This is a genomic window from Thiothrix nivea DSM 5205, assembly GCF_000260135.1.
GTDB classification, from domain to species: Bacteria; Pseudomonadota; Gammaproteobacteria; order Thiotrichales; family Thiotrichaceae; genus Thiothrix; species Thiothrix nivea.
Genome location: NZ_JH651384.1, coordinates 3,047,433 through 3,160,324 on the forward strand (window position 1 = coordinate 3,047,433; position 112,892 = coordinate 3,160,324).

The following is a 112,892-nucleotide window of genomic DNA, read 5'->3' on the forward strand; positions in this document are numbered from 1 at the left end:
AAGGGCAAACCCTTGCGCACCAGGTAGTCGGCCAGATCGGTGGCGGTGGAAAAGCCTTGCATGGCGGCTTGGCGCATCCGCTCCGCTTTGGGTTGGATGTGCGGCATCATGTCGGCGAAAGCGCGCAGGCTGCCCAGCAGTGTATCCACGGTGTCGAACAGCGGTTCCTTGTCTTCCTGATTGTCCTTGTTGTAAGCCAGTGGCTGGCCTTTCATCAGGGTCAGCAGGGAAATCAGGTGGCCGAATACCCGCCCGCTTTTGCCACGCACCAGTTCCGGCACATCCGGGTTTTTCTTCTGCGGCATGATGGAAGAGCCGGTACAGAAGCGGTCAGGCAGGCGGATGAAATCGAATTGAGCCGACGTCCACAGGATCAGCTCTTCCGAAAAGCGCGACAGGTGCATCATGATCAGGGATGCGGCGGCATTGAATTCAATGGCGAAATCCCGGTCGCTGACGGCATCGAGCGAATTGCGGGCGGGGCGGTCAAAGCCGAGCAGTTCTGCCGTGTAGTTGCGGTCGATGGGGTAGGTGGTTCCGGCCAGCGCTGCCGCGCCCAGCGGCATCACATTGATGCGTTTACGGCAATCCTGCAAGCGCTCGTAATCGCGTTGCAGCATTTCAAACCAGGCCAGCATGTGGTGGCCAAAGGTAATGGGTTGGGCAACTTGCAAGTGGGTGAAGCCGGGCAGGATGGTGTCGGCTTCGCGCCCGGCCAAATCCACTAACGCACATTGCAGGCGGCGCAGCTCGTGGCTGACGCCATCGACCTGTTCGCGCAGCCACAGGCGCACGTCGGTGGCAACCTGATCATTGCGGGAGCGCCCGGTATGCAGTTTTTTGCCCGCAATGCCGATCTTGTCGGTCAGGCGGGCTTCAATGTTCATGTGTACATCTTCCAGTGTCACGTTCCACTCAAGCCCCCCATTTTCAATGGTTTGCTCGATTTCATCCAGTCCACTCAGGATCTGTTCAACTTCACTGGTGTTTAATATTCCTGCCTTACCCAACATGCGGGCGTGGGCGCGGGAACCCTGGATGTCATGCTTGTACAGGCGTTGGTCAAAGCGGATGGATGCGGTAAATTCTTCCACGAAAGCGTCGGTGGATTCGCTGAAACGCCCACCCCAAGGTTTGTCCTGGGTCGTGTCGTGCTGGTTTTTGCTCATGGGTAAATGTTGAAATTTCATCAGGTTGCTAAAAAAAGTTGCCAGACATTATTACATTGTGAAACAATAAAAAAATATGATTCAAAAGTCGTCTTGCCGCAACATGGATTGCGGTTAGTATACAGTAAACAGATGCTCAGCCTGCTAGTGTGGGCGCGGTAATTATAAAAAATATAAAACGATAACAGGATCAGGTTCTAAGGCGGCTTGTTCGCTTATAGCCTGATTGAGAGCACAAACAATGCCGTCATTCAATGGGAAAACATTAAGCTACTTGCCTAACCTCTGTGTGCCGCAGGCGCTGTTGCGTGCTGTGTTGGCTGCTGAGTTGCTGGCGATTGTGCTGGCTTTGACGGTCGCAACGCATTTGCGTGATTTCTTCGTTAACTTGGGGTTGCACTCGTTATTCGTGCAATGGGTGACCTTGGCTTCCATTTTTACCTTGTGTCTGCTTAGCCGCTTTTTTGCCAGGCCATCGGTTTTTCAGGCGTCCGCCATCGTTTTGGGAACGGTTGCAGGTTTCACCCTGGTTGCTTCTGTGCTGGGTTTACTGGTGTCGGGCAGCGTCGTGGGGGGGGGCGATGTACTAGGAAATGCCCTATTTATTTTTAAAAATCTGGTGATTGCCCTGGTGATTGCCCTGGTGTTGATGCGTTACTTCTACATTCACAGCCAGTGGGAAGAAACCGTCGAGGCGGATTCGGCTGCCAAGTACGATGCATTGCAAGCGCGCATGCGTCCGCATTTTCTGTTCAATAGTCTGAATACGATTGCGCATCTGGTTCACATTGACCCCAATAAGGCTGAAGCAGCACTGCTGGATTTGGCGGATATTATGCGCCTTACGCTCGACAAGCGGGCGCGGATCAGCCTGAAAGAAGAGCTTGACCTGACGCTGGCCTACCTGCGTATGGAAGGTTTGCGGCTGGGGGAAAGGCGTTTGCATGTCAAACTGGATATGGATCAGAACAGCCTGCCGCTGGATATGGATATTCCGCCCTTCCTGTTGCAGCCGTTGGTCGAGAACGCGGTCTACCATGGTATTCAACCGCGTCAGGATGGTGGCCTGTTGACACTCAGCCTTTATGACGCTGGTAGCACGCTGGATGTTTCAGTCACAAACCCATTGCCCCCATCCGGTGTGAGCACCCATACCAAAGGGAACCATATCGCCCAGGAAAACATGGTGAACCGCTTGCGGCTTGCCTACGGTGACAGGGCGAACCTGAAAATCCACAAAAATATCCAGCAGTACCGGGTCTCGTTTTCCATCCCCAAGGAGTAAAAAAATATGACATTAAAAGTTTTGGTTGTAGATGATGAAGAGTATGCCCGTGCAAGGATCAAGGGTTTACTGGCCAGTCAGGTCGACTACGCCATTTGTGCAGAAGCCGAAAACGGGGTGGATGCAGTGCTGATGACGGAACGTTATCAGCCGGACATTGTGCTGATGGATATTTCAATGCCCGGCATGGATGGGCTGGAAGCCGCCCGGCACATTTCAGGCATGGATAGCCCACCAGCCGTCATATTCACCACAGCGTATGGTGAATATGCATTAGAAGCCTTTTCAACAAAAGCAACAGGGTACCTTATGAAACCGATAAGACAAGAACAACTACTACAAAGTCTGGAACAAGCCCGTTCATTAAACCGCGCGCAACGTATGGAGGCGCTGGAAAACCGCGATGGCCGCAATTTGGCCTCACGCAAGCACATCTGCGCGCGGATGCGGGGTAACCTTGAACTGATTCCCATCGAGGATGTTGTGTACTTCCAGGCCGACCAGAAATACGTGACCGTGCGACACAAGAAAGGCGAGGTCATTATTGAAGAGTCGCTGAAGTCGTTGGAAACCGATTTGGCTGACCGCTTCATCCGAATTCACCGCAATGCGCTGGTAGCAAAAACCGCCATTTCCGGTCTCTCCAAATCCTCCATTGGCCGTACCCAGGTGGTGCTGGACAATGTGAAAGACCAGCTGGAAGTCAGTCGCCGCCACCTGGCGGAAGTGCGCCGGTTTGTCCGCAACCGTTAATTTTTGGCAGATTTCTTCTTGATGGGGTTAAGGGTTCTCTCACGCCCTTAGCCCCCGTCGCTGACAGCCTTGTGCGCTGTTTCAATGGCGTTCTCCAGATAAGCACCGTAAAAGTCGGGACTGTTATAACCCAGCAAGCGTTCGGCAACCTCTTCTCCCTCGGCATTCAGAAAGAGCAGGGTGGGGGTCAATGACGCTTTGTGGCGGTAGGCAAATTCATCAGCATCCATTGTATCACCGTTAAAGTCGGTAATGGTGTGGTCGTTACCCATGCTGAAACGGCGGATCAGTATGCGTGAATCGTATTTCCCGCTGTTGACCATGGGTTCGAGATATTCTGTTTCGAGTTGCTTGCAGAAACCACAATAATCTGCACGGAAAGCCAGTAGCAACGGAAGCTTGCGGGTCTGCATTTCCTGTTGCAGGGAATGGAAGTCGTAGGCTTCGGGGATGGTCGCGTCGGTCGAAAAAGCAGGTGTGGCAGTTGCCCATCCGGCGAAGCCCAGCAGCATGGCTGCGGCTATTCGGGTTATGCGCGCCATAATTTCCTCCTTACGTGAAATATATTTCATTTTTTGGCTGTATGGACAACATATCGGGCAATTAGTTGTGGCGGGATATACCAAAAGGGATATATAATGCGTCGCTATTTACGGATGGGTACGTGTCACTCCAGTGGTTGACCGTATATTAGTATATATTTATACTCCATTCCGATTTTGAGGGAGATGGCTGAGCTTTGGCCTTCTTCAGAGGAGCAAATGCGACGCATACTTATTATACAATTCATCCTGATGCTGGCCGGTGTTGCGGTGTCGTGGTCATATCAGGGTGAGCCAGCATTGTTGCCTGCGTTTTACGGTGGTGCTATTGCACTCGCGAATACCATGCTGCTTTCCCGGCGCGTAGCACAGGCAGGGGAAATGGCGAAGACGAATCCGGAGCGGAGCGTGTATGCCCTGTACTTCGGCGTTATACAAAGATTTGTTTTTGTGCTGGTTGCGCTGGGTTTTGGTCTTGGATACCTGAAACTGGCTCCAGTTCCTGTGTTGGGGACATTTATGGTCGCGCAACTGGCCTACATGCTGATGGGAACCCGCCAGGTCGGGTGATTCCAGCATCAAAGGATTTTTTAACTTTGTAATACGGGGTGAATTGTGAGCGAGTCTAACGCGCCAGCAATCTCAAATCCTGTCGAGTACATCCAGCACCATCTGACCAACTGGAGTGTTGGCGTTGAGCACGGTGAGCAAGTCAAGATCGTTGACTTCAGCGTGTTCCACGTCGATGTGTTCCTGTTCAGTGTGCTACTCGCAGGTGTGATCGGTTTCTTCGCATGGAAGGTCGGTAAAAGTCTGAATGCAGACAGTCCTGCCGGTACCCAGAATGTCATTGAGACGCTTGTTGAATTCGTCAACCAGCAAGTCAAAGATATTTTCCCTAATGCTGACCGTCTGGTTGGCCCGCTTGCTTTGACCATCTTCACGTGGGTTCTGCTCATGAACGCGATGGACTTCCTGCCGGTTGATCTGTTGCCAGCGTTGGCAGGTGGTATCGCCAGCCTGTTTGGTGGTGACCCGCACCATACCTACCTGAAAGTAGTGCCTACTACTAACCTTGATACAACTTTCGGCCTGTCGCTGAGTGTGTTTGCCTTGATTATTTTTTATAATATCAAGCATAAAGGTCTGTGGGGTTATATCAAGCAATTCCTGTTCCACCCGTTTGGCCCATACCTAATGCCAGTCAATATCATCATGACTGCTATTGAAGAGATTGCAAAACCTGTCAGTCTTGGCCTGCGTCTTTTCGGAAACATGTTTGCAGGGGAACTGTTGTTCCTGTTGATTGCGCTGCTGGCGTTTTCCGTATGGGCGATGCCTGCACAGATTGCGTTAGGTTCCCTGTGGGGCATCTTCCATATGCTGGTGGTTCCGCTTCAGGCGTTCATCTTTATGCTGCTGACCATCGTATATCTGGGTTTGGCCAGCCAGGGTGAGGAGCACCATTAATTTCGTAGGGGCGGCTGACGGTCGTCCTGTTGTATCGCGCTTTTTTGTTTTTTATTTTTAACTTTTCTTTGGAGACTTAACGATGGATGCACAACTTGTTGCAATGATCTATTCCTACACTGCTGTAGGCGTTGGCATTATCCTGGCGGCTGCTGGTCTGGGTTCCGCACTGGGCTGGGGTATGATCTGTTCCAAATTTATCGAAGGCATCGCCCGTCAGCCTGAAATGCGTGCTCAACTGACTGGTCAGATGCTGTTTACCGGCGGTCTGATGGAAGCATTCCCAATGATCGTTCTGGGTATCTCCATGTGGTTCATCTTTGCTAACCCGTTCATCGGTGCTGCACAGTCTGCAATGGGCGGCTAATCCATCCGATTGTTAAACACATTGTTACTAACATTCGGAGGTTAACATGAACGTAACTGCAACCCTGATAGGTCAGATGATCGTGTTCACGGTGCTGATCTGGTTCGTCAAGGGCGTGCTGTGGGAGCCAATGCTGAAAGTGCTGGAAGACCGTAAGGCGCGTATCGCTGATGGTCTGGCTGCTGCTGAAAAGGGCAAGCACGAAGAGGAGCTGGCTCGTCAAAAAGCCGTTGATGAACTGAAACATGCCAAGGCCACTGCCGCCGAAATCATTGCGCAAGCCCAAAAGCGTGCTGGTGAAATCGTCGACGAAGCCAAGAATGCTGCCGTTGAAGAGCAAAGCCGTGTCAAAGCGGCTGCCCAGGCAGATATTGAGCAGGAAGTATCCCGTGCCCGCGAAACCCTGCGCAAGCAGGTGGCGTCACTGGCTGTTTCCGGTGCTGAAAAAATTCTTGGCAAGGAAATCGATGCAGCTGCTCACGCAAAAGCATTGGACGAACTGGCCGCGCAAATCTGAGGAATGAACCATGTCTGAATTGACAACCGCCGCCCGTCCTTACGCAAAAGCTGTGTTTGAGATGGCGCAGGAAGCCGGCAAGCTGCCTGAATGGTCAGCGCAACTGGCAGCCATGTCTGCGGTCGTCACAGCGGAAGGTTCATCCGAGTTGCTGAGTCACCCGCGTATGACCCGGGAACAGAAAGCTGACATCTTCGCCGACATTGCAGGTGATGCAATCGACGATGGTGGCCGTAATCTGCTCAAGGTGCTGGCGGAGAATGACCGTTTCGCACTACTGCCTGAAATGTCTACCATCTTCGAGAAATTGAAGGCGGAAGCAGAAGGCGCAGTCGAAGCGGAAGTCGTTTCCGCACAGGAACTGACCGATGACCAGCAGCAAACCCTTGCTGCGGCGCTCCAGAAACGCTTGGGACGTGAAGTCAAACTGGCAACCCGCGTTGATCCAGCCCTGATGGGTGGTGCGATCATTCGTGCAGGAGACCTGGTAATTGACGGTTCGCTCCAGAGCAGGCTGAAAGAAATGAAGGCGGCGCTGGCTCGCTAAGCTGGCCCGATAATTGAGGAATAGCAAATGCAACTTAACCCAACTGAAATCAGTGATCTGATCAAGAAGCGCATTGGCAGCTTCGAAGCCGGCGCTGAAGCACGTACAGAGGGTACTGTTGTCTCCGTAACGGATGGTATCGTTCGCCTGCATGGTCTGGGCGACGTTATGTCCGGTGAGATGATCGAGTTCTCCAACGGGTCTTACGGCCTGGCTCTGAACCTTGAGCGTGATTCTGTCGGCGCGGTCGTACTCGGTGATTACAAATCCATCACTGAAGGTGATACCGTAAAATGTACTGGCCGTATCTTGGAAGTACCCGTTGGCCGTGGCCTGCTGGGGCGCGTAGTCGACTCTCTGGGTAACCCGATCGACGGTAAAGGTCCGGCTGAAAACGACGGTTTCTCTCCTGTTGAGCGTATTGCTCCGGGCGTAATCGAACGTAAATCGGTTGACCAGCCTCTGCAAACCGGTGTGAAAGCACTGGATGCGATGGTGCCAATCGGTCGTGGCCAACGCGAGCTGATCATCGGCGACCGTCAGACCGGTAAGACTGCGGTAGCGGTTGACACCATCATCAACCAGAAAGGCACTGGCGTAAAATGTATCTACGTTGCAGTCGGCCAGAAAGCGTCTTCCATCGCTAACGTGGTACGCAAGCTGGAAGAGCACGGCGCCATGGAATACACCACGGTTGTTGCCGCAGCAGCCGCTGATCCTGCTTCCATGCAGTATCTGGCTCCGTACACCGGCTGCACCATGGGTGAATACTTCCGTGACCGCGGTGAAGATGCGCTGATCATCTATGACGACCTGACCAAACAGGCATGGGCATACCGTCAGGTTTCCCTGCTGCTGCGTCGTCCACCAGGTCGTGAAGCTTATCCAGGTGACGTTTTCTATCTGCACTCCCGTTTGCTGGAGCGTGCTGCGCGTGTCAACGCCGAGTACGTTGAAGCTTTCACCAATGGCGAAGTGAAAGGTAAAACCGGCTCCCTGACCGCACTGCCGATCATCGAAACCCAGGCGGGTGACGTTTCCGCATTCGTTCCGACCAACGTAATCTCCATTACTGACGGCCAGATCTTCCTGGAAACCGACCTGTTCAACGCTGGTATCCGTCCTGCGATCAACGCTGGTTTGTCCGTATCCCGTGTAGGTGGTGCAGCACAAACCAAGATCATCAAGAAACTCGGCGGTGGTGTACGTCTGGCACTGGCTCAGTACCGTGAACTGGCAGCATTCTCCCAGTTTGCATCTGACCTCGACGAAGGTACCCGTAAGCAATTGGGCCGTGGTCAACGTGTAACTGAACTGATGAAACAGGCTCAGTTTGCACCGATGACTGTTGCTGAAATGGCATTCTCGCTGTACGCAGCCAACGAAGGCTATCTGGACGATGTAGACGCGAAGAAGGTTGTGGATTTTGAAGCAGCCATGCTGAGCTACCTGCGTTCTTCCCAGAAAGACCTGCTGGACAAGATCAACGAGAAAGGTGATTACAACGACGACATCGCTGCGGCGATGAAGTCAGCGCTTGATACCTTCAAGTCCACCAACACCTGGTAATGGGAGGTAAATCCCATGGCAAGTGGTAAGGAAATACGCGGACAGATCAGGAGTATCCAGAATACTCGCAAGATCACCAAAGCGATGCAAATGGTCGCGGCATCCAAAATGCGCCGTGCGCAGGATCGGATGAACGCGAGCCGCCCATATGCCGACAAGATGCGTCAGGTGGTAGGTCACTTGGCGCATGGACATCTGGAATACAAGCATCCTTACACGCAGGAACGTGAAACAGTCAAACGTGTCGGCTACATCATCATTTCCACTGACCGTGGTTTGTGTGGTGGCCTCAACGTCAACCTGTTCAAGGCCGCTTTCCAGCACATGGCTCAATGGAAAGAGCAGGGTGTCGACATCGACATCTGTGTGCTGGGCAACAAGGCAGCTGCCGCGTTCAAGCGTTTCGGGATTGTGGCCCAGAAGACCCACATGGGCGACCAGCCACGCATTGCGGACATGATCGGTACGATCAAGGTAATGCTCGACGCCTACGACGAAGGCCGTATTGACCGTTTGTTCCTGATTGAAAACGAGTTCGTCAACAGCATGACGCAGAAGCCGAGCGCAAGCCAGCTGATTCCGATCATGCCGGGCAACGTAGACTCGATCAAGCATCATTGGGACTACATTTACGAGCCGGAATCCAAAGAGGTTATCGATGCGCTGATGCAGCGTTATGTCGAGTCCCTGGTATACCAGGCTGTTGTTGAAAACGTTGCCTGCGAAATGTCGGCACGTATGGTTGCGATGAAAAGCGCATCCGACAACGCAGGCAAGCTCATCAACGAGCTCAAGCTGGTGTACAACAAGGCTCGTCAGGCAGCGATCACGCAGGAAATCTCGGAAATCGTCAGCGGCGCAGCGGCGGTCTAACGGCTGTTACGGATTTAACATTTTTTGAAGAGGTACTATCAATGAGTACTGGAAACATCATCGAAATCATCGGCGCGGTCGTCGACGTGGAATTCCCACGTAACGCAGTTCCCGCCGTATACGATGCGTTGACAGTCGCCGATCAGGGTCTGACCCTGGAAGTCCAGCAGCAGTTGGGCGACGGCATTGTACGCACGATCGCGATGGGGACGTCTGACGGCCTCAAGCGCGGCATGAAAGTAGACAACACCGGCGCACCTATCTCCGTGCCGGTCGGTCAGGCAACCCTTGGCCGTATCATGGACGTACTGGGCAACCCGGTTGACAACGCAGGCCCTGTTGCCAGCGAAACCAAAATGCCTATCCACCGTGCTCCGCCTAGCTATGAAGAGCAGGCGTCCAGCATCGACATCCTGGAAACCGGCATCAAGGTTATCGACCTGATCATGCCCATCGCCAAGGGTGGTAAGATCGGTCTGTTCGGTGGTGCGGGTGTAGGTAAAACAGTTACCCTGATGGAACTGATCAACAACATCGCAAAACAGCACAGTGGTCTGTCTGTATTCGCGGGTGTTGGTGAGCGTACCCGTGAAGGTAACGACTTCTACCACGAAATGACTGAAGGCGGCGTTATCGACAAGGTAGCACTGGTTTACGGTCAGATGAACGAACCACCCGGCAACCGTCTGCGTGTAGCACTGACTGGTCTGACCATGGCGGAATACTTCCGTGACGAAGGCCGTGACGTTCTGATGTTCGTTGACAACATCTACCGTTACACCCTGGCCGGTACTGAAGTATCCGCACTGCTGGGTCGTATGCCATCTGCGGTAGGTTATCAGCCGACGCTGGCGGAAGAAATGGGCGCACTGCAAGAGCGTATCACTTCCACCAAAAACGGTTCCATCACTTCATTCCAGGCCGTATACGTACCTGCGGATGACTTGACTGACCCGTCCCCGGCCACCACCTTCGCCCACCTGGATGCGACCTTGGTACTGTCCCGTCAGGTTGCGGAACTCGGTATCTACCCTGCGGTAGACCCACTGGATTCCACTTCCCGTCAGCTCGACCCACTGGTTGTCGGCAAGGATCACTATGACACTGCACGTTCTGTGCAGGGTGTATTGCAGCGCTACAAGGAACTGCAAGACATCATCGCGATCCTCGGTATGGACGAACTCTCCGAAGACGACAAGAAAGTTGTTGGCCGCGCCCGTCGTATCCAGCGTTTCCTGTCCCAGCCGTTCTTCGTGGCGGAAGTATTTACCGGTGCACCGGGCAAATACGTTTCCCTGAAAGACACGCTGGCTGGCTTCAAGGCCATCCTCAATGGTGAGTATGACCATCTGCCGGAAGGCGCGTTCTACATGGTTGGCCCGATCGAAGAAGCTGTCGAGAAAGCCGGCAAGCTCTAATCAGGAGGGCGAACGATGGCTATGACAATGCATCTGGATGTGGTAACGGCAGAACAAAAACTGTTCTCCGGAACCGTCGAAGAAGTCATTGCACCGGGTGTGCTGGGTGATCTGGGTATCCTCCCACGTCACTCCCAGCTGATTTCCCGTCTGCGTGCCGGTGAACTTCAGTACAAAACCGAAGAAGGCAATATGGCATCGCTGTTTGTCTCCGGTGGTGTACTGGAAGTTCAGCCACACATGGTAACTGTGCTGGTTGACACCGGGATGCGTGCGGAAGACCTCGACGAAGCCGCTGCCCAGGAAGCCATGAAGCAAGCGCAGGATGCGCTGCAAGGCAAAGACCCGGAAGACCTCGATTACGAGACCATCCAGGCTGAACTGGAAGCCGCCAAGGCGCAGTTGGAAATGCTGCACCGTATCGGCAAGGCTCGCGGTCACTGAGACTTCGCAAGTCCAACCAAAACAAAAAGGCTCCCTCGGGAGCCTTTTTGTTGGGCTGGATCTCAGAAAAACGCGTGATCCTGTTCCCACATCACGTTCTTCTGTTTGGCGGCGGCGGCTTTCAGCAATTCAATCAGTGGGAAAGCACGCACGTTGACGCTGACGCTGACGGCTTTTTCTGCCCCATCCTTCTGCGCCAGTGGTTTTTCCTGCTGGGCTGTTTGTTGTTTTTCTTCCTCAGTTTTCAGGGCATCTTCCAGTTTTTGCAGGGCGTCAGCGACATCCTCGGTGCGGATGGCGCTGGGAATCGTGCCGCTATGCCCCATCATGCGGATGAGCGCTGTCGCATCCTTGTCAAACATGGAAACGCTGGCTCCGGCAGGGCTGGTAAATCGGATCATGGGCGTGCTCTCCTTTAATAGCTGTCTTGCCGCCATGATATATCGCTTTGAAGGGCTGGCCTATGGGTTGGGCGTTTAGTGTACCCGCCGCAACATCCACACGCCCCCAACAAGGAACACCAGCAGTGGCAGCGTGGCCGACAGCAGCGGCGGGATGCCGTACACGATTCCAACATTGGCCAGGATGCGGTTGAACAGGAAAAACACAATGCCGATGATAATGCCGATGAAAATCCGCTGGCCAGCCCCGGCGTTGCGTTGGAAGCTGAATACGAACGGGGCGGCAATAATCAGCATTACCAGCGTCGACAGCGGTGTGGTGAAGTGTTGCCAGAATGCTTGTTCAAAGCGGTCACTGCTCAGTTCATTGTCACGCTGGTGGCGGATGAAACTGGCCAGTTCGCTGGCGGCCAATTGGTTGGGTTTGACGGCGGCGATGGTCAACACCTGTTCGGGTAACAGTTTGTCGGTGTGTTCCTGTGCCAGCTTTTCCTGCTGGATGCTGTCCGCCAGAATGGTTTTGCGTTCCACTTCATGCAGCGTCCATCCGCTCGTGTCACGCTCGGCACTGACGGCGTGGGTAATGCTGTCGATGCGCCCTGCCTCGGGGTTGATGGTGTAGACGGAAATGCCTTCGAGCTTTTTTTCCGACCACAGCTTGGCGATATTGAGGATGCGGTCGCCATCCTTGACCCAGACGCCCTGTTCGCTGACGGCAAGCTGTTTTTGCTGCATTTGCAGTTTGAAACTGCTGGCGGCCAGCTCGGTGCGTGGCGCAATCCATTCGCCCAGCACGAATACCAGCAACACCAGTACCAGCCCCAGCTTCAGCGTCATCATGACAATCTGGCGGATGGAAACGCCTGCCGCCCGCATCGCCGTCAGTTCGCTATTGGCGGCCAGATTGCCCAGCCCCAACAGGCTGCCAATCAGGGTGGCGGTGGGGAAATAATCATACATGAAGCGGGGAACGCCCATCAGGATGTAATAGACAGCTTGCAGGCTGCCGTAATGGGTGTCCGGGCTAGTGTCGCCAAATTCGGCCAGCAAAGCGAAAAACCGGTCAAGCAGTAGCAGCGCCAGCCAGGTGATGAGGATGCTGGAGAGGACGCTTTTCCAGATGTAACGCTCCAGAATGTTCATGCCGGTTTCCCGTAATATTTGCGCAGCAGCCAGAAACTGACTGCCAGCACTACCAGATGTACCCACCACAGCCCCGGCAGGGTGGGGAAGTCGCCGCGATCCATCATCCCGCGAACCGTTGCCAATACACTGGCGTATACAGCATAAATCAGGATAGCGACTGCAATCTTGCTATAACGCCCTTGTCGGGGAGCCGTATAGCTTAGTGGGAAAGCCAGTAGCGCCAGCAGTGGGGCGGAGAGGATGACGGCAATCCGCCATTGCAGTTCCGCCTGCGAGGGCGGGTCGGTTTGTTGCAGCAGTTGCTGGGTCGGGATCGACGCCAGCGTGTCGCCGCCCTGGAAATTGCGCAGCGGGATGCGGATACTGTGTTCGCCAAAGCGGATCACAGTCATGCCGCCTTGTTGCGGGTCGGATTCATAGCGGTAACCGTCGCTAACCTGTAATACCCGTTCGCCTGTACCGGAGTCGATGAACAGCACGGCGGATTTCGCCCAGATCACCACTTCGCTGCTGCCGTCTTTGGCACGGATGAAAAAGCGTTCCATCACCGTATGGCTGGGATCGATACTTTCGGCCAGCGCGGTGTAATTGCGCTCCGCCGTACCGGAGCTGACGAATTCACCGGGTGGGATGCCTGCGGCTTCCGGGCGCTGGTTGATTTCGCGGCGTAACTCTAGGTTGCGGGCTTCCAGCCAAGGGGAAGCCAAGATCACCAGTGCGCCCAACAGCAAGGTCAGCGGTAATACGAAGCTGAAAATGGCGCGGTAGAAATGGCGGGGTGCTACCCCTGCCGCGCGCAAGGCGGCCATTTCCGAATCGCGGTAGAGGCGGCTGAATGCCAGCATCATACCGATCAGCAGCGCGACCGGGATCAGGCGGATCAACTGTTTCAGCGAGCCGAACCACAACAGGCTGCCAACCAGATCAGCGGGTAGGTTGCCGGTACTGGCATCCGCCAGCAGCCGCACAAAGGTGTTGCCGACAATGATCAGCGTCAGTACCAGCAGGGTAGCGACAAAGCTGAGGGCAATTTCTTTGAACAGGTAACGGTTGATAATCATGTGGCATTAGACACTGGTCTGCGCCAGGTTCTCCATACATTGGCCAGGCTTGCAAGGCTTCCGCTCAGCGCAATCAGCATTTGCAGCCAGAATGCTTGCGGGTAACCGCTATCCAGCCAGAATAGCAGTAATGAAAATACCAGGAAAAGTATTGCCAGTACCCGCTGGCCGCGCATGGATTTACCCCAGCGCCAGTGTTGCGCCAGTTTCCAGCCTGCCCAGGCGCAACCCCAGCCGATAGCTGCGCCAGCCAGCACGTCAGCAGGCCAGTGCGCACCAACTGCAATACGGCTGTAGGCAACCAGTAGGGCAGTGCTGAACAACAGTGCCGTCAGGCGATCCCGGCGCAGGGCTAACGCATACACACCCGCCAGCAGGAATGCCGCTGTGGTGTGGCCGGATGGGAAGCTGGCAGTTTTTAACATCGGGCCAATCGTGTGTATGTGCTCTCCCAGCACTGCCAGTGGCCGCTCAATATCCAGCGTGGGTTTCAGGGTGCGTACCAGCAAGGTGGTCAGTGCCCCGCCGAGGAGTCCGGCAGGTAACAGGTCAGGAAAGCGAAAAGCCATGGCGCCCAATAACACCAAGGTCACCAAGGCATCACCTAATAGGGTTGCATGGCTCCAGAATGCATCCGGCAATTGTGCAGAGAAATGCTGCAAGGCCAGAAACAGCGGGATATTCAGGCCAGAACCAACAATCAGCGTTGCGCCCAATGCGCACAACAAGGCGGGAACAGCCATGGTTTCGGTTATGTCACGCATGGTTAACGCATCCGCCGGGCGAGTATAAGGCCGCCCTGTTTGAAAACAGTCATGTAGTTTTCTGCCGGTTGTAGATGGCCTTCTTTGGAAAAGACATACTCCCCAATCTCGGGCGCACGCCTTGGGGTGAGGGCTTGCCGGTAGACGGTGAAACTTGGCATGTTTACCCCATCCATCACGATGGTGGAGCCGGTCATCTGGCGGGCGGCGCGGGCAAGGTCTTGCACTGCTGCCTGCTGGGTGTAAGCCACCACTGGAATCAGGATACTGCTGATGAACAGGGTTTGCAGGATGGCGGCGCCAATCAGACGCAGGTAATTTTGCACCTTCGGCCATAGCAGCAGCGCCAGCAATGCCAGCAGGTAAATGCCGACTGCCAGCCGGTAATACGCTTCAGTCACTTTCCGGAACTGTTCCAACAGGCCCTGAAAGTAAGGTGTTGGGTTCTGGGTAACTGCCTTGGCCAGCAGTTCCGGCAAGAACAGCAAGATGCCAGCAACCAGAATGGCAGGAACCAGCGCCAGCCAGCGGTTAGGGTTGTCACCACAATGTTTTGCCAGCAGTAGCAGCAAAGGCGTAGTGCCATATAGCAGGTAATGCGGCAACTGCGTGTTGGAGAAAGAAAAAAACACGAATACGAACAGGAACCAGAACCACAGGAAACGGGTGAAAGAAACTCTTCCTAACCTCCCCTTATCAGGGGAAGAACTGGATGGCATTCCACTTTCGGCTCCCTCCCCCGATAAGGGGAGGGACAGGGAGGGGTGGCTTCGCAGCACTTGCACCAGCAACCCACTAAACGGCAGGATCATGAACGGCAGTGCAACAAAGTAATACCACAGATGCCCACCATGCCCTTCCATCGTATCTGAAAAGCGGCTGACGTTATGTTTGAAGAAAAAGCCATCAATGAACGCCTGCCCCTGCGCCAGGTATTCGAGGATGTACCACGGCGCGGCCACAGCCAGAAATACCACCAGACCGAATGGGCTGAACACCGTTTGTAGCCAGGTTTTCCACTGCCCGTTACTGATATACAGGAAAGCACTGACCACCAGCGGGATGGCGACGGCCACTGGCCCCTTGCACAGGAAACCCAGCCCCAGCCATAAAAATACCCGGAATAACAGCATCCGCGAAGGCTGTTCCCAATAACGCCAGATGTCGAACAGGGTGAGCGCAATCAGCAGGTTCAACAACGCATCCGCAATCGCTGCCCGGCCAATGATTACGATCATGGCGGAAGTCGCCACCATCACGGCGGTGAGGATGGCGTTACGCCTTGGTATCCGTGGTTTGGCGAAGTAATAGGTCGTCATCACCCACGCGCTCGCGGCCAGCGCAGAAGGCAGCCGCAAGCTCCATTCACTCAAGCCAAAGGTCGATACGCTCAGCGCCTGCAACCAGTAGATCAGGATCGGCTTGTCGAAACGCGGCTCGCCATTCAGGAAGGTGGTAATGAAGTCATGCCGCTGGAGCATTTCCCAGGTCGCCGCGCTGAACGCGCCTTCATCCAGGTCAAACAGCGCGGGCGCGCCCAGTTGCCAGAAAAATGCCAAGATTACCAGCGGCAGCAGAAACCCGTCACCGCTTTGCAACAACCAGTAACGCAGGCCGGAAGCAGCACGCATCAGGCCGGTTTCTTCCAGCCATGTTCCGCCTCTTCTTCACGCGGGGGGCGGATCACATAGGCATTGCGGCTGGAGGATTCAAAGTAAACCCTTGCCAGCAGTTCGGCGATAATGCCGGTGGTCATGAACTGGATGGAGGTTATCACCAGCATTACCCCTGCCAGCAGCAGCGGGCGGCCACCAATGTCATTGCCAAGGATGAATTTGTCGACCCCCAACCATGCCAGAATCAGCGAGCCGATCAGCCCGAATGCCAGTCCAATGGTGCCGAACAAATGCCCTGGGCGTGCGCGGAAACGCATGAAGAACCACATGAACAACAGGTCAATCACGACCCGGAAGGTGCGCGAAATGCCGTATTTGGATTCCCCGCTCAGGCGTTCATTGTGGTTGACTACCCGTTCGCCGATGCGGGAAGGCGGTACGGTGGTGGCAACCCAGGCGGGGATGAAACGGTGCATTTCCCCATACAGGCGCACCCGTTCCATCACCGAGGCACGGTAGACCTTGAGGCTGCACCCGTAGTCGTGCAGGTAGACGCCAGTGACTTTGCGGATCAGGCGGTTGGCTATGCGGGAGGGAATCTTGCGCAGCACCAGTGTATCCTTGCGGTTTTTGCGCCAGCCGACCAGCAGGTCGAGGTCACGTTCCTGTAATTCCTGGAGCATGGCGGGAATGTCGGCGGGGTCATTTTGCAGGTCACCATCCAGCGTTACCAACAGGGTTCCACGTGACTGGTCGATACCGGCCTGCATGGCGGCGGTCTGGCCAAAATTGCGCTGTAATTCGACCACATGGATGTGGTTGCCGAATTTTTCAGAAGCTTCGCGCAAGCGTTGTAGGGTGAGGTCTGAGCTGCCATCATCCACCAGCACCATTTCCCAGGGGTAGGCCATATTTGCCAGTGCTTCCGTTACCCGCTCCACCATGGGCAGGACATTATCCTCCTCATTATAAAAGGGCACGATGATACTGACGCTATCAGCAGAATTTGTCATTAATTCATGATCCGGTTCGGTTACAATGCTGCGCTGGATTATACGTTAAAGCAGGTGCAGGATGACAGAACAGAGCAAGACTTCAGGCCAAGGCTGGCAACTGGCGCTTTCCTGGTTGGTGCTGATCCTGTTTGTGGTGGGGGTGGAGTACTGGATTGGCTGGAAAACCGTCCTCGAACCGTGGCTGGCGTTTAGCTGGGCGCAGGGGCTGATTGCGCTGGCGCTGTTGGTGCTGAGTTATGCGCTGCGGGCGTGGCGTATGTATGACTATTTCCCGCAATTCCTGAGCGGCCAATGGTTGCAGACCTGGCGCTTGATGTTGATCCATAATGCGCTCAACAACCTGTTGCCTGCGCGGACTGGCGAGGTGAGTTTTCCGGTGCTGATGAAACGCTATTTCGGGGTAGGGTATGCGCATTCGGTGTCGGCGTTGCTGTGGTTCCGGGCGCTGGATCTGCACGCTATCCTGGCGTTTGCGATTTTCCCGTTGATGATTTCGACGCGTTTGCGGGTGCTGGCGTGGCCGTTGCTGTTTGCGTGGATGTTGTTGCCGGTGCTGGCTTATCTGTTGCGTAACCGCATTGAAGTGGGTTTTGCGGGCAAGGATGGCAAGTTCAGCGAACTCATGCAGCAAGCCATGTATGGCTTGCCGGATAGCTGGGGCGCTTTCTGGCGCAGTTGGGCAATGACCTGGGCAAACTGGGTGGTGAAACTGGTGACGCTGGCCTGGTTGCTGGGGCAATTCCTGCCGGATGTAAATTGGAATTTGTTGCTGACCAGCGTGGTGACGGGGGAGCTGACCAGCGTGTTGCCGATCCATGCGCCGGGTGGTTTCGGTACTTATGAGGCGGGCGTGGTTGCGCCGCTGTCGCGCATGGTGGATGTGAAACTGGCGACCACGGCGGCGGTGAACCTACACCTGTTTGTGCTGGGTTCTTCGCTGGTTGGCGCGGTGATTGGCTGGATGATTCCGTTGAAAGATAAGCATGATTGAAAGAAACCCCTCCCTAACCCTCCCCTTATCAGGGGGGGGGACAGGAACGGCATCTCTTGCTCCTCCTCTGATAAGGGGAGGTTGGGAGGGGTTTCTTCTATTCCTTTTCATCCTGCTCCTTACCGCCTACCGTGCCTGGGTGTTAGCTACCAACGGGCTGAACCTGTATGTGGATGAAGCGCAGTACTGGTATTGGGCGCAGGCTTTGGACTGGGGCTATTACTCCAAACCGCCAGTGATTGCGGCGCTGATAGCCGGGACAACCAGCGTATGTGGCGACAGCGAATGGTGCGTGCGCTCCGGCAGTTTGCTGCTTTACCCGTTAAGTACGTGGCTGCTGTTTTTGGTGGCGCGCAAGTTGTTTGATGCCAGGGTTGCATTACTGGCAGCTGTGTTGTTTTTCACCCTGCCAGCGGTAAGCCTGTCGTCCATCCTGATTTCAACCGATGTGGCACTGTTCTTTTGCTGGACGCTGGCTTTGTATGCGTTTGTGTTCGCCCTAGACAGTGATTCGCTGGATGACTGGATTTTGCTGGGCGTGGCACTGGGTCTGGGAATGTTAAGCAAGTACACCATGGGCATTTTTCTGGTGTCTGCCCTGATGTATGTGTTTGTCGCCCGGCGTTGGGATATGTTGCGTAACCCCAAGGCGTGGGTAGCCGTGCTGGTGATGCTGCTCATCTTTGCCCCGAATTTGTGGTGGAACTGGCAGCATGATTTCCCGACTTTCCAGCATACCGCCGATATTGCAGCCGGTACTGGCGGCGGAACCTTGCACTGGGATGAATTCGGCGAGTTCATCGGCGGGCAGTTTGGTGTGTTTGGCCTTGTGCTGTTTCCGCTGTTCTTGTGGGTAATCGTCCGTGGCAAGGTGAAACATAAAACCCTGCTGTTGAGTTTTGCGTTGCCGTTTTTCCTGATCATCGCCATGCAGGCATTATTTGGACGCGCCAATGCCAATTGGGCAGCCCCAACCTATGTCACAGCAACTTTGCTGGTCGCCGGGTGGTGGCAAGGGCGTTGGAAAACATTTGCAGTTGCTCTCGCCATTAATGTTTTGCTCGGCCTGCTGGTTTACCACCCTGCACCGCTCAACCACCTGTTGAAAACAGATGTGCAAAAACGCCTCAAAGGCTGGGGAGCCATCGGCCAGCAATACTTGGCAATCCAGCAGCAATACCCGGATGCCATCCTGTTGTCGGATGGTCGTGACGTGCTCAGTGAGTTGGTGTATTACGCCCGCCCGCAAGGCTTGCGCGGGGTAAGCTGGAACCCGCATAACCAACTGCGTCACCATTACGACCTGGTGACAACGCTGGCCGACAAAGTGGGCAAGGATTTCCTGCTGGTAACGCCAGGCGCGCCCCCCGACGGCCTGCCTGCCCATTTCGCCAACATGCAACAAGTTGGCACGCTTGAGGCAGATATTCACCCCTCCTGGCGTCTGCACTACAATGTCTTCTTGCTCAAGGCATTCAGGGGCTTAGTGTCGCCATGAAGTTCTGGAAAAAGTACCCGCACGCCTGGTTGTGGCTCAACATCGTGGCGGCTTCCACGGTGGTATTCTGGTTTTCCAACTGGGATTTGACTGTTGCGCGGTTTTTCTATGATCCGGCCACGGGCGAGGCCAAGCACTGGCTGCTGGATGATTTCCCACTGTGGAAACTGCTGTTTTACGATGGGGTACAAGTGGTGGCGACCGCCGTGCTGGTGGGAACCCTGCTGATTATTGCTGGCAGTACACTGTTGCGGCGTTGGTATCGGCTGCGCCTGTACGCACTGTATGTGTTGCTGGTATTCGTGCTGGGGCCTGGCTTGCTGGTCAACAGCCTGTTCAAGGATCACTGGGGCAGGCCACGCCCAGTGCAGGTCGAGCAACTGGGGGGGCATGAGCAGTATGCGCCGCCAGGCTATTTCGTGGCTGACGGGAATGGGCGTTCCTTTCCCAGTGGCCACAGTTCGGTCGGGTTCGCGTTTATTGCCTTCTGGTTCCTATGGCGCAAGCGCGAGCCGCAATGGGCGCAAGCGGCGTTGGTGTTGACGCTGCTGTTTGGTTGTACGGTCGGCCTGACCCGCATGGCGGCGGGGGGGCATTTCCTGTCGGATGTGATGTGGTCGGGGTGGGTGGTACTGTTTGCTGCCTGGGTACTGTATTGCCCCGTCATGCGGATTCCGGAGCGCGAAAGGGAATATCCGTGACATTCATCATAAATTCACTCAATTTCTGTATTGAATAAATTTAACTTATGGCTTAACTTTGGGGGCTGCCAAGTCTTCTTGCGAGGAAGCCATAATGAAAAATCAGCAGCCATGTTCTGTAGGGGCAAGTTCGCCCATCCGTCGGGGTATCCATTACTCCCTGTTCGGCCTGCTTGGTCTGTTTTTGTGGCTACTCAGTTCCGCCTCGTGGGCAGCGGCTTCCTGCAAGGTCAATTACACCATCCCTAACCAGTGGAATAACGGTTTTAGCGCCAACGTCAGCATCACCAATACTGGCGACCCGTGGACAAGCTGGTCAGCCAAATGGGATATGCTCGACGGGCAAAAGATTACCGGCTTATGGAATGGCAGTTACGTCCAAAGTGGTGCGGCAGTAACCGTCAAGAATGCCAGCTGGAATGGCAATGTCGGCAACGGCGCTAGCGTCCAGTTCGGTTTCAATGGCTCGCATACAGGAACCAACAACATTCCCACCAATGTCTCCGTCAATGGTGTCTTGTGCGAAGGCAATGCGCTGCCACCCAAGCCTCCCGTGGTGGCCTGCGAAGTCATTTACTCGCTCCCGTCGGTGTGGGATGCCGGTTTCACCGCCGATGTCATGGTGAAAAATACCGGTGATGCTGTCAGTAACTGGACAGTGGCGTGGGATATGCCCAACGGGCAGAAAATTACCAGCTTCTGGAACGGGCAATACCAGCAGAACGGGGATCACGTTGCCGTCACGCCGCTGGACTGGAACCGCAATATCGCGGCAGCGGGGCTGATCCAGTTCGGTTTCAATGGTTCGCACACCGGTTTGAACAACATCCCCGGCAATGTATCCCTGAACGGGGTGAAATGCGCCGGGCAGGTTGATCCGCCACTGCCACCGCCACCTGCCTGTAGCGTCCAGTACCAGATCCAGACCCAGTGGGATAATGGCTTCACCGGAACGGTCGACATCAAGAACACCGGCGCGCCGTGGAATGGCTGGCAAACCACTTGGTCAATGCCTACTGGACAGCAGATTACTGGTGGTTGGAACGGCCAGTTCAACCAGACGGGCGACAAGGTGACAGTCGGCAATGTGGAATTCAACAAGATCATCGCGCTGAACAGCAGCATTTCGTTTGGTTTCAACGCTTCCCACACCGGCCTGAACCTGATCCCGATTGATGTGGCGGTGAATGGTACCCGTTGCAGCGGTCAGGCCGATACGCTGGTGTTGCCGCCCAAGGCTCCCGGCAGCTTGCAGGCAACGCTGGTGGACAATACCCATGTCGACCTCGACTGGCAGGATAACAGCACTGATGAGACAAGCCTGATCCTGGAGCGGCGCGAAGCCAATGCTAACTGGGCGGTGTTGGCTACCCTGGTTGCCGATACCCAAGTATACCGGGATTCCACCACGGCGGTCGGCAAGCTGTACGAATACCGGGTGAAGGCGGCCAACAGCGCCGGTTCCTCCGCCTACACCAACGTGGTGACGGCCAAGCGCCAAGACCGTACCGACATCCGCGCTTCCATGCTGGTGAACAACTGCGCCGCCTGCCACGGTACGGATGGCTACAGTTCCGGCCCTGCCACGCCTTCCATCGCGGGGCTGGACAAGAGTTACCTGATCCGCACCATGAAGGCTTACCGTACCGGCGCGCGTGCTTCCAGCGTAATGGGGCGGATTGCCAAGGGTTATACCGATACCCAGATCGAGCGCATGGCGGGTTATCTGGCCGGGTTGCCATACCAGCCTGCCCAGCAAGCAACTGACGCTACGCTGGTAGCACAAGGTAAGGCTGTGCATGAAAGCAATTGTGCGTTTTGCCATATTGGAACCGGCGACGATCCGGGGCTGACCGGCACGCGGCTGGATGGCCAGTGGGCGACCTACCTGCACTCTACGCTGGAAGATTACTGCCTGGGGCGCAGCAGCAATATTCCGCCCGAAATGGCGCACCAAATGGCCGATCTGAAAGGGCTGTTTGGCGAAGACGTGTTGCTGGCCTTGGCGCAATATTACGCTTCCGACAAATCCGCTGGCGATACCGGCGGCGGTGAAAATAATGGTGGTGGTACGGGCAGTGGCGGCGATACTGGCGGTGGTGATACCGGTGGCAGCGGTGATGGCAGCACGGTTCCACCCAACCCCAACAACCTGACCGCTACGGCAGTGGATAACAGCAAGGTCAACTTGGGCTGGCAAGACAACAGCAGCAATGAGACCGGCTTCCGGGTCGAGCGCCGCCCTGTCGGTGGCAACGATACTGAGTGGGTAACCTTGGCAGAATTGGGGGTTAACACCCAAGCTTACACCGACAGCACGGTGGCCATGGGCATGGGTTACGATTACCGCGTTGCCTCCTTCAATGTTGCCGGAGCCAACAGCAGCGCGGTCGTCAGCGTTACCTTGCAAACCCCGCTGCAATACGGCCAGAGCCAGTACCAGCGCCAGGGTTGCGCCAGCTGTCATGGCGCGGATGGCGCAGGCGGTTTCAGCAACATTGCCCTGACCCACTATACGGAGGCCGGGCGGGCAAGCCTGATCAGCACTATCCGCGACACCATGCCGCCGGGTAATCCGGGTGCTTGTGGCGAAGGCTGTTCTTCCGCTGTGGCTGACTACCTGATTGAGGTGCTGGCGGCCAACAATGATGGCGGCGGCAACACACAGGCTTGTGCGGGTACGCCGCCTGCGGGCGTGCGCAGCCTGCGCCTGTTGACCCGTCTGGAATACCAGAATACGGTCAACGACCTGTTCGGCCTGAGCCTGAATCTGGTCAACAGTTTGCCGGATGAAAACACGGTGGGTGGTTTCGACAACAACATCGAGCAGAACCAGGTGTCCAGCCTGCGCATGGATGCTTATCTGACCCAGGCAGAGAAAGTGGCCGCGCAAGCGGTACAGGCTAGCTGGAACAAGATCGTGCCGTGCAGCCAGCAGGATCTGGCTTGTGGCCGCCAGTTTATCCAGAGCTTCGGCAAGCGTGCATTCCGTCGCCCACTGGCCACGGTGGAAGTCGACAGTTACGCCGCCAACTTCAGTGGCGTGGCATTCCGCGATGCGGTGGAAAAAACCGTCATGACCATGCTGGTGTCGCCCAACTTCCTGTACCGTTCCGAGCTGGGTGAATTGCAGGCGGATGGCACCTACAAGCTGACGCCGTATGAAGTGGCCAGCAGCCTGTCGTACCTGTTCTGGGGTTCGATGCCGGATGATGCGCTGTTCCAGGCTGCCGACAACAACGCGCTGGATACGCCTGCGCAACGCATCGCCCAGGCATCCCGGTTGCTGGCAGCGGCGCGCAGCCGCGAGCAGGTAGGCAATTTCGTCGGCCAATGGTTGTTGAAAGGCAGCCCCTATAACCTGCCCGCCAAGGATGCGACGGTGTACCCGGCGTATACCGATGCGGTGAAAGCGGCGCTGTCGCAGGAACTGGTCAGTTTTTTCAACTACGTGGCGTTTGATTCCACCCAGAGTTTCCGCGAGTTGTATACGGCGGATTACGTGATTGCCAACAAGACGCTGGCGGATTTCTACCATCTGAGTGGGCCGGGCGGCAGCGCGTTCGAGAAAACGCCAGTGGTGGATGGTTCCCGTACTGGTTTGCTGACCCTCGGTTCAGTGTTGGCGCGTTATTCCAATAGTAATGAATCGCATCCGTTCAAGCGTGGGCGTTTCTTCTTCGAGCGCGTGTTGTGTCATGATTTGCCGGAGCCTGCCAACTTCGGGCTGGTGCAGCCGCCTGACCCTGACCCGAACATGACCACACGGCAACGCTTTGACTTCCATAGCAAATCCTTTGCCAGTTGTTATAGCTGTCACCAGTATCTGGATGGCCCCGGCTTTGGTTTTGAGAACTATGATGGGGCAGGGCAATTCCGCCAGTTTGAAAACGGCAACCCGATCAGCGCCAGTGCCATCCTGCGCGGGATGGAAACCTATACGCCGGAAGAGGAGCTTACTTTCACCGACCTCAACCACCTGAGTCAGTTGGTGGCGGATAGCCCGACAGCGGCGCAGTGCGTGGCGCGGCAATACTACCGTTACACCACCGGCCATCAGGAAACGGCGGCTGACCAGTGTGCGCTGGACAGTTATCTCCAGTCCTACGCTGACAGTGACTACAACCTGCAAACCATGTTGATCAGCATTGTCAATGCGCCCAACTTTACCTTGCGCCGGGCGCAATAGGGGGATCGTTACATGAATATCAATCAGGATCGCCGCAATTTCATGAAATGGGTCGCAGCCGCCGGTCTGGGCGCTGCCGCTCTGCCGTTTGCCAGCATGGCCTATGCCGGTGATGTGCCACGCCGCGCCATTTTCGTGTTTTTCCCTGACGGGATGCGCCCGGAACACTGGCACGCGGTCGGCACGGGAAACAGCTTTACCCTGCCTGCCATGACCGCGCCGCTGGAGCGGGTACGCCAGCATTGCGTGTTTCTCAGCGGGATGGATATGAAAGGTGCAGGCTCTACCCACGAAGGCGGAACCCTGAAACTGCTGACCGGCGCGGATGGCATGTCATCCGACAAAGCGGTATCGCTGGATTACCATCTGGCGCAAGCCTTCAAAACCCAGACAGTACGCCCACATCTGAACCTGACCATCGTGCCGACCTGGGGTGTTACCGCCATCACCTACGATTACAGCGGCGTGCAGGTGTTGCCGGAACCCAACCCGCTGGCAGCGTTTGAGTCCTTGTTCGGTACCAATGCGCAAAGCAATTTCATTGCCCAGCGGCGGGTGAGCGTGCTGGATACTTCCCTGGCCGAACTCAATGCCTTGCGCAACAAGCTGGGGGCGATTGAAAAGGCCAAGCTGGATACCCATACCGAATCGATCCACGAACTGGAGCAGCGCCTGAATGCCAACGCCGGGGCGTGCGCGGCGTGGAATTTCAACCCGACTGGTTTCACGGTTGACCCCAACAAGGGCTATTGGCAGGGGGCGGAATACCGCGACCCTTACAAGATGGGCGTGATCAGCGATTTGCAGCGGGATATTGCTGTCCATGCATTGGCTTGCGACCTGACCCGCGTTGTTACCCTGAAGTGGTCACAGGGCGTGAATGAAAACCTGATACCGGAATCGGGCAGTTCCATGACCTGCCACGGCGCATCCCACTCGGGTGGGGAGGATTTCATCAAGATCAAGGCGTGGTACACCGAGCATCTGGCGCGGCTGATTGCCCAACTGGCCAGCGTGCCGGAAGGGAATGGCACCTTGCTGGATAATACCGTGATCTTTGTTGGCAGCGACCTCGCTCATGGTGGCTGGCATAACCACGGCGACATGCCTTTCATCCTGGCTGGCGGTCATGCAGCGGGCATCAGCGGTGGGCGCAGCCTCAAATTCAACGGCACGCCACACAACAAGATTCTGGTATCCATCGCCCAGTTCATGGGCTTGAACATCAACAGTTTCGGCAATCAAGACAGCAACCCAGGGCCGCTGCCCGGTTTGGTCGGTTAGGAGGGGCAGAGCATGATGGAAACGCATAACAGCCGCCGCAGGGCATTCCTGAAAACGCTGCTGGCCGGTACGGCAGCCAGCACCTTCGGTTTCCCGGCCATTGTCGGCGCTGCCAGCCAGCGCGTGGTGGTGATTGGTGGCGGGACTGGCGGGGCAACGGTGGCCAAATACCTGCGCCGCCTCGACAATTCGCTGGATGTCACCCTGATCGAAAAGAACGCGGTTTACACGACCTGTTACATGAGCAACGAAGTGCTGAGCGGGGAACGTACCCTGGAATCGTTGCAATTCAATTACGACGGCCTGAAAGCGCATGGCGTGAAAGTCGTGCAGGATGAAGTCACCGCCATTGACCATGACGGCAGGCTGGTGCTGACCAAGGGCGGCGTCAGTTACCCGTATGACCGCTGCGTGGTGTCGCCGGGGATTGATTTCCGCTACGATCAGATTGCCGGTTATAGCGAAGCGGCCAGCGCAACGGTTCCCCATGCCTGGAAAGCCGGGCCGCAAACCCTGTTGTTGCGTGACCAGTTGCAGGCGATGACGGATGGCGGCACGGTGGTGATTGCCGCGCCACCCAACCCGTACCGCTGCCCGCCTGCGCCATATGAGCGCGCCAGCCAGATTGCGTACTACCTGAAACAGCACAAGCCGAATTCCAAAGTCATCATCCTTGACCCCAAGCCCAGCTTCACCAAGCAGGCATTGTTTGAACAGGCGTGGAAGGAGCTTTACGGCTACAAGACCAGCAACGCCATGCTCGAATGGTGGTCAGGGGATGCCAACGCGGCGGGTGTAGTGGAAGTGGACGTGGCTTCCAAAACCGCCATCACGGAATTTGGCGACCGGGTGCAAGCTGCGGTGCTGAATGTGATCCCACCGCAAAAGGCTGGCAAGTTGGCGTTTGATACTGATCTGGTGGACAGTACTGGCTGGTGTCCGGTCAACAAGCTGACCTTTGAATCCACCCGCCATGCTAATGTGCATGTGATTGGGGATGCCTGCATGGCGGATTCCCTGCCCAAATCCGGCTTTGCGGCCAATTCAGAGGCCAAGGTGTGCGCCGCCGCCATTTACGCCTTGCTGAATGGGTTGGAGGTGGAAAGCCCGTCGTTCTCCAACGGTTGTTACAGTCTGGTCGGTAAGGATTACGCGATTTCAGTGGTGGGGGTTTACCGGCTGTCGGACGACGGCAAGCTGGTGGAAAGCATTCCGGGCAGTGGTGGCGTGTCTTCCGCCACAGCAACTGCCCAGGATCGTTTGTTTGATGCCAGTTATGCGTATAGCTGGTACAACAATTTCACGCAGGATGTGTTCCGCTGAAACTGAGGGCTTCAGCTATTGCCTGGCAGCACGTCGATACGGGCAATCTCCCCCTCTGCATCAATGTGGATGAACAGCTCAATCGGGTTGCAACATACCTGGCAGTCTTCGTAATAATCTTGGCTGCCGCCAGTCACGTCGACTTCAGTGGAAAACTCTGAATAGCAGTAAGGGCAGGTAATGTTGGTGTGGGTTAGAGCCTGCGACATGATGACTAATCCTCCAGAAAGAGTTGGATAACTTCATTCAGGAACTGCCAGCCGGTTTCGGTTGGGCGGATAAGCTCACCGTTAAAGTCCAGCAAACCGCGCTGCGCAGCCTGATCCAGCCCCGCCTGCAAATGCTGGACTGACAGACCGGTGCGCTCGGTGAACAGGCTGGGGGCGAAACCTTCCCGCAGGCGCAAGGCATTCAGCATGAATTCAAAGCTCAGGTCGGCAGGGGTCAGCACTTGCTCCCCACTGCGCGCTTTGCCTTGTATCGCCTGCTGCATGTACTCCGCAGGTTGCCGGTATTTGTGATAGCGGATGACACTGGCTTCTACAGGATGTGTTATTTTGCCGTGTGCGCCAGCACCGATAGCCACATAATCACCAAACTCCCAGTAGTTCCGGTTATGCCTGCACTGAAAGCCCGGTCTGGCATAGGCGGAAACTTCATATTGATCATAGCATGAACTTTTGATGAATTGTTGCCCCGAAAACTGCATTTCTGCGGTTAAATCATCATCAGGCAGGGAGGGCGGCTGTTTGTAGAATAGCGTATTCGGCTCCAGTGTGAGCTGATACCACGACAGGTGTGTAGGTTGCAGTTCCACTGCCTGTTGCAAGTCCTGCATGGCTTCCTCCAGCGTTTGCTGCGGTAGCCCAAACATCAGGTCGAGGTTGAAGTTGTTAAAACCGGCAGTACGGGCGATGTCCGCTGCCCGTAAGGCTTCCTCTCTGTTATGTACCCTGCCCAATGCCTGCAAGTGTTGTTGGTTGAAACTCTGGATGCCGACTGACAGGCGGTTGATGCCTGCTTCCCGGAATCCCCGGAATTTGTCCTGTTCAAAGGTGCCGGGGTTGGCTTCCATGGTGACTTCGATATTGGGGCGGAAGGGTAGCAGGGCGCGGATACCGTTGAGCAGCGCGTCGATGCTTTCCGCCGAAAACAGGCTGGGGGTGCCACCGCCGATGAAGATGGATTCCAGCCTGCGTCCCCAGATGTGGGGGAGTTCGCTGGCAAGGTCGGTCAGCAGTGCTTGTATGTATGCCTTTTCCGGCAAGCCTTGTGGTGCATTGTGCGAATTGAAGTCGCAATACGGGCACTTGCGGATGCACCAGGGGATGTGGATATAGAGGGAAAGGGGGATGTGGGTCATGCTTTATCTGCTACCGGACGCTGCATGATGACTTTGAACTGGTTGCCTTTCCGGTCATCAATTAATTGGATATTAGCGTAATTTTCCAAAGCACGCGGAATGCCACTGCCCAAACCGCGATAAGGCATCTGACGCGTAGCGTGCGAGGCAATGATCGGGTTACGCATGTTCGACAGGCCAAAACGGATTTGCTCAACCGTCAGGTGATTGGGCAAATGGCCGGGGCTGATGATTTCAACCCGGTCAGTAAACATCAGGATGCGGATGGGCGCGGAAATGAAATAGTCACGGTGAATCAGCGCATTGACCAGCACTTCCTGCAACGTGATTTCGGGAATTTCCAGTTTGCCAAGGCTGTTTATGCCTTGCCCTGCCTGCAAGCGGTGCAGGTTGCGGGTGATGAAGGATAGGGCGCGTTCATACTGGTTGATCAGCGGGCCTTCGATGTCTTCGCTGTCGCGGTAGTGTTGCGAGGCAATATCCGTACCGTCGATGTAAACGGCTTTGACCATGAAGGCAGGGCGGAATTGTTGCGGGTTTTTGCCGAACAGGAGCAGGCCAGCCAGATTCAGGACATTGTCTTTCCCCAGTTTCAGGCTGCGAATAATTTGTGGTAAGGGTAAACCCAACTCATCCAGCGTTTTCTGGTAACGGGTCTGGATGTAGTTGGCAAACAGCAGTTCATGTAAATCTTTGCTGCTGCTATCTGCGATTGGGGTTTCCTCGGCATAAACCAGCCCTGTTTCCTGAAACATGCGCTGAATCTCTTCACGGGCCGTGACATGGCGTTTATCAGCTCCGGCTTTGACCCAGATACGTCCTTGGTTATCCACATAGGGTTTGTTTAAGCCTTCGGGAACAGTTATCACCATGATAATGCCTTGTTCCAGCGTCATGTTTTGGGTAGTGGGGTGAATGGGCGGGCGTACATGCTGGGATGAGGCATTGGAAAGCAACTGGTTCAGGCGGGAAATATCTTCGCGGCTCAGGCCGCTGATACTGCTGTTGTCATCCACGCCGATGAGGATGTAGCCACCGCCAGCGTTGGCAAGAGCCGCCAGTTCAGCCGCAAATGCATCGACATTGGAGATGTTGCGTTTGAACTGGTGTCGACTGTCTTCGCCCTGGGCGAGAATGGTTTGAACTTGTTGCGTGTCCATATTGTGAGGTTGTTACCGGGTTATGACGCTAAGCATATTGTAATTCTACGACAATCCATACTGTTGGTTGCCTTTATTGCCGGATGGAGCTTGTTTTGCGGTAAAAATCACATTAGCTTAGGGTCAGGATATAACAATAAGGAGACAAAACCATGCATGTCACATTAGTCCACGTCCACGTCCACGTCCACGTCAAACCCGAATACATCGACGCTTTCATCGCCGCCTGCCAGCTTAACCACGAAAACTCCACGCAGGAACCGGGCAACCGCCGTTTCGACATCCTTCAGTCGAATGAAAACCCAAACAAATTTGTGTTGTACGAAGCTTACGCCAGCGCGGAAGATGCTGCTGCTCACAAACAGACAGCGCATTACGCTGCGTGGCGCGACACGGTTGCTGACATGATGGCGGAACCACGCAAGGGTGTTGGTTACAACGGATTGTTCCCGGCATAATGCTTCCCATGCAACGCGCTTACCAGATACTCAACAACACCTACGGCTACGCCGATTTCCGTCTCAACCAGCAGGACATCATCGGTTCGCTGCTGCAAGGCCGCGACGTACTCGCATTGATGCCAACCGGCGGCGGCAAGTCGCTTTGCTACCAGATTCCCGCGCTGGCGCGGGATGGCGTCGGCATTGTGGTTTCCCCGCTGATCGCGCTGATGCAGGATCAGGTTGACGCCCTGCAACAACTTGGCATCCGCGCCGCCTTCCTCAATTCCACGCTGAATTACGGCACGGTTTTGCAGGTGGAACGTGAGCTGCTGGAGGGTGAAATCGACTTGCTCTATGTCGCGCCCGAACGCTTGCTGGGCGAGAAAATGCTTGCCCTGCTGGAGCGGTTGAATAGCAGTGTCGGCATTGCCCTGTTTGCCATCGACGAAGCGCACTGCGTATCGCAATGGGGGCACGATTTCCGCCCGGAATATCAGCAGTTGTCGGTGCTGGCGGAACGTTTCCCCGGTATCCCGCGCATTGCCCTGACCGCTACCGCCGACCAGCGTACCCGCCAGGAAATCATCCAGCAGCTGCGCCTGCAAAACGCCGATGTTTACATCAACAGCTTCGACCGGCCCAATATCCACTACACCATCCGGCAGGGGCAGAACGCCCGCCAGCAACTCTGGCGTTTCATCGCTGATAATCATCCGCAGGACGCCGGAATAGTCTATTGCCTGTCGCGTAAAAAAGTGGAAGATACCGCCCTCTGGTTGGCCGAACAGGGCAGGGTAGCCTTGCCCTACCACGCAGGCATGAGCGCCGACACCCGCCGCGAACACCAGCAGCGTTTCCTGCGCGAAGACGGTGTGATCATCGTCGCCACCATCGCCTTCGGCATGGGCATCGACAAGCCGGACGTGCGTTTCGTCGCCCACCTCAGCCTGCCCAAAAGCATCGAAGCCTATTATCAGGAAACCGGACGTGCCGGGCGCGACGGCCAGCCCTCCAACGCCTGGATGGCTTATGGCCTGCAAGACGTGATCACCCTGCGTCAGATGATGCAGGAATCCACCGCCAGCGAGCAGCAAAAGCGCGTCGAACACCACAAGTTGCAAGCCATGCTCGGCCTGTGCGAAATGACCACCTGCCGCCGCCAGGCACTGCTGGAATATTTCGGCGAACCCACCCCTGAACCCTGCGGCAATTGCGACAACTGCCAAAGCCCGCCGGAAGTGTGGGAAGCCGCTGTAGCCGCGCAAAAAGCCCTTTCCTGCGTCTACCGCACCGGCCAGCGTTTCGGCGTCAACTACATCATCGACGTACTGTTGGGCAAAGATGATTCCCGCATCCGCCAGTTCGGCCACGACCAGCTTTCCACCTACGGCATCGGCACGGAACATTCGCAGGCGGAATGGCGCAACATCTTCCGCCAGCTGATCGCGCTCGGCTACCTGAGCGTGGATGTGGATGGCCACGGCGGCCTGCGCCTGACCGACAAATCCCGCCCCTTGCTGCGCGGCGAAATCGAGCTGCACCTGCGCAAGGAACAAATGCGCGAGCGGGTACGCAAGGAACGCAACCGCGCCGAACGCACTCCAAGACCTGAATTTGAGGAAATGTCCACTGCGGCCAAAGCCCTGTTCGAGCAACTACGCAACCTGCGCACCCGGCTAGCGAAGGAGCAGGAAGTGCCGCCCTATGTCATTTTCCACGATTCCACCCTGCTGCACATGGCCAACGAACAGCCGCAAACGCTGGAGGCCATGCGTAGCATCCCCGGCATAGGCGAACGCAAGTTGGAACAGTACGGGCAGGCATTCCTCAATGTCATAACGGAAGAGGATTCCCCACAACCAGGATGGGACGATGGCTACACTGAAACTCCGCCGTATCGCGATTGACACCTACAAGGAAAACGTCGCTTACCTACACCGTGACTGTGCCACTTACCGCTCGGAAGGCTTTCAGGCGCTGAGCAAGATTGAAGTACACAACTTGCGTGATACGCATCCGGTCGTGGCCGTGCTCAATATCGTGGATGACGCCAACATCGTCGCGCCCGGCGAACTCGGCCTCAGCGAACAGGTGTTTGCCCAGCTTGCGCTACCGGAAGGCCACGAGGTTACGGTCGCGCACGCCACCCCGCCCGATTCCCTGCGTGCCGTCCACCGCAAGATTTACGGCGAAACCCTGTCGTATGACGACTATGCAAACATCCTGCAAGATATTCTTGGCAACCGTTATTCCAAGATTGAGATGGCAGCATTCCTGGTCGCCTGTGCCGAAAACGGCATGGAGCGTGAAGAAATTCTCTCCCTGACCCAGGCGATGGTCAACACCGGCGAACGCCTCGATTGGGATACGCCGCTGGTAGTCGACAAGCACTGCATCGGCGGCATTCCCGGCAACCGCACCACCATGTTGATCGTACCGATCGTGGCCGCGCATGGCATGTGGATGCCGAAAACCTCCAGCCGCGCGATTACCTCCCCCGCAGGTACTGCTGACACGATGGAGGTGCTGGCGCAGGTCAATGTAGAGCCGGACAAGCTGCGCCAGATCCTGCACCACGAATCCGCCTTTCTCGCCTGGGGTGGCACGGCACGGCTGGCTCCGGCAGATGACATCCTGATCGCGGTGGAACGCCCGCTGTCGCTGGATTCGCGCGGGCAGATGGTGGCGTCGATTTTGTCGAAAAAGGTCGCTGCCGGTTCCACCCACTTGCTGATCGACATCCCGGTTGGCCCGACAGCGAAGGTGCGCAGCCACAACGAGGCCATGCATTTGCGCAAGTTGTTTGAGTACGTCGGTGACAGCATGGGCTTGCAACTGGAAGTGGTCATTACCGACGGTAGTCAGCCCATTGGTCGTGGTATTGGCCCGGTGCTGGAAGCCCGCGACATAATGCAGGTGCTGCACAACGACCCGCAGGCTCCGGCGGATTTGCGCGAAAAAGCCCTGCAACTGGCCGGGCGTATACTTGAATTCGATTCTGACGTGCGCGGCGGGCAGGGCTACCATTTGGCGCGCGACATCCTGCAATCCGGGCGTGCACTGGTGAAAATGCAGGCCATCATCGCCGCGCAAGGGGCTAACCCTGTCACTTATGCACCAGCCCAATTGCAATACGAAGTGTTGGCAACGCATTCCGGTACAGTGAACATGATCGACAACCTGCAACTGGCGCAGATTGCGCGGCTGGCAGGTGCTCCGCTCGACAAGCAGGCTGGGGTGGATTTGCACAAGAAGCTCGGGGACAGGGTGGAAAGGGGTGACGTTCTATACACCATCCACGCCGAATTCCTGTCCGATTTCAACTTTGCCAAGGCGGCGGCTACCCAACACAGCGGCTACCAGATTGGGGCGACAACATGAACAACACTCCCCTGTTACTCGCTTTCCCTGAATACCTGAACCAGACGCAGGCACTGGCGGCTGCTGGCGGTTGGCCGCTGGCCGAGGTGAAAGTCCACCGTTTTCCCGATGGGGAAAGCCGTCTGTTACTGCCGGAAAACTTGCCTGAGCACGTCATTTTCTGCCGCAGCCTTGATCATCCCAATGACAAGCTGGTGGAATTGTTGCTGGCGGCGGCGGGGGCGCGCGAACTGGGGGCGCAAATCCTGACGCTGGTTGTGCCGTATTTGTGTTACATGCGCCAGGATATGGCGTTCCATCCCGGCGAGGTGGTGAGTCAGCGTCATATCGGCAAGTTGCTGGCGCAGTCGTTCGACCGATTGGTGACGGTGGATGCGCATTTGCACCGTATTTCCAGTCTGAGGGAGGCAGTTCCGCTCGAACATGCCATCAACCTGAGCGCAACCGTGCCGATGGGCGAGTTTCTGGCCGGGAGGCTGGCAAGTCCGCTATTGGTCGGGCCGGATGAGGAGTCGGAACAATGGGTGGCGGCAATTGCTGAACATCAGCATCTGGATTTCATGTGTGCGACCAAGCAACGTTTTGGTGACCGGGACGTGCAAATTGCCCTGCCGGAAGGCAACTGGCGCGGACGGAATGTGGTGCTGGTGGATGATGTCGCCAGCTCCGGGCGCACGCTGGAAGTGGCGGCGCGGTTGTTGCAGGTGCAGCAACCTGCCTCCGTGTCGGTACTGGTGACACATGCGTTGTTTGCGGGGGATGCGCTGGAGCGCTTGCGTGCCGTTGGTGTTGGACATGTGTGGAGTTGCGACAGTATTCCGCATCCGAGCAATTGTGTTTCGTTGGCGGGGTTGTTGGCGGAGGCGTTGAGGGAACCCTCAAAGCAGATTCGCCAGATTGACGAAATCTTCCCCTGATAGCGTTTCCGCCCGCCGGGTCGGGTCAATTCCGACACTTTCCATCTGTTCCGCCGTCAGCAATTCTTTTAATGTATTGCGCAGTGTTTTGCGGCGCTGGGAAAATGCCTGTGCCACCAGCTTGCCAAACTGTGCTTCATCCTTCGCTACATACGGCGGTGTTGCCCACGGTTTCAGGTACACCACGGCGGAATCCACTTTCGGTGGCGGGCTGAATGCGCCGGGGCCGATTTTCAGCAGGTAATGGGTTTCGCAGTAATATTGCACCATCACTGAGAGGCGGCTGTAGTCCTTGCTGTTGGGTTCGGCAGTAATACGATCCACCACTTCCTTTTGCAGCATGAACAGCATGTCACGGATGTGTTCACGGTGTTGCAGGAAATGGAAAATCAGCGGGGTGGAGATGTTGTAAGGCAGATTGCCAATAAGCCGCAATGGTTCGCTGTCGCCGCGCAAGCCGGGGATGTCGAGTTTGAGTGCGTCCTGCGCGTGGATGTGCAGTTTGCCTTGCGCCTGCGGTTGTTCCTGCCACCAAGCGATCACGTCGCGGTCGATTTCGACCACATCCAGACGCGGCAGCATTTCCAGCAGCGGGAACGTAAGCGCGCCAGGGCCGGGGCCGATTTCTACCACCCGGTCAGTGGGCTGGAGGCTGAGGGCGCGCAGCATTTTGTCGATGATGTTGCGGTCGTGCAGGAAGTGCTGGCCAAAGCGTTTTTTGGCCTGATGTGCGTAGCGTGGCATAGGTTTCCAAGGTCAGATTCCCCCCCCCCCTTGCGGAGGAGGGTTAGGGTGGGGGGTTATGGCAGAATTTTAAGCTCAACCCTGCGGTTTTGCGCCTTGCCGTCCGGAGTGGCGTTATCCGCAATCGGCGTGTTGGGGCCGTAACCCTTGGCGCTGAGCAGTTCGGCTTTCGCGCCTTTGCCGACCAGATACTGCATGACTGCTTCGGCACGCTTTTGGGAAAGCGTTTCGTTGGCTGTCTTGTCGCCGCTGCTGTCGGTGTGGCCGCCTACCTCGATTTTCAGTTCAGGATGCTTTAGCAGGCTGTCGGCGGCTTCATCCAGAATCGGCAGGGAGTCTGGCGTAAGGATGGCGGAGCCAGTTTCAAACTTGACGCCTTTCAGGCTGATGTTTTCGGTTTTGGCGCAGCCGACCTGGTTGACTTCGTTGCCAGTGCTGGTGTCAGGGCAAAGGTCGTCTGCGTCGGCAACGCCGTCTTGGTCTGCATCCGGGATGGCATCACAGCCGGTGGCATCGACTTTGGTGTCTTCTTTGGTATCGGGGCATTTGTCGGCGTCATCAGGAATGCCATCCTTGTCACCATCAGGCGGCGGCAGGTCGCAACCGGTGGTGTCGACTTTAGTGCCTTCCTTGGTGTCGGGGCATTTGTCGGCATCGTCGGGAACGTCATCCTTGTCACCATCAGGCGGTGGCAGGTCACAGCCAGTTTCGTCGACTTTGACGCCCGGGGCGGTTGTTGGGCACTTATCCGCACTGTCTTTTACGCCATCACCGTCAATGTCCTGTTCACAGCCGGTTTCATCAATTTTGGTTCCCGCTGGCGTGCTAGGGCATTGGTCGGCGTCGTCAGGCACGCCATCCTTGTCCGCATCGGGTGGTGGCAGGTCACAGCCTTTTTCGTTGACCTTGATGCCTGCTGCCGTGGTCGGGCATTGGTCGGCGCCGTCTTTGATGCCATCGCCGTCGGTGTCAGGTTCGCAGCCGGTGGCGTCGACTTTGGTGCCTTCCTTGGTGTCAGGGCATTTGTCGGCGTCGTCAGGCACACCATCCTTGTCCGCATCGGGTGGTGGGAGGTCACAGCCTTTTTCATCAACCTTGATGCCTGCTGCCGTGGTCGGGCATTGGTCAGCGCCGTCTTTGATGCCATCGCCGTCGGTGTCAGGTTCGCAGCCGGTGGAGTCGACTTTGGTACCTTCCTTGGTGTCAGGGCACTTGTCGGTGTCATCGGGAATACCGTCCTTGTCGCCATCAGGTGGTGGCAGGTCGCAACCGTTTTCATCAACCTGAACACCTGCGGCAGTTACCGGGCAACGGTCTTTTTCATCGGTTACGCCATCGTTGTCCTCATCCTTGGGTAGCTCACAACCATTGGTCTGGACGGGTGTGCCAGCCGCTGTGTCGGGGCACTGGTCGGTTTTGTCCGGAATGCCGTCGGCGTCAGTATCCTTGGTTTCGGTTTCCAGTGCGGCGGCCAGTTGCTGCTTTTCCGTTTCGAGGCTGGCGAAATTCTGGCGCAGCTGGGCGAATTGCTGGGAAACTTCCGCAATGGCGTTTATCTGTGGTTCCATTTGGTTGACCTTGCCGGAAAGCTCTTCGTTTTCCGCCTTGCAGCTTTCCAGCTCGGCTTTTTTGACGCTTTCGGCCAGTTCGCCTTTCAGGGCAGTGAGTTTGCTTTCCAGGTCGCCTTTGCCTTTGGAGGCTTCCTCAAGTTGGCGCTTGAGGTCGGCAATGGTTTTTTCCTGTGCGGAAAGGGTTTCCTGGGTTTTGCCTACCAAGTCGGTTTGTTGCTGGCGCAATGTGCTGAGAGTTTGGTTGAGGCTGTCCAATTGCTGGGTATTGGCGTTGCTGGCGTTTTGGGCAGCAGCGGTTTGGGCGTTGTTACCCAATGCCCCTACCAGATAATTGCCGCTACGGTAGCCGGTGGTTGGCCAGCTGAAACTCGGGAAACTGGGTAACATCATCGGTGGCGGCGGCGGAGGTGTCAGCATCGGGCCGTGCAGGAAGTATTGGCTCGGGTTGTAATACTGCATACCGGTGGCGTAAGGCTGCATATAGCTGTAGGCGTTGTTCCAGGCGCTGACGACGGGCTGGGTGTAATGGTAGGTATTATAGGGTGTGACATTCGTGGTAGTGGAGCCTTGGTGGGTTGTGGTGGCCGTGGCATCAGCCTGCGGGTAGACATAGGTTGTGCCGTTATTGGCCGTTGTGGTGGTCGTTGAGCTACCCATTTGTGGGTAAACGTAGGTTCCGCTGGCGCTGCCCGCTGGCTGGGTGTAGGTATAAGTCCACTGGCTGGCAGCGCTGCTGCTGGATGGGCTGCCGCTGGATGGTGCTGCCGTTGGGGCGCTGGATGATGGCGAGGAGCTGACAGCTTCGGGCGGCAAGGTGCTGGGATCAGGAAACTGAGGCATTTCCGCGTATGCGGCTGCCGTCATGGTCGAAGCCATGGTCAGGCTGACGATCATTTTATGCATGGGGATTCCTCTCTAAAGGTTTTCAAATTATTGGGGAGCCTCAGACTTTGCCGCCGATGGACAAGTCGCGGCGTGCCGCTGAAATGGTGATCGTGAACCCGGCGATCACATCCAGGAACGCCATCCCGGTCAGGATCAGGAAGACGGAATTGCCTGCCCACGAGTAAATCAGCCAGGCTGTCAGGTAGAAAATCAGTACAAAGGTCGATAGCAAGTGGTCGATGATGGTGGTTTCAGAGGTGCGGGTAGACTTGAACAGCTCCACATACAGGCACAATACGCCCAGCAGCACCATGAAGTCACCCCAGGTCGGTTTCCAGATAGCCTCTGATGGTAACTTCATGTGGAACAGGACATGGTTAAGCCCGTTGGGGAACAGGTTGGTTTTCACGGCCAGCCAGTAAATGATCAGCAGTATGCCGAAAAAAGGGATGATTTGCAGGATGCGTAACATGGAGGTCACTCATTCTCCGTTTTGTTCTGGTAAAGCAATAATTCCATTTGATTAACCTTTACATGCGCCACTTATCCACCCCATGTTGGCGCGGCCACTGAAACATGGGTAAAGTATATGCTTAGAAGTGGATTATAAACAAAGGGCTCTCCGGCGTCAGTTGCAAAACACAAAATCTTGCAGATTCAGTCTGTTGGATAGCGTGTGGGGCTGTCGGTCACGTTCGTCGGAATACATTTGTGGTATGGGCGCTACAAGGAATATAGTGGCTTTGATCATTGTGACCAATACTGAACGCAGAAACCAATAACAAGTCACACAGCAGAGAGATACAACAATGAATAATAAGAATAATCTTTCCCGGGGCTGGGTTATCCTGCCATTACTGTTCTGTTCCGCCGCTGTGCTTGCGGGGGATGGCGGTTATGGCGGCCCTTTCGGTCAGATTCCTCCTTCAGCGTCGGCCAATAATCCTGTAGGGGTTAATCCGCCACCGGTTCAGCCACCTCCTGACACCATGAGCCAGGCTCAGGATCTGGGGCAGGAAAGTGACGGCTTCCTGGATGATTCCAGCGAAACCTCCAGTTTCAACACCGGTTATGTGGGTGGCAATACCCGCCTCGGCATCGGTATTGATACTGAGCTGAAGGGCAAGGCGGAAGCCAGTCAGGTCTTTCTGGAAAGCGATAACAGTGTGACTATTGGTCAGGGCTACATTGGTTTCAACCCGCAAGCTGACAAGGATCAGGGCGAAGAAACCCTGACCGGTGCTGGCGTCAAGCTTAACCATCATTGGGTTTCTGGTGATCCGCAAACGGCGACGCACGTCAACAAGGTGTTTGGCGCTTACGACCAGAACGAGCAAAAAGACAAGAAGGTGACGGTTGGTTACGGCCAGGAAGACGAAAACCTGTTCTGGTCGGGGCATGTCAGCAAAGGTCTTTCTGGCAGCCGTGATTCTGCGACCCCCGGTGTGCGTGAAAAAGCCTATGACTATGGCGTAGGTGGGCGCGTAGGCACTTACCTGGATGAGCAGCAGATGCGCGTCCAGGGTGGTCTTGATTACGAGTGGGGCAAGGATTTTGCCGCCAATGAAAAACGTCCTATGCAGGCCACCTTGAGCGGTGGTGTGGAAAAATTCTTCCCGGATACACCACACAGCGTGGGTGCGGAAGTGGAGCTGTACAAAAAGTCCGGCGGTTTCGTGGATGGCGATGACAAGGCCGAAGCCCGTGGTGGCATTACTTATCGCTATGACATTGGCAGCGAAGCCGGTATCTGGCAGCCCGAGCAGCGCTACCGCCGGGTGCGCGTGGAAATTCCTGGCCAGGAAATCAAGCAGCCGCCCAAGGTCGAGCGCAAGCTGGTCAAGAACACCATGGAGCTGGAATCCGACACCTTCTTCAAGGTTGACAGCGCCAAGCTGACCCCTGAGGCGCAAGAGCGCATGAACGCGGTGATGGGACAAATCCGCGCTTCCGGTTATGAAGGCAATATCCGCATTACCGGCAACACCTGCGATGTCGGTTCCCTGCAACATAACCAGAAGCTTTCCGAGCGCCGCGCCAATGCCGTGCGTGATTTCATGGCCAAAAATGGCTTCAAGGCCGATACCCTGCTGGCGCAAGGGCTGGGCGAAACCCAGCCGAAATACCCCAACACCGACGCGGAACGCCACAAGAACCGCCGCGTCGACATCGAATACGTCACTTACCAGACCCAGTACAAGGATGAAGTGATCGAGCAAGGTGGCAGCAGCCGCAGCGACCCGAAAGTCGTCTGGCGCAAAGAGCTGATCCCGGAACCACCCTTGTGGGTACGTCAGGCGTTGCGTAACACCGCTGACCACAAGCAGACGGTGGATACTTACAGGACTGCCGCCGGTGGTGGTGGTGTGGTCGGGCCGGATGCGCCGACTGCCAATAATGATGCGGCAATCACCACGGTGGGTACGCCTGTTACCATCAATGTACTGGACAATGACACTGACCCGAACGGTGATGTGCTGACCATCGTCAGTTTCAACCAGGGTAATAACGGTAGTGTCACCCAGCAGGGCAACAGCCTGGTGTATACGCCGGTAGCTGGTTTCACGGGTCAGGATACCTTCACCTATGTGATCACCGACCCGGCTGGCAACCAAAGCACCGCGACCGTCACGGTTACCGTGACTGATACGGGTGACAATACGCCGGTTGCGGTCAATGATACGGCGACTACCACTTCTGGCTCGCCTGTTGCCATTAATGTGCTGGCAAACGATACCGACCCGAATGGTGACCCGCTGAGTATCGTCAGTTTTAATCAGGGCAACAACGGCAGTGTGACTCAGGTGGGTAACAATTTGGTGTATACGCCGGTGGCTGGCTTTACCGGTACGGATAGCTTCACTTACGTGATTACTGACCCGGCGGGTAACCAGAGTACCGCGACTGTCACGGTAACCGTTAATCCGGCCAACCCGAATGATACACCAGTTGCTAACAATGACTCGGCAGTGACCACTTCTGGCACACCGGTGTCGGTCGATGTGTTGGCCAATGATACTGACCCGAATGGTGACCCGCTGACCATTGCTAGCTTCGGCCAGGGTAGTAACGGTTCTGTCACCCAGAATGGCAACAATCTGGTGTACACACCAGCGGTTGGTTTTAGCGGTACGGATAGTTTTACTTACGTGATTACTGACCCGGCAGGTAACCAGAGTACTGCAACCGTAACCGTGACAGTCAACCCAGCCAACCCGAATGTCACGCCAGTAGCCAACAACGACTCGGCGGTGACTACTTCTGGCTCACCGGTAACGGTCGATGTATTGGCGAATGACACTGACCCGAATGGCGACCCGCTGAGCATTGCCGGTTTCGGTCAGGGCAACAACGGTTCTGTCACCCAGAATGGCAACAATCTGGTGTACACACCAGCGGCTGGTTTCACAGGCACGGATAGCTTCACCTATACCGTGACTGACCCGGATGGCAACCAGAGTACCGCAACTGTCACTGTGACGGTCAATCAGGTAGGGCCGAATGTACCGGTTGCCAATAATGACGCAGCGGCGACGACTGCCGGTGAGGCTGTGACGGTAAATGTGCTGGCCAATGACACAGACCCGAATGGTGATGTACTGGTCATCGCCAGTTTCAATAACGGCAGCAATGGTAGTGTTACCCAGGAAAATGGCCAGTTGGTGTATACACCAGCGGCTGGCTTTACTGGCACGGATAGCTTCACCTACACGGTCACTGACCCGGATGGCAACCAGAGCACGGCTACGGTGACTGTGACTGTAAGGTCGCCTGATAACCGCGCGCCTAATGCAAGCAATGACAACGCCACTACCACCTCAACCTCGGTGGCGGGTAACCCGGTTACCATTGATGTATTGGGCAATGACACTGACCCGGACGGTGACGCGCTGAGCATTGCCAGCTTTGGCCAGGGTTCCAGCGGTACTGTTACCCAGAATGGCAATAATCTGGTGTATACACCAGCGCCAGGGTTTGTTGGTACCGATACCTTCACCTACACGGTCACTGACCCGTCAGGTGTCCAGGCGACTGCAACGGTGACTGTCGTTGTGGATGATTTCAATCCTGGCCCGAATCAGCCGGTAGCGGTCAATGATACGGATGTGCACACGGGAGGCAACCAACCGGTCACGATTGATGTTACCGCGAATGATACCGACCCGAATGGTGATGCGGTGACCATTGCTGATTTCACCCAGCCAGCCAATGGCACGGTTACCCAGGTCGGCGACAATCTGGTGTACACGCCCAATCCAGGGTTTAGTGGCACGGATACTTTTACCTACACGGTACAGGATCCGGATGGTAACCAGAGTACGGCAGGCACGGTTACCGTTACGGTCAATGATGCGCCAATTACGGCCAATGACTCGGCCAGTACCACGGTTGATACGGCAGTCACCATTGATGTGCTGAATAATGATAATGATCCGAATGGTCAGGCCATTAGCATTACCGGCTTTGGCCAAGGTGGCCATGGCACGGTCACTCAGGTTGGCGACAATCTGGTGTATACACCTGGCACTGGCTATACCGGCCCGGATACGTTCACCTATACGGTGACCGACTCCATGGGTATGCAAAGCACGGCAACGGTGGATGTTGTGGTCGCCAGCAGCTTGGTACTGGTACATGATTACCTGCTGATTGATCTCAATGACACTGCCCCCAAGACCTTGTATGTGCTGGAAAATGACACGGGCGATGAACTGAGGATCGTGGCAATCACCAAGCCAGCCTATGGCACGGCTACCATCAGCGCGGATGGCAAGTCAATCCAATACCAGCTGCGCAGCGGTTACTGTACCGACCACTATTTCACCTACACAGTGGAAGACAAGTACGGCAACCGCGCGACCCAGACTGTCATGATTGACGTGAAGCCAGCCAATATGGACCCGAACACGCCTCCGGCTTAATTCTGGTCTAACCTGGGATAAAGGCCGCAGTGGTGACGCTGCGGCCTTTCTTTATTGGGTGTATACTAAAATTACAGTGTTAGGCTTGACAGGAGAAACGCCATGGTGGGGGAAGTGGATCTGGATCAGTCAGAAATGAGCCTCGGGCAGGAAAAAGTCCAGTTGGAAAGCGATATTTCCTTGCTGCAAGGGCAAATCGACAGCGGCGTCAGGGAGGCTGGGCTGGCGGATAGGCTGGCACAACTGAAAACCAGGCTGGCCGAAATCAGCGGCATGGAAACGCTGATTGCCGAGGAAAAAAAATCCCGGATGAAAAACATCCTGAGCAGCATCAAGACCCAACGCGCCTTTTCCAGCGTGCGGGAAATCAAGGAAAACCTGGATTCGCTGAGCGTGGCACGGGGGCAGGAGGGCACGGTCACGCTGGCCGCGAACACGGATGGTTTCGCCCTGTTGCGTAGCAAGAAACCGCTGCTTGCCCTGCTGGTTGAAGTGGCGGATGCCCTGACCAGCCTGTGTGCCCAGACAGGCGCGGTACTGTTGACGGAGGTGGAACGGGAGCAAGCCCAGTCTGCGCGCTTTGTTGCCCGGCGTTTGGAAGAGCTGAATGGGCGTTTGAAAAAGCTGGTTGGAAACAAGCCGGGCGCTGCTACGGCGTCATCCACCACACGTGGCGGGCCGCCCGCGCTAGCCCCCTCTGTCGCCCCGGCAGCGGTTTCCAGCGTATTCGCGGGGGCGCAATTGCTGGGCTTGTCGCTGGAAACCCTCAACAGTATGGCCAGGATGCTGCGTACTGACCGCGACATCGGTGTCTACGATGCCGGTGCTGAAGCCATGACGCTGCTGGCCTACCTGCTGGAAGCCAGGGGCAAGGTGGCGGCGGCGGGTTCTGTGGCAGGCGGGCAGTTACTGTTGGATGAAGCCTTCGTGTTGCTGGAGCAGTTGGGCGTGCTGCAAGGTCTGGCGGAGGCTGCTAGGGAAATGCAGGAGCAGGGCGCAACCGACGCGCTGCTTAAATCTGCGCTGGAAAGCGCTGACAGTCTGTTGGCTGCGCTGAATCCGGCCAGCCAACCCGAAGCTTTCTGGAGCCAGGTAAAGGGGCAGGCGCTTGCCAGCGCCATCCATGACCGCGAACGCTTGCTGGTTGAACTCAAAGCCCAGACCATTCAGGTCACTGAGAAAAAATGGTATCGGGGGCAGCGGATTTACGCGACCGGCGAAGTGCAAGTGGCTTACCGGGTGTTCAAGGCGGATGATTCCCTGAAAACCTCCGGCGTGCTGTTGAAGGCTTCGCGCATGGATGCGGCGCAGATCAGCAGCCTGGAGGCGATGGAGTGGGGCAGCCAGTAGTCCGAAGCCTTGCTGTCAGGCGCTAGCTGCGGTAGAGCAGGGCGGCCAGTATCAGCACGATACCTACTGCGAACAGTGTTTGGTTGATACGCTGGGAGCGGCGAATTTCCTGGCGCAATTGTTCCAGTTGCTGCGATTCCCACTGCATCTTGAGCTGGTGCTGGGAGGTCTGGCGCATAATGTCATGCAGCATATTGGGCATGTAGGGCAAGTTTTCCAGCAGTTTGGGCAGGTTGTCTTTTGCCCCCCGCATGAGTGCACGGATACCCAATTGCTCATCCATCCAGCGCTCAATGAACGGTTTTGCCGTTGCCCACAAATCCAGGTCGGGGTAAAGCTGGCGTCCTAAGCCTTCGATATTCAGTAACGTCTTTTGCAGCAACACCAACTGCGGTTGCACTTCCATATTAAAACGGCGTGCGGTTTGGAACAGGCGCAGCAGGAAGTGGCCGAAGGAAATGTCCTTGATCGGCAGGTTGAAAATCGGCTCGCAGACGGTACGGATGGCGGATTCAAACTCTTCCACCCGCGTGGTCGGTGGAACCCAGCCGGATTCGACATGCAGTTCCGCTACCCGCTTATAGTCGCGGTTGAAGAAAGCGTAGAAATTTTCTGCCAGATAGCGTTTGTCATCCGGCGACAGCGTGCCGACGATACCGAAATCCACCGCCATGTATTGCGGTTCCTGCGGATTGCTGGCATTGACGAAGATATTGCCGGGGTGCATGTCGGCGTGGAAGAAATTGTGGCGGAACACCTGGGTGAAAAACACTTCCACCCCCAACTCTCCCAGCCGCTTGAAGTTGACGTTGAGTTCGCGCAGTTTCTGGATGTCGCCAACCGGGATGCCGTAAATCCGCTCCATGACGATGACATTCGGGTGGGTGTAATCCCAATAGATTTCCGGGACATACAGCATCTTCGACTGCTCGAAATTGCGATGCAGCTGGCTGGCGTTGGCCGCTTCGCGCATTAGGTCGAGTTCGTCGAAAATGGTCTTTTCGTATTCGGCCACGACTTCCACCGGGCGCAGGCGGCGGCCTTCCTTCCAGTAAAACTGCACCAGCCGCGCGATGATGTACATCAGCTCCACATCCTGGCGGATGGTTTTCCGGATGCCGGGGCGCAGTACTTTCACCACCACGTCCTTGCCATCCCACAATTGCGCGGCGTGCACCTGGGCGATGGAGGCGGAGGCCATCGGGTCGGTTTCAAAGTGTTGGAACACTTCCGTGACCGGTTTGCCGTAAGCCTTTTCGATCAGCTTGCGCGATTCGGCACTGGAAAATGGCGGCACGCGGTCTTGCAAACGGGTCAGCTCAGCGGCGATGTCGTCCGGCAACAAATCGCGGCGGGTAGACAGCATTTGCCCGAATTTGATGAAAATCGGCCCGAGATCTTCGAGGGCGCGGCGGATGCGTTCGCCACGCGGGCGGGTTTCCTGTTTGCCCCAGTTCCACGGCGCGAGGTGATAGAGGAATGCGACCGGGCGCAGGAAGGGAATGGTGAAGACGAGTTCATCCAGCCCGTGACGGATGAAGACACGGTTGATCGTCCACAGGCGCAGCAGGCGGGTGAAGGGTTTCATTCAGTCAGGCCAATAAAGGTGTCAAAGTTATTCGGGTCAACGCGCCCGGTGATGCAATCGGGGTAGGCATTGGTGAAAGTGAGAGGGAATTTTACCTTGGCTTTGGGGTTCCACTTGAATTCCCAGGCGTAAAGCTTGCCACCCCGGTCTTCGAGGTAATCGACTTCCTGTTGCTGAGTGGTACGCCAGAAATAGCGTCGCGTGAACAGTAAATCCTGTTGATAGGCAAGGTATTTCATGCGCTCGCTGATCAGGAAGTTTTCCCACAGTGCGCCAGCGTCGGTGCGTTGTTCCAGCGGGTTGAGGTTGCCAATCAGCGCGTTACGGATACCGTTGTCGTAAAAATAAATTTTGCGCCCCTTTTTGATTTCATTGCGGGCGTTATTGCTGAAGGCTGGCAGGCGGAACAAAACATAGGCTTTTTCCAGCAGGTCGATATACTTTTCAACCGTATGGGCGTTGGTGTCAATCAACTGCGCCAGTTCGTTGAAGGAGACTTCCGACCCTAGTTGCAGGGCGATGGCTTTCACCAGTTTGTCCAGCAGCTGCGGCTTGCGGATGCCATCCAGGCTCAGCAGATCTTTGTACAGATAGCTGCCTGCCAGCAGTTTCAGGATTTGCGCGCTGTCACCTGAGCCGGTGCGCGCGACCACTTCGGGGTAGTAGCCGTACACTAGCCGCTGGGGTAATTGCCGTTTTTCCGCCAGGTAGCCGTGATGTTCAGCCATTTCCACGAACGAAAGTGGGTACAGTTCGTATTCGAACTTGCGCCCTGTCAGGGGTTCGTTGATTTTGTTGGCGAGGTCGAACGAGGAGGAGCCGGTTGCAATGACCTGTACATGCGGTAACTGGTCTGTGAACAGTTTCAGGGTCAGGCCAATATTTTCAATGCGTTGGGCTTCGTCGATGAAAATGATCTTATATTTGCCGGTTAGTGCTTTCAGGCGGGCGGAAGTGGTGTTCGCCAGCAGTTCCCGCGTATCCGGCTCATCGCCGTTGAACTCCAGTACAGGCTCGTTGAATTCTGCCAACAGGCTGTGGGCAAGCGTGGTTTTGCCTACCTGTCGGGAACCCATCAGCAGGATGGCTTTGCCCTGGAACATCCTGCGTTGCAACTCTGGGAACAAGGTGCGTTTGATCATGGCTATTCCTGAATCGTAATTCACAAATAATATAATAATTTTGAATTACGATTCAATATTTACCACATCAAATCGTCCGGGATTTGATAGTCGGCGTATGGGTCGTCTTCCTCCGCTGTTTGTTGGCTGCTGCCGGTGTTTTGCACGAGGATGCAGGCGGTGTCACGCTGGGTGATTTTTTCTGCGACCTGTTTGGGGACGAGTTCGTAACCTTCACCCAGTTTGACCAGTGCAATGGTGCCGTAAACAAGCTGGTCTTGTAGTTTGGCGGTGAGGTAGATTTTCTTGATCTTGTTGCCGTCAGCGAACTGGTAGGAAACTTCGCCGCCCTTACGGTCGATGCGGTTCATGTCGATCAGTTGGCGGATTTGCGCCTGGATGGCTTTCTGTTCGGCCTGTTCGCGCTGCTGGCGGTTGAGTTCGCGGGAGCGCGCGGCCTGTTCCTGGCGGGCTTTTTCGGCCAGCAGTTTGGCTTCGTCGACAATGACCTCGCCGGTTTTCTTGGCTTTTTTCTGCGCCTTGGCGGTTTTCTGGTGGGCTTGCTTGCGCTGTTCCTGCTCGGCTTTTTGCGCTTTGGACTGGTCGATCAGGCCAGCCTTGAGGAGTTGGTCTTTGAGTGACATGGAAGCATCCAGTTACTGAACGGTTGATGACGGGAGTATATCACTTGTCGGAATAGGCAAGAACTCTGCGGCGAGTTTTTACGGCTTTGTGTCAGCTTCAAGCTGTTGAAGGAAATTCAGTGCATGTATGCGTTCTGTCCCACACATTTCGACGTTGGGTCGCAAGCTGTTGCAGACTTTCGGGCGTGATTCCTGCCCAAACAATTCGCAACGCAAGTCAGGCAAAAGATGCAGGCAGGGTTCGCCCGCCGGTTTTCCTGCCTGATGTTTGGGTATAGGGGTGCTGATGGAAGGTGCAATGCAGCAGGCGGCACAACCGGGGCGGCAATCCATATCCATTCAGTTGATTCTCCTGTACAACGGCGTCAGCGGCGGCCTTTGCCACCACGTTTGGGTTTGTCCTCACGTACTTTCAGGGGGTGGTCGAGGAAATCCTTGCCATCCAGTGCGGCCATCGCGGCACGGGCTTCGTGCCCTTCCATGTCGATAAAGGCGAACCCTTTGTTTTTGCCGCTGAAAATGTCACGAGGCATTTCCAGCTTGCGTACCGTGCCGTATTCGGCGAGTAGTGTACGGAGTTCCTTTTCTGTTGCATGAGGCGCAATGTTGCCTATGAAAAGTGTTTTCATGATGCTTCTCCGGATGTGTTGTGCTGAAAGCAGCAGGGGAAATGGCAAGCGCCGCAGCCATTGATGGTGCGGCGATATGAAATGTTATGCGGAAGTTTCGGCCAGGCTGAATGTGCCAGGCCGGAAAGACTTACTGTGGGATGACGTTGGCCGCTTGTGGGCCTTTAGGGCCTTTTTCTACATCAAAGCTGACAGCTTGGCCTTCGGTCAGAACCTTGAAGCCGTTGCCCTGAATCGCGCGGAAATGAACGAATACGTCCGAGCCGCCTTCAGTTTGGGAGATGAAACCGAAACCTTTGGTTTCGTCGAACCATTTTACAGTGCCTGTAGCCATGGATATTTACCTTTAAAATCAAAATGTAATGAGAGTTGTGCGTACAGGGGATAAAGAGGGAATTTGCAGAGCAAAAAGGAGGGAAATGCTGAAACTGCCAATTATTAAATCTGTAGCCTGCTGTACATGGTAGGCTAGTCGGGATAGGAATTCCACCTATTTTGTGCTTTTGAACAATATTTGCGGATATGGGTGGCTGCTGAACAACGTGCTATTTGAATTTCTGCCGTAAAGCGCCGACTATTGCATTCTGCCCATCACCAACAAAGGCGGCAGTTGCTTCGGCAGCGACTTTTTCGGCTGGCGCGGCCATGCCGGTGATGCTGACGACGTTTGTGCCGCTGGCCAGTATGATTCCGGTCGTGTCGGTGAGTTCGCTACTGTTCCTGGCCATGATGGGGGCGGTTGCTGCCAAGGCTGGCGGTTCCAGTCTGTTCAGGGGTGCGGCCCGCGTTACCTTCTGGGGGGCATTGGCCATGGCGGCTACTGCGGGTATTGGCCATTTGTTCGGAACCGTTGCTGTTTGATTGAAGAAGGAGAAAAACATGCAGGAAACCATCCGTCACGTGCTGGTCTGGTCGGGCTGGGTGCGGCTGACGCACTGGCTGATTGCGGCAGGCGTACTGTTCCAGTTTGCCAGCGCTTGGGCGATCGGGCTGGGTGCGGCTGATTACGAATTCTGGCGCGATTGGCATCTGATTTGCGGGCAGTTGTTGATCATTGCGGTGGTGGCGCGGGGAATCCTGCTGTTCATACTGCCGGGCAGTGCGCATTGGGGTGCATTGTTGCCGGATCGGGCGCAACTGCAAGGGGCAAAGCGGATGCTGATGTTTTACCTCAGTTTCGCGCGTGCGCCGTTACCAAACTGGTTTGCGCACAACCCGCTGTGGCGACAGGTCTACCCGTTGGTGTGGCTGGTGCTGCTGGCGGGTGCGTTTAGCGGGCTGTATTACAATTCGGCCAGTACGTTCCTCGGCATGTCGATGCACGGTTGGCATAGCGCGCTAGCAAACGTCCTGCTGGGGTTCACGGTGGTGCATCTGGTCGCGGTGTTCCTGCATGACCTGAAAGGCAAGGGCGCGGCGATTTCCGGCATGATCAGCGGTTACCGTTATTTCCATGTGGAAGGGCAGGATGGCGGCGGGAAAAGCGCCCCGGCAACCGGCAAGACTTCCATCACCCATGTTTCCATCGACAGCATCCAGCGGAAGCCGAAGCCTTAATGGCTTTCCAGCCGTTTGATACGCGCTTCCAGCCGGTCGGCATCCATGCGCAGGGTGTCGACGGCATCCAGGTATTGGCGCAGTTCGGCTGCGGCGGGGAGTAAGCGGGCTTCTTCCTGTAAATATTCCTGCGTATTCAGGCGCATGGCGTGGGCGGAACCGTCCAGCCAGCCCTTGGTGTCACGTGCCAGCTGCCCCATCTGGTGGGCGATTACATCGCCGACGGCACGGGAAAGCAGTTCCTCCCAGTCCACGTCGATGTCGCGCAGGATGTCGCTGAAACGGTTGCCCAGCCCCATGTCGCCGTCGATTTTGATGCCTTGTTCCAGCATCGCCTTGCCGGTGTCTTCGGCGGTGGAAAGCCGCATCAGCGCCAGCGCGGAACCGTGGATGGTCACATCCGGCTCGGCGTCGTATTCCGTGGTGACGCGCACGCTGTCGGCAGTCGGCAGGAAATACAGTTTCAGGTCAGGGTTGCTGATGTGCAGGCAGATGAGTTTGCCTTGCAGCGCTTGCAGGCGTTCCAGCGCATGGCCGTGGGTTTGCTTGTCGAGCTTCAGCCAGGTGTTGAAGGCGGTTTCGAGTGTGGCGGTGAGGGCGGCGAATAGCATGGGGGTTCCTGTCATTGTCCTATAAAGCCTGGCGGATGCTTTCCACTATATCCGTCTTGGTGATGTTGTGCGGCAGGATTTTTACGTACTTGCCATCCTTGCCGACCATGTAGGTTTGCGAGGTGTGGTCAACCAGATAGCCCATGGCGGATTTGGTCTGGACTTTGGCGAAATACACGCCGTACTGTTTGGCCACCTGCTGCACCTGTTCCGGCGTGCCGGTGATGCCGATGAAGCTGGGGTGGAAATGGGCGGCGTAAGCCATCAGTTTTTCCCCGTTGTCACGTTCCGGGTCGACGCTGATGAAGATCGGCTGCACGCGCTTCAGTTCATCCTGCGCCAGATCCTTGAGGCCGGAGGCAATGATGGAAAGCGAAGTTGGGCACACATCCGGGCAGGAGGTGTAGCCGAAATACATCACCACCACCTTGCCCTTGAAGTCACTCAGTTTCACCGGTGTGTCGCCTTGCATCAGGGTGAAATCACCGCCGAATTTGCCCTCTGCAACTGGCACGACGGTACTGCCTTCATCGGCGGACATGGAAGGTCGGGAGACGAAATACTGGGCTGCACCAATGCCAACAGCAAAGGCCAGCAGGCCAATCATGAGCGAAAGTTTATTCATAACGTCTCTGTCATTCCGTAATGTCGGCAATAGCGGCAGTCACGGTTTGCTGGCTGTTGTCGGAAAAGCTCAGGGTGATTTCCGCCTGTGTGCCGCTGACTTGTGGTTGTTTTAGCCCCATCAGCATGATGTGGAAGCTGCCCGGTTTCAGTTCGGCGGAACCGTTGGCGGGGATGTCAACTTTGCCCACTTCCTGCATCTGCATCACGTTGCCCTGCATCCGGGTTTCGTGGATTTCCACCAGGCTGGCGTCGGCAAAAGTGGCGGAAGTCAGCACATGCGGGGTGGGGGAGTGATTGTTCAGAATCATGAAGGCCGCTGACACCACTTGCCCCGGTGCAGTGGCGCGGATGCGCGGGTTTTCCACCGTAATGGCTTCAGCTGCGTTTGTTGCTTGGGAAATGTTTGGCGCATCCTTGCCGCAAGCGCTCAGCCCTGGCAGCAAGGCTATGGCGAATAGCCATTGATGATGTGTGCTCAACTTCACACAGATTTCCTCTCACTTGTCATTATCGGTTTAGAATAACCTTCTTCCCGGTTATTTGCATCCAACCGGATCGTTATAGCGTAATACCCCTTAAACAGGAGGTAACCAACCATGTTGATCAAACGCCCACACAACCTGACCGAAAACGAAGTAACCGACTATGCGCTGTATCAGCGTCGTCGCGAATTCCTGAAAACGCTGGGTGGGGTCGCCCTGCTATCGGCCAGCGGCTTGCCGTTGGCGGCGCAGGCCAAATCCGCGTTTTCCACCGATGAAGGACAAACTCCTTACAAGGATGTAACGACCTACAACAATTTCTACGAATTCGGCACTGACAAGCGTGACCCGGCGGAGTATGCCGGTTCCCTGGTCACCTCGCCGTGGAACGTGACCGTCGATGGCGAATGCGAAAAGCCGGGCACGTTTGCGCTGGAAGACATTATCAAGCCACATGGCAGCGAGGAACGTATCTACCGCCTGCGTTGCGTGGAAGGCTGGTCGATGGTCATCCCGTGGAACGGTTTCCAGCTATCGGCATTGCTGAAACGCTTCCAGCCGACGTCCAAAGCCAAATACGTGCGTTTTGAAACCTTGCGCGACCCCAAGCAGATGCCAGGGCAGAAGCGCAACGTGCTGGATTGGCCGTATGTGGAAGGCTTGCGTATGGATGAAGCCATGCACCCGCTGGCTTTCATGGCGACCGGCCTGTACGGCAAGGAGCTGCCCAATCAGAATGGCGCGCCGCTGCGTCTGGTAGTGCCGTGGAAATACGGTTTCAAGAGCATCAAATCCATCGTGCGTATCAGTTTCGTGGAAACCCAGCCGGGAACCAGTTGGGGGCGTTCTGCACCATCCGAGTACGGTTTCTATTCCAACGTCAACCCGGAGGTGGATCACCCACGCTGGAGCCAGAAACGCGAACGCCGCATCGGCGAATTTCTCAAGCGCCCAACCCTCATGTTCAACGGCTATGCCGATCAGGTCGCCAGCCTGTATAGCGGCATGGATTTAAGGAAGCATTTCTGATGCAAATCCGTGAACCCTATTTCAGCAAGGTATTCAAGCCAGCCGTTTTCGTGCTGGCGCTGACGCCGTTGGCCTGGATGGTATGGGGCGTGTGGCAGGATGCCTTGGGCGCGAACCCGATTGAATACGTGACCCGCAGCCTGGGGGAGTGGGCGCTGCGTTTCCTGTTGTTTACGCTGCTGATTTCCCCCTTGCGGCGGGCAGCCGGTTGGACGCAAGGCATGAGGCTCCGCCGGATGCTGGGCCTGTTCGCCTTTTTTTATGGTGCATTGCACCTGCTCAGTTATTTGTGGCTGGACCAGTTTTTCGATTGGGCGGAAATTTGGAAAGACATCCTCAAACGCCCGTTCATCACGGTGGGGATGCTGGCCTTCCTGCTGATGACGCCGTTGGCATTGACCTCCTTCAAGGCCGCGATGCGCAAATTGGGGCGCAACTGGCAACGCTTGCATACGCTGATTTACCCGCTGACTAGCCTGGCTGTATTGCATTTCTGGTGGCTGGCGGAATCCAAGGAGCGGCTGGCGATGCCGCTTGTGTATGCTGTGTTGCTGGCTGTGTTGCTGGGCGAACGGGTACTGCGCTGGTTACAGCGGAAAATGCCGTTGTTGCGCCTGGAATTGCCAAGGGTTTTGCGGCGTAGTTAGTGCGCTGTATGAAAGCAAGTTTTTCCATCTAAAAAATCGGATACATCATTAGAAACATTCTGCTTTGAATTTGATTAGCGGATACTTATACTGCGCTGCATACGATAACTTTTCTAGATCGTTTGAGATAAATCAATTCAAGGAGACCAAGACATGTTCCCGAATAAAGAAGGCCAGAAAGTACCTAGCGTTACCTTCCGTACCCGTCAGAACCACGACTGGGTTGATGTGAGCAGTGATTCCCTGTTTGCAGGCAAGACCGTGATCGTGTTCTCACTGCCGGGTGCGTTCACTCCGACCTGTTCTTCCACCCACGTACCACGTTACAACCAGTTGGCGGATACCTTTAAAAAGTACGGTGTGGATGAAATCATCTGCATGTCCGTCAATGACGCTTTCGTCATGAACGAGTGGAAAGTGGATCAGGAAGCCGACAAGCTGACCTTCATCCCGGACGGCAACGGCGATTTCACCGACGGTATGGGTCTGCTGGTTGACAAGAACGACCTCGGTTTCGGCAAGCGTTCCTGGCGTTACTCCATGCTGGTGAAAAACGGCGTGGTAGACAAGATGTTCATCGAGCCGAACAAGCCGGGCGACCCGTTTGAAGTGTCCGACGCTGACACCATGCTGGCCTACATCGCGCCGGAAGCCGCAGCGCCACTGGACGTAACCGTATTCAGCCGCCCTGGCTGCCCGTTCTGTGCACGCGCCAAAGGCATGTTGCACGACGCCGGTATCGAGTTCGACGAACTGGTGCTGAACGAAAATTACAAGAACCAGACCTTGCGCGCCGTTGCCGGTGTCGATATGGTTCCGCAGGTATTCATCAACGGTGAACTGATCGGCGGGTCGGACAAGCTGGAAGCTTGGTTGGCGGCGCGGTCGTAAGAAGCCTAAAAAGAAACCCCTCCCCGACCCTCCCCTTATCAGGGGAGGGAGCATACGGCGGAGCACCCTCTTGTTCCTCCCCTGATAAGGGGAGGTTAGGAGGGGTTTCTTCACAACAGTATTTTACGGAGAACAGCATGAGCCAACATTACGATTTAATCGCCATCGGCGCAGGCAGCGGCGGCCTGTCGGTGGTGGAAAAGGCAGCGAAACACGGCGCGAAATGTGCAGTGATCGAAGTCAGCGAAGACCTCGGCGGCACCTGCGTCAATCGCGGCTGCGTGCCGAAAAAGGTCATGTGGTTCGCCGCCAATCTGGCTTATGCACAGCATGAAGCGCAGGATTACGGCTTTTCCACTGTCCCCGGCAAGCTCGACTGGCAGAAACTGGTCGCCAAGCGCGAAAACATGATCGGCGGTATCAATGACTGGTATCTGGACAGCTTCCTCGGTGAACTCGGTGTGGAGCTGATCGAAGGTCAGGCGCGTTTCGTCGATGCAAAGACACTGGAAGTGGATGGCGCGAAGTACACTGCTGACCACATTGTCATTTCCACAGGTGGCCGCCCGGTTGTGCCCAACAACATTCCCGGTGCGGAATACGGTATTAATTCCGACGGTTTCTTTGAGCTGGAAGAGCAGCCAGAGAAGGTCGCGGTGGTTGGTGGCGGCTACATCGCGCTGGAATTGGCAGGTGTGCTGAATGCGCTGGGGACTCGCACCCACATGCTGCACCAGGGCTTCCCGGTACTGATCGGTTTCGATAGCCTGATGCAGAAGACGCTGCGTTTCCAGATGGAAGCCGACGGCATCCTGTTCAACGACAACGACAAGATCGCCAGCATCGAAAAGCAGGCTGACGGCAAGCTGACCATCCATTACGCCGACGGCAGCACCCTGACCGATCTGGATCAGGTGTTGTGGGCCATTGGCCGCGTGCCGAATACCGACGACATCGGGCTGGAAAACACCGGTCTGGAGCTGGCCCCCGGCGGTTTCATCGATGTCAACGAATGGCAGGAAACCAGCGTCCCCGGCATCTACGCCATCGGCGACATTATCAACATGCGCGGCGTGCAACTGACCCCGGTAGCGATTGCCGCAGGCCGTCGTCTCGGCGACCGTTTGTTCGGCGGCATGAAGGATCGCAAGGTCGATTACAGCCTGATCCCGACCGTGATGTTTACGCATCCGCCGATCGGCACGATTGGCCTGTCGGAAGAAGCGGCGCGCGAAAAATACGGCGACGCGGTGAAGGTTTACAGCACCGAATTCACGCCGATGTATTACTCATTCGCCAAACACAAAGTCAAAACCGCGATGAAGCTGGTGGTAACCGGCGCAGAGGAAAAGATCGTCGGTTGTCACGCCATCGGTCTGGGTGTGGATGAAATGATGCAGGGTTTCGCGGTCGCCATCCGCATGGGCGCGACCAAGAGCGACTTTGACGACACCATCGCCATTCACCCTGTCAGCGCGGAAGAGCTGGTGACGATGAAATAGTTTTCGTGTGTTGATTGTGTTTGGAAGCAAGCCCCGCTGGTTCGTCAGTCGGGGCTTTTTTACGCCAGCCAAAATGTGGCTACTTCTTCGTCAACTCTTTATCCCACCCGTCAATCTCCGCCGAATGGTCACGATGGATGCGGTATTGCTTGAGGATTTCCTGGTGTTCCTGTTCCGCGAGTTCCCGGTCGATGGCAACTTCGTAGCCGGAGTAATCCTCGAGCATGATGAAGGGGGTCGTGGAGGTTTTCAGGCGTTTGTAAAATTCCTCAAAGGTGTTGAAGGTTTCGCCATTGAGCTTGTTGATTGCCATGGATGACAGGTCGTGGAAACCCAGGTTGCTGGAGGCGGCCAGCACCTGGGAGATGGTGACGCTTTCCTGCTTGTCCTTTTCCTTGTTGTCATCGTAATCCTCGCGGCTCAGGCAGGAGTCATAGGTGTCATCTGCCACGAATACGAAGCCGCCGAAAATGAAGTAGCGCGGTTCCTGGTCAAACACGTAAGTGCTTTCGTCAGCTTTGTCCAGCGGTAGCTCGACCTTCAGCGCCTCGCCGTCGCGCACGATGTCGAGCGCGAGGGTTTCGCCGACCTGGTGCAGGTCGAGGTAGTGGGCGAAATAGATGGTTTTGTGCGAATTGAGGGGCGATGTGCCGTCATCGTCGATGTTTTTGCCGTCGATGTGGGTGATGACATCGCCTTTTTGCAGCAGTTTTTCCGCTGAGGTATTGGCACACACTTTGTTGATCAGGATGCCGCTTTGCTCTTCGCCCAGCTGGTATTTCTTTTTCAGGGCGGGGCTGAGCAGCAGTTCCGCTTGCAGGGGTAATTCCGGGAAGCCGTCGTATTTGCCGTCCTCCATGTCTTGCAGAAAGCGTTTCACCATGATGGCGGGGATGATGTAGCCGATGTTTTCGCCCTCACCACCCGCTTTTTGCATCACCACACCGGCCACCTTGCCACCGGCAATGGCGGGGCCACCGCTGTTACCGGGGTTGATGGCGGCGTCAATCTGGATCATCTGGTAGGAAAGCCCGCTGTGGGTATACGGCAGGTATTCGATACGCGACACGATGCCGCGCGTGGTGCTGAGGGTGTCGCCGCCAATCGGGTAGCCGTAGACCATGATTTCCTGGTGGATGTCGGGTAGTTCGCCCAGTGGCAGCGGCTTGCCCTTGTTGAAAAAACGCTCGTCCTTGACTTTGAGGATGGCAATGTCGAGTTCGTGGGAAACGGTTTGCACTTCCGCCTGGTAGCGCTTGGGGTTGCCGTCGCGCTGGATTTCCACGAATACCTGGTCGGCCACCACATGGGCGTTGGTGAGGATGCGCTTGCCATCAATGATGAACCCCGAGCCGCTGGAGGAGATGCTATCCGCATTCCACGGGGAATAAGAGGTGTAGGATTTGCTGGTGACGTAGATTTTGACGACGGAATTTTCCAGCATCTGTTCTACTTGTGTATCGGCCCAGGCGGCGGAAAATAGCAGAGGCATGGCGAGCAAAGCCAGCAGGATAGCGGTGTGGCGGCAGAACGTGCGGAACATACGATACATACAGCAAGACTCAAAATACCCAAAGTGGGCGCTATTGTAGCCTAAACAATACGCGAATGGTTATGTCCCATCCTGAACAATTTTGCCGTCGACCATGCGGATTGCACGCCGCGCCCGCCCGCCGATATTGGCGTCGTGCGTGACGATGACCAGGGTAATGCCTTGCGTGTTCAGCGCTTCCAGAATGCGGATCACGTCGGTGCTGGAGTGGGTGTCGAGGTTGCCGGTAGGTTCATCCGCCAGCAGCAACGGTGCTTGCAGGATGGTGGCGCGGGCAATCGCTACCCGCTGTTGCTGGCCACCGGAAAGTTGCGCGGGGCGATGGTCGGCGCGTTCCGCCAGGCCGAGGCTGGTCAGCGCTTGCTGCACCTTCGGCCTGCGCTCGTTGGCGGGGATGCCGGTCAGCACCAGCGGCAGTTCCACGTTCTCGGCAGCAGTCAGGCGCGGGATCAGATGGAAGGACTGGAAGATGAAACCGATCTTTTCCCGCCGTACCTGCGCGCGTTGCTCTTCCGGCAGGGTGGTGAGTTCGCGGCCTTCCAGCCGGTAGGAGCCAGAATCGGCCTGATCAAGCAGGCCGAGCATGTTGAGCAGGGTGGATTTGCCGGAACCGGATGGCCCCATCACGCTGATGTAGTCGCCTGCGTGGATGTCGAGTGTCACATGGTCGAGGGCGTGAACGGTTTCATCCCCCACCTGAAAAAAGCGGCAAATATTCCTCAGTTGGATGAACGGCTCCCTTCCTCCTGGCGGGGGAGGGGTGGGGTGGGGGGGATGGCCAGGGGAAAACTTTTCACTCATCCCCGTTTTCCTTCGCTTTCACGGTAATGCCTTCCTTCACACCTTCTGCGCCCGGCGTGGTGACAATTTGTTGCCCTTCCTCCAGCCCCGCCGTGACTTCGGTCAATGTCCAGTTGCCGAGGCCGGTTTCGATACGGCGTTTTTCCAGCTTACCGTCGGTGTCAACCACGTAGACGTAATGGCTTTCCAGCAGGGCTTCGGTGGGGATGCGCAATACATCGGCGCGGGTTTCGAGGATGATGTCTACGTCGGCGCTGTAGCCGACCAGCAGTGCTTTGAGGTCGTCTGGGTTGTTGAAAGCCAGCTCGACTTCGACGGTACGCGCCTGTTTTTCCAGATCAATCACGTAAGAGCCGACGCGGGTGACGGTGCCGGGGAAATCACGCCCGCGCCAGGCGTCCAGCGTGATGAGGGCGGGCAGGCCGGGTTTGATTTTGGGTGCATCCACTTCGTCGATTGGGGCGCTGACCAGGAAACAACCGGGTTCGATCAGGTCGATGACCGGCAGGGTTTGGATGCCGGGAGGGGAAGGGGTGACGTATTCGTTGAGTTCGCCGTTGATGTCGGCCACTACACCCGGAAACGGCGCGGTGAGGATGGTGCGTTCCAGTTGCGCCTGCGCGGCTTTCAACTGTGCCTCGCTGACTGTGGTCTGTGCTTCGGCGGCCTTGCAGTTGGCGGCGGCGACCTTCGCGGCAGTGTTGGTCTTGTCCAGTTCCTCACTGGTAATGCTGCCGGACTGGCGCAGGCGGGCAGCACGGTCGGCGGCGCGGCTGGCTTCGGCGGATTGCAGGCAGGTGGCGTCACGTTGCTTGGCGGAGGCTTTCACGCCTTCCTCGGTGGACTTGAGGTTGGCTTCCAGATCCTTGTTCCACAGACGCAATAGCACATCGCCGCTCTGCACTTCAGTGCCTTTGGGGAATGGTAGGGCGCTGATCTGGCCGCCGAGGGAGGGGGAAAGTTTGGCGCGGCGGCAGGCTTTGACCGTACCGGCGCGGGTGTTGGCGACGGTGGCTTCGACCGTACCACGGGTAACTTTGCCGACGCTGACTGCCATGGCGTCGGGGTGTTGCCGTTGCCAGATGAACCAGCCAACTCCAGCAATCACCAGTAGGACAACAAGGATTCGGGAAATTCGCATGTCATGACTCCTTTTGTTCTTTTTAAACCTATTCGCAAGCCTCTGCAAATGTGGCATGGAATGAGGCAAGTGCGCAGAGGTTAGTGGCTAGCTAAAGCGTGCTAAACTCAACGTGTCCACCGACAGCACTGGTTGATTATGACGGCACGCAAAAAACTTCCCATCGGTATTCAGACCTTCGCCAAAATGCGCCAAGGTGATTATTACTATGTCGATAAAACAGCCATGATCAAAGACATGATCGACAATGGTACCCACTACTTCCTTTCCCGCCCGCGTCGCTTCGGCAAAAGCCTGCTGCTGGATACCATCAAGGAGTTGTTTGAGGGTAACGAGGAGCTGTTTCAGGGGCTGGCGATCCACGAGCATTGGGACTGGTCAACGCTGTTTCCGGTATTACGTTTCAGCTTCGGCTTTGGTAACTTCAGGCAGGCTGATTACCTGCAACACAACCTCGGCGCTCAGCTGGATCAGCTGGAACAGCAATTCAACCTGAAAACCACTTACACCACCTGCCCGGAACGCTTTCAGGCGCTGATTCGCCATGTTCATCAGCACAGCGGACAACCCGTTGCCATCTTGGTCGATGAATACGACAAGCCGATTCTGGATGCGCTGCAATACCCGGAAATTGCCAGGGACAACCGTGATTTTCTGCGCGGATTTTACAGCACTATCAAGGATTCGGATGCGCATGTCTGCTTCAACTTCCTGACCGGTGTTAGCAAATTTTCCAAAGTCAGCCTGTTTTCCGGACTGAACAACCTCAAGGACATCACGCTGGATCCGCGTTACAGCACCCTCTGCGGCTATACCGATGCCGATATTGATACAGTCTTCGCCGCTGAACTGCCGGGCTTGGATCGTCGGCAAATCCGTGACTGGTATAACGGTTATCATTGGCTGGGGGAGGGGGTGTATAACCCTTTCGACATCCTGTTACTGTTTGATGAGCGCCGTTTCAAAAGCTACTGGTTTGAAACCGGTACACCAACGTTTCTTATTGAACAATTGCTGCAAGGCCAGATACCCAGCCCCAAGCTGGACAACATGCTCAGCAGCAGCGCCATGCTTTCCAGTTTTGATGTGGGTGACATTGCGATCGAAGCCTTACTGTTCCAGACCGGCTACCTGACAATTAAAAAAGAGGAAAATCTGGGCGGACAATATTTTTATACGCTGGGTTACCCCAACCGCGAAGTTTACCAAAGTCTCAATGACAGCCTGCTTTCCGCGCTGGTAAAGGACAAGTCCCAACAAGTGGTTCATGCCAGCCAGTTATACCGGCTGCTGGCCAGTAATGATCTGGATGGTCTGCGCGGCCTGTTCCACGGCTTTTTTGCCAGCATCCCCCACCAGTGGTATCACAATAACGATATCCAGCACTACGAAGGTTATTACGCCAGCGTGTTCTACTCCTACTTTGCCTCATTGGGACTGGACATTACGCTGGAAGACACCAGTAATTGGGGGCGTATCGACATGACCCTCAAGTTCAACCAGCAAATCTACATTTTTGAGTTCAAGGTGGTCGAGTTTGTCCCGCAAGGCAAGGCACTCCAGCAAATCAAGGATAAAGCGTATGCTGACAAGTACCGTGCTTTGCAGCAGCCGCTTTATTTGCTAGGGGTGGAGTTCAGTAAGGCCGACCGCAATATCGTCAATTTTGAGTGGGAACAGGTAGCCGGATAGAAATGTAGTCATCTTGTTCCTGATCCAGGTATCCATTACCCTTCCAAGCATCCAGAAAGGTAAGGATTTACAGATGCACACAATGAATGAAGCCGAAGAACTGTTGTTGAAAGCGCAGTCAGGAGAGCTGGATAGTGAAACCTTCATCCAGCAGTTGATGGGGTTGACGCTGTTCATGCCGATTTATGAAAAGCACCAGATTGGTGGTTTGCAACCGACCACCGGGGATCAGGCGACGCCGCTGACGCTGGAGGATGAATCCGGGCAGAAGGTGCTGATCCTGTTCACCAGCCCGGAAATGGCAAAAAATTTCGTCAAGGATTTCCCTGGCTATGGCGGTGGCCTGTTGGCGGAATTCAAGTGGGTCATCGAGAAGGTTGGGGTGGGTTACAGCATTTCGATCAACCCCGACAATGAACTCGGGATTGATCTGGAGGTGGGGATGTTACAGGGGATTCACTGAAGGTATTGCGACCAGTCGCGGTAATCTTTGCCGAACACGAAGAAATGCGGGTTCAGCAGCGATTCCTTGGTGTTGTAGCGCAGCGGTTGCATATCAGTGCGGGTGAAATGCCCGCCAGCTTCTTCCACAATAATTTGTGCCGCTGCGGTATCCCATTCGGAGGTCAGGCCGATGCGGGGGTAAATGTCCGCCGTGCCTTCCGCCACCATGCAGGCTTTCAAAATGCTGCCCATGGAAACCAGCTCATGTTCCCCGATGTTTTCCAGAAATGCCTGCAAGCCTGCGCTGGCATGGGAGCGGCTGCCGACCACGGAAAGCGGTGAGCCTGTAGCGCGTACCGAAATGGAGGCGGTGTCATCCCCGGTGCGTTTAAATGCGCCGCTGCCCTTGCAAGCAAACCAGGTGGTTTTGAGTACCGGGGCGTGTACGACGCCCAGCACAGGGATGTTGTCATGCACCAGCGCAATCAGGATGCTGAATTCGTCATTGCGCTTGATGAATTCCTTGGTGCCATCCAGCGGGTCGACCAGCCAGTAGGTTTGCCACTGGCTGCGTTCCTCAAACGGCAGCTCGCTGGCGTTTTCCTCCGACAAAACCGGATATTGCGGTGTCAACGCTGCCAAGGCATCGACGATATGGTGATGGGATGCCAGATCGGCAGCCGTCAGTGGGGAGTTATCGTCTTTGTGTTCCACCGAAAAATCGGCTGAATTGTAGACTTTCATGATTTTTTCGCCTGCCTGCCGTGCAATGTCGACGGTGGTGGGCATAAGTTGGTTCAGGTTCATCAGGTTTCCTTTATTGATGCTGCTTCAGCCAGTCACATGCCAGAAACAGTGCCAGCAGGCTGCGGCCTTCGGTGAAGTCGTCCTGTAACAGCAATTCTTCCATATCGTGCAGTTTCCACGGCACGACTTCCAACGGCTCCGGCTCGTCGCCTTCCATCTGTTTGGGGTAAAGGTCGCGCGCCAGCACCAGATGGGTGTGGTGTTGCATGTAGCCGGGTGACACGCTGATGCTGCGCAACAGGTGCAGGTCGCGCGCGCCGTGGCCGACTTCTTCCATGATTTCACGGTTGGCGGCTTCCAGCGGGCTTTCGCCGGCTTCGATATGGCCTTTGGGGAAGGCAAGTTCGTAACGCCCGGTGCCTGCGGAATATTCGCGGATCAGCAGCAGGGTGTCATCTTTCAGTAGTGGTACGATCAGCACAGCGCCATTGCCACGGTTGGCAAGGCGCTCATAGATGCGGCGCTCACCGTTACTGAATTCCAGGTGGACTTCTTCCACATGGAACAGGCGGCTGCTGGTGACGGGCTTAACCGCGTGGATTCTGGGTGGTTTTTGCATCAGCCGATTCTAGCATTACCACGCCTGACTTATCACCTTGTCACCGTGCAGGTAATGGATGTTATTGCCGATCATCACCGAACGGTCATACGGCCACAGGTAGTTGGAGTAGTAGCCGTAAGGGTCATTACTGGCAGCCGCTTCGCTGACGATTGGGGTCAGTGTCTGCATGACGCCGTTGCGGGTGTCGATGTTGAGGCGATATAGCTCATCCTGCGTCCAGTTGTAATACGTGCTGGGGCCGGAGGAATAACTGGGCGTGCCTTCGTGCAGGCTGACCGGCAGCGCCATTTGCAGGTTGTCGCCGTTTTGCAGAGTAGTCAGGGCATGGTGGGTCTGGGAAACGGCGGTTTCCGTGCCGCGCTTGCCGATGATGATTTTCTGTTTTTCATAAGGGGCAGAGGAGCTGGTGATGTCGATCAGCGACAGTTTTACCCCTTGATACCATGCACCTCGGCCTTCGTCACCGAAACTGCCGCTGGTGTCGATAACAGCGTCTTTGCCGACACCGAGCAGGTAGTTTGTTCCCACCGGATGCAGGTAGTCGGAATAGCCGTCAATCTTGAGTTCGCTGGCGATGAATGGGTCAGTCGGGTTGGAAAGGTCAAGGATGTACAGCGGGTCGGTGGTACGGAAAGTTACCAGATAACCCTTGTCGCCAAGGAAGCGGGTAGCGTAAATCTGTTCGCCGATCTTGCCCAATGGTGCAGGCCGAGTGCTGTTGGGCAGCTTGGCGAGGATGTCCAGCGACTGGCTAGCGCTGTTTTCCTGCAAGGTGTACAAGCTGGCCGGGGAGGCGGTGCGGTCATTCCAGCTGCCGGTATAGGTGATCAGGCGCAACACACCGTTGTATTCGCTCATGCGGAATGGTTTCAGATCCTGCTGCCAGCCTAGGTGGCCGTTGACGCGCCCGGAACCCCGGTAGTCGATGTCGCCATTTTCCAGCGAGAATTTGTGCAGGTCGGTGGTAATGGCAGGGTCGTATACGGCGATGGTGGTACTGGCCCCGCCACTGCTGCTGGCCGTGGTGGTGTAATTGTACTGGGTGGTCGCCAGATAGATGGCGTCAAGGGAGGCGTACAGGGTTTCGGTATCGCCGACGAAACATTTGCCACGCGGTGTGGGCGTGCTGCTGTTGAGGTCAATCGCCAGCAGACTGATCACACTGCTCTGGTAGCTTGTTTTGCCGCTGTATTGGGTAGTGAAGCAGTCATTGGCAGCGAAGATTTCCGCTTTCGCATTGTTGTTGAGCTGATAGTCGGGCAGGAAATCCGCCAAGTCGGCGTTATTGATCAGGTTGCGGTTGGCTGCGGCCTCGTCTTCACTGATTGGGTATGGGTACAGGCCGGGCAGGCTGGGGCTGTGGCGGGTGGCCAGATACAGGGTGGAGCCGATTTTGCGGCTGCTGATAACCTGCCCATCGATCGTCAGCTTGGCGGTTTGGGTGGGGTTTTCCGGCGTGGAAACGTCCAGCAGGTAAACCTGGCTTTGCTGGTTCATCCAGTAAGTGGGGGCGAACCAGTTGTCCCAGATACCGAACATCTGGCCTTTTTCGGCCAGCGCCACCAGCTTTTGCCCGTTCAGGTACAAGCCGTTGGGAATAATGCTGCTGTCGCTGTCCAGCGGCATTTCCTTGGCCAGGGTGGAACTGGCCTGATTGGTCTTGAAAATACGTAGCGTGGGCGGTTGGGGCATCGGGGCAGGCAATGACGTGCTCACCGCTACGTCCGCCGCAGTAGTGGCTACGCCGGTGCTTGCCAGCGGGACGGCAATGCCGACCGGATAGTCGTAAGTGGTGGTGCTGAGGGTGTAAAGGTAGTTACCGTCGGTTTTGATGCGGTCAGCCTCATCCACTCCGGCTTCCTGGATATTGGTGCTAGAAAAACTGCTGGCAGCAGCGCTGTCAGTGGAGGTGGCAGTGGCCGAACCGACAGCGGGAGCGTAAACCGGATATAATTCGCGGGTAGTGCCGTAATCGTCCAGCAACTGCTGTTTGAACTGGGCTTCCAGTTCCGGGTTGCTGGCGGCCTGTTTGAGGGCAGGTTTGTTGGCGGTGTTTGTGCTATCGGTCGTTCCGCTGGCGGTACCAGAATTGCTACCGGTTGTGCTACCAGTCGTTCCACTGGCGGTGTCAGAATTGCTGCTGGTATTGTTGACCGTGGTGCTTGTGCCGCCGCCACCGCAAGCCGTGAGCAGCAAAGCGATGGAAAGGCTTAGCCCCAATTGCCGTAAATTTTTCATAGAAACCCTCCGCTGGCATGATTACGATGCCGTTTTTAGTGATTTGGAAGCCCATAACAGTGGATTATAGAACAAGCCGTTTTTTCCCGATAGATTTGGATTGGGATAATATCCAGACAGTTTTTCTCGACATGGATGGTACCTTGCTGGATTTGCATTTCGACAACCATTTCTGGCTGGAACACCTGCCGGTGCGGCTGGCGGAACAGCGTGGGGCAACGCCGGAGGAAATCCGCGCTTACCTGCACGAGCGTTACACCGAAATGGAAGGCACGTTGGAGTGGTATTGCCTTGATTACTGGCAGAATCATCTGGGAACCGACCTGGTGGAGCTTAAGCACGAGGTTGCCGACCGCATCCAGATCCGCGCGCATGTGGAACGCTTTCTGGAGTCGCTGCACGCACGCGGCAAGCGGGTCGTGTTGCTGACCAATGCGCACCAGAAAAGCGTCGGTCTGAAATTCGGCTATGTGGCACTAGAGCATTATTTCGACCACATCATTACCTCGCATTCGCTGGGGCTGCCGAAAGAGCACCCGGATTTCTGGCAGAAGCTGGCTGAGGTGGAAGCTTATTCGCCTGCGCATTCGCTGTTCATTGACGACAACCTGCATGTGCTGCGTTCGGCGCAGGCGGCGGGAGTAAAGTATTTGTTGGCAATCCGTGAGCCGGATTCGCGGCAACCGCCGAAGGATACGCAGGAGTTTACGGCGGTGGAGTGTTATACGCAGTTGTTGCCGTAGGTGGGTGGGGTATGTTTTCCCCAGGGTACTGAATCAGCTCCGCCCGCAACTGTTGGTAAAGCCTGTCTGCCCATGCTGGTAGATTGGTCAGGTCTGGCTTACTGCCGTTGAGCCGAAAGTCGGTTGGCGCAATCACCACGCGCACGTTTTCTTTGCCCACCCACGCAGTCAGGGCGAACAGTTCCTCAGCCGCCGCATCACCCATGGCCAGACAGCCGATGGATTTGGCCTTGCCGTGGATCATGATGTCGGAACCAGGGTCAGCGCGCCCTTCCGCCTGCGCCATGGCGAGGTCGAAGGCATTCGGGTAGCTGAGTTTCATGGAAACGTGGAACAGGCTGTTGGGGTTGAGGTATTCGACACCGTAGATACCTTCCGGCACTTGGCGGTCGCCTTCGCGTAGTTTCGGGCCGGGCGCGCCGCTGGCGGCCTGGATCGGGTAATGGCGCACATAACGCCATGCGCCTTGCCGGTTGCTGGCGTAAAGTTCCAGCCGTTTGCTGTCCTTGAATGCCAGCAACGCGATGGCGGCAGGAGGGAACGGCACGTCCGCCTGCTGGAAATGGAGGGCGAGTCTGACTGTGGCGGCGGTTCCGAACTGCTCCAGCCGTTCCTCGACAGTCAGTTTGTCGCTGGTTTTGAGTGTCACGTAATCCTTCAGAATGCCTATCTCTGCGAGATAACGGAAGGATAATACCCCGCTGGTGACGGCAAGGGTGAGTAATATGGCTAAGAGCTTGTGCATGGATGTGCTGCCTCCCCGCTGTTGTTATGTTTATTGCGGGGAGGCAGTTTACCGATGGTTTGTGCAGGAAGGGCTGTGGGGAATTTGGAAAATGCGTGCAGGTGTTGTTGCCCTGGCCCGTTCATGCCATCACTATTCCTTGAAGCTTCTTTTGCGTTGGGAAATGACGGATTTTTAATACCTGCCATCCGGCCAATGCCATGGCGGCTCATCCAGCATCCGCAAGCCTTGCACCTGCGTTTGCCCCAGGTGTTTTTCCAGCGCGAGGGTGTGGCAGGCGGGCGCTTCCTCAAGCGCGGCAATCAGGCGGCTGGCGTGTGATACCACCCACACCTGTGTCTGCCCGGCGGCGTGGATGATCAGCCGCGCCAGGGCAGGCAGCAGGTCGGGGTGCAGGCTGGTTTCCGGCTCGTTCAGCACCAGCAGCGGCGGCGGGCGCGGGGTCAGCAGGGCGGCCACCAGCAGCAGGTAACGTAGTGTGCCGTCGGAAAGTTCCGCCCCGGTCAGGGGGCGCACCAGCCCATGCTGATAAAATTCCAGCGCAAAACGCCCGTCACCGCCCTCTTCCGGTGACTTGATGCGTAGGCGTGCGCCGGGGAAGGCGTCGCTGATGGCTTGCTCCAGCGCTTGCGGGTTGCCGATTTCACGGATGGTTTGCAAGGCGGCGGCAAGGTCGCGCCCGTCGTGGTGTAATACCGGCGTGCGCGTGCCGAGTTGTGGCTGGCGGGCAGGCGCGTCGGCATCGGTGCGGAAGTAGTCGTAAAACCGCCAGTTGCGGATGGTTTCGCGCAGTTGCAGGGTTTCCGGGGTGCGTGCCGGGTCGGCGGTCTGGCTGAACATGCTGTCAAAGTGGTTCAGGTGCTGGGTCATGACCGACCATTTGCGCCCTTCGCGCACTTTGACCACCGTGTTGTCGCGCTCTACCAAGGCAGTGGCGGGGCGGTAATGGTCGCCGCCCCAGATGCATTCATGCTTGATCTCGGGGTCACGGGTGAATCGGGAGGCTGATGGGACGGGCAAGCCCAAGGCAATGGCGTAGCCGAAATCTTTCCCGGCAAACCCCAACCGCAGGCGCACCCGCTTGCGTACCGTGCCTTCGATGGGGGCTTCGCCGCTGAGCATGTCCCGCGAAAAGCGTTCCGGGCCTGCCCACAGGGTGGAATCCAGCCCGCCTTCCCGCGCCAGCGCGTTGACCACGCCGCCTTGCGCGGTTTCCGCCAGCAGCCGCAGGGCGCGGTAAAGGTTGGATTTACCGCTGCCGTTCGCGCCGGTAATGAGGTTGAGCTGGCCGAGCGGGATGGTCAGCTTCAGCAGGGAACGGTAGTTGGCGATGGCAAGGGTGTGGAGCATGATCCCAATCTTAGCCAATTGTGTAAGGCGCTACCACGCCTGCGACCAAAAATTCCCGTTGTGGAAATAATGCACATAATCGCCGAACAGCACACTACGGTCGTTCTGCGGATACATCCAGTATTCCTCCCGCCCGCGTTCGGTGATCAGCGGGGCAAGCTGGCGGATTTTCTTCGCGGCCTTGTCCACTTCAAAGCGGTACAGCCCGGTCTGGGTGTGGTCGTAGTAGTTGGATGGATGCTGCTGCATTCCGGTAGGAACAGTGTCGTGCAGCTTGATGGGCAAGGCAACCCGCAGCTTGTTCCCGGCTGGCAACACGGTCACGGCATGGTGGTCGTGCAGGGCTGCCGAATCCGTGCCACGCTTGCCGAGGATGAGGGTATCCACTTCCTTCAACGCGCCGGGTTTGCTGGTGTCTATCAGCGACAGTTTCATGCCCTGATACCATGCGCCCCGGAAATCGCCGTTGGGGTCGGGGATCGCGTCTTTGCCGATGCCCAGCAGCAAATGCTCGCCGATCGGGTGCAGGTAGTCGGAAAAGCCCGGCATTTTCAACTCGCCCGCGATGTACGGGTCACGCGGGTTGCTCAGGTCGAGGATGTACAGCGGGTCGGTGCTGCGGAAGGTGACGAGGTACGCCTGATCGCCGACAAAGCGCGAGGCATAAAGCTGCTCTTCCGGCTTGCCCAAGTGCTGGGGGCGCTGGCGGTTGGGCAGTTGGGAAACCAGTTGCAGGCCATCCTGGCCGCCTTCCTTGAGGATGCTGAGGATGCCGGGGGAGCTGCCATAAGGCGCGGACACGCTCATGCCGGGGGTCATGAACTGATCGTTTTCGCTGATCACGCGCAGGTAGCCATCCTGCTCACTCAGACGGAAGGAGGCTTCCTGCCCGCTCAGACGCCCCGGCACGTTGCCGCTGCCACGGTAGGCGATGCCGGTTCCGGCAAAGGCAAACTTGTGGATGTTGGTGCTGCTGCGTGCGCCTTGCGCCTGGTTGTACTGGTAATTGGTGGTGGCCAGGTACAGGGCTTGCGGCGAGGCATACAGCGTTTCCGGGTTGCCTGCGTAGCAGCGGCTGCTGAAACTGAAGCCGGGGGCGTTCAAATCCACCGCAATGATGCTGGTGATGCTGCTGTTGCCGTAACCGTAAGGATAGCCACTGGCGCTTTCCTGTTCCTTGGCGGGTTTGCGTTCGATGTAGCAGTTGTCAGGCGTGACCAAAGGCGCAGCCTTGCCGCCATTACTGCGGTAGGTGGGGAGCAGGTCTTGCGCGGTGATGTTGTCCAGCTTGTCGCCGTACTGGAAATCCATCTGCGGGTAGTGCTGCATGACCAGATACAGGGTGTCGCCCACGCGGCGGCTGGAATGCAGCGTGCCGTCGAGCTTCACATCCAGCGCGGTGTTGGCCTGTTCGGGCTGGCGGATGTCGAGGTAACGCAGTTCGGTTTGCTGTGGCATGGGCATGATGTAGGCCATGCCAGGCGCGGGTTTGGGCGTGGCTGGTGTTTGCACATAGGTGTCACCGAGCGCCACCAGACGGCGCTGTTTGCCCGCGAGGTAGAGGTTGCTCAGGTTGCTGTCGGGCAGGGTGATGCGCTTGACTTCCTGCAAGTTTTTGCCGCCTGCGTTGATTTGCATGATGCGCAGGGTGTTGTTCTGGTATTGCTGGTTGTTGGGTGCGCCGATGGCGTAGATGTGCTTGCCGTCGGTCTTGAGCAGGTCGGCTTCGTCCACGCCGCGCTCTTGCAGGTTGGTGGTGGAAAAGGCCGGGCCTTTGTAGTTGCCAGCCGCCTGTACTTTGGGGGCGGCAGGTGCTGGCGCGGCGGCGGGTGCACCAACGGCGGCAGGTGCAGGGCAAGGGCCACCACGCCCGCAAGGTGGTGGTGGGTTCAGGTAGGGTTGCAGCAGGTAATCGCGCAGTTCTCTGGCGCTGGCTTTTTTCAGGCCGCCGGTTTCGGTGTCGGTGGGCGTTTCGAGCGAGGCGCAGGAAACCACCCATGGGACGGTCAATACGGTGACAAGGCTGGTGAGTGTTGTTGTTTTCATGGTGAGTCCTTGATGTGAGGTATCAGTGCCATGTTAGACAGTGTGCTTGTGTAAAGGTTGCGGCGGGCGGGTCGCCCCATGAGTGTGGAAGACATGATGATTGCTGCCATTGCCTATACACAGGATGCCGTGTTGGCGACGCGGAACGTGAGTGATTTTGATTTTTTGCCGGGGTTAGCTCTGGTTAATCCTTGGCTGGTCTCGCAGGTTTAATGACGGAGTTCGTTTGTCGCATGTTGTGCCCTCCTTTCGTACTTGGAGGCGTGGACGTGGTTGGAAATTCAGGCTGTTCCATGATTCACAGCCTTCGTCTGTTCTTTATACCAACGTGAATCCAGCCACCAGATAGCCATGCACCCCGCCGCATACATCAGAATATCGTGAAAACTGAAACTCGTCCCCAGTACCACCCGCACCCAGCCAGTCAGATGCAGTAAATCCGCCAGCCGGAACAACTGTGCCAGCTCAATTGCACAAGCGAAAATGAAAACGGCGATAGCCAGCCGTTTCGGCTCCACATTCCAGAAGGCTTTCACCACGCAATACACCAGCATTACCACCAGAAAGTCGCCGAAATAGGCGCGGATGAAGTGATAGCCGTTGAGTTTGGTGGCAATAATGACTTCCACCACGAAGAGCACGATGGCGGCCAGTAGCATTGTTGGGTTTAGACGCATGTTGCTTCCTTTATGATGTGCCGGATTCATCAGCCCGTATACCACCAGGTCATCTTCATTGCACCTGCGCCGCATCCGAGAGTGCAAACGGGCGCGGTTACAGGCGGTCAGTGTTGAGTGTGGGTAGGCGTAGCATGGCGATCCTCCATTAGGGAATTAGCAGGTTCACGATGGTTTTGCCTCCGTTACCAGCCGTAGAAACATCATCAATGCCTCCTCCGCAACCGAGCCTTGTTGTTTACCGGTATATTCCTCATCCAGTAAGCTGGCGGGCTGAATTTTACCATTGAGGTAGGCGGAAATTCGCTGTACCCGCTCATTACTGGCGGGCGTACCCGGCTTGAGGCTGTTGGGGCTGATCAGCATTCCCACCAGCGCGATGAATTCCTCATCAGTCAGCGCATGGAACGCCTTACCGAAATAGGTGTGGGCGGCATTGGCGAAACCGTGTATTGCCCTCCCGTCTTCGTTACCCAGATACGAGATGTTGAGGAAGAGCTTCAGTTGTTCATCCTTACTGGTCAAGGCATCCAGTGCGTATTGGGCAATCAGGGTCTGGCGGATTTTGGCGAGGCCGGGCTGAAAGCCTTGTGGGAAATACAGCAGTTTCGCCAAGCCCTGCGTGATGGTGGTCATGCCCGCGCCAGGTGTGGCGAGGTCAACGCCGTGGTGGGTCAGGAATGTTGGGTCTTCGATCGCCAGCAGCATGGCCTTGCGTGCGGGGGAAAGCGCTTCCGGAGTCAGTTCCGTTCCATGCCGTTCAAACGCAGCGGCGACCAAGGCAGGCGTTTGTTCGCGGGCGCTCCGGATTTCGTTAGCATACCAGACTGCCATGGCCAGCAAACCTAACGTGATGACGCTTATGAAACGCGAAAGTATGCGCATGATTTTTCTCCTTTTCGTTATACAGCCTTGGCTGGCATTATTACCGGCAGGTTTGCAGCAAATTTGCAGACTTGAGGGATATTTTGAGGAAATGAGATGATGCAAGTGTTCTGGCTAAGCGTGTTTTTCGCTGTCCTGATCTGGTCGGGGATCAACCCGAAGGATTATTTCACCTGGATTCTGGAAGTCGCGCCTGCCTTGATCGGTCTGGTGGTGCTGGCGTTCACCCGCCGCTCGTTTCCGCTGACGCCGCTGGTGTACGGGCTGATCCTGCTCCATTGCATCATCCTGATGGTGGGTGGGCACTACACGTATGCGGAAGTGCCGCTGTTCGACTCCTTCAAGGGCTGGTTCGGTTTCGAGCGTAACAATTACGACAAGGTGGGGCATTTCGTACAGGGCTTTGTGCCGGTGATGATTGCGCGCGAAATTGTGATCCGCAAGCAGGTGTTTAACGGAAACGGCTGGATGAATTTCTTCATCGTCTGTTTCTGTCTTGCGCTCAGTGCCTTCTACGAGCTGATTGAATGGCTGGTGGCGGAACTTTCCGGCACTTCCGCCGAGGCTTTTCTGGGTACGCAGGGGTATGTTTGGGATACGCAGTCAGATATGGCGTTGGCGCTGTTTGGTGCTATGGTTGGTTTGGTTTTGCTGGCAAAGCTGCATGACCGGCAGTTGCAAGTCCAATAAGGAAAAAAAGAGGAAGTCTGTTCTGCGCAGAATGGGCAAAATCCCTCTACACAACTGTCTTGCTGACAAAAAGTGACCCGTTTACTTCACCTTCAGAACGGTAAATGGCTGTTGTCCCCGGCATTTTGACCAGCCACACCTCTTTAGCGCCTTTGGCCAGATACAACAAAACCTTATCCTGCATTTCGACAAACGTATTGGACGGGGAAACAACCTCTACACAAATCTCGGGAGCCTTGGTAAACGGTGTCCGGTCGCCCTGCTCTTCAACAAAAGCGGGGCTACACCAGGCGACATCCGCCACTTTCACGCCTTTCGGTGTATCAATGGAGCACTCGGTAATGACCCGCCCGGTATCCAGTTGGGAGCGCAGCAACCACACCAGTTCACTCTGCAAAAAGCCGTGGAAATTCGAGGCTGGTGACATTTCGATGTGCCCCTTTTCGTTTAACTCGATTTTAAATGGCAGATTTTTCAGAGAAGGGTCTGCCAGGACATCTGCCCACTGCATGATAGTCTCCATCAGTCCTGTGGTTACCGCCTCAGTATAGCGGAATCCCTGGAACGTATCGATGGACATAAAAAACCAGAAAACCTGACGCCCCATCTTTCCCTATACTATTCCCATACAAGCTAGCAGGAGAAGTCCACATGTTCTCATTCCCCGAAGCCTACCGCGTCCCGTTCGACGGCAGTTTCGACTTGGCCGCAACGCCCACCAGCCCGCCCAAGGATGCCCCAGACGACAAGGAACTGGAAAAGCGTCTGGAAAAACTGGTCGCCCGCTTCGACGAACTCCAGCAAATGTTTTACGCTCACGATAAGCATTCGCTGCTACTGATCTTCCAGGCGATGGATGCGGCGGGCAAGGATGGCACCATCCGCGCCGTTACCCGTGGCGTCAACCCGGCGGGGTTCCAGGTATTTTCCTTCAAACAGCCGTCGGCGGAGGAACTCGACCACGATTTTCTGTGGCGCACCAGTAAATGCTTGCCGGAACGCGGGCGGATCGGTATTTTCAACCGTAGTTACTACGAAGAAGTGCTGGTGGTAAGGGTGCACCCGGAATATTTGGGTGGGCAAAATCTGCCAGCGGAAGTAAACCATGATACGCTGTGGGCTGACCGGTTTGAATCCATCCATGAGCATGAAAAGCATCTGGCACGTAACGGTACGGTGATCCTGAAATTCTGGCTGAATGTGTCGCGCGATGAGCAGAAACAGCGCTTCCTGAAACGGCTGGATAGCCCGCACAAGAACTGGAAATTTTCGCCGGGGGATGTGCAGGAGCGGCAGCATTGGGATGCCTACATGCAGGCGTATGAAGCGGCGTTGCGCGCCACTTCCCGCAAGCAGGCACCATGGTACGCGATTCCTGCCGACAACAAGGCTTACATGCGGGTAGCAGTGGTGGAAACCATCGTACAGACGCTGGAGTCATTGCGTATGGATTACCCGGAACCTGATGCCGCTCATCTGGCGCGGTTTGAAGAATGCCGACGGCTACTGGAACACGAAGGAGAACAATGAGTGAGTGCGCTTTACCCGCCCATCCGTGACAACCATCATTTCTACCTGCGGGTAGATGCTGTGCATGAGCTTTATGTGGAGGAATGCGGCGTGCCGGAGGGTTTGCCGGTAGTGTTCCTGCACGGTGGGCCAGGGTCGGGGTGTGAGCCGTGGCACCGGCAGTTTTTCGACCCCAACCGTTACCGCATCATCCTGTTTGATCAGCGTGGTTGCGGGCGTTCGCGCCCCCATGCTTCGCTGGAGCGCAATACGACCTGGGATCTGGTGGCGGATATGGAGCTGATCCGCACGCAGTTGGGTATCGACCAGTGGGTGCTGTTCGGCGGCTCGTGGGGTTCCACACTGGCGTTGGCGTATGCGGAAGCGCATCCGGAGCGGGTACTGGGCATGATCCTGCGCGGTATTTTCCTCTGCCGTCAGCAGGACATCGACTGGTTTTACCAGATGGGGCAGGGGATCGAGCGCATTTACCCCGATTACTGGCTGGACTATCTTGCCCCTATTCCGGAAGCGGAACGCGGCGATATGGTGGCAGCCTATTACAAGCGCCTGACTGGGGACAACGAGATTGCGCGGATGCAGGCAGCCAAAGCCTGGTCAGGTTGGGAAGGGCGCTGTGCCAACCTGCAACCCAAGGAATCGGTGCTGTCGCATTTCACCGACCCGTACACGGCGATGAGCGTGGCGCGGATCGAGGCGCACTATTTCATCAATAAGGGTTTCCTTGAGCCGAACCAGTTGCTGCGGGATGCGCACCGGATTGCACATCTGCCGGGCAGTATCATTCACGGGCGTTACGACATGATCTGCCCGCTGGAACAGGCGTTTGCCCTGCATCGGGCGTGGCCGAATGCCGATTTCCATATCATTTCTGACAGTGGCCATGCAGCCAGCGAGGTCGGTATCCAGCAGACGTTGGTGCAGGCGACTGACGATTTGGCCGAGCATCTGGAATGATTGGCCTGATCCAGCGCGTTTCCTCCGCACAGGTGGCGATTGAAGGCACAACCGTTGGCCAGATCGGGCGTGGTATCCTGTTGTTGCTGGGGGTGGAAAAGGAAGACACTGAGGCGAAAGCCGACCGCTTACTACAACGGGTGCTGGGCTACCGGATTTTTCCCGATGATGGGGGCAAGATGAACCTTTCATTGCGCGATATTGGCGGGGAGCTGTTGGTGGTGTCGCAATTCACCTTGCCTGCCGATACCCACAAGGGAATGCGCCCCAGTTTTACCCCGGCGGCTCCGCCAGCAGAGGGGGAGCGGCTTTACCTGTACTTTGCCGCGCAGGCACGCAAGCAGGTTGAAAATTTGCAGACGGGGGTGTTCTCAGCTGATATGCAGGTGTCCCTCGTCAATGACGGCCCTGTCACGTTCTGGTTGCAGGTATAGTCTTTACTGATTTCCTGTATATCCATTATTAAAGCGTAATATGCTTATTTATTAATAAGTATTTGATTTCTTGTATCTGATGGGGTTTTTTGATAGTTATATTGGGTGTTGTGAGAATGACACAGTTTTGCATCAGGATGAGGAAACATGAAAAAACTACCTTTAATAATATTGCTGGCAACATTATCCGGTATACACATTACCGCGTGTGCAGAGGAAGATGTAGCCGGTAAAAGTGCCACGGCAGAATCCAAGCCAGCCAGTGGTGAAGCTGCCCCCGCTGCCGACGCCAAGCCTGCGGAAGGCGAAGCTGCTCCTGCTACGGCGGATGCTAAACCAGCGGAAGGTGAAATTGCCCCCGCCACCGACGCCAAGCCTGCGGAAGGTGAAGCTGCTCCTGCTACGGCGGATGCTAAACCAGCGGAAGGTGAAATTGCCCCCGCCGCCGACGCCAAGCCTGCGGAAGGTGAAAAGAAATCAGTTGGTGGTGAGGAGCCAGATTGCAACTAAGCCACTTCGCTGCCTTGCATTGGCTGGATTTCCCAAGAGGAGAGGGCAGGGTTTCCAGCTCATTTAACGTAAAATTGAACCGGAGGATTTACATGAAATTGACCCAATTGATCGGCATAACCGCACTGATGGTAGGGCTGAGCGTTTCCACTGCCGCGTTGGCGGATGGGGAGGGCAAGCCAGTCGGCATCACCGCCGACAAAATGAGCGTTACTGTCAAGCACGATGGCGCGGATGTCGAAATCAAACGTAACCAGGACAACAAGGCCATGGTGGTGGAAGACTTTGCCAAGACTTCCCGCCCTTGCCCGCCGTTCTGCATCCAGCCTGATACGGTTGCTGATGGCGTGGACACGATCGCCGAGCTGGGTATGCTGGATTACCTGGAAAAAATGAGTGGCGGCGACAGCAGTATCCTGGTGGTTGATTCCCGCACGCCTGACTGGGTTGAGAAAGGCACCATCCCAGGTGCAGTCAATATCTCCTGGGAAGGTCTGGCGCCGGACAAGGGTGCGACGACTGATGGCATCATCACGATACTGACCGAGCAATTCGGCGCGAAACTGGCGGAAGGTGCTGATGCGCTGGCAGTGGATGAAGCCGTGGCTGCTGGCGGTGATGCTGTGAGCAAGGTGTTTGACTATGCCGGTGCCAAAACGCTGGTCATGTTCTGCAACGGCATGTGGTGTGGCCAATCACCCACCAATATCAAAACCCTGCTGAAATTTGGCTATCCGGCTGACAAGATCAAGTGGTATCGCGGCGGTATGCAGGACTGGTCAATCCTTGGCCTGACGACGGTCAAGCCTGCGGCGGCAAAATAAACGCTTGTCGTGGCAATCGCGAAAAAGGCCGGGGAACCGGCCTTTTTCCGTTATGGGGCTGGGCGTTCCTGCACCAGTACCCAAGGGGCGGCTACTACGGCCCACAGGTTCTGTGGATTGGTTTGCACCCAGTGTTTGGCGGTTGCGTCAGTCAGCATATGTAACTGGCCTGTTTGCAACCAGCCCTTGATGGGGGTGCTGTTGTCCTCAGCAAAATGGGTGGCGACTGCCACCAGATCCAGTTCCGCCGCTACCTGGATGACTTTACCGGCGGCAAAAAAGCGCTCCAGTTCCGCCCAGCTGATGCGGGCGGTTTCCAGGTTGAGACGGTCGCGCAAGGGCAGGAATTCTTCCATGGGGCTGTCACTTCTTCATGAATGTCTGGAACTTGCCGATGCGGTCTTTCACATCACTCATCAGGTATGAAGTCTGTTTGGGGAACAGCAGTAAAAACACGCCGCCTGGCAAGGCAACAGCCATCAAGGTCATAATAATCCGGTGAGAAGTTGGCATGTTCATGAGGTTGGCCTCCGTTGAACCCAGTTGTTCGCCTCTGTACTCTACATCAAGCCGCTTGTTGGGGTGAATTTCACCTGTGGGGTGGGCGGAAATAAGTTAAAACTTCAGACCCCATAATGCCCTGGAAGTTTACAAGTATTGTGCAGGTTTACCGGTGTTTTCAAGAATTAGTTGGCGATTGTTTGGCATCAGGACAGTGTATCACCTGTCCTGATGGTCGAACCAGTGCCTGTGGTAAGCGTAGCGTTTTGCCCGAAATAAGCCCCTTGCAGATGGGAATACGGGTTCATGGCCGTCAGGGTGCGCAACGGCTCCTTCGGGTTAGCAATCAGCCCGGTGTGCTGGTCAACTGTCGTCACCTTGCAGCGCTGGCAGGGCTTGCGGATGGTGAAACTGTACCCGGCATCCGCTGCTGTTAGGGTTTTGCAGGCATTTTCCCCGAATGCGTTCATGCCGTTAAGGACGATGTTGGGGCGGAAACGTTCCATTGGTACAGGGTCAGCGCCGTTTGCCAGCAGTTGTGTATTCAGTGCCGCCAGCGACGCTTCCGACACGATCAGGAACGGGTAGCCGTCGGAAAATGCCGTGTCCGCGCTGTCGCCATCCAAGTAGTTCGGGTCAACCGGACGGGTGAAGCCGGGGGCGAAGCGCACCAGCCGCAGGTCGTTGCCTTGCCAGTGCCCGACTGCCTGCGTTAGCCACTGGGAAACGGTTGCGTCTTCTTCGCAGGCTACGCAGGTGTCTCGCCAGACCACGACTTCGCAGCGTTTGTCCGGAATTATTTCCAGCGGGATCAGCAGGGGCGGCAATCCGGCATGTTCCAGTATCAGGCTGTCGCTGGTCAGGCGGGTGCGGATGCGCGCTAGCGCGGGCAGTTGCCGCTGGGTGACGAATTGCCCAGCTGCATCCACCAGCATCCATTGCCGGTCGAATGCCAACCCCTGGGTGGTGAGGGTGGCGTGGGGCAGGGATATTCCCTGTAGTGACTTGACCGGGTAAATGTGCAGGCTGCTGATGGTGGGCATGAGTTCAGGCTTGTATGTAGGTAAATGGAAGTCTACTTTAGACTAAACTGCCGAAATTATCACTTACAGGTGAGATAGCATGATGACCAACGACGACCTTGCCGACCTGTGCTACGCCAAATCCTTGCTGGAAAGCCCCAGCCTTGCCGCCCGCATCAGCAACGCCATCGGTTCCCCCATTGAGAAGGGCTTGTCGATGCTGCCGGAAGGGGCCAACGACATCATCATCATCACCACGACCCGCAAAGCGTTGGAAACCACGCTGGATTTCGCCATTTCCACCATGAACGAACTCCCTGACCGACGCGGTTGAATACATGGCCAGCCGTGGCGTTACCCAAAATACAGCGCCGGCGCTGATGCGTTTTATCACGCAGATTGCCGCCCGTTTCGGCGTGCCGGTCACCGAGAAAGCCATTGCGCAGGCGCTGCCGGCAGTAGGGGTGGCTGGCGGGGCACTGATCAACACCTTGTTTGCCGACCATTTCCAGAATATGAGCCGGGGGCATTTCACCGTGCGTCGGCTGGAGCGCACCTATGGTTCTGTGCTGGTCAAGCAGGCTTACCAACGCCTTTAACCCGTCATGAACTGCGTGAAATCACACAGTCAGACGCGTGATTTCACGCAGTTTCATCAATGCGTTCTGAAATAATAATTTAATAATCAGGTATTTAATTGTTGGCATGACGTTTGCTCTACTGGTGTGTATCCAATGGTAGAAAGGTTTTTTCATGCAGCACACACTGAGCCGGTTAACGTTAGTCAGTTTCTTCCTGATCCTGAGCACTGTCGTTGTAGCGGAAGACACGTTGGTGGTGGACATCAAGTCCAGCCGTAAAGCGGTTTCCCCCAACGAAGTACAACCCCTGGCTCCCGAGCGCAGCGCTGTCTTACCGGCGGATGGCGGTGATTTCCTTTCCCAGTTGAATGGCGTATCCGGCAGCCGCTTCGGCGGGCGCGGCATTGAGCCGATCATTCGCGGGCAATCCCAGACCCAGTTGAACGTGCTGCTGGATGGCGCTTACATTCACGGTGGCTGCCCCAACCGCATGGATCCACCCGCCAGCTACGCCGCACTGGAAACCTATGAAAAAGTCACGGTGGAAAAAGGTGTGCAATCCCTGCAACACGGTTCCGGCGGCAGTGGCGGCACGGTGCTGTTCGAGCGCGATACCAAGAGCCGCATCGACCCGGAAGACGGCTGGAGCGGCACGGTTTCCGCCACCGCCATGGATAACGGGGTGAAACATGACCTCTCCGCCGACGTAACCCGTGGTGGCGAAAAGGGTTACGCGCGTGTCTTCGCCCAGGATCGCGACGCCGACAACTACGAAGATGGCGATGGCAATGAAGTGCGCGCCTCTTACAAACACCGGCAGGCAGGCGTGGTATTGGGCGCAACCCCAACCGAAAACCGCCTGTTTGAATACAGCTACGAAAACAACGACTTTTCCGATGCCCTCTATCCCGGTGCAAGCATGGATAGCCCTACTGAAAAGGCCGATATCCACCGCCTCAAGTATCAGGACAAGTTCGACGGCAAGGTGGCAGGCGTGGCTGCCGAGGTCTACACCAGCCAGGTTGAGCATGTGATGGACAACTACAGCCTGCGCCCCAACATGGGTACGAAAATGTCCGTCCCCACCACCTCGGATACTACCGGTGGCAAGCTGGCGCTAACGTCCAAAGTGGGCGATGCGACTGAAGTCACTTACGGCTTCAACGTGCAAAACCGCGAGCGCAACGCCACCATGAAAAACGTCACTACAGGCATGGATACCTCGTTGATGTGGCCGGGCGCAACCACCGACCAGACTGGCGTATTTGCTGAAGCCGAAATGGGTCTGGGCAATGGCGGCAAACTCAAATACGGCCTGCGTGTCGATCAGGTCAAAGCGTCTGCCAGCAAGGCTGGCGTTGTCACCGGTGGGCGCACCGCCAACCAGAACTACACAGCCCTCTACGGCTACGGCGCAACTGACAAGGATGAAACCAATGTCGGTGGCCTGTTACGCTACGAACAGCCGTTGGATGCCGACACCACTGCTTTTGCTGGCGTCAGCCGCAGCGTGCGCACCGCCGACGAAACCGAGCGTTACATCAACAAATGGGGCATGACCGCACCCGACCGCTGGATAGGCAACCCCGAGATCAAGCCCGAAAAACACAACCAGCTTGACCTTGGCATCAGCCAGCAAAAGGGCAAAGTACGCTGGACAGGCACAGTATTCGCCGATCAGGTAGACGATTTCATCCTGCGCGACAAGGTGACTACCGGTGCGCAAACAGGCGCGCAAATCTACCGCAACGTCGATGCCGAACTGCTCGGTGCGGAAATCGGTGCGGAAACCAAACTGAATAACAAACTCAAGCTCTCTGGTGATGTAGCTTACGTCAAGCGCACCAATGCCAGTGATGACCGCCCGATTGCCCAAACCCCGCCGGTCAATGGCAAGCTGCAACTGGACTACAATGGCACAAAATGGGCCGCAGGTACGCGGGTACGTTTTGCCACTGGTCAAGACCGCATCGACACCGCCATGGTCGGCGTGACGGAAGTCGGCGAAAGCGCTGGCTATGGCGTACTCGACGCCTATGGCCGCTACAACCTCAGCAAATCCACCAAGGTGCGTTTCGGCGTGGATAACCTACTCGACAAAACCTATGCCGAACACGTCAGCCGCCGTAACCTGGACTTGAGTGGTACGATTGAGCGCGTCAATGAGCCGGGTCGTGCTGCCTGGCTGAAACTGGAAACCGAATTCTGATCTAGCAAAGGAACATGATGATGCAACCAACATTTCGCGCCGTACTGCTGGGCAGCCTGATTGCCCTGATGAGCGCCTGTAACGCCGAAACCGATGCGGGCAAGGCCGCCGCCCTGGCAGACGCTACCAAACCTGCGGTAACTGCTGAAACTGCTGTCAAGGTGGCTGATGTAGTTAAAGTAGAAAACCCTTACGCCCGCGCCGTACCGCCGGGTCAGCCCAACAGTGCCTCTTTCATGACCTTGGTGAATGAATCCGACGTTGACCACAGCGTCAAGTCAGCGGCCAGCCCGGTTGCAGCGACTGTAGAGTTACATACCCACACCAATAACAATGGTGTGATGGAAATGCGTCAGGTCGAGCAGATCGACGTGCCTGCCAAAGGCCGCACCGAACTGAAACCGGGTGGTTTGCATGTCATGCTGATCGGCCTGAAGCAGGATATGAAAGTGGGTGAAACTGCGCCGATCACCCTGACCTTTGAAGATGGCAGCAGCACGACCGTGGACGCGCCGATTCAGGAAATCGCCCCACCTGCTGGCGCTGGCGGCGGGCACATGGGCGGTATGCCGCACTAAACACACGCAATTACAAGTCTGGTTTGTCCCTCATCGGGGCGCATTCCCCCAGGATGCGCCCCATATTTTTTATCTCCCTACACCACGCTTTTGGGCAACATCGGCTGGCAAGCGCCCGGAATGCGCCCAAACCCGACCAGCCTGCGTTTCCAGTAACCTTCCAGCTTGGTGGTAGTGATGGCTTTGCCGGTGCGTGGCGCGTGTACGAAGCGGTCTTCCCCTAGATAAATGCCGACATGGCTGACTTTGTTGCCACGGGTGCGGAAAAACACCAGGTCGCCGCGATTGGCTTTTTCTTGCGGTATTTTGGTTGCGGCGGCGTATTGGGCGGCGGCAGTGCGGGGGATTTCCATGCTGGCACCTTGTTTGAAGGAGTACTGGGTCAGGCCGCTACAGTCAAAACCTTTCCTCGGGCTGTTACCGCCCCAGCAATAACCTTTGCCGCGCTGTTTCAGGGCGCAAAAGGCCACTTTGTCGAGAGTGGACGGGGCTGGTGTGGCCGCTTCTGCTTTCGCTGGCCCTTTGGTAACGGCTGCGGTCGTGATTGGTGGTTTTTCTAGCTTGGTTTTGTGCGCTTGAGAGGCAGCCTTTTCTGTTTCCAGCCGGGCATTCCTGTTCTTCTCGGGTTCGGTGGTTTGTTGGAATGGCAAGAGCTGTTTCGGCGTAATGCTGCAACCCGCCATCGCCAGCATCGCGGAACCCATTACTGAATATTTCAGTGCCTGAATCTTGTTGTGCAACATACTCCCTCCATGCCTCCTCAACTTGGTAACTACAAGTTTTGGCAGGGAATTTGGCATTTCGCCATAGGGATCCCGACCTGAGGTGTGAAAGGGGCGCTATGCTGTTTTGATGGGTGCTGTTACGCCAGTTCGTATTTTTTCAGGCGGTAATTGAGGGCATCACGGGAAATGCCCAGCAGCTTGGCGGCACGGGTCTTGTTGTTGCTGGTGCGTTCCAGCGCCTGGTTGAGCAGGTCGCGCTCCAGTGCTTCCAGGTTGACGCCGGAGGCGGGAAGGCTGAAAGGGCTGGTGGCGGCGCGTACCGGGGAGCGGACTTCTGGTGGCAGGTTGGTGAGGGTAATTTCACGACCGGCCAGCAGGATGCTGAGGCGTTCGCACAGGTTACGCAATTCGCGCACATTACCATTCCAGCCGTAGCGTAGTAGGTGCTGGCGGGCGTCTTTGGCGAGGCTGGCGGCAGGCAGCCGGTGCTGGTTGGCGAATTGTTGCAGGAAATGCTTGAGCAGCAGCTCGATGTCTTCGCGGCGTTCGCGCAGTGGTGGCAGTTCCACTGGTACGATATGGAGGCGGTAGAACAGGTCGGCGCGGAATTCAGCGGTCTGTGACATCGCGTACAGGTCGCGGTGGGTGGCGGCGAATACGCGCACGTTCAACTGGCGCGGGCGGGATTCCCCCAACGGCAGCACTTCGCCGGATTCGAGGAAGCGCAGCAGCTTGGCTTGCAGGTTCAACGGCAGTTCGCCGATTTCATCCAGAAACAGCGTTCCGCCCTCGGCGGCACCAATCAGGCCGGTCTGCTGACTGTCCGCACCGGTGAAAGCGCCCTTGCGGTGCCCAAACAGCAGGGATTCGGCCAGGCTTTCCGGCAAGGCTGCGCAGTTGACGGTGACGAAGGGTTTGTTGCTGCGCGGGCTGGTGGCGTGCATGGCACGGGCAACCAGTTCCTTGCCGGTGCCGGATTCGCCGGTGAGTAGCACGCTGGCGTCGGTCTGCGCAATCAGGTGTGCGGAGCGCAACACGGCTTCCATCAGCGGGGAACGGGTTAGAATGTCGTCAAATTGCATAAATATGCCTGCCACTTTGGGGGTTGAAGCAAAAACGCTACCATAAGTAACGTAATTGTTGATAGCTGGGCAATGACATATTTCAAGTTTTGCCCGATAACGGGAAAATCAGCGGGGAGGGGCGTCTGTGGCGCATATCGGCATCGACCTTGGCGGCACCAAAATCGAAGTGCTGTTGCTGGACGCAGCGGGCAGGGAATGTTTCCGCAAACGCCTGCCTACTCCGCAGGGGCAGTATCTGGCCACCCTGCACACCATCCGGCAATTGGTGGCAGAGGCTGAACAGCAGGCGGGGCAAGCCTGTACGTTAGGTATGGGTGCGCCCGGCGCTATTTCCCCCGCGACTGGCCTGATGAAAAATGCCAACTCGGTGGTGTTGAATGGCAAGCCGTTGCGGCAGGATTTGGAAAACCTGTTACAACGGCGGGTGCGGATTGAAAACGACGCCAACTGTTTTGCCCTGTCGGAAGCCACCGATGGGGTGGCAGCCGGGGCAGCGGTAGTATTCGGGGTGATTGTGGGCACGGGTACGGGCGCGGGCATTGTCGTGTATGGCAAGGTACTGACCGGTGCGAACGCCATTGGTGGGGAATGGGGCCACAACCCTTTGCCGTGGCCGGAAACGGGCGAGTTGCCAGGCAAGCCATGTTACTGCGGCAAGCATGGTTGTATTGAAACCTGGCTATCCGGCCCTGGTTTCGAGGCGGAATATGAAAAGGTAGTCGGAGCCAGGCGTACAGCCGCTGACATTGTGCAACTGGCGGAGCAGGGTAACCAGCAGGCGGAACAGCTGCTACAGGCTTATGAGGAACGCATGGCGAAAAGCCTTGCCCATGTCATCAACATCCTCGACCCGGACGTGATTGTGCTGGGTGGGGGCATGTCCAACATCCCGCGGCTATATGCCAATGTACCGAAACGCTGGGGGAAATATGTATTTTCCGATCAGGTCAGTACCCAGCTGGCTGCGCCCTATTTTGGTGATTCCAGCGGGGTACGTGGTGCGGCTTGGCTGGGAAGGGATATGGTGCACTGAATTGGTTCATCCTCCACGGTAAAAGCGCTTGGTTTTGGGGGGTTCAGTGGCTGGTGGTGGCGTTTGCTTGCCAGCTTCCTGCGTTGATGGGGTGTCAGCCTGTGCCGCCATTTGCCCCCGGTAGTAACGGACAGGCGCTGGTTTGGCCGACGCTGAGGCAGGTGTGCTGGCGGTGGCTGGGGTGTTGGGTTCCTGTAACTGCCTGGGTGGGATTTCAGGGTGCAAACCCAGCAAATCCAGGCTGGCCTGATGGTCGACTGCTGCCTCGGTACGGAACGGGATGGCTTGGTTTTCCGAAAATGAGCAGGAACCGCCACCGGTTTCCTGCAAACTCAGCAGGGCAGCAATGCCGTGGTCGCGTTTGTGGGTACAATGGGTGATCTTGCCACTTTCAATCGCAAACCGGCAGGAGGTGTTGGCGTTGGTGGCGATGTAAAACGTGCCGCTTTGCTTGTGCGTCAGGATGTGGGCCAGTTTATCCAGAATGTCGGGTATTGAGAGTTGGGAATGCCTTTCCATATAAGCCTCTTGGTGGCGGTAAGCCGCTTATTCATTTTGCGGAAAGAGAAGCAATAAACGTACCAGTCATCAGGTTTGGCAGGAAAAACGCCCTTCCCCTTTGCGGAGGAAGGGTTGGGGGGGGGGCAGATCAGGAATACCCTAGCAAATTGATCGCACCGATCAGTACCACCAGGAACAGTATGGTCATGATGCCCCCCGCCTTCATGAAGTCGGGAACCCGGTAGCCCGCCGGTCCCATGATCAGCGCATTCACCTGATGGGTGGGAATGATGAAGGAATTGGATGTCGCCAGCGCGACAATCAGGGCAAATACTGACGGGTTAGCGCCAACCCCAATGGCAATATTGACCGCTAGTGGCACCAGCAGCACGGTTGCGCCGACGTTTGACATCACCAGCGTGAATACCGTGGCGAGCACTGCAATGGATGCCTGAATGATCCAGATCGGCATGTCGCCAACCACCGCCAGCACACTTTCCGCAATCCATTTGGCCGTGCCGGTCGATTCCACCGCATAGCCCAGCGGGATCAGGCTGGCCAGCAGGAAGACGGTGCGCCATGAAACAGCCTGATAGGCTTCGTCGATTTTCAGCACGCCACTCAACACCATGCCAATGGCACCAGTCAGCAGTGCGACGGACAGTTTCAGTTCGGTGAACAACACCAGCGATAGCGCAATGGCAAAAAAGGCCAATGCCCAACCCACTTTGGTGGGGCGCATGGCTTCGGCGCGCGGGTAATCGGTGGTGACCACGATGAAATCCCGATCCTTTTCCAGACGCTCCAACGCAGGCCAAGTGGCGTAGACCAGCAGCATGTCGCCTGCCTGGAATGGGATGGCACGGATTTCGTCCACCTTTTCCGTTTCCGGCTGCAAGACTTCGCCGTTGCGCAGTATGCCCATCAGGGAGATGCCATAGCGTTTGCGCATCCACACGTCAATGGCGGATTTACCGAGCAGGTTGGAGTTGGTGGGAATGACTATTTCGGCAATGCCGCCACTCCTGTCGGACATCAGGTCGCCGAATATGCGGTTACGTTGGTGTTCTTCTAACCCTGCGTCCTCGGCAAACTCGGTTACATGTTGCGGCAGGGTCAACAGGCCAATGGTCTGCCCCCGGCGGAATTCGGTGTCACGATCCAGCGCATCTACGCCAGTGCGGATTTGGTCGCCGTCTTTCAGGGCGACAACGCGCACGTGGAATTCCTTCTCTACCTCCAGCAGTTTGCGGCCTACCAGCGGGCTGTTGTATTTCAGTTCCATTTCCGTCAGGGAAAGGGAAATGCCGTAACTGCGTTTGAGGTAGTCGAGGGTGCTTTCCTTCGCGCTGGTACGCGCGGCAACAGCGGGCAGCACAAAACGGCCAGCCAGCACAAAATACAGGATACCGATGGTGACCAGGGTCAGGCCGATCGGGGTAACGTCAAACAGCTCCCAAGTATGCAACTGGTTTGCGCTGGGCAGGTGTTTGTTGGACGTCAGGATCAGGTCATTCAGCAAAATCAGCGGGCTGGAACCGATCATGGTCACCGTGCCGCCGAGGATGGCGCAAAAGCCCATCGGCATCAGCAGGCGCGACATCGGGATGCCGGAACGGTTGGAAATCCGGCTCACCACCGGCAGGAACAGCGCCGCAGCCCCAACGTTTTGCATGAAGGAGGAAATGAAGGCAACTGTGCCGGAAATGATGGGGATGATGCCTTTTTCCTTGGTACCACCGACGCGCAGGATGAAGGCCGCGACCTTGGTCATCAGCCCGGTTTTATCCAGCCCCGCGCCAATGATCATGACGGCGATGATAGAAATCACTGCATTACTGGAAAAGCCTGCAAACAGATGGTCAGCAGGCACCAGCCCCTTGTCCAGCCCCATGACGGGTGCGAATAGTGCCGTCAGGCCAAGCAGTACCATGATGACGATGGCGGCTACGTCCACGCTCACGACTTCAAACGCAAATAGGTAAACGGTCAGCATCAGGATGGTGGTGACCCAGGCAATGCCTGCGGATGGTGCTATATAGGCGAGAATGACGGCTGCTATCGGAAAAGTGGTAGCAGCGATGGTTTTCATTTTCGGCAGTTTTATGGTTTGTGGCATGGTTCCTCCCAACCTCATTATTCGGTGATCAGCGATACTACCCTAATTTTTATCAGGATTGCAGGGGGGAAATAACGCAGCAATAGTGTGAAATGTTTCGGGTAAAGGCGCGGCAATTTGCAATGTTGCAAGGTGTTTGGGGTGTTGCAGTTGTATGGACGCGGCGTGTAGCAACAGGCGCTGGCAAGCGAATTTTTCACGGAACAGGGCATTGTGTTTGCCATCGCCATGGGTGGTGTCGCCCACGATCGGGTGGAAAATGTGCTTCAGGTGGCGGCGTAACTGGTGCTTGCGTCCGGTTTTGGGGCGCAGCTCCAACAGGGAGTAGCGCGCGGTAGGGTAACGCCCGACCGGATAGGGGAGTTCCACCGTTGCCAGTCGCCGATAGTGGGTAATGGCTGCCTGCGCGGGCTTGTCTTGGTCTGCATTGGCGTCGGCGATTTTGTCCAGTTCCTCTTTCAATGGGTAATTAATGATGCCGGATTCTTCCGTATAACCGCGCACGACAGCGAGGTAGGTTTTTTGTACCAGATTGGCAGTAAACTGTTCCGTCAGCAAGCGGGCAGTATCGCTGTCGAGCGCGAACAGCAGCACGCCGGAGGTGGGTTTGTCGAGGCGGTGTACCGGGAAAACTTTCTGCCCGATCTGGTCGCGGGTGAGCTGGATGGCAAACTGGGTTTCGTGCCGGTCGATCAGGCTGCGGTGTACCAGCAGGCCGGAGGGTTTGTTGATGGCGACCAGATATTCGTCGCGGTAGAGGATTTCAAGCATGGGGTATTGTGCGTAACTGCGGGCAAGTTGGGCCAGGTGGTTTCGGTCTGGACGGCAAACACTACACGGTTTCTGCCTCAGTCATCAACGCCTGGGTGAAAGCTGTTTCGCGGTGACTGGTCAGCAGCAAGCGGTCTGTGGAACGTGTCATGGCGACGTACAATAGCTTGGCCTCGTCTGCCACAGTGGTTGCTTCAGTTGCGATGAAGCCAACGCCAGCGATGATCACCAGCGGAAACTCCAACCCCTTGCTGCTGTGGATGGTCATCAGTTTCACGCTGTCTTCCGCCGGATTGAAGCGTTTCTTGCTGTCCGCATTGCGCAGCCACTGGCAGGGGATGCCTGCGTCCTGTAATGCCTGATGCAACTTGCGCCCTTCGGCAGCGTGGCGGTAGAGCACTGTCATGTCCGCCCAGGCTGTGGCGCGCTGCTTGTGCCAGTGTTGCAACCAGCGACCGATGGTGGCAGTTTCATCCTCAAAACTTGGGAACAGGCGTAATTCTGGCGCGAAACTGTGATGCCCGGCGGATTGGGGTTCCAGCAGCGGTACATGGTCTTCGTCACTATCCGCCGGGTGCAGGTACTGGCGGGCGAAGCGGTAGGCAAACCGGAATACTTCGTCGGTATTGCGGTAATTGAGCCTGAGGATGGTGGTGCGCCCCTGTGCGCGGATACCCACGCTCGACAGGCTGAACTTCAGTGCTTTCTGCTTGTGGTAGATTGACTGGGCGTCATCGTACAACAGCAGCAGCGAATCCTGTTCCGGGTCAACCATACCGCTGACCAGTTGCAACCAAGCCGGTTCAAAGTCATGGCCTTCATCAATCATGATGGCTCCGTACTGACCACGGGGAATGCGGCCACTGGCCACGGCAGCGATGACGCTATCGACCAGCGCATTGACGTATGCTTCGCCCTGCGCTTGCGGGCGGTCAATGTGGTAGGCGCGTAGCTGTTCCCCGCACCAGTCATGAAAGTGGTAAACGCTCACTTTGTCGTTGATGCCCTTTTCTTCCATCAGGGTGCGCAGGCGGGCGGCGAGCGCGATGTTGTAGCACAACACCAGAATGGGCTTGTGCAACAAGCGGGCCAGATACAGGCAACGATAACCGAGTATCAGCGTCTTGCCGGAACCGGCCACGCCGTGAATGACCCGGTGGCCATTGCCAAGGCTGCGCGCCAGCTGTTCCTGCTGGATGTCCATCACTTTGAGTATGTCGGGTAACAGCGTGTCCGCCGGTTGGGGTTCTTCCGCCTCCGAGGGTTCTGCAAGTGGATGGGCAAACAGGCTAGCTTGCTCGGCAATGCGGATTTCGGGAAAAATATGCCAGCGGATGCGGTCAATCTGCGGCACGCTCAATGGTTTGCTGAACTGGTAGTCGAACATGTTCCACAGGCATTGCTGGAAGTCTTCGGGGTCAGTGTTTTCCAGCATTTCATCCTTGCACAGCACACGGTTCCACGGCAGCACTTCGGGCAAATCGGTGTCGGAAAACTGTTGGCGGTTAATATTGGTCAGCACTACACCGTAGCCGTAAGGGAAGACCAGTTTGCCTTGATGTTTACCGCCATGCTTGATCAGTTGGGGATCTTTTTCCAGTTGGTTGATGAGTTTGTAGGCGCATTGCCGCGCCTGTTCCAGCGGATTGGACACCGTTTTCAAGCCGGTATTGGTGAGCAAGGTCGCGGAAACTTTGTCGATGGTGTGGATGTGATCCAGCTTCCAGTCTTTCACCTCCAGCAACAGCAAGCCGCGCCAGGGGTGGACGATGACGAAATCGGCGTAACGCTGGCGGAAACCTTCGCCTACCCGTGGTTCGTACCAGCACAGGTAATCGTCTTCCAGTAATTGTTCCAGTCGGCGGGCAAAGCGCTTTTCGCCTGCGGTCATCCGGCTGAGGCAACTGTTCAGGGATGGAATGAGGTTGGCCATGTTTTTCGTGGTTATTGTTGGGTTATGGCGTCAAGTATACAACACTGCCTGCCTGGAATCGCTATGGCGGCCATACATCACATCAATCAACGGGCCATAACCCCCTTCCCGCAGGTAGTGGATGTCGGCTCCGGCGTTGCGCAGGGTGGAAACCTGTTCCCGGTCATCTTGGTTGAGGGCAATCTGGAGAGCAATGGTAAGGTCGGTTGGCTGCATGGTTGAACCTGCATCGTTGTGGGTTGTTATGTGTTGAGTTTAGGCTATTCCTGCACGGTTCCCGTTCCCTTTATAAAAATCACTGTCATGAGGCTAAACTTGATGAAAACGCAGAGAAGGAGCAAGCATGAAAACAATCAGTCAGGTACTGGCCAGAAAAGGCAGTGAAGTATACAGTGTCGCCCCGGCGGCACGTGTGATCGAGGCCGTCAAGACGATGGCGGAAAAGCGGGTAGGCGCGTTACTGGTGCTGGACAACGGTAAGCTCAAAGGCATCATTTCGGAACAGGATTACACGCGCAAGATTGTCCTGCGCGACCGTATTGCTGAACATTTGCGGGTGGATGAGGCCATGACTAGCCCGGTAGTCTGCATCACGCCGGAGCATTCCATCCAGGATGGTATGGCGATCATGACCGATAAGCGCATCCGCCACCTGCCGGTGATGGCTGGCGGCGAGTTGCTGGGGTTGGTGTCGATCGGTGATCTGGTCAAAGAAGTGATTTCTGAGCAGCAGTTCATGATCGACCAGTTGGTGCAGTACATTCAGGGTTGACTGTTCCCGTTACTGCAACACCGGGCGGGCATTGGTTGCTTGCACCGGGCGGTTGTTGGGGTGATGCATGACGTGGGCAAATTTTTCGATCTGCTCTTTGGAAGCCGTGACCGGCTGTTTCATCACAATCCAGCGTACACCTTCCGTGCAGGGTGGGGTGGTTAGCGAGCCATTGAAGCGGTAATAGTCACGGTTTTGTGGCAATAGTTTGGAAGCGTCAACCTGGGTATCCAGCGCGTCTACGGTGTCGGCGTCAGCGGGCATTTCCGCCCAGACTTTCTCCAGCTCAGGGTTGGCCGCGCCTTCTTCAAACATCAGGGCTACTACGGCGATGTCGTTAGTGCTGTCTTTGTGAACCAAATGGGCTTCCATCGGGAACGATTTGCCGTTGATGTGGTTTTCGCTGGGGGCGTGGAAATGGAACTGTTTCAGGGCGAACTGGATGCTATCCACCTTGATGGTGTCGCCGCTGGTGTAGTTGACCTGGATGGTGTGGCCATTGTTCAGCACTTCTTTACTGCTGCTGTTACCGTAGTTGAATTCAATCGGTGGCAGGTCTGCTTCCGTAAAGCCCGCCAGATTGATCGGTGATTGGTTTTTGCCGGAACAGGAGGCGTTTTCGGGGGTTAGTTGCGCCCAGTTTTCCGGGCCAGTGTCGCCTGTATAACCCCAATGGGCGGTTTCGTTAGCGGTTGCAACGCCTGCCAGTAACAGCAGGGCTGGCAAAAATGTTTTCTGCATGGGTTCCTCCTCCCAATACCTTGCGGATGATGCGGGTATTATAGCGGTGAATGCGTTTCCAAGTCTTTATGCACTTTACGGTAGGCGGCGAGCAGTTGCTGGTGTATCTGGCAGCCGTGCAATTCCAGCGTTGGCGCAGTGATTCCCCAGAAACGCAGACTGCCGTCGAGCAAATCCCGTGCCCGTTGCAGCACGCTTTCGCCATACAGCAAACCCATGTTGGGGGCGTAACCAGCGGCGTCTTCCATGTCCAGCAGGGTTTCTATGCAGCGGTAGACGCGGCGGCGGTCTGCGTTGACCTGCTCGAAATGGCGTATCCATTGGCAGCCTTCGCGGATGGCGTCTTCGTCATCCATCACCAGCGCCAGCAGGGTCTTGAGTTCGCCCACGCGCAAATCAGCCCACAGTGAACCAGGGTCAGGGGCAAGCCCGATCAGCGCGGCTACCGGTTGGTGTTCATCCAGACCCATGTCTTCGATGGCATCGAACAGTTCCGTGCATTCGTCATCGTCCAGTTCTGGCAGGTGCAGGATGGCTTCGCGCAAGGCGTTGCCGGTACTGTTGTTGTCCCATTCCAGGTCTTCGGCCTGATAGATTTCCGACATTTCCGGCACGAGGATGCGGCAGGCGTACACGCCCAGGTGTTCGTAATCCATGATGTAGATGTCGTAGTCGTCGGCATGGATGCGTTCCATCAGGTATTGGCATTCTTCCTCGGTCGTGCCGCTGAAATTCCAGTCGACGAATGCATGATCCGGCTCGCTCCACAGGAAATCCCAGTGTACCGGGCCGCTGGAGTCGATGAAATGGGTTTCCAGGTTTTGCGGCGAGGCCACGTCTTCCAGCTCGAAACTGGGTTCGGCGAAACCGGACAGGCGGTCAAGGGCGCGGCCTTGCAGCAGTTCGGTGAGGGAACGTTCCAGCGCCACCTCGAAACGTGGGTGCGCGCCGAAGCTGGCGTACAGGCCCTGGTCTTCCGGGTTGAGCAGGGTGACGCACATGACCGGATATTGCCCGCCCAGTGAGGCGTCTTTCACCAGGACGCCAAAACCGGCAGCACGCAATTCCTCAATCCCGGCCAGGATATGCGGGTAGCGGGCGATAACGTCGTCCGGTACATCTGGCAGACAGATTCCCTCGGCAATAATACGAAACTTGATGTGACGCTCGAAAATTTCTGACAGTGCCTGGGTACGCGCTTCGGTTTTGCTGTTTCCGGCGGACATGCCGTTGCTGACGTAAAGGTTGCCGATAATGTTGACCGGAAACCACACGGTGTTGCCGTCGCGTTGGCGCACGTAGGGTAGGTTGCAAATGCCGCGTTCCTCGTGGCCGGAATTCAGGTCGACCAGTTTGCTGGCATCAAGGGTGGATTCAGGGTCATAGAAGGCGAGGCTGTCCTCATCCAGCATGCCTTCCGGCAAGCTGTCGCCGCCATCGAGGGGAAACCATTTTTCCTCGGGATAATGCACGAAGTTGGCGTCAGCGATGCTTTTGCCTAGATAGAAATCTGCCCAGAAATAGTTGGTGCTGAGCCGCTCGAAAAACTCTCCCAGTGCACTGGCCAGCGCGGCTTTTTGCGACGCGCCTTTGCCATTGGTGAACAGCAGGTGGCAGTCGCGGTCACGGATGTGGACTGACCAGACATTAGCCACCGGATTCAGCCAGGAAGCTTCTTCGATGTTGAAGCCAATGCTGTGCAGCTTTTCCTGCATGGACGTAATCGAAGCTTCCAGTGCTGCATCTTTGCCCGGAATAAAGGTTTGTTCTTGCATGGGGGAACTCGGTTGGTAGCTATCCGTCAAATTGGGATGAACTATTTTAGCGCACTGCACAAGCAGGCGTCTTGTTATTCGTTATAATTAGGCGATGATGTTATGTCAGCAGATTTTTGTGACCCCTGTATAAAAATAGGTAAAAAGGGAGTGGATATGCCGTTGGTCGGTCAAGCGTGGACAAAATGGTGGGTTGGTTTCTTGCTGCTGCTCTTGTTGGCAGGGGGAAGCCTGTATGTGTCCAACCGGTTTGCAGGGGCGTTGGCGGATACCTCGCCTGCTGGCTTGAGCCAGTTGCGCGACACACTGCTGGCAGACCCCGCCAGCGTCAGCGGCCATTGGCTACGTACCCTGAACCCATTGGTCAAGGATGTGCAAGGCGATCTGGTCTGGAATAGCCAACAGCAGCAAGGGGTCATGCGTATCCGTGATTTGCCTGACCCGAAGAACGGTAATTTTTACCAGTTGTGGCTGTACGACGCCCGTGGTGCTAGCGGCGAGCCGGTTTCCGGGGCGGTGTTGCACAAGGGAGCAGGGCGCGAAGATCTGTATGCGCCGATTGTGACAGATGTTCCGGTGCTGGAACCCTATAAGTTTGTCCTTAAACAGGAAAAGGGTACAGGCAGCGGGCAAGTGTTGCTGATGGTACAGCCCTGAGCCTCACGGCTAATTGCCCGGGGTTCTGTTCTCGGGGATTGTACGGGTGTAGCTCATTGCTTCACATTGTGGAAATCTGTATTAAAAATGCGCTGCGGTAGAGGGTTCTCCGGCGCGATAATGAGATTAATGCCCAAGGCAATAATGACGAGTATTCCCAGCATATTAAAAACTTCTGGGATGGGCAGTTGCAATACGGTCACTTCATAAAAGATTGCAATAATTAGAAATGTTATAGCATCAGTTATGCTGTTGGTTGTCGATTGCATTATTTTTTGCATGAAATCAATCATATTTATTTGCTCCTCTTAGCTTGTCCTTGCTAATTGGACTCCTCTGATTTGAATAACTATCAGGCTACCTATTTAATCTTTAACCTTACCTTAACATTTAAATGAATTATTATATGGCAGGTATTAGTAAGTGATGCAAATCATAAGGGCATTGTTGGCAGCGGTATGAGGCAGTATGTCCGGCAGGGTTTTTTAACTTGGGCTGCCCGGTTTTGCTATGCTTGCCAACATTTGAACTTTGAGCATAACAGTATGAATGAAACGACCCCGGTTGAATTTACCGCAGCCCCCGATTCCCGCCAGTTGTTGAAAAATGAGCTGGCCCAGCGTCAGGCGCAACTGATGCAGCTGACCCCCGCCAGCAACCCGCTGGAGCGCGCCAGCGTGCAATACGACATTGCCGAAATCATGCTGGAGCTGGAGGAGCCAGGGATGCGCGAAGCCGCCTGGGGCATGACCCGCGAATCTTTCGGGATTTACTGTGAGCTCGAGCTGTGGGAAGACGCCGTGCGTTGCTGTGATGTGCTGTTCCGCTGTGATTTGCCAGCCTCAGTGCCCGCGCTGGGGAATGGTTTGTGGCTGGCGGTGACGTACCCGATCGGCCCGGAACTTTCCATCGTCATGCTCAACCACCTGATTGACGCCACGCCAGACAAGGCGGATGGGGCTGCGGTGGCAGCGGCGGTCGCGCACTACATCGCCGACTTGCGGCTGGAGGGTGAAAAACGCGATAGCGTAATGTTCCTCACCAGCGCCATGCTGGGCAAGGTGGCCGAGCGCCACAGCAATGTGAACTCTCAGGAAGCCATGAATTTATGGCTAAACCGCATGGGCTTGCTTGACCCCAAGGTATTCCTGCCGCGCCTCGGCCAGGTTGTGGATGCGCTGGTGGAAGGGCAGTGGTGGTATGACCGTGATGAACTGCGTTCGCGCCTGCCCGTGCATTGAGACGGCTATACTTCTGGTTGTCATAGTTTCCTGCCAACAAAGGCAAGCACATCTTGGGCGGTACCGTTTAGGGTGACGCTGTATAGTTGCCGAGTGTTTGGGTCGAAATAGGCAGAACCATTACTGTAGTTTAGGTGGGCGCTAGCGTTTGACTCGATGCAGTTGCCGCTATAGTTGATGTTTATGCCGTAAGCATTGCCACGGGGACGGGGTGAAACGTTGCCGGTAAACGTGCAGCCATCTTCGCGCGAACCGCTGACTTGGCCAGTGGCATAAATGGTGAGGGTTGTACTTTGTCTTCCCCGCAGCAAGGTCGCACTTGTGCCACTGTAAGAGCCTTGCAATTGGGCAAGCTTGACTGGCTGGCTGTAATTATTGTCATAACTGGCGGTCAGGTTGACAATGCTACCAGGCGTTTCGTATGTCAGCGTACCTTGCAAGTTGGAGCGGTTGACATAGCTGCCTACCCAGCTGACAGGAAAGCTTGCCCCAATCTCAAAATTGAAGTCATTACTGTTGTTGGAGTTAAAGGTGCCATCACGGGACAGGGTATTGCCAACGATTACGCCGCCTATTTGGTTAGGGTTGCCGGCGGATGAATACAGAATCCAGTAATAGGTGCTATCCAGTATCAGGGAAGAAATAGTCCGGCTGGTATTGATGGCATTGCCCTGCCAGAAACCTTCCGCGTTCAGCACGTAAATATTGGCGCTATTGCTGCTACTGCTACTGCTACTGCTGGTTACAGCATAGGTGTTATTGAGGCTGCTTTGTACTGGGTTATCCAGGTTGCTGCCTTGCCCTCCTCCACAGGCGGACAGGAGACTTGCCATGGTTAATGGGAGTAAGGTTTTACAAGTTGTCATCGTTTAGTCCTAAGTCAGTGTTGCCATGACCAGGACATTAGTAGGTTTGTTGAATGGGGTGAGTGCCTTAATGGGTGAAATAGCGGTAGTGGCCGATGACCGGCCAGAAGAACAGGGCGTCTTCGATATTGGTTCCGTAAGCAATGTTGTGCGCCATCAGGGGGCGTTCGTCAGTTGTGTTGAACTGTGTGACAATGCCGATGTGCGCTTGCCCTTTGCCCAGATCCCAAGCCACTACATCGCCCGGTAGGTAATCGGCAGGGTTTTGGGTGATAGGCAGGGCTTTGCCCTGACGCTCGAAAAAGCGCATGAGGTTGTAAACCCGGCGGTGGTCGATGTTGCTGTCGGGGTTTTTCATGCTCCACTTCTTCGGATATTGGCTGAAATTATGCCGCATGTCTTCGTGCAATGCCTGTTGCAGGTCGACGCCTTGGGCGCGGAAGGCGCGCACGATGACATCTGCGCATACACCAGTGGTTTCCGGCACATCGCCATTCGGGTATTTGAGGCGCACGTATTTGGGGTCATATGAACGGGTAACTTTCACCTGTTCCTGAACGGACTCCAGCATCTTCTGCACATGCCGTGGCGGAACCGGCGTGAGGACAGGCGGAGGCTCCGGCGGCGTGACTGGCGGGGTGGGAATCACGACCGTGGGGGGGGGCGGCGGGGCAATAAAGCGCCGATAAATCCAGTCCCCGATGAAATACAGGATCAGCAGAATCAGCAACAGCCGCAGCAACTTGCCCAGCATGGCTTCAGACCTTTACCAGGATGCGGCCATCTTCGATACTGACAGGGTAGGTTTGCAGCGGGATTTCCGCTGGTTCCACCATTGCCTCACCGGTTTTGACGTTGAATTCGCCGCCGTGCAGGGAGCAATGTACCCGGTCGCCGTGCAAGCAGCCGAGGTAGAGGGAAGCATCTTCGTGTGTGCACATGTCATCCACGGCGTAGAAACCGTCCTCCAGATGGCATATGAGGATGCGTTTGCCATTGTCGGCATCCACGCGCTTCATCTTGCCGGGTTTGATTTCGTTTATACTGCCTGCATCGAGTTGGGAGTCATTCATGAGTAAGCTTAACCAAAATGTCTGGATCATGGGGTGCGGCGATATAGGCCGCCGGGTGGGACGGTTATACCAAAACGAGGGGGTCAAGGCTATAGGCTGGGTACGGGGTGAGGAATCCTTGCGTCTGGGGTTGGAACAAGGTCTGGCAATGCGCAAGGGGGATGTCGACCAGGGTAGTTTTTTCCCGATTTTCGCCCTGGATGAGGCGTTGGTGTATTGGTTCATGCCGCCGCAGCCTACGGGTGAAACCGATGACCGTATCCGCCGTTTCCTCAAGGGCGTGGATGCCGCGCCGCAGCGGGTGGTGTTGATCAGTACGACTGGCGTGTATGGCGATTGTGAGGGGCGCTGGATTGATGAGTCCGAACCCTTGAAACCGGCCGCTGCCCGAGCCAAACGCCGCGCCGATGCGGAAAACACAGTGCAGGAATGGGCCGCGCGTTTTGGCGGTGAAATTGTCATCCTGCGTGTGCCGGGCATTTATGCGCCCGACCGCTTGCCGCTGGAGCGCCTCCAGCGTGGTGAGCCGGTATTGCGTGCGGAAGAGGCGCCGTGGACTAACCGCATCCATGCCGACGATCTGGCGCTGATCTGCAAGCGGGCGATGGAAGCTGCCCCGGCAGGCGCGGTTTACAACGCTACGGACGGCCACCCTTCCACCATGACCGATTACTTCAACACGGTAGCGGATTACGCCGGTTTGCCGCGCCCGCCGCAGGTCAGCATGGAGGAGGCGCAAATGTCGATGAGTGCCGGGATGCTGTCGTATTTGCAGGAATCACGCCGCATCCGCAACGACAAGTTGTTGACGGAACTGGGAATCCGGTTACAGTACCCCTCCCTGGCCGCTGGCCTGGGCATGTTGGAAGGACAAGACAGTGATTGATTACGAATACGATGATGATGAAGACGACTATATCAGCAAAAGCCATTTCAAGCGTGAGGCCGAAGCTAAGCAGGATTTGGGGGAGCGCCTGATTACCCTGCGCCAGGAGCAGCTTGACCAACTGGATTTGTCGGAAACGCTTTACGACGCGGTGATGCTGGCCAAACGCCTGACCAGCAATGGCGCTATCCGCCGCCAACGGCAGTACATCGGCAAGCTGATGCGCTCCGAAGAGCTGGAGCCGATTGAGGCCAAGTTTGCAGAGTGGGATCGCAAAGACCGCGCTGACACGGTACGCTTGCACCGGCTGGAGCGCTGGCGTGACCAGCTATTGGCGGATGATGATGCGTTAAGCGAGTGGCTGGCGGAACACCCGGATACTGACGTGCAACGTTTGCGCACCTTGATCCGTAATGCCCGCAAGGAACAGGCTGCAAGCAAGCCACCCAAAAGCAGCCGCGAACTGTTCAAATTGCTGCGGGAAGTGGGCGGTTAATCGTACTCGGTATCTTTCCAGATACGCAGCACCGCAAACACGTCTTCCGGGGTGTGGGTTTCACGCCCGGCAATTTCTTCCGCGCGGGCAATGACTTCCGGAATGTGGGTGCGCAGGAACGGGTTGGTGTCAAACTCACGGCCCAGTTCAAACGGTACAGTTGGGCGGCCTGAGTCCAGCAGTTCCCAACATTCTTCCAGACGGGCGTCGAGCGCCGGGTTGTCGGGTTCCACCCATTTGGCGAAGCCGATGTTGTCGACTGTGTATTCGTGGGTACAGTATACCAGCGTTTCGGCAGGCAGTGCTGCGATGCGTTGCAGTGAGTGGTAAAGGTCGTGGAGGGTTCCGTCAAACACGCGCCCACAGCCATTGGCGAACAGGGTGTCGCCGCAGAACAGGCTGCCTTCGCCGTAGTACACGATATGCCCGGCGGTATGCCCCGATGTTTCCATGACGGTGAAACTTAGGCCGAGTGGCTCCAGGTTTACCTGTTGGCCTTCGCTGAGTGGCTGGGTCATGTGTTGGATGGCTTCGTGTGCTGGGCCGTAGACCGGTAGGCCAGGCCAGGTTTGCAACAGTTGCCCGATCCCGCCTACATGGTCGCGGTGGTGGTGGGTGATCAGGATGGCAATGGGCTGCATGTCTCGGCGCTGGAGTTCCGCGATAACGGGCAAGGCGTCGCCGGGGTCAACAATGGCGGCGTGTTTGCGCTCCTCATTGCTGATCAGCCAGATATAATTGTCGGTAAACGCGGGTATCGGGATTACCTGCATCATGGGGACACCTCACTTGTGGTCATGTCTTTCAACTATAATCCACATCTTCTTATAATCGAACCTTTATAGGCAACCTGGGGCAAATTTTCGGATGAATACACCTGTTGGTCAGCTTTACATCGTTTCCGCCCCGTCGGGTGCGGGCAAATCCAGTTTATTGAATGCCTTACGTGGGCGGGTACAGGGTTTGGTGGTGTCGGTTTCTACCACGACCCGTCAGCCGCGACCCGGTGAGCAGGATGGGGTGCACTACCATTTCACGACGGCGGAAATCTTCCGCCAGCAAGTTGCTGGTGGCGACTTTCTCGAATATGCGCAGGTATTTGACAATTACTACGGTACTTCGCGGTTGTCAGTGAATGCGCTGCTGGCGTCCGGCAAGGATGTGATCCTCGAAATCGACTGGCAGGGCGCACAGCAAGTACGCGAACGGGCGGGAAACGCCATCAGCATTTTCATCCTGCCGCCGTCGGTGGACGCCCTGCGGGAACGCTTGTGCGGTCGCGGGCAGGACAGTGAGGAAACCATCCAGCGGCGGATGCGGGATGCGCAAAGCGAAATGTCGCATTACGCCGAGTACGATTACATCGTCATCAACGATGCATTCGAGTCCGCGCTGGAAGAGCTTGCCTGCATTTTCCGCAGCGAGCGCCTGAAGCTGGTGAGGCAACAACAGCACCATAAAGCGTTGCTGGATGCGCTGGTCGGTTGATGGGCTTCAACGTCGTCAAATTTTCGCGGCGCTGGCTGAAATTCCTGCCGGATAGCCGTCGGCTGGAACTTTACCCGCCGTGGTGGATGATGCGCATCAAGGTGATGGCGCTGGAAAACGAGTGGCGGCATATCCGCATCCGCCTGCCGCTGACCTGGGTTTCGCGCAACATGGGCGGCAGCATGTTCGGTGGTTTTCAGGCGTCGTTGGCCGACCCGATTGCACCGCTGGCCTGTGCGAAACTGTTCCCCGATTACCATGTGTGGACGCGGCATTTGAGCGTGGACTTCGTGCGCCCAGGCATTACCGACATGGAATTGCGTTTCGATTTTCCACCGGAAAAAGAGGCTGAAATCCATGCGGAGCTGGCTCGGCGCAATCGTAGTACGCCGAGTTTTGAGTATGGTTTGTATGACGGCCATAACCGGCTTTGTACCAAAGTGGTATGCGTGGTGGCGATACGCCCGCCGGGCTACCTGCATCAGGTTGGCTCGGCGACCTGAACGCCTGACAACTGCTTGAGCCGGTTGGCCAGCCGCAGGCTAAGCGCCAGGATCGTCATGGTCGGGTTGGCGTAACCGCCGGAGGGGAAAACAGCGCTGCTGGCGATGTAACAGTTGTCGATGCCGTGGAGCTTGCAGTCAGCATCGACCACTGAGGTGGCCGGGTCGTTACCCATGCGCGCAGTACCCATCAGGTGATGGCAGGTGCGGGTGTAGTAGTTAAGCTGCTTGCCATCCTGCCCGTTATAGGAGTGGAATTCACCAAACCCGCTGGCCTGCAAGCCTGTTACCAGCCGTTGTTCAGTCGCCAGGATAGAGGGGATGTCGGCATCATCTGGTTCCATATGCACGCGGATGCGGGGGATGCCAAGCGGATCAAGCGTGTCGCTCAGGGTTACACGGTTGTTGGGGTTGGCTTTCTGTTCCGTCATGCCGATCAATTCAATGATCTGGTAGCGCCGTTGCAGTTCCTGGGTTGACAGGTGCGACCAGCCGCCGGTTGCCAACCCGGGCATGATGATCATGCCTTTGGCGAATTTCTGGTAGGCAATGTGCATCAGGTAAGGCAGTCCCTTGATGACATTCCAGGTATTTTTCCACAGGGGTAAGCTCATGGGCTTGCCCTGCAAGGCCCAGGCGAATTCCTGCGCGCTTTTAAAGGCGTTGTAATCCCGGACGCCAGGTTTGGGGAACAGCATGGCTTCCAGGTTTTGCAGGCTGTGTTGTTGCTTGACAGTTTCGGGCAGGCCGATGCTGCCGATGACGGAAACGCCGTTGACATCGCGCATGTCATAGAATTTCAGTTTTTCCAGCAGTTTGCTTTCCACTTGAAAGTAACCGTGCAATATCAGGCTATGGTCGATGTAGTAACGCCCTACCACATCCTGGTTGTTGCCTAGGCCATTGGGGTGGTTGGCACTTTTGGAGTTTAGCAGCAACTGGGGCACGCCAAACCCGCCTGCCGCGAGGATGAACTGCTTGGCTTCCACCCGGAATTCTTTGCCCTCGGGCGTGACGACCTTGGCGGCAATGACCTGTTTGCCATCCGGTGAAACCTGCAATTCGCGGACGGTGGCATTCTTGTATAAAGTATGCGTTGGGCTGTCTTTTATTAAATCAGGTATTTGCCGGGTAAAATAATGGGTGGAGCAGAAAGAGAATATGCCAGAGCTAATACCGTCATTGGTTAATGTCGGGCCATCCGTGTCGGCTTTCCAGACATCCGGGTCGTTATAAGCGAATGGGCCTAGCTTAAAAAGCTGATGAACTTTTTGATAATAAGGGTCTATATCTGCTTTTGAAACAGGCCAGCTATCAAAGTCCATCGCTTGTAATGGCACAAAGCGGAAACCGTTGCCGGTATTGCTGGCCATTTTGACAATCCAGTGATTGGCGGTGCCGCCGACTTGCCGCGCCCTGACTTCATCGGTTGCCTGGTTTAACATGCCTGAGAGTGAGCCTTTGTTCAGGTCATTGCCAAACTGGGTATGTTTGTCGTCACCGCTTTCAAGGATAGTGGTATTTAAACCACTGTTTAATAATTCGCTGGCGAGCGTTATGCCCGCAGGACCACTGCCAATGATACAAATATCGGTTTTAACTGTTGTGTCATTACCAATAAGCCTTGCATCTGAATACATGGTATTGAAAATCCGTTAGGCTGATGTTTTTATACGCTCTGACGTGCCGGGGTTTGTCAGGAAGCCCTACCTGACACCTTTTTCTGTGTGTGCTAGATAAGGTGTCTTCATATAAAACTCTAGCACCGGAATGTTATGTTGCATAGCTGCCCGAAAGAAATAGTTGTCAATTAGGGTCGCGCCTGCGCACGGCAGGTTTCTTTTTGTAAACGCCAGCGGGATTGTGGCGGTTTGGCTGTTGTGGGCGTTGACCTGGCCGCGTCGGCTTGAAATCAGAACCGTCATCGAAAGTCATGCCGACAGATTCATACAGTTTGCGCAGGGCTTTCACGTCCAGCTCCTTGTGGTGGCCAGTGCGCAGGTAGCGCGGCAATTCCACCGAGCCGTAGCGGATGCGGATCAGGCGGCTGACTTTCACCCCCTGTGATTCCCACAAACGGCGGACTTCGCGGTTGCGGCCTTCCGCCAGCACGACGTGATACCAGTGGTTCGCGCCTTCGCCGCCTGCATCCTTGATGCGCAGGAAATTGGCTTTGCCGTCTTCCAGTTCCACCCCTTCCTGCAACTGGATCAGCATTTCCGGTTCTACCTTGCCCAGCACGCGCACTGCGTATTCGCGCTCAACTTCGGAGGAGGGGTGCATCAGTTTGTTGGCCAGTTCGCCATCGGTGGTGAACAGCAGCAGGCCGTCGGTATTGATGTCGAGGCGGCCAATCATCACCCAGCGCCCGGCGCGGATGTTGGGCAATGCTTCAAACACGGTCTTGCGGCCTTCCGGGTCACTTTGGGTGCAGACTTCGCCCGCAGGTTTGTTGTACATCAGTACTTTGGGGGTGGCATTCAGCCGTGAACCCAGATGCAGGCGCTGCCCTTTCAGGACGATCTGGTCGCGCTCATCTACTGCCTGGCCGGTAGTGGCGGGCTGGCCATTGACGAGGATTTCACCTGCCGCGATCCAGCGCTCGATTTCACGGCGGGAACCGTAACCGGCGCGGGAGAGGATTTTCTGGATGCGTTCTTTCATGGATGGGATATTATCACGCCGTTACCAAAAAAGAATGCACCCACCAACAATGATAAACCGAACTGAACGACCTGAAGACAACCGCCGCGACTGGCATAACCTCCAATCCATGTTGCCGTTCCTGTGGGAATACCGTGGGCGCGCCTTGTTCGCGCTGGCTTGCCTGATTGCCTCGAAAGCGGCCAACGTCGGTGTGCCGGTGATGCTTAAAGACATTGTGGATGCGCTTGACGGCAAGGGTGAACAGTTGCTGGTGTTGCCAGTCATCCTGCTACTGGGCTACGGTGCGCTGCGGCTTGCCAGTGCGCTGTTCAACGAATTGCGTGATACCGTGTTCGCGCGGGTACGCTACCACGCCATGCGCAAGCTGTCGGCAAGGGTACTGGAGCATTTGCACAACCTGTCGTTGCGTTTCCATTTGGAACGCAAGACTGGAGCGATCAGCCGCGACCTGGAACGTGGCACGCGCTCGGTCAGTACCCTGATGAATTTCATGGTGTTCAGCATTATCCCGATTACGGTGGAATTTTCGTTGGTTGCACTGATTCTGCTGAAAGATTATTCTCCGGTGTTTGCCGTGGTCACGTTTGCTACCGTTGCCGTTTACGTGCTGTTCACCATCAAGATCACCGAATGGCGCATGGATCATCGCCACGAAATGAACCGGCTTGATTCCCAGTCCGGCAACCAGGCTGTCGACAGCCTGATCAACTATGAAACGGTCAAGTACTTCAATAACGAAAAGCTGGAAATCGACCGCTATGACGCCACCCTCGGTCAATGGGAGGATGTGGCAGTCAAAAGCCAGACCTCCATGTCACTGCTGAATTTCGGGCAAGCATCCATCATTGCCATCGGCGTCACCATCATCATGTTCTTCGCCGCCAACGCGGTGGTCAGCGGGGAAATGGGCATCGGTGATCTGGTCATGGTGAATGCTTTCCTGCTGCAACTGTTCCTGCCGTTGGGTACGCTCGGCATCGTCTACCGGCAGGTCAAATACACGCTGGCGGATATGGATATGGTGTTCCGCTTGCTGGAAACGGAGCAGGAAGTGAAAGATGCAGCGAATGCGCCGGAATTGCAGGTGCGTGAGGGAGCCATCCGTTTCGAAGCTGTCGATTTCGCCTATCAACCCGAACGCCCGATCCTGCACAGCGTCAGTTTCAGCGTACCTGCCGGGAAAATTGTGGCGGTGGTCGGGCATAGCGGTGCGGGCAAATCCACCCTGTCACGTTTGCTGTACCGGTTCTACGACGTGACTGGTGGGTGCATACTGATCGACGGGCAAGATATTGCGCAGGTTACGCAAGCCAGCCTGCGCAAAGCCATTGGCATCGTGCCGCAGGATACGGTGCTGTTCAACGACACTATCCGCTACAACCTGCTGTACGGCAACCCGCAGGCGTCGCAGGCGGAGCTGGAAAAAGCCGCTGACATGGCGCACATCCGCCGCTTCATCGACAGCCTGCCGGATGGTTGGGAAACCGTGGTGGGCGAGCGCGGCCTGAAACTTTCCGGTGGGGAAAAACAGCGGGTAGCGATTGCGCGTGCCATCCTCAAGCAGCCGCCGATCCTGATTTTCGACGAAGCCACTTCCTCGCTGGATAGTGCTACCGAACAGGCCATCCAGCAAACCCTGCACGAAGTCGCTGGGCATCACACCACGCTGATGATCGCGCATCGGTTATCCACGGTGGTGGATGCCGACCTGATCCTGGTGATGGATGGCGGGAAAGTGGTGGAGCAGGGGACACACAACGAACTGCTGGCACTGCGTGGGCAGTACCAGCATATGTGGGAGTTACAAGCGCGGGATGAGGAGGCGGAAATGCCTTAACGGTAAGCGCGTAGCGTCAGCAGGTTGTGTGGGGTTGGCTCTTCTTCGGCCTTGACTGGCTTGAGGCTGCCGAGATCTGCCAGATTGCTGGCTTCAATCCCCTGTGGTTCGGCGGCTTCGTCTTCCGCTGTGCTGTCGGCATTGGAAGCGGCTTGCTGTTCATGGATCAGGTTGACCAGATTGCCAACATCATCCAGCAGTTCGGGCGCGTCTTCCGTCACTTCTTCCTGTGGCTGCCTTGAGTCCAGGCTAGCGGTAACGTTCTGGACAGCTACTTCCAGTGAGGAGAGCAGGTCGCGGGCGTTTTCCATGCCTTTGTGCAGGTCGGTGGACATTTGCTCGGTGAGATCCAGCGTTTTGGCAATGCGGTCGACGCGGATGTGGTCGATTTGCTCGAAATGTTGGGAAATGCGGCGGCTGAGGTCGTTGCTTTGCTCTTCGCGGCGGCGCATGGTTTCCACGTGGGTGCGGCTTTCTTCCAGGCCGGAGTTGAGCTCGTGGCGCGCCAAGTCGGTGGCCTGGAACAGGGTGCTGAAGTGTTCGCTGGCCTGTGATTCCAGCCCTTCCATGTCCGCACTGAATTTCTGGAAGATGGTGTCGGCGTCTGTCTGGTAGATATTCATTTGTTCCAGCAGGTGGCTGGATTCCTTGAGCATTTCTTCCAGACGGCTGTGTACCTCGGCGGACAGGCGGGCGTTTTCCTGCTGGCTGAGGGCTTGAGCGTGCTGGTGCTCGATCAGCTTGCGGGTGAAGCTTTGCGCCATGGTTTCTTGTTCGCGCAGGCGGTTGAGGCTGTCGTCAACCTGGGTCAGACCCTCGTGCAGCTTGCTGCGGATGCGCTTGACGCTTTCTACGGAATCGCCGAGTTGTTCATCCCAATAGCCTTGCAGGTGTTGCAGGCGTTCGCCAAGTTGGCTGGAAATGTCGCGGATTTCGCCTTCAGCGGTGGTGACGCGCTCGATGATGCGTTCTGCCTGTTCGGCGCGTGCCTGGCTGGCTTCGTAAGTGCGGTTGCTGTGTTCGACTTGTGCCTTGAGTTTTTCCAGCAGGGCTTCTGCGTCCTTGACGCCATGCTGGGTCATTTCCAGCACTTCGGCCACCCGCTTGCGGTCATTTTCGGCTTGCAGGCGTACTACCCGTAGCTGCTGGGTTTCCTTGCTGGTCGTTTGTGGTAACAACAGCAATACCGCACCGAGCGCAGCCATCAGCGCAATCAGGATGATGATCCAGTCAATATAACCCAACATAAGAAAAGACCCTGTATCGAAATCAATCATTTATTCTGTTTAGTATAGCCTTGGATGCCGGAATTGCCCGCGCAGTTCAATCCATGGGTAAAATTATGCCCCACTTTGCAGTATGAACGCACGGCCAGCAGGGAAAAAGCGTGCCGCAGCTGCTTTTGCTGCTTCGCCTTCGCCGGTGTAGATGCCTATCCTGACAGCCGTTTTGTCGTCAGCCCGACGGTCGGTGGCGAGCAATAAACGCCATTCATGTTGCACGATTTTGCCGTTGTTGTCACGTAAAGGCAGCTCAGCGAGCAGGATGGAGCCGAATGGGATGATGCTGGGGTCGACGGATGCGGTATGGCCAGCCACGACCGGCAGGCCGGATGCGCTACGGACGGCTTCGTCGGTTGGCTGGAAAAACACGAAAGATTGGTTGGCCGCCAGCACTTCATCCGCCTTGCCAGGGTTCAGCTTGAACCATTGGCGGATAGCGGTATTGGAAAGGTTGCCGGTACGCAAATAGCCCTGTTGTTGCATGTAACGCCCGATGCTGGTGTAGGGGTAGCCATTTTTGCCAGCAAAGCCCAGCAATTGCGTGCGCCCATCCTGATAGCGGATCAAGCCGGAACCTTGTACCTGCATGAAATAGTAGTCCACCGGGTTGTTAGTCCAGGCAATTTCCAGCCCTTTGCCGCGCAATGCGCCCTGCATGATTTCCCCGCGCGTTGGCAGGCGGGTTGTTCCATCCGCTGGTTTGGCGTAAATGGGGTACTGGAATGCGCCGGTGGGTTTGGCGCTGACCTCCAGCACTGGCGTGAAATAGCCACCAAATTGCACCGGGCGTTTATCATCCGGGTCGCCCAACGCGTAGAAGTGGAATTGCACGTCGCCAGCGGAGGCGTTATCCATTTTCTGAAGCAATTGCTCGACCGTCTGCTGGAGCTTTTCCACCTCCAAAGGCCCTGCATAGCCTGGGGAAACCAGCTTGTCGGGGTTAGTGGTATGCAAGTACACGGATAAGTCAGCCAAGGCGTTGCGTAGTGTGGGCGCAGTGCGCAGGCACGACGGGCGCAGGGCAATCTGGTTTCCCTGAATACTGGCATCACAGTTTGATGGTTGGAAAGTGTTGGCAGGTTGTTGTGCGTGAACACTCCCCGCAAGCAGGCAGGCGCTTGCGGCCAGCAGGATTGTCCGGAACATGTCAGCCCTCTTCTATAAAATAATTTTTGTTTATTATGGCTGATTTTGCTGAGAAATCAATCATAAGTTCCGGGGAGGAGGGCTAGCCGGGTTTGCGCATCAGTAAATAGGTGCGGTGAGCGCCGGAAATCCGGTAGGCGGCGGTTTCCGCTGCTTGGCCGATGCCAAGGTACAGATCCATGCGCCCTTTACCACGGATGTCCTTGCCGCGATCCTGGGCAAACAGTACGCGCCATTCCGTGCCAGTGGGGTTTCCGTTCCCGTCGAAACGCGGCAGTTCCGCCAGCAGGACCGCGCCATGCGGTATATGGTGGTTGTCAACCGCGATGGTATGGCCGGGAATCACGCCATTGCCCGAGGCTGTGGTAGGTATGGCGTTGGTTTCCTTGAAAAAGATGTAGCGTGGGTTGCTGGTCAGCACTTCGCGGATTTTTTCCGGGTGCTCATGCAGCCAGTTGTTAATTTCCGCATTACTCAGTGAGCCGCGTTTGTAACCGGTTTTGAGCAGGTAACTGCTGACGGAGGAGAACGGCTTGCCATTGTTGCCCGCATAGTCGATCAGGCTTTGGCTGCCATCGGTGAAGTGGATCAGTGCCGCGCCTTGTACTTGGGCGATATACAGCGCAAAGGGGTTATCGACCCAGGCGATCTCCAGCCCGCGCCCAGTCAGCACGCCGTTGGCAATGTCGGCATGGCTGGCGTTGGCCAGTTTCCGCGGGGGCATTTTGTAGACAGGGGTTTTGAAGCGCCCGGTGCGGATGCGGCTGCCATTCAGTTCCGGGGTGAAATAGCCAGTGAAATCGCCCAACCCTTGCCCTTTGGCGGAATCAATGGGTAGTAGGTCAAACTGGCGCGACAAGGTTTCTGGCAGTAAGGGGCCGTTCCAGTTGAGTAGCGCCTGCACGGTTTCAGCCAGCATTCCGTGGGTGACGCTGTTGCCCATCAAGGGTGTGTTTTCCCAAGGGTTACGGCGTTCCAGTAGTTTGGCAAGGCTGCGTAAACCATGCTGGATGGCGCCGTCACGTGGCGGGGCTGCCGGGTGGTAAGCGGCCAGCTGGAACTGTGGCTGGAAACTGCCCTGGCGGCTGGGGGTAAATTCCCGGTGGGGTTGTTGGTAAGCCTGGGTTTGGGGCTGTGGGGCAACAATGGTTGGCCAGGATTCCCAGATAGAGGTATCGGTATAAGCCATGGAGGCTGAGCTGCTGGCAGTGATCATCAGTATGGCTACCGCTGCAAGACGTTGAAGCATATTGGTACCCTTTGTTCTTGTTGTGTGTTTGGGTTTGTTGGGAGTATGGCGGTAAGACGCGCAGGGTGAAACCCGTGAACGGTACGATCCGATGAAAGGAGAACTTTTGATTGAATAAATTATATTTATTATATAACCTTGCTTCCTATTGAAGCCGGAAACTTGCTGAGGGGCTTCTGCGAATGAATAACAATAAAGTTGGAAGGGGCTGTGATGATTTCAAAGCTTGTCAGAGGGGGGCTGCTATTGGCGTTGCTCTCCGCTGCGCCTGTTCAGGCGGAAGTGGTGTATAATCCGGGCGCAAGTATTGCCCAACTTAGTGGTATTCTGGACGGCCCGGGTTTGACAGTAAGCAACCTTGCCATTCCCCATGGTGCAGAACAGCAGTTCGGTATTTTTTCCGGCGGCAAAGCGTTGTTGGGTGTTGATACGGGCATGTTTCTTAGCACCGGCAATGTCGGGAGCTTGCAAGGCCCCAACAATTCCGCTGCCTATTCCCATAATACCGGTGCTGTGTACGCTGACCAGGATATAGCCCGCTTCGGCTCCAAGGCCAAATACGATCCCGCTATTGTCGAGTTTGACATTGTGCCGCAAGGTGACCGGCTCAACTTTGTGTTTGCGTTTGGTTCGGAAGAGTACCCCGAGTATGTTTGCAGCCGCTTCAATGATGCCTTTGGTTTGTTCGTGTCGGGGCCAGGGCTTGATGGTGTGCAGAACGCGGCCTTCATGCCGGGGTCAGGTGACGCCATCGCGGTCAACAATGTCAATGGCGGTAAGGCTGGTTCGGCAGCGGATGGGGCAACCTGTAATCTCGGCAACGCCAATTATTTCATTGACAACGGTAATGGTGGGGGAAACCCGTTAACCCAGCTGGATGGTATTAGCCACCCGATTACAGCATCACTTGCCAATTTGTCGGCAGGCCATAGCTACCATGTCAAGCTGGCACTGGCCGATGTGGGGGATCCTGCTTATGATTCTGGCGCTTTTTTCAAATGGCTGACCAGTACCAAGTCGGAGACGGTGGATCTGTCCTTGCAGGCTAGCGCGGACAAGCTGACGCCCGCGCAAGGTAGTGAAGTAAAAATCAACTATACCATCAGCAATGCCTCGAATACGGCCACCAGCCTGGTGCGGGTGGGGTTGGACTGGCCTGCGGGCTTGACGTGGGTGGGTGACAATTCGGCAGGAACTTTCAACCCGGCAACCGGTGAATGGGATGCTGGCGAGATACCGGCCAATGGCTCCAAGACTTTGACGGTACGGGCGCAGGTGGGTAGTGCGGGTAACTATGTCATTAATGGTGAAATCCTGTATGCATTTAACGAAGATCCGGACTCCACCCCGTTCAATGCCGGAAGTAACCCGGCTGAGGATGATACGGCAAGTCTCACCCTGTCTTCAGCTGCAAACCTGGCTCCCAAGATTAACAGTAATAGTGGGGGGGGGAGTGCATATGTTTCTGTCAAGGAAGGGCAAACGGCAGTCACTATAGTCTCTGCAACTGACCCGAATGGTGACGCCATTACCTATTATATTAATGGGGGCAAAGATGCGGCCAGATTCAGCATCAATCCTGCCACTGGCGCGCTGAGTTTTATTACTGCTCCGGATTATGAATCGCCGCAGGATGAGGGTAAGGATAACCTCTATGAGGTTGAGGTTGGCGCGACTGACGGGAGTCTTGTGGGCTTGCAAGCCCTGAATGTACAGGTGCAGGATGTGACTGAGGGGTTGGCTCCTAAAATCATCAGTAATGGCGGTGGGGCAACTGCCAGTATGAATATGCCGGAGAATCGCCAGGCAGTAACGGTTATAGAGGCAATAGATTTTGATGGTGACACGGTAAGTTACCGCTTACTCGCTGGAGAAGATGAAGCTTTATTCCAGATCAACAGTAATAGCGGCAAGTTGGCTTTTAGTCAGCCACCAGATTATGAGAATCCACAGGATGCAAACCGTAACAATGTCTATATTGTTAAAGTGGAGGCCACAGATGGCCTGAAGGCTAGCTCCCAAACCCTGTTTGTGACAGTGACTGATGTGGTGGAGAATGTTGCGCCTCAAATCACTTATAATAACAGCGAGCCTTCCGCCGTAATCAAGATGGAAGAGAACCAAAAGGTTCCACTAATCGTGTCGGCGGCGGATGCTGACAGGGATTTTATTACTTACTCCCTCGATGGGGGAGATGACCGGCACTTGTTCCTGATCAGTAGTGCTGGTGTCCTGAGTTTCATCGAGGCTCCTGATTATGAAAACCCGCAGGATATGGGCAAGGACAATGTCTATGAAGTTCAGGTCAAGGTTAGTGATGGTAGTTTGTTTGACACCCAGATACTGAGTATTCAAGTGCTCGATGCGGATGAGAAACCCCAAAATCAAGCACCGACTATCTCCAACCCGGGTTCCGTCCTTTATTATGAAAACAGTGATGCCATCGTGGATGATTTCAATGCGGTCGACAATGAAGATTCTGAAGACAATGGTTTGGTCTACTCATTTGATCCACAGCCAGACAATGCACTGTTTAGCTTAGATAGCGTAACAGGTGTGCTTATATTTAAAAATTTACCGGATTATGAAAACCCGCTGGATCACAACCATGATAATGCGTATATCACTGGTGTGAAAGTCTGCGATTCTGATGGGGCTTGTGTGGCACGGGTACTGATCGTTTCTGTCCTGGATGTTGACGAAGACAATGATCATGATGGGTTGATGGATTCGGCGGAAAAATTTATCGGTACCAACCTTTGGAATTGGGATAGTGACGGTGATGGCCTCGACGATTTGAATGAAGTCCATGACCCTACAGAGCCGTTAGACCATGATAAAGATGGTCTCATTGATGCCCTTGACCCGGATGATGACGGTGACACTATCCTGACAAAATACGAAATGCCTGATCCGAATGGCGACCATGATCCGGCGGATGCGCGTGATATTGACCACGACGGCATTCCGGATTATCTGGATACTGATGACGATAATGACACCATCCTGACCCGATATGAAGCACCGGATGCTAACGGGGATGGTATCCCGGCTGATGCCCGTGACACAGATTTGGATAGTATGCCGGATTATCTGGATGCCGATGATGACAATGATGGTTCGCCCACCAAGGATGAGCAGCCAGACCCCAATGGTGACGGTAACCCCGACGATGCGGTTGACGATGATAACAATGGCTATCCTTCTTATTTGGACATATCGGAAGACTTAACGGTTGGCGTGGAAGTGCGGGCGTTCCTGAACGGTGCATACGATTCCACGACCGGAATGATGGATGACGATTTGGGCAGATTGGGGTTTATTCCTGATTTGCAACCTTACGGTGAACTGAAGACGGCATTTGGTTACGGTAACTCAAGCAGCACCCTTTCCCCGTTTGATTACCATGGCACTGAAACCATGTCTCAGGCAGTTAAAAATGCAACTAACGGCAATGCCCCGGTTGATTGGGTGCTGGTTGAGTTGCGGGATGCGTTGGATCCTACCGCCCGTAGGGGGGGCATGGCTGCTATCCTGCAACGCGATGGTGACATCGTTGATGCTGTCACAGGCTCGAAAAAACTGCAATTGTTGAATGTTGCTGATGGTAGATATTACGTGGTCGTGCGTCACCGTAATCACTTGGGGGTGATGACGGCGACACCGCTTAACCTATCAACTGCCTCGACCCTGATTGATTTCACCAGCTCCGCAACCCCTGTTTTCGGTGGCAACTTGGCGCGTCTGCAAGATGGCCAGACGTCGATAATGTGGTCAGGTGATACCAACAACAGCAACTCGGTGATCCTCAATGGGCCAGGGAGTGACAGCAGTGTCATCTTGGGTTCAATTCTGGTGGCACCGGAAAATACCAAGGTTAATGCCAATTTTCAGTTGCGTGGTTATTACGCAACTGATTTAAACATGGATGGGTATGTCGTATTCAGCGGTCCGGCCAATGAAATAAATCTCTTGATCGGTACGGTGATTTTGTTCCCTGACAACAGTACCGGTTCTGCCAATTATATTGTGCTTGGCAGCGTTCCCCGGTAATAGTGGTGTGTTCCGGTTGCCAGTGACAAGCGGCTTGACTATAGTTAGCCGTTCATTGATTTACCCCTTGGGGTATAAACCGGAGAAACCATGTCCAAGGCTGATTCCATTCATACCCTGTCGCTCAAGGGCATCCGCGACGGGGTGCAATCGGGCGTATTTTCAGTCATGGAAGCGACCGATGCGTATCTTGATCGTATCGAACGCTTCAATCCTGAGCTGAACGCTTACATCACCATCACCCGCGATTCCGCCAAGGCACAGGCGGTCGACATCGACAACCGCATCCGCAAGGGTGAGCTGTCCGGCCCGATGGCGGGCGTTCCGTATGCACTGAAAGACCTGTTCTGCTCGGAAGGGGTGCGCACGACCTGCGCCTCCAACATGTTGTCGAATTTCATTTCGCCTTACGACGCGCATGTGGCAGCAAAGCTGAAAGCAGCGGGCGGCGTATTGCTCGGCAAGAACAATATGGATGAATTCGCGATGGGTTCCTCCAACGAAACCTCCGCGTTCGGCAATGTGCGTAACCCGTGGGATACCGACAAGGTGCCGGGCGGCAGCTCCGGCGGCGGTGCTGCGACGATTGCGGCGCGTCTGGCTCCAATGACACTGGGTACGGATACGGGTGGCTCCATCCGCCAGCCAGCCTCTTTCTGCAATATCACCGGCATCAAGCCGACCTACGGGCGTATTTCTCGCTACGGCATGATTGCGTTCGCCTCCAGTCTGGATCAGTGTGGGCCGATGGCTCCGTCCGCTGAAGATTGCGCGATTACCATGAACGTGATCTCCGGTTTGGATTCCCGCGACTCCACCAGCGTGGATCGTGCCGTCCCTGACTACACCGCCACCCTGAATGATTCCATCGAAGGGCTGAAAATCGGCCTGCCGAAAGAGTTTTTCTCCGCAGGGCTGGATGCAAAGGTGGGTGACGTCATCGAACGCGCCATCAAGGAATTTGAAGCCAAGGGCGCGATCATCAAGGAAGTTTCCCTGCCCAACAGCCATCTGGCCGTGCCGGTTTACTACGTGGTTGCTCCGGCGGAATGCTCCTCCAACCTGTCGCGCTTCGACGGCGTGCGTTTCGGCCATCGCTGCGAAGACCCGAAAGACCTCACCGACCTGTACGAACGCAGCCGCTGGGAAGGTTTCGGCGCGGAAGTCAAACGCCGCATCATGATCGGCACCTACGCACTTTCCGCAGGCTATTACGACGCCTACTACCTGAAAGCCCAGCAGGTACGCCGCCTGATCAAACAGGACTTCGATACAGCATTTGCCGACGTGGACGTGATCATGGGGCCATCCTGCCCGACTACTGCTTTCGGTATCGGCGCGAAAAAAGACGACCCGATTGCAATGTACCTCGAAGATCTCTACACCATCCCGGTCAGTCTAGCCGGTCTGCCAGGCATGACCTTCCCGGTCGGCTTCGCGGCGGATGGCTTACCGGTCGGCATCC

Annotated in this window: 111 protein-coding genes and 1 pseudogene (2 of these 112 cut by a window edge); 54 read left to right on the top strand and 58 right to left on the bottom strand. The window is 56.0% G+C overall.

The features are described 5' to 3' along the window. A protein-coding gene (gene argH, locus THINI_RS15235) for an argininosuccinate lyase (protein ID WP_002709448.1) crosses the window boundary here: on the bottom strand, positions 1-1,169 show its 5' portion. The gene continues 235 nt to the left of window position 1, outside the view; the window shows 1,169 of its 1,404 coding nt (coding positions 1-1,169); its start codon is at positions 1,167-1,169; the stop codon falls past the left edge of the window. Between the two features lie 274 nt (positions 1,170-1,443). Between argH and THINI_RS15240 the strand changes: the two genes are divergently transcribed. Together THINI_RS15240 and THINI_RS15245 are read left to right on the top strand one after the other, a co-directional pair. Next, on the top strand, positions 1,444-2,454 hold the full coding sequence (locus THINI_RS15240) for a sensor histidine kinase (RefSeq protein ID WP_245536629.1): 1,011 nt from the start codon (positions 1,444-1,446) through the stop codon (positions 2,452-2,454). Between the two features lie 6 nt (positions 2,455-2,460). Beyond that, positions 2,461-3,207: a LytR/AlgR family response regulator transcription factor gene (locus tag THINI_RS15245; protein WP_002709450.1), complete on the top strand. Its 747-nt coding sequence runs from the start codon at positions 2,461-2,463 to the stop codon at positions 3,205-3,207. Between the two features lie 47 nt (positions 3,208-3,254). Here the strand turns inward: THINI_RS15245 and THINI_RS15250 are convergent, their stop codons facing one another. Next, positions 3,255-3,749: a thioredoxin family protein gene (locus tag THINI_RS15250; RefSeq protein WP_002709451.1), complete on the bottom strand. Its 495-nt coding sequence runs from the start codon at positions 3,747-3,749 to the stop codon at positions 3,255-3,257. A gap of 219 nt (positions 3,750-3,968) precedes the next feature. Here THINI_RS15250 and THINI_RS15255 point away from each other — a divergent pair, with 219 nt between their 5' ends. From THINI_RS15255 to THINI_RS15295, 9 genes are all read left to right on the top strand, one after another. Next, entirely contained in the window at positions 3,969-4,319 is a 351-nt protein-coding gene (locus THINI_RS15255; RefSeq protein WP_002709452.1) for an ATP synthase subunit I, read from the top strand. A 45-nt stretch (positions 4,320-4,364) separates the two neighbouring features. Further along, positions 4,365-5,219: a F0F1 ATP synthase subunit A gene (gene atpB / locus THINI_RS15260; protein ID WP_002709453.1), complete on the top strand. Its 855-nt coding sequence runs from the start codon at positions 4,365-4,367 to the stop codon at positions 5,217-5,219. Positions 5,220-5,301: 82 nt separating this feature from the next. Beyond that, positions 5,302-5,586, top strand: coding sequence for a F0F1 ATP synthase subunit C (gene atpE / locus THINI_RS15265; protein ID WP_002709454.1), 285 nt, complete (start codon positions 5,302-5,304; stop codon positions 5,584-5,586). Positions 5,587-5,632: 46 nt separating this feature from the next. Beyond that, entirely contained in the window at positions 5,633-6,103 is a 471-nt protein-coding gene (locus tag THINI_RS15270; protein WP_002709455.1) for a F0F1 ATP synthase subunit B, read from the top strand. 10 nt (positions 6,104-6,113) lie between these two features. Then, positions 6,114-6,650, top strand: coding sequence for a F0F1 ATP synthase subunit delta (locus THINI_RS15275; RefSeq protein WP_002709456.1), 537 nt, complete (start codon positions 6,114-6,116; stop codon positions 6,648-6,650). 27 nt (positions 6,651-6,677) lie between these two features. Then, positions 6,678-8,219, top strand: coding sequence for a F0F1 ATP synthase subunit alpha (gene atpA / locus THINI_RS15280; protein WP_002709457.1), 1,542 nt, complete (start codon positions 6,678-6,680; stop codon positions 8,217-8,219). A 15-nt stretch (positions 8,220-8,234) separates the two neighbouring features. Beyond that, positions 8,235-9,092 carry a F0F1 ATP synthase subunit gamma gene (gene atpG / locus THINI_RS15285; protein ID WP_002709458.1) on the top strand — a complete coding sequence of 286 codons (858 nt, stop codon included), beginning with the start codon at positions 8,235-8,237 and terminating at the stop codon, positions 9,090-9,092. 41 nt (positions 9,093-9,133) lie between these two features. Continuing rightward, positions 9,134-10,510, top strand: coding sequence for a F0F1 ATP synthase subunit beta (gene atpD, locus THINI_RS15290; RefSeq protein WP_002709459.1), 1,377 nt, complete (start codon positions 9,134-9,136; stop codon positions 10,508-10,510). Positions 10,511-10,525: 15 nt separating this feature from the next. Beyond that, positions 10,526-10,954 (top strand): F0F1 ATP synthase subunit epsilon, encoded by a 429-nt coding sequence (locus THINI_RS15295; protein ID WP_002709460.1) that lies wholly within the window; start codon positions 10,526-10,528, stop codon positions 10,952-10,954. Positions 10,955-11,016: 62 nt separating this feature from the next. On the opposite strand, the gene THINI_RS15300 is transcribed toward THINI_RS15295, so the two are convergent. The 6 genes from THINI_RS15300 to THINI_RS15325 form a co-directional block, all read right to left on the bottom strand. Further along, positions 11,017-11,355: a DUF1840 domain-containing protein gene (locus THINI_RS15300; protein ID WP_002709461.1), complete on the bottom strand. Its 339-nt coding sequence runs from the start codon at positions 11,353-11,355 to the stop codon at positions 11,017-11,019. Between the two features lie 75 nt (positions 11,356-11,430). Beyond that, a complete protein-coding gene (lptG, locus tag THINI_RS15305; protein WP_002709462.1) occupies positions 11,431-12,498 on the bottom strand; it encodes an LPS export ABC transporter permease LptG in 1,068 nt (355 codons plus the stop codon). Further along, positions 12,495-13,562 (bottom strand): LPS export ABC transporter permease LptF, encoded by a 1,068-nt coding sequence (gene lptF / locus THINI_RS15310; protein ID WP_002709463.1) that lies wholly within the window; start codon positions 13,560-13,562, stop codon positions 12,495-12,497. Before lptF ends, lptG begins: the two co-directional genes overlap by 4 nt. Continuing rightward, positions 13,559-14,326 carry a phosphatase PAP2 family protein gene (locus THINI_RS23585; RefSeq protein WP_002709464.1) on the bottom strand — a complete coding sequence of 256 codons (768 nt, stop codon included), beginning with the start codon at positions 14,324-14,326 and terminating at the stop codon, positions 13,559-13,561. Before THINI_RS23585 ends, lptF begins: the two co-directional genes overlap by 4 nt. 2 nt (positions 14,327-14,328) lie before the next feature. Next, on the bottom strand, positions 14,329-15,957 hold the full coding sequence (locus tag THINI_RS15320; RefSeq protein ID WP_002709465.1) for an ArnT family glycosyltransferase: 1,629 nt from the start codon (positions 15,955-15,957) through the stop codon (positions 14,329-14,331). Then, a complete protein-coding gene (locus THINI_RS15325; protein ID WP_002709466.1) occupies positions 15,957-16,955 on the bottom strand; it encodes a glycosyltransferase family 2 protein in 999 nt (332 codons plus the stop codon). The genes THINI_RS15320 and THINI_RS15325 overlap by 1 nt, the downstream gene beginning before the upstream one ends. Before the next feature lie 61 nt (positions 16,956-17,016). On the opposite strand from THINI_RS15325, the gene THINI_RS15330 reads away from it, so the two are divergent. The 6 genes from THINI_RS15330 (at position 17,017) to THINI_RS15355 (ending at position 26,944) form a co-directional block, all read left to right on the top strand. Beyond that, positions 17,017-17,949, top strand: a complete 933-nt coding sequence (locus THINI_RS15330; protein ID WP_002709467.1) for a lysylphosphatidylglycerol synthase transmembrane domain-containing protein — start codon at positions 17,017-17,019, stop codon at positions 17,947-17,949. Positions 17,950-18,088: 139 nt separating this feature from the next. Further along, positions 18,089-19,447, top strand: coding sequence for a glycosyltransferase family 39 protein (locus tag THINI_RS15335; protein WP_050988066.1), 1,359 nt, complete (start codon positions 18,089-18,091; stop codon positions 19,445-19,447). Then, positions 19,444-20,148, top strand: a complete 705-nt coding sequence (locus THINI_RS15340) for a phosphatase PAP2 family protein (RefSeq protein WP_002709469.1) — start codon at positions 19,444-19,446, stop codon at positions 20,146-20,148. The genes THINI_RS15335 and THINI_RS15340 overlap by 4 nt, the downstream gene beginning before the upstream one ends. A gap of 94 nt (positions 20,149-20,242) precedes the next feature. Further along, the gene (locus THINI_RS23590) at positions 20,243-24,337 is read left to right on the top strand and encodes a cellulose binding domain-containing protein (RefSeq protein ID WP_002709470.1); all 4,095 of its coding nucleotides are present in this window, start codon (positions 20,243-20,245) and stop codon (positions 24,335-24,337) included. Positions 24,338-24,349: 12 nt separating this feature from the next. After that, positions 24,350-25,621 (top strand): DUF1552 domain-containing protein, encoded by a 1,272-nt coding sequence (locus THINI_RS15350; RefSeq protein ID WP_002709471.1) that lies wholly within the window; start codon positions 24,350-24,352, stop codon positions 25,619-25,621. A gap of 12 nt (positions 25,622-25,633) precedes the next feature. Beyond that, positions 25,634-26,944 (top strand): NAD(P)/FAD-dependent oxidoreductase, encoded by a 1,311-nt coding sequence (locus THINI_RS15355; RefSeq protein WP_002709472.1) that lies wholly within the window; start codon positions 25,634-25,636, stop codon positions 26,942-26,944. 11 nt (positions 26,945-26,955) lie between these two features. On the opposite strand, the gene THINI_RS15360 is transcribed toward THINI_RS15355, so the two are convergent. The 3 genes from THINI_RS15360 to THINI_RS15370 are packed head-to-tail and all read right to left on the bottom strand — an operon-like array spanning position 26,956 to position 29,467. After that, positions 26,956-27,153 carry a CPXCG motif-containing cysteine-rich protein gene (locus tag THINI_RS15360; RefSeq protein ID WP_002709473.1) on the bottom strand — a complete coding sequence of 66 codons (198 nt, stop codon included), beginning with the start codon at positions 27,151-27,153 and terminating at the stop codon, positions 26,956-26,958. Between the two features lie 5 nt (positions 27,154-27,158). Further along, the gene (gene hemW / locus THINI_RS15365) at positions 27,159-28,307 is read right to left on the bottom strand and encodes a radical SAM family heme chaperone HemW (RefSeq protein WP_002709474.1); all 1,149 of its coding nucleotides are present in this window, start codon (positions 28,305-28,307) and stop codon (positions 27,159-27,161) included. Then, positions 28,304-29,467 (bottom strand): RNA-binding domain-containing protein, encoded by a 1,164-nt coding sequence (locus tag THINI_RS15370; protein ID WP_002709475.1) that lies wholly within the window; start codon positions 29,465-29,467, stop codon positions 28,304-28,306. The genes hemW and THINI_RS15370 overlap by 4 nt, the downstream gene beginning before the upstream one ends. Positions 29,468-29,619: 152 nt before the next feature. Here THINI_RS15370 and THINI_RS15375 point away from each other — a divergent pair, with 152 nt between their 5' ends. From THINI_RS15375 to THINI_RS15390, 4 genes are read left to right on the top strand one after another with little or no spacing between them, the layout of a single operon-like run. Continuing rightward, positions 29,620-29,925 (top strand): antibiotic biosynthesis monooxygenase, encoded by a 306-nt coding sequence (locus THINI_RS15375; RefSeq protein WP_002709476.1) that lies wholly within the window; start codon positions 29,620-29,622, stop codon positions 29,923-29,925. A gap of 8 nt (positions 29,926-29,933) precedes the next feature. Beyond that, positions 29,934-31,817: a DNA helicase RecQ gene (recQ, locus tag THINI_RS15380; protein WP_081485977.1), complete on the top strand. Its 1,884-nt coding sequence runs from the start codon at positions 29,934-29,936 to the stop codon at positions 31,815-31,817. Beyond that, entirely contained in the window at positions 31,783-33,291 is a 1,509-nt protein-coding gene (locus tag THINI_RS15385; protein WP_002709478.1) for a thymidine phosphorylase family protein, read from the top strand. The genes recQ and THINI_RS15385 overlap by 35 nt, the downstream gene beginning before the upstream one ends. Beyond that, positions 33,288-34,208, top strand: a complete 921-nt coding sequence (locus tag THINI_RS15390; protein WP_002709479.1) for a ribose-phosphate diphosphokinase — start codon at positions 33,288-33,290, stop codon at positions 34,206-34,208. Before THINI_RS15385 ends, THINI_RS15390 begins: the two co-directional genes overlap by 4 nt. Here THINI_RS15390 and rsmA read toward each other — a convergent pair. Genes rsmA through THINI_RS15410 form a run of 3 tightly spaced genes read right to left on the bottom strand, consistent with a single transcriptional unit; the run spans position 34,170 to position 37,880 of the window. Then, on the bottom strand, positions 34,170-34,952 hold the full coding sequence (rsmA, locus tag THINI_RS15395) for a 16S rRNA (adenine(1518)-N(6)/adenine(1519)-N(6))-dimethyltransferase RsmA (protein ID WP_002709480.1): 783 nt from the start codon (positions 34,950-34,952) through the stop codon (positions 34,170-34,172). The genes THINI_RS15390 and rsmA overlap by 39 nt on opposite strands. 56 nt (positions 34,953-35,008) lie before the next feature. After that, positions 35,009-37,426 (bottom strand): thrombospondin type 3 repeat-containing protein, encoded by a 2,418-nt coding sequence (locus THINI_RS23595; RefSeq protein ID WP_002709481.1) that lies wholly within the window; start codon positions 37,424-37,426, stop codon positions 35,009-35,011. Between the two features lie 40 nt (positions 37,427-37,466). After that, entirely contained in the window at positions 37,467-37,880 is a 414-nt protein-coding gene (locus THINI_RS15410) for a hypothetical protein (protein ID WP_002709482.1), read from the bottom strand. Positions 37,881-38,217: 337 nt separating this feature from the next. Between THINI_RS15410 and THINI_RS23600 the strand changes: the two genes are divergently transcribed. After that, entirely contained in the window at positions 38,218-42,330 is a 4,113-nt protein-coding gene (locus THINI_RS23600; protein ID WP_002709483.1) for an Ig-like domain-containing protein, read from the top strand. A 102-nt stretch (positions 42,331-42,432) separates the two neighbouring features. Then, complete coding sequence (locus THINI_RS15420; RefSeq protein ID WP_002709484.1) at positions 42,433-43,680, top strand: hypothetical protein; 1,248 nt, start codon at positions 42,433-42,435, stop codon at positions 43,678-43,680. A 22-nt stretch (positions 43,681-43,702) separates the two neighbouring features. On the opposite strand, the gene ubiB is transcribed toward THINI_RS15420, so the two are convergent. From ubiB to THINI_RS15450, 6 genes are all read right to left on the bottom strand, one after another. Continuing rightward, complete coding sequence (gene ubiB, locus THINI_RS15425) at positions 43,703-45,268, bottom strand: ubiquinone biosynthesis regulatory protein kinase UbiB (protein WP_002709485.1); 1,566 nt, start codon at positions 45,266-45,268, stop codon at positions 43,703-43,705. Beyond that, the gene (locus THINI_RS15430; RefSeq protein ID WP_002709486.1) at positions 45,265-46,410 is read right to left on the bottom strand and encodes an ATP-binding protein; all 1,146 of its coding nucleotides are present in this window, start codon (positions 46,408-46,410) and stop codon (positions 45,265-45,267) included. The genes ubiB and THINI_RS15430 overlap by 4 nt, the downstream gene beginning before the upstream one ends. 59 nt (positions 46,411-46,469) lie before the next feature. Next, on the bottom strand, positions 46,470-47,033 hold the full coding sequence (locus THINI_RS15435) for a DUF2058 domain-containing protein (protein WP_002709487.1): 564 nt from the start codon (positions 47,031-47,033) through the stop codon (positions 46,470-46,472). Positions 47,034-47,111: 78 nt separating this feature from the next. Further along, positions 47,112-47,372 (bottom strand): hypothetical protein, encoded by a 261-nt coding sequence (locus THINI_RS15440; protein WP_002709488.1) that lies wholly within the window; start codon positions 47,370-47,372, stop codon positions 47,112-47,114. A 26-nt stretch (positions 47,373-47,398) separates the two neighbouring features. After that, the gene (locus tag THINI_RS15445) at positions 47,399-47,662 is read right to left on the bottom strand and encodes an RNA recognition motif domain-containing protein (RefSeq protein WP_002709489.1); all 264 of its coding nucleotides are present in this window, start codon (positions 47,660-47,662) and stop codon (positions 47,399-47,401) included. 130 nt (positions 47,663-47,792) lie between these two features. Further along, a complete protein-coding gene (locus THINI_RS15450; RefSeq protein WP_002709490.1) occupies positions 47,793-47,996 on the bottom strand; it encodes a cold-shock protein in 204 nt (67 codons plus the stop codon). 215 nt (positions 47,997-48,211) lie between these two features. Here THINI_RS15450 and THINI_RS24445 point away from each other — a divergent pair, with 215 nt between their 5' ends. Both THINI_RS24445 and THINI_RS15460 read left to right on the top strand, forming a co-directional pair. After that, positions 48,212-48,523, top strand: a complete 312-nt coding sequence (locus tag THINI_RS24445; protein ID WP_081485857.1) for a VIT1/CCC1 transporter family protein — start codon at positions 48,212-48,214, stop codon at positions 48,521-48,523. 18 nt (positions 48,524-48,541) lie between these two features. Continuing rightward, a complete protein-coding gene (locus THINI_RS15460) occupies positions 48,542-49,219 on the top strand; it encodes a cytochrome b/b6 domain-containing protein (protein ID WP_002709491.1) in 678 nt (225 codons plus the stop codon). Here THINI_RS15460 and THINI_RS15465 read toward each other — a convergent pair. The 3 genes from THINI_RS15465 to THINI_RS15475 are packed head-to-tail and all read right to left on the bottom strand — an operon-like array spanning position 49,216 to position 50,942. Then, complete coding sequence (locus THINI_RS15465; protein ID WP_002709492.1) at positions 49,216-49,830, bottom strand: ubiquinone biosynthesis accessory factor UbiJ; 615 nt, start codon at positions 49,828-49,830, stop codon at positions 49,216-49,218. The genes THINI_RS15460 and THINI_RS15465 overlap by 4 nt on opposite strands. 19 nt (positions 49,831-49,849) lie before the next feature. Continuing rightward, complete coding sequence (locus tag THINI_RS15470) at positions 49,850-50,455, bottom strand: SCO family protein (protein WP_002709493.1); 606 nt, start codon at positions 50,453-50,455, stop codon at positions 49,850-49,852. Between the two features lie 10 nt (positions 50,456-50,465). Further along, positions 50,466-50,942, bottom strand: coding sequence for a copper chaperone PCu(A)C (locus THINI_RS15475; RefSeq protein ID WP_002709494.1), 477 nt, complete (start codon positions 50,940-50,942; stop codon positions 50,466-50,468). 111 nt (positions 50,943-51,053) lie between these two features. On the opposite strand from THINI_RS15475, the gene msrP reads away from it, so the two are divergent. The 4 genes from msrP (at position 51,054) to gorA (ending at position 55,008) form a co-directional block, all read left to right on the top strand. Further along, the gene (msrP, locus tag THINI_RS15480) at positions 51,054-51,968 is read left to right on the top strand and encodes a protein-methionine-sulfoxide reductase catalytic subunit MsrP (protein WP_002709495.1); all 915 of its coding nucleotides are present in this window, start codon (positions 51,054-51,056) and stop codon (positions 51,966-51,968) included. Further along, positions 51,968-52,615 carry a protein-methionine-sulfoxide reductase heme-binding subunit MsrQ gene (locus THINI_RS15485; RefSeq protein WP_002709496.1) on the top strand — a complete coding sequence of 216 codons (648 nt, stop codon included), beginning with the start codon at positions 51,968-51,970 and terminating at the stop codon, positions 52,613-52,615. The genes msrP and THINI_RS15485 overlap by 1 nt, the downstream gene beginning before the upstream one ends. Positions 52,616-52,768: 153 nt before the next feature. Then, on the top strand, positions 52,769-53,506 hold the full coding sequence (locus THINI_RS15490) for a glutathione peroxidase (RefSeq protein WP_002709497.1): 738 nt from the start codon (positions 52,769-52,771) through the stop codon (positions 53,504-53,506). Positions 53,507-53,643: 137 nt separating this feature from the next. Continuing rightward, on the top strand, positions 53,644-55,008 hold the full coding sequence (gorA, locus tag THINI_RS15495) for a glutathione-disulfide reductase (RefSeq protein ID WP_002709498.1): 1,365 nt from the start codon (positions 53,644-53,646) through the stop codon (positions 55,006-55,008). Positions 55,009-55,087: 79 nt separating this feature from the next. Here the strand turns inward: gorA and THINI_RS15500 are convergent, their stop codons facing one another. From THINI_RS15500 to THINI_RS15510, 3 genes are read right to left on the bottom strand one after another with little or no spacing between them, the layout of a single operon-like run. Beyond that, on the bottom strand, positions 55,088-56,560 hold the full coding sequence (locus THINI_RS15500; RefSeq protein WP_002709499.1) for a S1C family serine protease: 1,473 nt from the start codon (positions 56,558-56,560) through the stop codon (positions 55,088-55,090). Between the two features lie 60 nt (positions 56,561-56,620). Next, a complete protein-coding gene (locus THINI_RS15505) occupies positions 56,621-57,361 on the bottom strand; it encodes an ABC transporter ATP-binding protein (protein WP_002709500.1) in 741 nt (246 codons plus the stop codon). Continuing rightward, a complete protein-coding gene (locus THINI_RS15510) occupies positions 57,354-58,502 on the bottom strand; it encodes an efflux RND transporter periplasmic adaptor subunit (RefSeq protein ID WP_002709501.1) in 1,149 nt (382 codons plus the stop codon). The genes THINI_RS15505 and THINI_RS15510 overlap by 8 nt, the downstream gene beginning before the upstream one ends. A 138-nt stretch (positions 58,503-58,640) precedes the next feature. Here THINI_RS15510 and THINI_RS15515 point away from each other — a divergent pair, with 138 nt between their 5' ends. After that, positions 58,641-60,194: an ATP-binding protein gene (locus tag THINI_RS15515; RefSeq protein ID WP_002709502.1), complete on the top strand. Its 1,554-nt coding sequence runs from the start codon at positions 58,641-58,643 to the stop codon at positions 60,192-60,194. A 73-nt stretch (positions 60,195-60,267) separates the two neighbouring features. Then, positions 60,268-60,657, top strand: a complete 390-nt coding sequence (locus THINI_RS15520; RefSeq protein ID WP_154724426.1) for an SseB family protein — start codon at positions 60,268-60,270, stop codon at positions 60,655-60,657. Here the strand turns inward: THINI_RS15520 and cysQ are convergent. The 3 genes from cysQ to THINI_RS15535 are packed head-to-tail and all read right to left on the bottom strand — an operon-like array spanning position 60,651 to position 64,245. Next, on the bottom strand, positions 60,651-61,445 hold the full coding sequence (gene cysQ, locus THINI_RS15525) for a 3'(2'),5'-bisphosphate nucleotidase CysQ (RefSeq protein WP_002709504.1): 795 nt from the start codon (positions 61,443-61,445) through the stop codon (positions 60,651-60,653). The two genes, THINI_RS15520 and cysQ, sit on opposite strands and share 7 nt — an antisense overlap. 10 nt (positions 61,446-61,455) lie before the next feature. Then, on the bottom strand, positions 61,456-62,004 hold the full coding sequence (gene nudE, locus THINI_RS15530; protein ID WP_002709505.1) for an ADP compounds hydrolase NudE: 549 nt from the start codon (positions 62,002-62,004) through the stop codon (positions 61,456-61,458). Between the two features lie 15 nt (positions 62,005-62,019). Then, positions 62,020-64,245, bottom strand: a complete 2,226-nt coding sequence (locus THINI_RS15535; RefSeq protein ID WP_002709506.1) for a beta-propeller domain-containing protein — start codon at positions 64,243-64,245, stop codon at positions 62,020-62,022. A gap of 59 nt (positions 64,246-64,304) precedes the next feature. Here THINI_RS15535 and yrfG point away from each other — a divergent pair, with 59 nt between their 5' ends. Next, positions 64,305-64,988 (top strand): GMP/IMP nucleotidase, encoded by a 684-nt coding sequence (gene yrfG / locus THINI_RS15540; RefSeq protein WP_002709507.1) that lies wholly within the window; start codon positions 64,305-64,307, stop codon positions 64,986-64,988. Here the strand turns inward: yrfG and THINI_RS15545 are convergent. The 3 genes from THINI_RS15545 to THINI_RS15555 all read right to left on the bottom strand — a co-directional run bounded on the left by THINI_RS15545 (position 64,951) and on the right by THINI_RS15555 (position 69,129). Then, entirely contained in the window at positions 64,951-65,733 is a 783-nt protein-coding gene (locus THINI_RS15545) for a L,D-transpeptidase family protein (protein ID WP_002709508.1), read from the bottom strand. The two genes, yrfG and THINI_RS15545, sit on opposite strands and share 38 nt — an antisense overlap. Positions 65,734-65,907: 174 nt before the next feature. Continuing rightward, positions 65,908-67,083: an AAA family ATPase gene (locus tag THINI_RS15550; protein ID WP_002709509.1), complete on the bottom strand. Its 1,176-nt coding sequence runs from the start codon at positions 67,081-67,083 to the stop codon at positions 65,908-65,910. A 30-nt stretch (positions 67,084-67,113) separates the two neighbouring features. Beyond that, positions 67,114-69,129, bottom strand: a complete 2,016-nt coding sequence (locus THINI_RS15555) for a beta-propeller domain-containing protein (RefSeq protein ID WP_002709510.1) — start codon at positions 69,127-69,129, stop codon at positions 67,114-67,116. A 78-nt stretch (positions 69,130-69,207) separates the two neighbouring features. Between THINI_RS15555 and THINI_RS27040 the strand changes: the two genes are divergently transcribed. Then, a complete protein-coding gene (locus tag THINI_RS27040) occupies positions 69,208-69,342 on the top strand; it encodes a PIN domain-containing protein (RefSeq protein WP_281054678.1) in 135 nt (44 codons plus the stop codon). A gap of 68 nt (positions 69,343-69,410) precedes the next feature. Here THINI_RS27040 and THINI_RS15560 read toward each other — a convergent pair whose 3' ends face one another. Both THINI_RS15560 and THINI_RS15565 read right to left on the bottom strand, forming a co-directional pair. Further along, the gene (locus tag THINI_RS15560; RefSeq protein ID WP_002709511.1) at positions 69,411-69,806 is read right to left on the bottom strand and encodes a ribosomal maturation YjgA family protein; all 396 of its coding nucleotides are present in this window, start codon (positions 69,804-69,806) and stop codon (positions 69,411-69,413) included. Positions 69,807-69,971: 165 nt separating this feature from the next. Then, positions 69,972-70,691 carry a transglycosylase domain-containing protein gene (locus THINI_RS15565; protein ID WP_002709512.1) on the bottom strand — a complete coding sequence of 240 codons (720 nt, stop codon included), beginning with the start codon at positions 70,689-70,691 and terminating at the stop codon, positions 69,972-69,974. A gap of 96 nt (positions 70,692-70,787) precedes the next feature. Here THINI_RS15565 and THINI_RS15570 point away from each other — a divergent pair, with 96 nt between their 5' ends. Next, entirely contained in the window at positions 70,788-71,381 is a 594-nt protein-coding gene (locus tag THINI_RS15570; protein WP_211206987.1) for a DUF2238 domain-containing protein, read from the top strand. A gap of 46 nt (positions 71,382-71,427) precedes the next feature. On the opposite strand, the gene THINI_RS15575 is transcribed toward THINI_RS15570, so the two are convergent. Then, on the bottom strand, positions 71,428-71,892 hold the full coding sequence (locus THINI_RS15575) for a Uma2 family endonuclease (RefSeq protein ID WP_040840890.1): 465 nt from the start codon (positions 71,890-71,892) through the stop codon (positions 71,428-71,430). A gap of 140 nt (positions 71,893-72,032) precedes the next feature. Between THINI_RS15575 and THINI_RS15580 the strand changes: the two genes are divergently transcribed. The 5 genes from THINI_RS15580 to THINI_RS15600 all read left to right on the top strand — a co-directional run bounded on the left by THINI_RS15580 (position 72,033) and on the right by THINI_RS15600 (position 75,636). Further along, positions 72,033-72,911 (top strand): polyphosphate kinase 2 family protein, encoded by an 879-nt coding sequence (locus THINI_RS15580; RefSeq protein WP_002709515.1) that lies wholly within the window; start codon positions 72,033-72,035, stop codon positions 72,909-72,911. Then, positions 72,912-73,868, top strand: coding sequence for a prolyl aminopeptidase (gene pip, locus THINI_RS15585; RefSeq protein ID WP_002709516.1), 957 nt, complete (start codon positions 72,912-72,914; stop codon positions 73,866-73,868). It begins immediately after the preceding gene. Next, the gene (dtd, locus tag THINI_RS15590) at positions 73,865-74,302 is read left to right on the top strand and encodes a D-aminoacyl-tRNA deacylase (protein WP_002709517.1); all 438 of its coding nucleotides are present in this window, start codon (positions 73,865-73,867) and stop codon (positions 74,300-74,302) included. Before pip ends, dtd begins: the two co-directional genes overlap by 4 nt. Before the next feature lie 147 nt (positions 74,303-74,449). After that, positions 74,450-74,812, top strand: coding sequence for a hypothetical protein (locus THINI_RS15595; protein ID WP_002709518.1), 363 nt, complete (start codon positions 74,450-74,452; stop codon positions 74,810-74,812). Between the two features lie 92 nt (positions 74,813-74,904). Beyond that, positions 74,905-75,636, top strand: a complete 732-nt coding sequence (locus tag THINI_RS15600) for a rhodanese-like domain-containing protein (RefSeq protein WP_002709519.1) — start codon at positions 74,905-74,907, stop codon at positions 75,634-75,636. Between the two features lie 50 nt (positions 75,637-75,686). Here the strand turns inward: THINI_RS15600 and THINI_RS15605 are convergent, their stop codons facing one another. The 3 genes from THINI_RS15605 to THINI_RS15610 form a co-directional block, all read right to left on the bottom strand. Continuing rightward, entirely contained in the window at positions 75,687-75,992 is a 306-nt protein-coding gene (locus tag THINI_RS15605) for a DUF2288 domain-containing protein (protein ID WP_002709520.1), read from the bottom strand. Positions 75,993-75,999: 7 nt separating this feature from the next. After that, complete coding sequence (locus THINI_RS25315; RefSeq protein WP_002709521.1) at positions 76,000-76,155, bottom strand: hypothetical protein; 156 nt, start codon at positions 76,153-76,155, stop codon at positions 76,000-76,002. A gap of 188 nt (positions 76,156-76,343) precedes the next feature. Beyond that, positions 76,344-77,180, bottom strand: coding sequence for an MOSC domain-containing protein (locus tag THINI_RS15610; RefSeq protein ID WP_002709522.1), 837 nt, complete (start codon positions 77,178-77,180; stop codon positions 76,344-76,346). 79 nt (positions 77,181-77,259) lie between these two features. On the opposite strand from THINI_RS15610, the gene THINI_RS26050 reads away from it, so the two are divergent. The 4 genes from THINI_RS26050 to THINI_RS15630 all read left to right on the top strand — a co-directional run bounded on the left by THINI_RS26050 (position 77,260) and on the right by THINI_RS15630 (position 80,527). Beyond that, positions 77,260-77,493 (top strand): hypothetical protein, encoded by a 234-nt coding sequence (locus THINI_RS26050; protein ID WP_040839489.1) that lies wholly within the window; start codon positions 77,260-77,262, stop codon positions 77,491-77,493. A 4-nt stretch (positions 77,494-77,497) separates the two neighbouring features. Continuing rightward, positions 77,498-77,758: an EcsC family protein gene (locus THINI_RS26055; RefSeq protein WP_050988069.1), complete on the top strand. Its 261-nt coding sequence runs from the start codon at positions 77,498-77,500 to the stop codon at positions 77,756-77,758. A 154-nt stretch (positions 77,759-77,912) separates the two neighbouring features. Beyond that, entirely contained in the window at positions 77,913-79,949 is a 2,037-nt protein-coding gene (locus tag THINI_RS15625) for a TonB-dependent copper receptor (protein WP_002709523.1), read from the top strand. 14 nt (positions 79,950-79,963) lie between these two features. Beyond that, the gene (locus THINI_RS15630) at positions 79,964-80,527 is read left to right on the top strand and encodes a copper chaperone PCu(A)C (protein ID WP_245536630.1); all 564 of its coding nucleotides are present in this window, start codon (positions 79,964-79,966) and stop codon (positions 80,525-80,527) included. Between the two features lie 77 nt (positions 80,528-80,604). On the opposite strand, the gene THINI_RS23605 is transcribed toward THINI_RS15630, so the two are convergent. Together THINI_RS23605 and THINI_RS15640 are read right to left on the bottom strand one after the other, a co-directional pair. Continuing rightward, on the bottom strand, positions 80,605-81,270 hold the full coding sequence (locus THINI_RS23605) for a C40 family peptidase (protein ID WP_002709525.1): 666 nt from the start codon (positions 81,268-81,270) through the stop codon (positions 80,605-80,607). 119 nt (positions 81,271-81,389) lie between these two features. Continuing rightward, positions 81,390-82,334, bottom strand: a complete 945-nt coding sequence (locus THINI_RS15640) for a sigma-54 interaction domain-containing protein (protein ID WP_002709526.1) — start codon at positions 82,332-82,334, stop codon at positions 81,390-81,392. 127 nt (positions 82,335-82,461) lie between these two features. On the opposite strand from THINI_RS15640, the gene THINI_RS15645 reads away from it, so the two are divergent. Next, positions 82,462-83,370 carry an ROK family protein gene (locus THINI_RS15645; RefSeq protein WP_002709527.1) on the top strand — a complete coding sequence of 303 codons (909 nt, stop codon included), beginning with the start codon at positions 82,462-82,464 and terminating at the stop codon, positions 83,368-83,370. A 6-nt stretch (positions 83,371-83,376) separates the two neighbouring features. Here THINI_RS15645 and THINI_RS15650 read toward each other — a convergent pair whose 3' ends face one another. From THINI_RS15650 to THINI_RS15670, 5 genes are all read right to left on the bottom strand, one after another. Then, the gene (locus tag THINI_RS15650) at positions 83,377-83,889 is read right to left on the bottom strand and encodes a hypothetical protein (protein ID WP_002709528.1); all 513 of its coding nucleotides are present in this window, start codon (positions 83,887-83,889) and stop codon (positions 83,377-83,379) included. A 130-nt stretch (positions 83,890-84,019) separates the two neighbouring features. Next, on the bottom strand, positions 84,020-85,990 hold the full coding sequence (locus tag THINI_RS15655) for an SLC13 family permease (protein WP_002709529.1): 1,971 nt from the start codon (positions 85,988-85,990) through the stop codon (positions 84,020-84,022). A gap of 42 nt (positions 85,991-86,032) precedes the next feature. Beyond that, complete coding sequence (gene truC, locus THINI_RS15660; protein WP_002709530.1) at positions 86,033-86,761, bottom strand: tRNA pseudouridine(65) synthase TruC; 729 nt, start codon at positions 86,759-86,761, stop codon at positions 86,033-86,035. Between the two features lie 61 nt (positions 86,762-86,822). Beyond that, entirely contained in the window at positions 86,823-88,694 is a 1,872-nt protein-coding gene (locus THINI_RS15665; protein WP_002709531.1) for a 3'-5' exonuclease, read from the bottom strand. A gap of 30 nt (positions 88,695-88,724) precedes the next feature. Then, positions 88,725-88,910 carry a hypothetical protein gene (locus THINI_RS15670; RefSeq protein ID WP_002709532.1) on the bottom strand — a complete coding sequence of 62 codons (186 nt, stop codon included), beginning with the start codon at positions 88,908-88,910 and terminating at the stop codon, positions 88,725-88,727. Positions 88,911-89,037: 127 nt separating this feature from the next. Between THINI_RS15670 and THINI_RS15675 the strand changes: the two genes are divergently transcribed. Then, a complete protein-coding gene (locus tag THINI_RS15675; RefSeq protein ID WP_002709533.1) occupies positions 89,038-89,466 on the top strand; it encodes a CBS domain-containing protein in 429 nt (142 codons plus the stop codon). A 9-nt stretch (positions 89,467-89,475) separates the two neighbouring features. On the opposite strand, the gene THINI_RS15680 is transcribed toward THINI_RS15675, so the two are convergent. Both THINI_RS15680 and ycaO read right to left on the bottom strand, forming a co-directional pair. Then, positions 89,476-90,207 carry a carbonic anhydrase gene (locus THINI_RS15680; RefSeq protein WP_002709534.1) on the bottom strand — a complete coding sequence of 244 codons (732 nt, stop codon included), beginning with the start codon at positions 90,205-90,207 and terminating at the stop codon, positions 89,476-89,478. A gap of 38 nt (positions 90,208-90,245) precedes the next feature. Beyond that, complete coding sequence (ycaO, locus tag THINI_RS15685; RefSeq protein WP_002709535.1) at positions 90,246-91,982, bottom strand: 30S ribosomal protein S12 methylthiotransferase accessory factor YcaO; 1,737 nt, start codon at positions 91,980-91,982, stop codon at positions 90,246-90,248. Positions 91,983-92,138: 156 nt separating this feature from the next. Here ycaO and THINI_RS15690 point away from each other — a divergent pair, with 156 nt between their 5' ends. Beyond that, on the top strand, positions 92,139-92,639 hold the full coding sequence (locus THINI_RS15690) for an anti-sigma factor (RefSeq protein ID WP_002709536.1): 501 nt from the start codon (positions 92,139-92,141) through the stop codon (positions 92,637-92,639). A 53-nt stretch (positions 92,640-92,692) separates the two neighbouring features. On the opposite strand, the gene THINI_RS15695 is transcribed toward THINI_RS15690, so the two are convergent. After that, positions 92,693-92,932 carry a hypothetical protein gene (locus THINI_RS15695; protein ID WP_002709537.1) on the bottom strand — a complete coding sequence of 80 codons (240 nt, stop codon included), beginning with the start codon at positions 92,930-92,932 and terminating at the stop codon, positions 92,693-92,695. Positions 92,933-93,184: 252 nt separating this feature from the next. Between THINI_RS15695 and THINI_RS15700 the strand changes: the two genes are divergently transcribed. Continuing rightward, positions 93,185-93,880, top strand: a complete 696-nt coding sequence (locus THINI_RS15700; protein WP_002709538.1) for a hypothetical protein — start codon at positions 93,185-93,187, stop codon at positions 93,878-93,880. A 20-nt stretch (positions 93,881-93,900) separates the two neighbouring features. Here THINI_RS15700 and THINI_RS15705 read toward each other — a convergent pair whose 3' ends face one another. From THINI_RS15705 to THINI_RS15715, 3 genes are all read right to left on the bottom strand, one after another. Then, positions 93,901-94,713: a hypothetical protein gene (locus THINI_RS15705; protein WP_040839490.1), complete on the bottom strand. Its 813-nt coding sequence runs from the start codon at positions 94,711-94,713 to the stop codon at positions 93,901-93,903. Between the two features lie 100 nt (positions 94,714-94,813). Then, positions 94,814-95,500, bottom strand: coding sequence for a DUF1287 domain-containing protein (locus THINI_RS15710; RefSeq protein ID WP_002709540.1), 687 nt, complete (start codon positions 95,498-95,500; stop codon positions 94,814-94,816). A 4-nt stretch (positions 95,501-95,504) separates the two neighbouring features. Further along, on the bottom strand, positions 95,505-95,819 hold the full coding sequence (locus THINI_RS15715; RefSeq protein ID WP_002709541.1) for a non-heme iron oxygenase ferredoxin subunit: 315 nt from the start codon (positions 95,817-95,819) through the stop codon (positions 95,505-95,507). Here THINI_RS15715 and THINI_RS15720 point away from each other — a divergent pair. Then, positions 95,818-96,705 (top strand): NAD-dependent epimerase/dehydratase family protein, encoded by an 888-nt coding sequence (locus THINI_RS15720; protein ID WP_040839491.1) that lies wholly within the window; start codon positions 95,818-95,820, stop codon positions 96,703-96,705. The genes THINI_RS15715 and THINI_RS15720 overlap by 2 nt on opposite strands. After that, the gene (gene yjgA / locus THINI_RS15725) at positions 96,698-97,201 is read left to right on the top strand and encodes a ribosome biogenesis factor YjgA (protein WP_002709543.1); all 504 of its coding nucleotides are present in this window, start codon (positions 96,698-96,700) and stop codon (positions 97,199-97,201) included. The genes THINI_RS15720 and yjgA overlap by 8 nt, the downstream gene beginning before the upstream one ends. On the opposite strand, the gene gloB is transcribed toward yjgA, so the two are convergent. Further along, entirely contained in the window at positions 97,198-97,977 is a 780-nt protein-coding gene (gene gloB / locus THINI_RS15730; protein ID WP_002709544.1) for a hydroxyacylglutathione hydrolase, read from the bottom strand. The two genes, yjgA and gloB, sit on opposite strands and share 4 nt — an antisense overlap. Positions 97,978-98,068: 91 nt before the next feature. Here gloB and gmk point away from each other — a divergent pair, with 91 nt between their 5' ends. After that, the gene (gene gmk, locus THINI_RS15735) at positions 98,069-98,689 is read left to right on the top strand and encodes a guanylate kinase (protein ID WP_002709545.1); all 621 of its coding nucleotides are present in this window, start codon (positions 98,069-98,071) and stop codon (positions 98,687-98,689) included. Next, positions 98,689-99,192, top strand: coding sequence for a PaaI family thioesterase (locus THINI_RS15740; RefSeq protein WP_002709546.1), 504 nt, complete (start codon positions 98,689-98,691; stop codon positions 99,190-99,192). Before gmk ends, THINI_RS15740 begins: the two co-directional genes overlap by 1 nt. Here THINI_RS15740 and THINI_RS15745 read toward each other — a convergent pair. The 3 genes and pseudogenes from THINI_RS15745 to rluB form a co-directional block, all read right to left on the bottom strand. Continuing rightward, positions 99,171-100,637 (bottom strand): GMC oxidoreductase, encoded by a 1,467-nt coding sequence (locus tag THINI_RS15745; RefSeq protein ID WP_245536631.1) that lies wholly within the window; start codon positions 100,635-100,637, stop codon positions 99,171-99,173. The two genes, THINI_RS15740 and THINI_RS15745, sit on opposite strands and share 22 nt — an antisense overlap. Positions 100,638-100,685: 48 nt before the next feature. Continuing rightward, a pseudogene (locus THINI_RS27360) lies at positions 100,686-100,832 on the bottom strand (FAD-dependent monooxygenase); the annotation flags it as partial. A gap of 166 nt (positions 100,833-100,998) precedes the next feature. Then, the gene (gene rluB, locus THINI_RS15750; RefSeq protein ID WP_002709548.1) at positions 100,999-101,856 is read right to left on the bottom strand and encodes a 23S rRNA pseudouridine(2605) synthase RluB; all 858 of its coding nucleotides are present in this window, start codon (positions 101,854-101,856) and stop codon (positions 100,999-101,001) included. Between the two features lie 49 nt (positions 101,857-101,905). Between rluB and THINI_RS15755 the strand changes: the two genes are divergently transcribed. Then, positions 101,906-103,696, top strand: coding sequence for an ABCB family ABC transporter ATP-binding protein/permease (locus THINI_RS15755; RefSeq protein ID WP_002709549.1), 1,791 nt, complete (start codon positions 101,906-101,908; stop codon positions 103,694-103,696). Here the strand turns inward: THINI_RS15755 and THINI_RS15760 are convergent. The 3 genes from THINI_RS15760 to THINI_RS23615 all read right to left on the bottom strand — a co-directional run bounded on the left by THINI_RS15760 (position 103,693) and on the right by THINI_RS23615 (position 107,374). Beyond that, entirely contained in the window at positions 103,693-104,943 is a 1,251-nt protein-coding gene (locus tag THINI_RS15760; protein WP_002709550.1) for a coiled-coil domain-containing protein, read from the bottom strand. The two genes, THINI_RS15755 and THINI_RS15760, sit on opposite strands and share 4 nt — an antisense overlap. A gap of 93 nt (positions 104,944-105,036) precedes the next feature. Next, entirely contained in the window at positions 105,037-106,125 is a 1,089-nt protein-coding gene (locus THINI_RS23610) for an MltA domain-containing protein (protein WP_002709551.1), read from the bottom strand. Between the two features lie 82 nt (positions 106,126-106,207). Then, positions 106,208-107,374, bottom strand: a complete 1,167-nt coding sequence (locus THINI_RS23615) for an MltA domain-containing protein (RefSeq protein WP_002709552.1) — start codon at positions 107,372-107,374, stop codon at positions 106,208-106,210. A 213-nt stretch (positions 107,375-107,587) separates the two neighbouring features. Here THINI_RS23615 and THINI_RS23620 point away from each other — a divergent pair, with 213 nt between their 5' ends. Beyond that, positions 107,588-111,427 carry a choice-of-anchor L domain-containing protein gene (locus THINI_RS23620; RefSeq protein WP_002709553.1) on the top strand — a complete coding sequence of 1,280 codons (3,840 nt, stop codon included), beginning with the start codon at positions 107,588-107,590 and terminating at the stop codon, positions 111,425-111,427. A gap of 90 nt (positions 111,428-111,517) precedes the next feature. Beyond that, positions 111,518-112,892 carry the 5' portion of an Asp-tRNA(Asn)/Glu-tRNA(Gln) amidotransferase subunit GatA gene (gatA, locus tag THINI_RS15785; RefSeq protein WP_002709554.1) on the top strand. 104 nt of this gene lie beyond the right edge of the window, so 1,375 of the gene's 1,479 nt are visible here — the first part of the coding sequence; the start codon lies at positions 111,518-111,520; its stop codon lies off the right edge, out of view.

Bases quoted from the DNA above. Each gene is read 5' to 3' on its own strand.
- THINI_RS15245 (WP_002709450.1), top strand. From the start codon at position 2,461: ATGACATTAAAAGTTTTGGTTGTAGATGATGAAGAGTATGCCCGTGCA.
- THINI_RS15250 (WP_002709451.1), bottom strand. From the start codon at position 3,749: ATGGCGCGCATAACCCGAATAGCCGCAGCCATGCTGCTGGGCTTCGCC.
- THINI_RS15255 (WP_002709452.1), top strand. From the start codon at position 3,969: ATGCGACGCATACTTATTATACAATTCATCCTGATGCTGGCCGGTGTT.
- atpE (WP_002709454.1), top strand. From the start codon at position 5,302: ATGGATGCACAACTTGTTGCAATGATCTATTCCTACACTGCTGTAGGC.
- THINI_RS15270 (WP_002709455.1), top strand. From the start codon at position 5,633: ATGAACGTAACTGCAACCCTGATAGGTCAGATGATCGTGTTCACGGTG.
- THINI_RS15275 (WP_002709456.1), top strand. From the start codon at position 6,114: ATGTCTGAATTGACAACCGCCGCCCGTCCTTACGCAAAAGCTGTGTTT.
- atpA (WP_002709457.1), top strand. From the start codon at position 6,678: ATGCAACTTAACCCAACTGAAATCAGTGATCTGATCAAGAAGCGCATT.
- atpG (WP_002709458.1), top strand. From the start codon at position 8,235: ATGGCAAGTGGTAAGGAAATACGCGGACAGATCAGGAGTATCCAGAAT.
- atpD (WP_002709459.1), top strand. From the start codon at position 9,134: ATGAGTACTGGAAACATCATCGAAATCATCGGCGCGGTCGTCGACGTG.
- THINI_RS15295 (WP_002709460.1), top strand. From the start codon at position 10,526: ATGGCTATGACAATGCATCTGGATGTGGTAACGGCAGAACAAAAACTG.
- THINI_RS15300 (WP_002709461.1), bottom strand. From the start codon at position 11,355: ATGATCCGATTTACCAGCCCTGCCGGAGCCAGCGTTTCCATGTTTGAC.
- lptG (WP_002709462.1), bottom strand. From the start codon at position 12,498: ATGAACATTCTGGAGCGTTACATCTGGAAAAGCGTCCTCTCCAGCATC.
- lptF (WP_002709463.1), bottom strand. From the start codon at position 13,562: ATGATTATCAACCGTTACCTGTTCAAAGAAATTGCCCTCAGCTTTGTC.
- THINI_RS23585 (WP_002709464.1), bottom strand. From the start codon at position 14,326: ATGCGTGACATAACCGAAACCATGGCTGTTCCCGCCTTGTTGTGCGCA.
- THINI_RS15320 (WP_002709465.1), bottom strand. From the start codon at position 15,957: ATGCGTGCTGCTTCCGGCCTGCGTTACTGGTTGTTGCAAAGCGGTGAC.
- THINI_RS15325 (WP_002709466.1), bottom strand. From the start codon at position 16,955: ATGACAAATTCTGCTGATAGCGTCAGTATCATCGTGCCCTTTTATAAT.
- THINI_RS15330 (WP_002709467.1), top strand. From the start codon at position 17,017: ATGACAGAACAGAGCAAGACTTCAGGCCAAGGCTGGCAACTGGCGCTT.
- THINI_RS15340 (WP_002709469.1), top strand. From the start codon at position 19,444: ATGAAGTTCTGGAAAAAGTACCCGCACGCCTGGTTGTGGCTCAACATC.
- THINI_RS23590 (WP_002709470.1), top strand. From the start codon at position 20,243: ATGAAAAATCAGCAGCCATGTTCTGTAGGGGCAAGTTCGCCCATCCGT.
- THINI_RS15350 (WP_002709471.1), top strand. From the start codon at position 24,350: ATGAATATCAATCAGGATCGCCGCAATTTCATGAAATGGGTCGCAGCC.
- THINI_RS15355 (WP_002709472.1), top strand. From the start codon at position 25,634: ATGATGGAAACGCATAACAGCCGCCGCAGGGCATTCCTGAAAACGCTG.
- THINI_RS15360 (WP_002709473.1), bottom strand. From the start codon at position 27,153: ATGTCGCAGGCTCTAACCCACACCAACATTACCTGCCCTTACTGCTAT.
- hemW (WP_002709474.1), bottom strand. From the start codon at position 28,307: ATGACCCACATCCCCCTTTCCCTCTATATCCACATCCCCTGGTGCATC.
- THINI_RS15370 (WP_002709475.1), bottom strand. From the start codon at position 29,467: ATGGACACGCAACAAGTTCAAACCATTCTCGCCCAGGGCGAAGACAGT.
- THINI_RS15375 (WP_002709476.1), top strand. From the start codon at position 29,620: ATGCATGTCACATTAGTCCACGTCCACGTCCACGTCCACGTCAAACCC.
- recQ (WP_081485977.1), top strand. From the start codon at position 29,934: ATGCAACGCGCTTACCAGATACTCAACAACACCTACGGCTACGCCGAT.
- THINI_RS15385 (WP_002709478.1), top strand. From the start codon at position 31,783: ATGGCTACACTGAAACTCCGCCGTATCGCGATTGACACCTACAAGGAA.
- THINI_RS15390 (WP_002709479.1), top strand. From the start codon at position 33,288: ATGAACAACACTCCCCTGTTACTCGCTTTCCCTGAATACCTGAACCAG.
- rsmA (WP_002709480.1), bottom strand. From the start codon at position 34,952: ATGCCACGCTACGCACATCAGGCCAAAAAACGCTTTGGCCAGCACTTC.
- THINI_RS23595 (WP_002709481.1), bottom strand. From the start codon at position 37,426: ATGCATAAAATGATCGTCAGCCTGACCATGGCTTCGACCATGACGGCA.
- THINI_RS15410 (WP_002709482.1), bottom strand. From the start codon at position 37,880: ATGTTACGCATCCTGCAAATCATCCCTTTTTTCGGCATACTGCTGATC.
- THINI_RS23600 (WP_002709483.1), top strand. From the start codon at position 38,218: ATGAATAATAAGAATAATCTTTCCCGGGGCTGGGTTATCCTGCCATTA.
- THINI_RS15420 (WP_002709484.1), top strand. From the start codon at position 42,433: ATGGTGGGGGAAGTGGATCTGGATCAGTCAGAAATGAGCCTCGGGCAG.
- ubiB (WP_002709485.1), bottom strand. From the start codon at position 45,268: ATGAAACCCTTCACCCGCCTGCTGCGCCTGTGGACGATCAACCGTGTC.
- THINI_RS15430 (WP_002709486.1), bottom strand. From the start codon at position 46,410: ATGATCAAACGCACCTTGTTCCCAGAGTTGCAACGCAGGATGTTCCAG.
- THINI_RS15435 (WP_002709487.1), bottom strand. From the start codon at position 47,033: ATGTCACTCAAAGACCAACTCCTCAAGGCTGGCCTGATCGACCAGTCC.
- THINI_RS15440 (WP_002709488.1), bottom strand. From the start codon at position 47,372: ATGGATATGGATTGCCGCCCCGGTTGTGCCGCCTGCTGCATTGCACCT.
- THINI_RS15445 (WP_002709489.1), bottom strand. From the start codon at position 47,662: ATGAAAACACTTTTCATAGGCAACATTGCGCCTCATGCAACAGAAAAG.
- THINI_RS15450 (WP_002709490.1), bottom strand. From the start codon at position 47,996: ATGGCTACAGGCACTGTAAAATGGTTCGACGAAACCAAAGGTTTCGGT.
- THINI_RS15460 (WP_002709491.1), top strand. From the start codon at position 48,542: ATGCAGGAAACCATCCGTCACGTGCTGGTCTGGTCGGGCTGGGTGCGG.
- THINI_RS15465 (WP_002709492.1), bottom strand. From the start codon at position 49,830: ATGCTATTCGCCGCCCTCACCGCCACACTCGAAACCGCCTTCAACACC.
- THINI_RS15470 (WP_002709493.1), bottom strand. From the start codon at position 50,455: ATGAATAAACTTTCGCTCATGATTGGCCTGCTGGCCTTTGCTGTTGGC.
- msrP (WP_002709495.1), top strand. From the start codon at position 51,054: ATGTTGATCAAACGCCCACACAACCTGACCGAAAACGAAGTAACCGAC.
- THINI_RS15485 (WP_002709496.1), top strand. From the start codon at position 51,968: ATGCAAATCCGTGAACCCTATTTCAGCAAGGTATTCAAGCCAGCCGTT.
- THINI_RS15490 (WP_002709497.1), top strand. From the start codon at position 52,769: ATGTTCCCGAATAAAGAAGGCCAGAAAGTACCTAGCGTTACCTTCCGT.
- gorA (WP_002709498.1), top strand. From the start codon at position 53,644: ATGAGCCAACATTACGATTTAATCGCCATCGGCGCAGGCAGCGGCGGC.
- THINI_RS15500 (WP_002709499.1), bottom strand. From the start codon at position 56,560: ATGTATCGTATGTTCCGCACGTTCTGCCGCCACACCGCTATCCTGCTG.
- THINI_RS15505 (WP_002709500.1), bottom strand. From the start codon at position 57,361: ATGAGTGAAAAGTTTTCCCCTGGCCATCCCCCCCACCCCACCCCTCCC.
- THINI_RS15510 (WP_002709501.1), bottom strand. From the start codon at position 58,502: ATGCGAATTTCCCGAATCCTTGTTGTCCTACTGGTGATTGCTGGAGTT.
- THINI_RS15515 (WP_002709502.1), top strand. From the start codon at position 58,641: ATGACGGCACGCAAAAAACTTCCCATCGGTATTCAGACCTTCGCCAAA.
- THINI_RS15520 (WP_154724426.1), top strand. From the start codon at position 60,268: ATGCACACAATGAATGAAGCCGAAGAACTGTTGTTGAAAGCGCAGTCA.
- cysQ (WP_002709504.1), bottom strand. From the start codon at position 61,445: ATGAACCTGAACCAACTTATGCCCACCACCGTCGACATTGCACGGCAG.
- nudE (WP_002709505.1), bottom strand. From the start codon at position 62,004: ATGCAAAAACCACCCAGAATCCACGCGGTTAAGCCCGTCACCAGCAGC.
- THINI_RS15535 (WP_002709506.1), bottom strand. From the start codon at position 64,245: ATGAAAAATTTACGGCAATTGGGGCTAAGCCTTTCCATCGCTTTGCTG.
- THINI_RS15545 (WP_002709508.1), bottom strand. From the start codon at position 65,733: ATGCACAAGCTCTTAGCCATATTACTCACCCTTGCCGTCACCAGCGGG.
- THINI_RS15550 (WP_002709509.1), bottom strand. From the start codon at position 67,083: ATGCTCCACACCCTTGCCATCGCCAACTACCGTTCCCTGCTGAAGCTG.
- THINI_RS15555 (WP_002709510.1), bottom strand. From the start codon at position 69,129: ATGAAAACAACAACACTCACCAGCCTTGTCACCGTATTGACCGTCCCA.
- THINI_RS27040 (WP_281054678.1), top strand. From the start codon at position 69,208: ATGAGTGTGGAAGACATGATGATTGCTGCCATTGCCTATACACAGGAT.
- THINI_RS15560 (WP_002709511.1), bottom strand. From the start codon at position 69,806: ATGCGTCTAAACCCAACAATGCTACTGGCCGCCATCGTGCTCTTCGTG.
- THINI_RS15565 (WP_002709512.1), bottom strand. From the start codon at position 70,691: ATGCGCATACTTTCGCGTTTCATAAGCGTCATCACGTTAGGTTTGCTG.
- THINI_RS15570 (WP_211206987.1), top strand. From the start codon at position 70,788: ATGATGCAAGTGTTCTGGCTAAGCGTGTTTTTCGCTGTCCTGATCTGG.
- THINI_RS15575 (WP_040840890.1), bottom strand. From the start codon at position 71,892: ATGCAGTGGGCAGATGTCCTGGCAGACCCTTCTCTGAAAAATCTGCCA.
- THINI_RS15580 (WP_002709515.1), top strand. From the start codon at position 72,033: ATGTTCTCATTCCCCGAAGCCTACCGCGTCCCGTTCGACGGCAGTTTC.
- dtd (WP_002709517.1), top strand. From the start codon at position 73,865: ATGATTGGCCTGATCCAGCGCGTTTCCTCCGCACAGGTGGCGATTGAA.
- THINI_RS15595 (WP_002709518.1), top strand. From the start codon at position 74,450: ATGAAAAAACTACCTTTAATAATATTGCTGGCAACATTATCCGGTATA.
- THINI_RS15600 (WP_002709519.1), top strand. From the start codon at position 74,905: ATGAAATTGACCCAATTGATCGGCATAACCGCACTGATGGTAGGGCTG.
- THINI_RS15605 (WP_002709520.1), bottom strand. From the start codon at position 75,992: ATGGAAGAATTCCTGCCCTTGCGCGACCGTCTCAACCTGGAAACCGCC.
- THINI_RS25315 (WP_002709521.1), bottom strand. From the start codon at position 76,155: ATGAACATGCCAACTTCTCACCGGATTATTATGACCTTGATGGCTGTT.
- THINI_RS15610 (WP_002709522.1), bottom strand. From the start codon at position 77,180: ATGCCCACCATCAGCAGCCTGCACATTTACCCGGTCAAGTCACTACAG.
- THINI_RS26050 (WP_040839489.1), top strand. From the start codon at position 77,260: ATGATGACCAACGACGACCTTGCCGACCTGTGCTACGCCAAATCCTTG.
- THINI_RS26055 (WP_050988069.1), top strand. From the start codon at position 77,498: ATGGCCAGCCGTGGCGTTACCCAAAATACAGCGCCGGCGCTGATGCGT.
- THINI_RS15625 (WP_002709523.1), top strand. From the start codon at position 77,913: ATGCAGCACACACTGAGCCGGTTAACGTTAGTCAGTTTCTTCCTGATC.
- THINI_RS15630 (WP_245536630.1), top strand. From the start codon at position 79,964: ATGATGATGCAACCAACATTTCGCGCCGTACTGCTGGGCAGCCTGATT.
- THINI_RS23605 (WP_002709525.1), bottom strand. From the start codon at position 81,270: ATGTTGCACAACAAGATTCAGGCACTGAAATATTCAGTAATGGGTTCC.
- THINI_RS15640 (WP_002709526.1), bottom strand. From the start codon at position 82,334: ATGCAATTTGACGACATTCTAACCCGTTCCCCGCTGATGGAAGCCGTG.
- THINI_RS15650 (WP_002709528.1), bottom strand. From the start codon at position 83,889: ATGGAAAGGCATTCCCAACTCTCAATACCCGACATTCTGGATAAACTG.
- THINI_RS15655 (WP_002709529.1), bottom strand. From the start codon at position 85,990: ATGCCACAAACCATAAAACTGCCGAAAATGAAAACCATCGCTGCTACC.
- truC (WP_002709530.1), bottom strand. From the start codon at position 86,761: ATGCTTGAAATCCTCTACCGCGACGAATATCTGGTCGCCATCAACAAA.
- THINI_RS15665 (WP_002709531.1), bottom strand. From the start codon at position 88,694: ATGGCCAACCTCATTCCATCCCTGAACAGTTGCCTCAGCCGGATGACC.
- THINI_RS15670 (WP_002709532.1), bottom strand. From the start codon at position 88,910: ATGCAGCCAACCGACCTTACCATTGCTCTCCAGATTGCCCTCAACCAA.
- THINI_RS15675 (WP_002709533.1), top strand. From the start codon at position 89,038: ATGAAAACAATCAGTCAGGTACTGGCCAGAAAAGGCAGTGAAGTATAC.
- THINI_RS15680 (WP_002709534.1), bottom strand. From the start codon at position 90,207: ATGCAGAAAACATTTTTGCCAGCCCTGCTGTTACTGGCAGGCGTTGCA.
- ycaO (WP_002709535.1), bottom strand. From the start codon at position 91,982: ATGCAAGAACAAACCTTTATTCCGGGCAAAGATGCAGCACTGGAAGCT.
- THINI_RS15690 (WP_002709536.1), top strand. From the start codon at position 92,139: ATGCCGTTGGTCGGTCAAGCGTGGACAAAATGGTGGGTTGGTTTCTTG.
- THINI_RS15695 (WP_002709537.1), bottom strand. From the start codon at position 92,932: ATGATTGATTTCATGCAAAAAATAATGCAATCGACAACCAACAGCATA.
- THINI_RS15700 (WP_002709538.1), top strand. From the start codon at position 93,185: ATGAATGAAACGACCCCGGTTGAATTTACCGCAGCCCCCGATTCCCGC.
- THINI_RS15705 (WP_040839490.1), bottom strand. From the start codon at position 94,713: ATGGCAAGTCTCCTGTCCGCCTGTGGAGGAGGGCAAGGCAGCAACCTG.
- THINI_RS15710 (WP_002709540.1), bottom strand. From the start codon at position 95,500: ATGCTGGGCAAGTTGCTGCGGCTGTTGCTGATTCTGCTGATCCTGTAT.
- THINI_RS15720 (WP_040839491.1), top strand. From the start codon at position 95,818: ATGAGTAAGCTTAACCAAAATGTCTGGATCATGGGGTGCGGCGATATA.
- THINI_RS15715 (WP_002709541.1), bottom strand. From the start codon at position 95,819: ATGAATGACTCCCAACTCGATGCAGGCAGTATAAACGAAATCAAACCC.
- gloB (WP_002709544.1), bottom strand. From the start codon at position 97,977: ATGATGCAGGTAATCCCGATACCCGCGTTTACCGACAATTATATCTGG.
- gmk (WP_002709545.1), top strand. From the start codon at position 98,069: ATGAATACACCTGTTGGTCAGCTTTACATCGTTTCCGCCCCGTCGGGT.
- THINI_RS15740 (WP_002709546.1), top strand. From the start codon at position 98,689: ATGGGCTTCAACGTCGTCAAATTTTCGCGGCGCTGGCTGAAATTCCTG.
- THINI_RS15745 (WP_245536631.1), bottom strand. From the start codon at position 100,637: ATGTTAAACCAGGCAACCGATGAAGTCAGGGCGCGGCAAGTCGGCGGC.
- rluB (WP_002709548.1), bottom strand. From the start codon at position 101,856: ATGAAAGAACGCATCCAGAAAATCCTCTCCCGCGCCGGTTACGGTTCC.
- THINI_RS15755 (WP_002709549.1), top strand. From the start codon at position 101,906: ATGATAAACCGAACTGAACGACCTGAAGACAACCGCCGCGACTGGCAT.
- THINI_RS15760 (WP_002709550.1), bottom strand. From the start codon at position 104,943: ATGTTGGGTTATATTGACTGGATCATCATCCTGATTGCGCTGATGGCT.
- THINI_RS23610 (WP_002709551.1), bottom strand. From the start codon at position 106,125: ATGTTCCGGACAATCCTGCTGGCCGCAAGCGCCTGCCTGCTTGCGGGG.
- THINI_RS23615 (WP_002709552.1), bottom strand. From the start codon at position 107,374: ATGCTTCAACGTCTTGCAGCGGTAGCCATACTGATGATCACTGCCAGC.
- THINI_RS23620 (WP_002709553.1), top strand. From the start codon at position 107,588: ATGATTTCAAAGCTTGTCAGAGGGGGGCTGCTATTGGCGTTGCTCTCC.